Raw genomic sequence first — 114,318 nt, forward strand, 5'->3', positions numbered from 1 at the left:
CGGAACCTGATGTCCGCCCATCACTGCCTCCTCTTGAACTGTGGAGGGGGAACACGGGGGCGGGCCGGGCGGTTCCCCCGACCCGCGTCAGACGCCCGTCAGGCGGGGCGGAACATCCGCCCGCGCTCGGTCGCGAAGACGAAGGCAAAGGCCGCGCATCCGGCGATCAGGAAACCCAGGGTCAGCGGCTGCGTCGTCCCGTCATAGGCCTGGCCGATGCCTGCGCCGATCAGCGAGCCGATGGTAACGCTGGTAAAGCCCTGCACGCTCGATGCGGTCCCGGCGATCCGCCCCATATTCTCCATCGCCATGGACGAGAAGTTCGAGGTCGCCAGACCGAAACACGCCATGGTGATCGCCTGGAGCACCGCGAAGACGATCAACGACTCGCCCCCGAAATGCGCGATGGCCAGATGGATGGCCGACACGACGATCAGGATCGTGACCGAGCTGTGGCTGATCAGCCGCGTGCCCAGCCGCATGACGATCCGCGAGTTGAGCAGGTTCGCCGCCGCCATCGTGACCGAGGTCGTCGCGAAGATCAGCGCCAGCAGCTTCTCGCGGCCGAAGGTCTGCGCCATGATCGGCTGCACCGAGTTCAGATACCCATAAAGCGCCGCCATCAGCGCGGTCGCCGCCAGCGTATAGCCCAGCGACAGCCGATCCCCGATCGTCTCGCGCCAGCCCCCGACGATGCGTGTCAGCGAGATGGGCAGCTGCGCCTCCACCGCCAGCGTCTCGGGCATCCGGAGCGAAAACCAGGTCAGGACCAGCGTGGCGAGGCCCGCGATCGTCCAGAAGATCAGGCGCCAATTGCCGAACAGCAGCACCAGCTCACCAAAGGCCGGCGCCAGGATCGGCACGATCATGAACACCATGAAGGCGATCGACATGACCTGCGCCATCGCGCGCCCGTGATAGCAGTCGCGGACCAGCGCCACCGTCGCCACCCGCGTCGCCGCGATCGCCGCCCCGGCACAGACCCGCGCGACCAGCAACAGCGTAAAGCTGCCCGCCACCGCCGCCGCGCCATTGGCGATGATGTAGATGATGAGCGCGACGATCAGCACCCGCCGCCGCCCATAGCGATCGGCCAGCGGCCCGTGCACCAGCTGCGCCACGCCGAAGCCGATCAGGAAGGCGGTAACGACGAACGGCCGCGCCGCGGGCGACGCACCCAGCGACTCCCCGATGGCAGGCAGCGCGGGCAGCATCGAATCGATGCCCAGCGCGGTTAACGCCATCAGCGCCGCGATCAGCAGGACGAACTCGACAAACCCGATGGGCGCGCCGGGAGGCTCGGCGGTGACAGGCGTCACCGGATCAGCGGAACGGGATTCGGACATGATGATTGTCCCATAGGACGAATGATTGCCCAGGAAAACCAGGAAACGCCCTGGTCTTCCTGACCCCCAGGCGGAGTCGGCGCGATCAAACGACCGCTGAATATTTGTATCCGCCGCCCTGACGATTCAGATGGTGGCGACACGTCTGCTGCCCCTCGCCTGGTTCGCGCATGGGAAGTATCGGCTGATGAGCGCGCAATGTTCGACCCCGTCAGTGCTGTACGAGTGTGGCCCCTGGTCGAACTAGCCCGCGCCGAACATGTCGCGCATCCGACGATGAGTTGCATAGTGACCGACCTTGCAAAGATGGGCGTGGTAAGCCGCTCCACAAAGGCAACGGATCGACGCCAGCGCGGTGTCGACCTGATCTAGAGAGGGACACGCACTTTACGAACGGATTGCCAAAAATCGTATGGCCGTACCGGCTGCCATTCTCAGCAAATCGACGCCCTCCGCCGAGCAGCAAGTCCTCAACGTCGTGACATCGGTCTTGACCGAGATCGAAAGGCGCAATGGTCTGAATTGAGGCTTCGATATGTATATCCATGCTACATATCCATTGATCTTGGGGAGGGATAGATATGCGCACGCGGGTCATTGTCGCTCTGGCGGTTACGGCCACGGTCGGCGGTCTGTATCTCTGGAACGCCTCCTGGTTGGCTCCGGCGCCGCAGGGTCGCCCTCTGGTCGAGGCGCATCGTGGCATTCATCAGACCTTCGATCGGACTGATCTGACCCAACAGGAGTGCACCGCCACCCGGATGCACCCACCGACCAATCCGTATCTCGAGAACACCCTCGGCTCGATAAAGGCCAGCTTCAAGGCCGGGGCGGATGAAGTGGAGATAGACGTCCACCCGACAACCGATGGCGAGTTCGCGGTCTTCCACGACTGGACGCTCGAATGCCGTACCAATGGCAAAGGCGTCACGCGACAGCAGAGCATGGCCTATTTGCGTACGCTGGATCTGGGCCATGGCTACACCGCCGATGGCGGCAAGACCCATCCGTTTCGCGGCAAATTCGTGGGCCAGATGAAGACGCTCCACGAAATCCTGACGGCCTTTCCCGACAAAAGCTTTCTGATCAACGTCAAGAGTGACGACCCGACCGAGGTCGACGCGCTTGTCGCGTATCTTCGCGCCCGGAACCACCCGACCGACCGGCGGCTGCGGGTCGTGGCCAGCGACACGGTTCTGGGCCGGCTGGCCGTGGTCGCACCGCAGGCGCGGCGCTGGTCGGTCCGACGCACCAAGTCCTGCTCGATACGCTACATTGCATTCGGCTGGACCGGCTACATTCCCGAGAGTTGCCGCCATGGTTTCATCGGCGTGCCGATCAACGGGCGATGGGCGTTCTGAGGCTGGCCCAACCGTTTCCTGCAACGGATGCGCGACGCCGATGTCGAGGTCGTCATAGCGGGCCCGATGGGAAACAAGAGCGGCGATCCGGGCCTGAGCGATCCTGTTCAACTCGACGCAGTGCCACAGCAATATAACGGCCGGTTGCTAACCGACGATGTTGAGAGGATTGGCCCGGCCGTCCTGAAACGCTGGCCGTTGCAAGCGACCCGATAGGCCGCCATTCAGCCCCTCGACAGCTTGCGGGGGTCAGACCTGCACCCCAACTGTATTGATGCAACAGGACGCGTAAGGAGTTTACCGCCATGTCCATCCTGTCCCGCTCCCCCCTCGCCCTCCCGCTGGTGGCGGCATTGGCGCTGTCGGCCTGCGATCGGCCGAACCAGGGTACGTCGATCACGGTGAACGGCTCGGATGGCGAAACGCTGGCGTCGGTCGATGGCAAGTCGGGGGAGGTGAAGCTGGCGCTGCCCGGCTTTTCCGGCGCGTTCAAGCTGCCCAAGGTGTCGATGGAGGCCGATAATTTCGAGCTGAACGGCGTGCATCTCTATCCCGGCTCGACGATCCGCAACGTCGATGTCGGCAATGGCCGCGACAAGGCGTTCACCATGACCTTCGACAGTCCGGCCGATCCGGCGACCGTGCGCGACTGGTTCCGCGACAAGATGGGCGAAGCCGACTTCACCCTCACCGATCAGGGCGGCGCGCTGGTCGGCAAGACGGCGGAGGAAAAATCCTTCCGCCTGGACCTGCGCCCCTCGGGCGGCGAACGATCGACGGGGACGATCACGCTCGGAGGATAATGGGGGGGGCGGATGACGCACCCTGTTCGGCGATGACAGGCGCGTTATATAGGTGCCAGCCTATTCGATTTTCTGGACATATCGCCATGACCGACACCCGCTCCGCCGAGGTTCCGACGCTCAGCCTCGCCGACCAGGACCGTGACCCCGAGGGCTTTGCCGCCGCCTTGGGCACATCGTTCGAGCGGTTCGGTTTCGCCATCGTCGCGGATCATGGCGTGCCCGCCGAACTGATCGACCGCGCCTGGGCGCAGACCAAGGCGCTGTTCGACCTGCCCGAGGAGGAGAAGCACGGCTATCACGTCCCCGGCGGCGGCGGCGCGCGCGGCTATACCCCGTTCAAGACCGAGATCGCGAAAGATGCCAAGGTCGTCGACCTGAAGGAATTCTGGCATGTCGGCCGCGAACTGCCCGAGGGGCACCCCTATGCGGACCGGATGCCCGCCAATATCTGGCCCGACCGCCCGGAAGGGTTCCGCGCGGATTTCGTCGAACTGTTCTCGGCCTTCGACCGGGCGGGCGACCGGCTGCTGTCGGCCATTGCGCGACATCTGGAGCTGGACCCGAACTGGTTCGATTCCGCCGTGAAGGACGGCAATTCCGTCCTGCGCCTGCTCCACTATCCGCCGATCCCCGCCGATGCCGAGGGCGTGCGGGCGGGCGCGCATGAGGACATCAACCTCATCACCCTGCTGCTCGGGGCCGAGGAAGCGGGCCTCGAACTGCTCGACCGCGATTCGGGCGAGTGGCTGGCGATCCGCCCGCCCGAAGGCGCGATGGTGGTCAATGTCGGGGATATGTTACAGCGGCTGACCAACCATGTCCTGCCCTCCACCACGCACCGGGTGGTCAACCCGCCGGTCGAGCGGCGCGGCTTCTCGCGCTATTCGATGCCCTTCTTCCTGCACCCGGCGCCGGACTTCCTGATCAAGACGCTGCCCGGCACGATCAGCGAGGGGCATCCGGATCGCTATCCGGAGCCGATCACGGCGCATGACTATCTGTTCGAGCGGCTGGTCGAGATCGGGTTGATCAAGAAGTAATTCAGGCGGATCGCCTGGGGCTTGCCCTCCCCCATCCCCTCCCGCCTGCGGGAGGGGAGCGGCAAGATCAGCGGTTTGAATTTAAATTGCTCCCTTTCCGCAGGCGGGAGGGGCTACCTTAAAGCCCCCTCCCGCAAGCGGGAGGGGTTGGGGGAGGGCAAGGTGCCTCGCAGAGACCTTACCCCAACAATCACCCCAGAATATGCATCAACAACGGCTGCCCGACCAAACTCTGGCTCCCGCGCAACCGCTCCAGCGCCTGTGCCACCGCGCGCTCCGGCCCCTCATGCGTGACGATCGCGATCATCACCCCGCCATCGGCCGCCTCGCCGCGCTGGATCAGGCTTTCGATCGACACCCCCGCATCGCGCATCGCGGCGGCGATTTCGGCTAGCACGCCGACCTTGTCCTGCACCGTGAAGCGCAGGTAAGCGCGCCCGCGCCGCTCGCCGCTATCGGCCTTGGGCGCCGGGGTCAGTTCATGCGCGGGCATGGCGAAGGATGCGCCATATTCGCCGCGCGCGATGTCGATCAGGTCGGCCACGACCGCGCTGGCGGTCGGGCCGTCGCCCGCGCCCGCGCCCTGGAACAGCAACCGGCCGACGAAATTGCCCTCGGCGACGACCGCATTGGTCGAGCCGGTGACATGCGCCAGCGGATGGTCGAACGGCACAAGATGCGGATGCACCCGCTGGAACAGGCCGTTCGCCCCCTCCTCCGCCACGCCGACCAGGCGGACACGATAGCCGAGCGACGCCGCCTGCGCGATATCGGCGGCCAGCACATGGCGCACGCCGCCGATCGCGACGTCGCCAAACGCAGGCTGCGTACCGAAGGCGATCGCGGCGAGGATCGACAACTTGTGCGCGGCGTCCACGCCATCGATGTCGAAGCTGGGGTCCGCCTCGGCATAACCCAGCGCCTGCGCTTCCGCTAGAACCTCGGCAAAGTCGCGGCCTTCGGCTTCCATCTTCGACAGGATGAAATTGCAGGTGCCGTTGAGGATGCCATAGACGCGCGCGATGGCGTTGGCCGCCGCGCCCTCGCGAAGCCCCTTGATGACCGGGATGCCGCCCGCGACCGCCGCCTCGAACTTCAGCGCGGCGTTGGATTCCTCCGCCTTCTGCGCCAGTTCCAGCCCGTGATGCGCCAGCATCGCCTTGTTGGCGGTGACGAAGCCGCGCCCCGCCCCCAGCGCGGTGCGCGCCAGCGTCAGCGCGGGGCCGTCCGAACCGCCGATCAGCTCGACCACCACATCGGCATCCGGGTGCGAGGCCAGCGCGGCGGTATCGTCCACCCATTCGAAGCGCGACAGGTCGACACCGCGGTCCTTGGTCCGGTCGCGCGCGGAGACGGCGACGATCTCGATCGGGCGACCGGCGCGCCGGGTAATCAGGTCACGGTTCGCATCGAGCAGGCGAATGACGCCGCCCCCTACCGTGCCCAGTCCCGCCAAAGCCACTCGCAAAGCATCGCCCATCGTCCAAATCCTGTATCCGGAGCGTTTGTTGAGTGCAGGCGGGTAGCGGATAGAAATGGTCGCTGTCGAGCCGGTCAGCGACCTTTTATTGCTCGAATGGGGCAATGCCGCTAAAGGCCGCCCATGATTTCCCCCGATTTCGTGGTCATCGACGTCGAAACCGCCTGTTCGCGGACCAGCAGCATCTGCCAGATCGGCATCGTCGGCTATGCCGCGGGCGTCGAAGTGCTGGCCTATGAGACGCTGGTCGATCCGTGCGACGAATTCAGCGCGTTCAACATCAATATCCACGGCATCACCGCCGATCATGTCCTCGGCAAGCCGACCTTCGCCGCGCTGCATCCCGAACTGGCCGGGCATCTGGCGGGGCGGGTGACGGTGGCGCATTCGGGCTTCGACAAGGGCGCGCTGGGCCGCGCCTGCGAGCGCGACGCCCTGCCCCCGATCGCGGCGCGCTGGCTGGACAGCGTGACCATAGCCCGGCGCGCCTGGCCGGAATTGCCCAATCACAAGCTCAATACGCTGGCGGCCTTCCTGGAACTGGAGCACCGGCATCACGACGCGCTCAGCGATGCGCGGGCGGCGGGGCAGGTGGTGCTGCGCGCGATGGCCGCGACGGGTATGACGCTGGCCGACTGGTTCCTCCCGCCGCCGTCCGCGCGCTCGCGGCGGCAGGTCCGGCGCTGAACGGGAATTGGTCAAGTCCTGAAGCGGACTGCTCCCCTCACCTTCAGGGGAGGGGCACGGGGGTGGGGCGCTTCAACACGCGCGGCGCTTGAGGCGAGGCCCCACCCCACCCCCTCCCCTGAAGGGGAGGGGCTACGAGAGGTCGTCAGGGCTCGAGATGCCCCTGAGGCCCCGGCCCATCGAGCGCTATGGCGATGCGCCGGCTCTTGTCGCGCCTCTTGTCGGCCAGCTTGCTGATCCCGATCCGCACCTCGTTGGCGAGCATCAGCGCGGGCGTGAGCAGATCGAACCCCACCTGACACCCGCCTTGCCGCGCCGGACACGGGGTGGACGAGGCGGCCAGAGCCCCCGGCCCCGTCAGTTCGGGATTGGACGGCGCTGGCCCGGTCGGCGGCTCATCGCGGAGTTGTGGAGCCCGGTCATCGGCCTGACGCCGCCCGCAGACGATGATGTCCGCCGCCGTCCCGCCAGAAACCGGACAGGGATCGCGCGCCAGGATCGAGAAACGGCCGCCCTCGGGTGGCGGCGGGGGCACGGCGGGCGTCGCCTGCAAAGCGATCAGCAGAAGCGGGATCATCGCCTGTCTCCGGTCGTCACGGCGCGGGCTTGCGCAGGGTCGTCGTGCCGCCGCTGCCCCGGGCATTGGTGTCCATCGTCGCCCCGGCAAAGCCGCCGCCGACCTGGAAGGGTGACAGATCCTTGACCGGCGTGCTCCGCGCGAGCAGCCGCGTCCGCTCCTCCATCACCCCTTCGTGACGGGGATCGCCGGGCTCGGGCGGTATCTCGAAGGGAATGCGGAAGCGGTCGGCATTGCGGCGGCCGCACACGGTGATGTCGGTGGCGTTGGGATCATAGACGCAGCGCGTCTCGACACTGGTCAACCGGCGGGTCTTGGCCACGATGGTGTCGACCGAGGGTGGCGGCGCGTCTTCGCCCTGTGCCGACAGTCCCGCCATCACCATGACCAACATCGTGGCAAGCATGACGCTCTCCCGGCATCGCCAGCCCCTCTGCCTGAAGGCGAGGCCGGGCGCGATCATGCCGGTTTTTCCGGCCGACCGCCAGCGTCAGGTCGATCGACATTCATGACCTACTCTTCTTCCCCTCGCCCCTCTTTGAGGGGAGAGGGTTGCGCAGACTTGGTCTTTGCGAAAGCAAAGGCTTAGTCGGAGCTGGGTGAGGGGTGAAGCGCTCGCTGGCCGAGCGCGCGAGCCGTTCGGCGCGCTCAACCCCTCACCCAAGCTGCGCTAGCCAGCACGCTGGCAAGCTCCGCTAACCCTCTCCCCTATCCAGGGGAGAGGGGAACAATAGATGATTATGAAGGCCGATTCGCGCTGACTGTCCCCCGCTCCGGTCAGGGTTCGAGATGCCCCTGCGGCCCCGGCCCGTCGAGTGCGATCGGCACGCGCCAGCTCTTGTCGCGCCTTTTGTCGAACAATTTGCTGATACCGATCCGCGCCTCGTTGGCGAGCAGCAGCGCGGGCGTAACGACATCGACCCGGGCGGCGCACCCCCATTGGCTGGCCGCACAGGGCGTCCCCTCGGCGCGCAACGCCCCGATGGCGGTCATTTCGGGATTTGAGGGGGTCGCATGGTCGGACGGCCCGCCCCGCAACTCGGGTGCCCGGTCGCTTCCCGGTCGACGGCCACAGACCAGGATGTCCTGCCTCGCGTCCGCAGCGGTCGGACAGTCGGGCAGCAGGATCGAGACGCGCTCCTTCCCCTCCGACGGGGCGGCGGGAACGGCCTGCAGGGCGATCAGCAACAGGGGCAGCATCGGCGATCCTCCTAAGGTATCGCGATCCTAGCGCCTGCCGCTCCGGCTAATCAATCGCGGTGCGGAACAGCGTACGCGGCTTGCTGGTGCAATATTTGTCGCCGACCACCGCGCAATAGGTGCCGTCATTGGCGAAGGCGCGCGCCTTGGAGTCGATCGGCACCACATGGCTCGGCGTCAGGCGATAGGGCGAAGGGCGCTTGCCGCCATGGCAGGTGGACAGGGTACAGGTCGGGGTCAGGCGCGGCAGGGTCATCCGCTGCTCCCCTTCGGCAACCGGAGCAGCCCATAGCAACAATAGCGGCACCATCGTCTTTCTCCCCTTTTATACGCTGTCGATATTCGCCCTTTTGTTCAGTCCTGCCCGACCGGCGCGACGCCCAGGCGCGGAATCTCGATGGCGGGGCAACGGTTCATCACGACCTTCAGCCCGGCGGCCTCGGCGCGCGCGGCGGCGGCCTCGTTGACGACGCCCAGTTGCAGCCAGACCGCCTTGGCCCCGATCGCGATCGCCTCGTCCACCACGTCGCCCGCCGCCTCGGATCGGCGGAAGATGTCGACGATATCGATGGGGTCGCCCAACTGACCCAGTTCGCGAAAGACGAATTCGCCATGGACATGCTCGCCGGTGATCTGCGGATTGACCGGGATCACGCGATAGCCATGATCCTGGAGCCGCTTCATCACGCCATAGGAGGGGCGGTCGGGCCGGTCCGACGCGCCGACCAACGCGATGGTCCGCGCATTCGCCAACAGGTCGCGAATATCGTCATCGGCGGTCAACGGCATCGGCTATCCCCTGTTCGCCGCCGACCGTCGACTATCGTTCGGAAAGAGCGGCGGGTTATCGCACTTCAACGCCCCGCCGTGCCGCCGGTTTCATCACTGGCCGTCCAGCCAGCCCGCCACCTGCCCGGCCAGCGGTGCGAAGACCGTATCATCCTCGCCCGCCGCCGGAGGCTGCCCCGCATCGGAGGCGGTGCGGATCGCGATGGTCAGGGGCACCCGACCCAAAAACGGAATGCCCAGCTCGGCTGCCGCGGCCTCTGCCCCGCCCGATCCGAACGGGTCAGAGATGCCGCCGCAATGGGGGCAGCAATAGCCCGCCATATTCTCGACCAGGCCGATGATCGGCACCCCCGCCTTGGTGAACAGGTCGATGGCACGCCGCGCATCGATCAGCGCCAGGTCCTGCGGCGTCGAGACGATCACCGCGCCTGCCGGGCGATGCTTCTGCACCATGGTCAGCTGGACGTCGCCGGTGCCGGGCGGCAGGTCGAGGACCAGCAATTCGGTCGCGCCCCAGTCGCCATCGACCAGCTGGCTGAGCGCGCCCGCCGCCATCGGCCCGCGCCACGCGATCGCCTTGTCCGGCTCGATTAGCTGGCCCATCGACAGCAGCGACACGCCGTAAGGCGTCGGCACCGGTTGCAGCTTGCCGTCCTGCGCCACCGGCTTCACGCCCTCGGCCGCCATCAGGCGCGGTTGCGACGGGCCATAGATATCGGCATCGACCAGCCCGGTCTTGCGGCCAGCCCGCGCCAGCGCGATGGCGAGATTGGCCGACAGGGTGGACTTGCCCACCCCGCCCTTGCCGCTGGCGACCGCGATGATGCGACGCTCGCGCTTCTCGGCGGTCAGGACGACGCGGACATCCTCGGCCCCCGACTGGATCGCGGCAGCCTTCACCTCTTCCTCCAGTGCCTGGCGCCCCGCTCCGTCCAGGCCGGTGGTGTCGAGCACGACGCCGGCCCGCGCGCCCTCCATCCGCACATTCGCGCGCTTGCCCGCCACTGCGGCGACCGCCGCCTTTACCGTCTCGATGATGCTCATGCGCGGCAGATAGGATGCGAAGCGCGGCTTGGCACTGTTTTTGTCGGCGAACCGTTCCTATAACGATGAACATGAGAAAGCTGACGGGCCGGTTTCAACGCCCCCCCATCCTAGCCGCCAACACGCCAAAGGGCCCCTGGGGCGGGTCCGGCGACGATCCCGATGGTGGTCCCCGCAATCCCTGGGCCGTTCCGCCGGGTGGCCGCAAGGCACCGGGCAAGCCCACCGCGCTGGATGAATTCATCCGCAAGGCGCGCGGATCGGGCGGCGGCGGTCCCGGTGAGGGGCCGGGCGGCTCCGGCGGCGGTTTCGGCGGCCTTCCCGGCGCGCCGGGCGGTCGCACGCTTTGGGCGATCGGCGCGGCGATTCTGATCGTCATCTGGCTGCTCTACACCTCGATCCACCCGATCGGCCCGCAGCAGCGCGGCGTCGTCACCTATTTCGGTCGCTATACCGGCATCCTCGAGCCGGGTATCCAGATCACCGCTCCGGCCCCGATCGCCAGCGTCCGGGTGCTGGACGTGCAGAAGATCCGTACCGAGAATTTCCCCGAAGGCTCGGGTGAGAATCTGGTGCTGACCAGCGACCAGAACATCATCGACCTGACCTATTCGGTCCGCTGGGACATCGCCAATCCGCGCGACTATGCCTTCCGTCTGGCGCAGCCGCAGGAAACCGTGCGTGCGGCGGCGGAAAGCGCGATGCGCGCGGTGATCGCCGACACCTCGCTCGACCAGGCGCTGGGTTCGGGGCGCACCGGCATCGAACAGCGGGTACAGGAACTGACCCAGTCGATCCTAAACGAATATCGCGCGGGCGTGCGGATCCAGGGCGTCGCCATCAAGCAGGCCGCCCCGCCGCAGCAGATCGTCGACGATTTCAACAAGGTGACGGTGGCGCAGCAGCGCGCGGTCGCCGACGTCAACCAGGCGCGTTCCTATGCGCAGCAGGTGGTGGCCCGCGCACAGGGCGAGGCGGCGCAGTTCGACAAGGTGTACGAACAATATCGCCTGGCCCCCGAAGTGACCCGCCGCCGCATGTATTACGAGACCATGGAGGCCGTGCTGGCCAAGTCGGACAAGACCATCGTCGAGACGCCGGGCGTCGTGCCCTATCTGCCGCTGTCCAAGGGCCAGGCTAGATCGCTGCCGCCGGAAATCACCGCGACGGCCCCGGCCACGCCGCCTGCCGCCTCTGCGCAGGCCGGTTCGGGACAGGGAGGCGGCCAGTGAACGGCCTGACCGCACGCAACCCGATCGTGCTGGGCGTCGCCCTGCTGATCGCGGTCATCATCGCCGCCTCCACCTTCTCGATCGTACCGGAGACCCGGCAGGCCGTCGTCTATCGGTTCGAGCAGCCGCGCCGGGTGGTCAACGGTTATCGGCCGGGCGAGGAACTGGGCGACAGCGGCGCAGGCCTGATCGCGCGCATTCCGTTCGTCGACCGCATCGTCTGGGTCGACAAGCGCGTGCTCGACCTCGACCTGGAAAAGACCCAGGTGCTGTCGACCGATCAGCTGCGCATGAATGTCGATGCCTTTGCGCGCTTCCGCGTGATCGACCCGCGCCGCATGCTGGCGACGGCGGGCAGCGTCGACGGCGTCATCAACCAGCTCCGCCCGATCTTCGGCTCGGCGCTGCGCAACGAGTTGGGCAAGCGGCGTTCGTCCGAACTGCTCAGCCCCGAGCGCGGCCAGGTGATGGACGCGATCCAGGTCCGCCTCGACCGCATCGCGCGCCAATATGGCGTCCAGATCGTCGATGTGCGCATCAAGGAGGCCGAACTGCCGCCGGGCACGCCGCTGCAAAGCGCGCTCGCCCGGATGCAGACCGCGCGCCAGCAGGAGGCGATCACCATCGCCGCGCAAGGGCAGAAGCAGGCGCAGATCGTCCGCGCCGATGCCGACGCCCAGGCCGCGCAAATCTATGCCCAGGCGTTCGGCAAGGATGCCAATTTCTACGATTTCTACCGGGCCATGCAGTCCTATCGCCATACCTTCGGCGCGGACGGCTCGAACCAGGAACGTGGGGCCACGCAGATCATTCTGTCGCCCGAGAACAGCTATTTGAAGGAATTCACCGCGCCGGGCCGATAGGTGGACAATCCACCTTTCCGCTCGTTCATATTCAAGCGTCGTTCAGCCAAACCGTGGCAAATAGGTCACGGTCAAACTGAATTTTCTTTGAGAGGACCCTAGCCCAGTGCGCTACGCCTACGCCATTACCAGTGCGCTCCTCCTCGGTGGTGCGACCGCGACCCTGGCCCTTCAGCCCGGCACCGCCCAGGTCGCGCAGAACGAACCCGGCGCGATCCAGGCGGTCGCCCCGCGCGCCGGCGCGCCGATGAGCTTTGCCGACATGGTCGCCAAGCTCCAGCCCGCCGTCGTCAATATCTCGACCAAGCAGTCAATCACCGTAAAGCAGCAGGCTAACCCGTTTGCCGGTACGCCGTTCGAGGGCTTTTTCGGCCAGTTCGGCGGCCAGGCCGGGCCGCAGCCGCAGAAGCGTGAAGGCGCCTCGCTGGGTTCGGGCTTCCTGATCTCGCCCGACGGCTACATCGTCACCAACAACCACGTCATCGCGCCGGGCGCACAGGGCGCGTCGGTCGATTCGATCACCGTCACGCTGAGCGACCGCAAGGAATATACCGCCAAGGTCGTCGGCCGCGACGAGACCTCCGACCTCGCGGTCCTGAAGATCGACGGCAAGAGCCTGCCCTTCGTGCGCTTCGGCGATTCGGCGCGGGCGCGGCCGGGCGACTGGGTGCTGGCTATCGGCCAGCCCTTCGGGCTGTCGAGCACCGTGACCGCAGGCATCATCTCGGCGATCCACCGCGTCACCGGACAGGGCGGCGCGAACGACCGCTTCATCCAGACCGACGCCGCGATCAACCAGGGCAACTCGGGCGGCCCGATGTTCGACATGAACGGCAATGTGATCGGCATCAACAGCCAGATCTATTCGCAGTCCGGCGGCAATATCGGCATCGGCTTCGCCATCCCGGCGGAGGATGCCAAGCCGATCGTCGAGCGCCTGATGAAGGGCCAGAAGATCGAGCGCGGCTATCTGGGCGTGCAGATCGGCGGGCCGGTCAATGACGATGTCGCCGCCTCGCTGGGCGTGCCCAAGGGCCAGGGCGAGATCATCGCCAAGGTCGAGCCGAACGGCCCCGCCGCCAAGGCCGGTCTGAAGGCGTTCGACGTCGTGACCAAGGTCAACGGCCAGTCGGTGACGCCCGAGCAGACCCTGTCCTATCTGATCGCGAACGTGCCGCCGGGCGGCCGCGTCCAGCTGGAAGTGCTGCGCGGCGGCAAGCCCGTATCGCTGACTGCGACCGCCGCGACCCGTCCGTCGAACGAGGAACTGCGCTCGACCATGGGTGACGGCTCCGACGCCTTCCCCGACGATGACGATGATGCGCAGACCACGCCGGCGGCCGGTGGCGGCCTGGGCCTGTCGGTCCAGGTGCTGACCCCCGCGATCGCACGGGCGATCAACGTCGACCCGACGACGCAGGGCGTGGTGATCGCAGCGGTCGATCCGTCGAGCGATGCCGCCGCCAAGCTGAAGCGCGGCGACGTCATTACGGCGGTCAACGGTGCGCCGGTCCGCAGCGCCGCCGATCTCCAGCAGATCGTCGCCGCCGCCAAGGCCGCGGGCCGTCCGCAGGTGCTGGCGCAGATCACCCGTGGGAAAATCGCGGGCGCGCTGATCCCGCTGCGGATCAAGTAATCCGCCAGCCTGACGGGCCGGTAAAAAAGGCCGTCGCATCCCGAGGATGCGGCGGCCTTTTGCTATTCCCGTCCCCGTTCACGGCGATACAATGCGCGCCATGGACGGTATTTTCATCGGCATGGGTGGCGGCAAGCCACAGGCGATCGACCTCAAGCGTGCAAACCGGCACGGCCTGATCGCGGGCGCGACCGGCACCGGCAAGACGGTGACGCTCCAGACGATGGTCGAGGGGTTCTCGCGTGCCGGGGTGCCCAGCTTCGTCGCCGATGTGAAGGGCGACCTGTCGGGCCTGGGCCTCGCCGGATCGGCGATGGGCAAGACCCATGCCGCCTTCACCGCGCGCGCCGCCGAACTGGGCATGACCGACTGGGCCTATGACGCCGCCCCCGTACAATTCTGGGACCTGTTCGGCACGCAGGGCCATCCCGTCCGCGCCACCGTATCGGAGATGGGGCCGCTGCTCCTCGCCCGCATGATGGGCCTGAACGAGACTCAGGAGGGCGTACTGACCATTGCCTTCCATGTCGCGGACAAGGAAGGGCTGCTGCTCCTCGACCTGGACGACCTTCAGGCGATGCTGGCCGAATGCGCCGCGCGGGCGGACGAGCTGACCACCACCTATGGCAATGTCTCCAAACAGTCGGTCGGCGCGATCCAGCGCGCCCTGCTCCAGTTGCGCACGCAAGGGGGCGAGCATTTCTTCGGCGAACCCGCCCTCGAACTGGCCGACCTGATCGCCACCGATGATTCGGGGCGCGGCGTCGTCAACATCCTCGCCGCCGATCAGTTGATGGCCAGCCCCAAGCTCTACGCCACCTTCCTGCTCTGGCTGTTGTCCGAACTGTTCGAGCAGCTTCCCGAGATCGGCGACCCCGACAAGCCCAAGCTCGTCTTCTTCTTCGACGAGGCGCATCTGTTGTTCGACGAGGCCGCGCCTGCGCTGATCGACACGATCGAGCGCGTCGTGCGGCTGATCCGGTCCAAGGGCGTCGGCGTCTATTTCATCACCCAGAACCCGATCGATGTGCCCGACAAGATCGCCGGACAGCTGGGCAACCGCGTGCAGCACGCGTTGCGTGCCTTCACGCCGCGCGATCAGGCGGCGGTGCGCTCCGCGGCGGAGACGTTCCGCGCCAATCCCGGCGTCGATGTCGCCACCGCCATCACCGAGTTGAAGGTCGGCGAAGCGCTGGTCTCGCTGCTCCAGCCCGACGGCTCGCCCTCGCCCGTCGAGCGCACGCTGATCGCCCCGCCGCGCAGCCGGGTCGGCCCCGCGACGCCGGAGGAACGCAAGGTCCTGATCGAGACCGACGCGGTCGGTGCGAAATACGACCAGGCGGTCGACCGCGAATCGGCCGAGGAACTGCTCGCCGCCAAGACCCAGGAAGCCGCCGCGGCCGCCGCCGAGGCGAAGGCGGCGACCGAGGCCGACAAGCAGGCGGCGCAACAGGCGAAGGCGGACGCGAAGGCCGCCAAGGAGGCCGAACGCGCCCGCATCGCCGAACAGCGCGCGGCGGCCAACTCCCCCTGGGCCAAGATGGCGAGCAGCGCGGCCCGCTCGGCCAGTTCCTCTATCGGGCGACAAGTGGCCAACGAGATCGGCAAGCAGGTGTTCGGCGGCGGATCGCGGCGCCGGTCGAGCAGTACGGGCGGCGGGATCGTCGGGGCGGTGGTACGCGGGGTGCTGGGGAATCTGTTTCGGGGGTAGTGGTTCCCCCTTCCCACACGGCCACCCCGACCTCCCTTCAGCCTGGGCACAGTCGAAGGCCAGGGGATTGGCAACCCGTCGAAGGGGTTGGCCCCACCCCGGCGAAGGCCGGGGCCTAGGTGCCGCGAAGCGCATGGCGCGCATAACGCCGCGTGGGAGGAATGACGCCACGTCATCAAGAGCGTACCGCGACTGGACCCCGGCCTTCGCCGGGGTGGGGCTTGGATTGATGCGATTCCCGTGGCCTTCGACTTCGCTCAGGCTGAACGGAGGTTGGGACAAATCCTCCCGCGCCCGCCACCGCGTTCCTCACACGAAACGCTAGGCGAGCGCGCGTGACTCTGCCACATCTGCGCGCATGAGCCGTACTTCCACTGCCGCCCGCCCCGTTGCCGAACTGACCCTTCGCGGCATCGCGCTGGGCGGGATCATCACGCTGCTGTTCACGGCGGCCAATGTCTATCTGGGGCTGAAGGTCGGACTGACCTTCGCCACCTCGATCCCGGCGGCGGTCATCTCCATGGCCATCCTGCGCTATCTGCCGAACAGCTCGGTGCTGGAGAACAACATCGTCCAGACGGTCGCCTCGGCGGCGGGGACGCTGGCGGCGATCATCTTCGTGCTGCCCGGCCTGGTCATGATCGGCTGGTGGCAGGGCTTTCCCTACCTCCTGACCGCCGGAATTACGGCCACGGGCGGCATTCTCGGCGTCATGTTCTCGGTCCCCTTGCGCCGCGCGCTCGTCGTCGACACCGACCTCCCCTACCCGGAGGGCCGCGCCGCGGCCGAAGTGCTGAAGGTCGGTGCGGGCAGCCGCGAGGGCGAGGCGGAGAGCGCGACCGGCCTGCGGCTGATCGTCGTCAACGCCGTCGCCTCGGCCGCCTTCGCCGTGCTGACCCAGACCAAGCTGGCGGTGGCCGAAGCCGCCATCTGGTTCCGCACCGGCGCGGGCGCCACGGGCATTTCGGGGGGGCTGTCCTTCGCGCTGATCGGGGTCGGGCATCTGGTCGGCCTGTCGGTCGGCATTGCCATGCTGGCGGGGATCGCGATCGGATGGTGGGTGGCACTGCCCATCCTGACCGCCATGGCCCCCTCGACTGGCCCGGTCGCCGAGTGGGCAGGCGGTATCTTCAGCCGCGACGTGCGTTTCCTGGGCGCGGGCGTAATCGGGGTCGCAGCGATCTGGACGCTGCTGAAGATCATCGGGCCGGTCATCGGCGGCATCCGCTCGTCGCTCGCCGCCGCCTCCGCCAAGCGCGACGGCACCGTGCTGCCCATCGGCGAGCGCGACCTGCCGATCGGGATCGTCGCGGTCGTCGCGCTGGCGACTTTGGTGCCGATCGCCGGACTATTGTGGTCGGTGATCGCGGGCGGGCCGCTCGCCGCGTCGGGCTTCGCGCTGATCGGCGGCGCGCTGCTGTTCATCCTGCTCATCGGCCTCGTGATTGCGGCCGTCTGCGGGTATATGGCGGGTCTGATCGGGGCCTCGAACAGCCCGGTATCAGGCATCGGCATCCTGTCGGTGCTGGCCGCAGCGTTGCTCCTCGTCGGCCTGTTCGGGCGCGGCACATCCCCGGAGACCACGCAGGCGCTGGTCGCCTATGCGCTGATCGTTACCGGCGTCGTGTTCGGCGTGGCGACCATCTCCAACGACAATCTCCAGGACCTGAAGACCGGCGAGCTGGTCGGTGCGACGCCGTGGAAGCAGCAGGTGGCGCTGGTCATCGGCGTCGTCTTCGGCAGTCTGGTGATCTCGCCCGTTCTCGACCTGCTCAACGCGACGCTGGGCTTTGCGGGCACGCCGGGGGCTGGCCCCAACGCACTGTCCGCACCGCAGGCCGCGCTGATCTCGGCACTGGCCAAGGGCGTGCTGGGCGGCGACCTGAACTGGGGCATGATCGGGATTGGCGCACTGGTCGGCGTCGGGGTGATCGTGATGGACGAGGTGCTGGGCAAGCTCGGCTGGTTGCGTCTGCCGCCGCTGGGCGTGGGACTGGGCATCTACCTGCCCATGTCGGCGACGCTGCCGGTCGTGATCGGCGCCACCATCGGCCATGTCTATGACCGCTGGGCCAGGCGCAGCGCCAATCCGGACGCCGCCGAGCGGCTGGGCGTGCTGGCCGCGACCGGGCTGATCGTGGGCGAGAGCCTGTGGGGCGTCGGTTTTGCGGGGATCGTCTATCTGACCAATTCGGACGCGCCGCTGGCGCTGGTCGGAGAGGGTTTTGCCACCCCCGCGCTGGTCGGGGGGACGATCCTGTTCCTCGGCATCATGGCGGCGCTGTATCGTTATACGCGCCGTCAGGTTGTCAGCCTGCCACCTGCGGCGCGCTGATCCTTATGGGGGCGTACTATCGTTCCTCCCCTGTAAGGGGAGGTGGCAGGGCGCAGCCCTGACGGAGGGGTGTCCACCTATCGAGAGCGGGACACCCCTCCACCATGCTTCGCATGGTCCCCTCCCCTTGCAGGGGAGGAATAGAGGGGGCCGCCGGGCCGTCACATCGCCGCCAGCAGCTCGCTGATCTTCACGAACGCAAAGCCGATCGAGCTGTCCGCGATGCCATAGGGCAGGAACAGCGAATCGCCGTGCCGGATCGCGCCGCAGGAGTAGACGACGTTGGGCACATAGCCCTCACGGTCCTGATCCTTCGCCGCCAGAATCGGCTGCTTCGTCCGGCCAAGCACCTTGGACGGATCGTTCTTGTCGAGCAGCGCGGCACCGATCGAATATTTGCGCATCGCCCCGACGCCATGGGTCAGCAGCAGCCATCCCTCGTCCGTCTCGATGGGCGGACCGCAATTGCCGATCTGCACCAGCTCCCACGGATAGACGGGGGTGAGGATCTTCTCGCCCTCGTCCCAATGCGTCAGCGAGTCGGACTTGAGCAGGAACAGGTTTTCGCCGTCCTGCCGCCCGATCATCATATACTGGCCCGCCACCTTGCGCGGGAACAGCGCCATGCCCTTGTTACGCGCCGCCGCGCCGGTCATCGGCACGAGGTCGAACGCGCGGAAGTCGCGGGTGCGCATCAGTTCGGACTGGATGCCCGAGCCGTCATAGGCGGTATAGGTGCCGATCCACTCGACCGCGCCGTCGTCATGCGTGAACTGGACGATCCGCATGTCCTCCAGCCCCTTGGACTGGGCCTGGGTGATCGGGAAGATGACGGTGCCCGACAGCGTCGAGTCGCGGTGGCGGTGGACCGTAATCGGGCCGCTCGGCACCTCATACTCGCCCCAGCCATGCACGTCCGTCGCGGTCGCGAAGGGCGGCTCGGGCGCGAGGCGCAGCTGGTTCTGGTCGTTGATGATGCCTTCGCGGAACGCGACCGACGAGATGTGCCCCTCGCCCACCGAGCGCATCGACATCAGGATACGCTGCGACCCCGGCTGGATGCCGGTCTGGTCGAAATGCGGCACCGCCGACGGGTTCATCAGCGCGGCGGCGGCATAGCTGTATTCGTGGCAGAAATAGGCCCCGATCAGCTGGCGCTTCTCGTCGCTGATCTTCGACCCGTCGAGCTTCAGCAGATCCTCGATCTGGTCGTAACGGGTCATGAAGACGCGCCGTGTCTGCCAGTGCCGTGCCTCGAAATCCTTCAGCACGGCTTCCAGCTGGTCGCGGGCTTCCTGCGGCGACATGGCCAGCACTTCGCCCACCAGCCGTTCGGTCCGGCTGGGGGGTGCGCCATTGCCACCGCCCCAGGCGATGTGAAACGGCCGCACCACGACGCGCGAAGGGTCGGCATGAAGCCGCAGCCGGTGGTTGAAAAGATCCATCGCGCTACCGTCTCGCCACTTTACCAAAAACGCTCATCACATCCCCCGAACATGACAGCATGTCAGGCAATGTGACGATCGGCTCCTGCCATGGATGAGGCGGAATGGCAAAGGCTGGCTATCGCGCAATTGGCGAGTTGCAGCGCCAGTATCGACTCGGCACCCTGGTTGCGGTTGAGGCCGGTCGGCATCAGCCCATCGAAACAGCCGCCGTCCTGCGCCGTCGCCAGCGGAAGGTCGAGGTCGTTGGCGCCCAGGAACCAGCCATAGGCGCGCTCGCCCTCGGCGATCCAGCGCGGGTCGCGGGTGGCGGCATAGGCCGACTGGCACGCCTCGACCGTCGCCTGCGCCTCCAGCGGCTGCTGGTCGAACTGCAACGGCTCGGCATAGGGACGGCCGAAGCTCTCGCTGCCGACCGCGCGGAAACGACCCTCGGGCGAGGTCTGCTTGCCGACGATCCACTCCAGCGTCGACAGGCCGCAGTCGATCAGGTCCTGCCGCCCCAGCGCGCGCCCTGCCTCGATCAGCGCCTGCGGCACGCGGGCATTGTCATAGGCCAGCACGATCTCGAACCACTGCCATTCGGGACGGCGTGCCTCTTCGAGCAGGGCGAGGTGCAGCGGGGGCAGCTTTTCCAGGATGGCACGTGCCAGCTGATGCCCCGGCCGCGCCTCCAGCATCGCCGCCGCGCCCAGCATCGCAAAGGCCTGCGCCCGGAGCGATCCCAGGTCGAGCGCCAGAGAGGCGGTGGCGTCGAACCACATCTGTGCCCAGTCGCGATGCTTGGCCATCTGCGCGTCGCGCGCGGTCACGCCCAGTGCCCAGAGGGTGCGGCCGTTGGAATCCTCCGACCCCACTTCCTCGCACCAGCTGCGGTCGAAGCGCATGAAGTTGCGATAGCGGCGCTCTTCGGGATTCCAGGCATATTGCAGGAACGAGGCGTAGATGGTCGTCCACTTGTCGCGCGTGACCGGGTCGATATCCGGTGCCTGGGTCATGAAGATCAACGCGCGCGCATTGTCGTCGATGCAATAGCCATGACGGCGATCAGGCACCGAATAGATGGCGTGCTGCAACATGCCGGTCGAGTCGCTCATCCGCTCGACGGCGGCGATGTCGGCCTTCAACGGCTTGATGCTGGTCTGGTATGATCCGGCGATCCGGCGCGGGCGGGCGGTGATCGCCGATGCCATCTGCTCCAGCGCCGCCTCGGCGAGGCGCGGCCAGATCATGGTGCGGCCACGGGCATAGGCGCGCTGCGACAGGCGGTTGCGTGCCGCTTCATCGGTCAGCAGCCGGTCGATCTCGCGGGCAAAGGCATCCGCATCGCAGAAATCGACGAGGACGCCGTGATCGTCGCCCAGAATTTCGACCGCATGGACATAGGGCGTGGATACCACCGCCTTACCGACGCCGACCGCATAGGACAGTGTGCCGCTCGTGATCTGGGCGGGGTTGGTATAGGGCGTCGCATAGATGTCGGCGGCTTGGAGATATTCGATCAACTCGTCATGCTCTACGAACGCATCGACGAAGGCGACATTGTCGGCCACGCCGCGCGCCTCGGCCAATGCCTTCAACCGGTCGCGATACGCCTCGCCCTCATGCGCGATCAAATTGGGATGCGTCGCGCCCAGCACGACATAGAGCAGTTCGGGATGATGCGCGGCGACGGCGGGCAGTGCCTCGATGATCGTCTCGATCCCCTTGTTCGGCGCGAGCAGGCCGAAGGTGAAGACGACCTTGCGCCCTTCCCAGCCGAACTTGGCCTTCAGCGAATCGGGCGAGATGAGTTCGCGGTCGGGCACGCCATGCGGGATCATCGCGATCTGGCGCGGGTCGGCGCCATAGACGCGCTGGAGAATGTCGCGGCCCTTGTCGGCCATGACGATGATCCGGGCGCAGCGGCGCAGCAAGCCCTCCATCACCCGGCGCTCATCGGCGGAGGGCTTTTCGAGAACGGTGTGGAGCGTCGCGATCACGGGCAGCGTGGTACGGTCGAGCAGCGCCAGCAGATGCTCGCCGGCGGCACCGCCATAGATGCCATATTCGTGCTGAACCCAGATCGCCTGCGCGCCGCTCGCCTCGATCCGGCGGGCCATGTCGATATAGGCGCCGCGCTCATGCTGCGGGATGGCGGCGGTCACGGCCGGGGGATAGGCGTAGCGACCGGGATGATCGTCCATTGCATAGACATCGACCGCCAGTTCGGGAAAACGGTTGCGCAAGGCGGAATAAACATCGGTGGTGAACGTCGCGAGCCCGCATTGACGGGGCAGGAAATTGCCGATCAGCGCCAGTCGTTCGATCACGGTTCCGTTCGCATCCACCATATCGCTTGTCCTTGCAGGCGAGAGGGAAGCGGAAAGTCCGCAATTCCCCTCGCACTAAGGTTAACCCGCGATGAGCGACGAAGGTTGCAAAGCGTATTACATATTTGCTGCACCGCACCCTTGGACTGCGTCGAAATGACGTTACGGAACGCTGAAATGTGTGTCCGTGATGGGGATGCAGTATCGTCCTGCTCACGGCTTCCCTCTCCCCTGGACAGGGGAGAGGGTTAGCGGAGCTTGCCAGTTTACTGGCTAGCGCAGCTTGGGTGAGGGGTCGAGCGAGCCAAAGGCTCGCGCGCGCGTTCCGCGCGCTCACCTCTCTATGAGGGGCGAGGGAAGGACGTTTCTCAGCGCGCGGGTACTACGTGGTCGGCGGCATCGCGGACGGTCTTGCCGTCGGCCGCCTTGCTGTCGGGTTTGAAGCCGGTCTCGTAGGAAATGCTGGCTTTCTGGCGCTGCGCCTTGAGGGTCTGGCCCAGTGCATCGGCGATCGCCTTGCGCCGCAGGATTTCCCCCGCCAGCGCCCGCGCGGGTTCGCCGGTGACGGGGGCCGCCATGCGCTGGACGATCGCATTGGCGGTGTAGCGGCCCTGATAGGGCAGCAGGATGGGATCGCCCGATGGCTGCCTGGCCACCTGGGCCGCGATCGCGGCCGGCAGGAACGCCGAGTCGACCAGGACATGATCGCGCGCGAAGGGGGTGGCGTTGCGGGTCAGTTCGTCGGCCAGCGCGTCCAGAGTCTTGAACTGGCCGAGCGCCAGCAGCGCCTCGGTGCTGGCGGGCTGGGCGAAGCGGATCTGGTCGACATAGAATTTCTGCCGCTGCGCGAACTCATAGGGATGCGCGGCGATATAGGCGTCGACCGCCTGGACGTTGGGCACCGGCACGGTATCGGCCAGCTTCCGCGCCAGCATCTCGACCAGCAGCTTCTGCTCCTGCCGTTCGCGCTGGGCGGCAAATTCGGGGGTCTTGTCGATCCCCATGTTCTGCGCCGCCTGGACCAGCAGGGTACGGTCGACCAGCTGGGGCAGGATCGCCTTGCGATAGGCGAGACGATCGACGCCCGGCGGCGCATCGGCCAGCTCGGCATCCAGCGCCTGGGTCGTGATCGCCTGTCCGTCGACCTGGGCCACCCCCTTCTCCTCGGGCTTGGACTGGCATCCCGACAGGGCCAGCAGGGCAAGGGGGACGGCGCTCCAGGACCAATGTTTCACGCGAAGAACTCCATGACCGCATACCGCACCCGCCCGCAGGCGGCTTTCGGCTAGACTGTCGGCGTTCCTGCGTCGGAAGCGGTTGCGATATTCTTATCCCGCTTGAAGGCGACGGGAAATTTCCGGTGGACGATAGGAAAAAACCGGCCGCCCATCGGACGACCGGTTTTCGCTATCGGGCGCAGCGCATTCGGCGTGCGCCGCGATGGATGGATCAGGCGATGGCGGCGTTCGGGGTGGTGCCGCGACGGCGCACGGCATAGCCCACCAGCACCAGACCCAGCAGCAGCATCGCCCAGGTCGCGGGCTCCGGCACGGCGGTCGGGGCCGAGGCCGCGCCATAGGCCTGGCCATAGGTATAGGACGACACCTTCGTCCCCAGGCCGGTGGTCGGATCGATGGTGTAGATGGCATTGTCCTTCACGCCGAACAGCGCGTCCACCGTCGAGGCCAGCCCGAACATGTCGGTCGTGCCGCCGATCAGCTGGCTGGCACCGGTCAGCGGATTGACGACCGCCAGGCCCAGATTGCTGGCGAGGTACAGCTGCCCCTTGAAGAAGGCCAGATCGCCCGCCGACTCCGGGCTGCCCATCGATCCGATCAGGCTGGCCCGCCCATTGCTGGTGTTGAGCTTGTACAGATTATTGTCGCCCGACCCGTACAGCGTACCGTCCGCGCCGAAGACCAGGCCGTTGACGAACGAACCCATCGAACCCAGTACGGTCGTCGCGCCGCCGGTCGTCGAGAGCTTGAACAGCGTGCCCCCGTCGACGCCGAACAGATCGCCGCCATTGTTGAAGGCGATGTCGTACATCACCGTGCCGGTATTGCCCAGGACGGTGCTCACCTTGGTGGTCGTGTCATAGGACACGAGGCCACCATTGGAATCGTTGATGATGATCGTCGGATTGGCGCTTGCCGCTCCTGCCGTGCCGAGCCCGATCAGCGTGGCAACCGCCATGGTGAAATGTTTGACGATCTTCTGCACGGCCCTGGTCCCTTTCGCATCCCGATGACGCGTTCCTTATCGCACCACATAAATTGCGAGTCGGACGGCTTCAAGGATGGACGATGTTTCACATCGGGATGAAGCAGGGGTTAAGCCAAGGGCCGATCAGCCGCGACCGCGATAGCCCGCCACGCCCTGATCGGGCAGCCATAGATCGGCTGGCGGGGCCGAGGATTGCCAGAACACGTCGATCGGAATGCCGCCGCGCGGATACCAATATCCGCCGATGCGCAGCCATACCGGCTTCATCTCTTCGAACAATCGCTCGCCGATGCCGACGGTGCAGTCCTCGTGGAAACCGGCATGGTTGCGGAAGCTGCCCAGGAACAGCTTCAGCGACTTGGATTCGACGATCGTCTCGCCGGGCACATAGTCGATGACCAGGTGCGCGAAGTCAGGCTGACCGGTCACCGGGCATAGCGAGGTGAACTCGGGGGCCGCGAACCGGATCAGATAGGTGCGCCCCGGACGGGGGTTGGGAACATAATCGAGCACCGCCTCTTCCGGGGAAGCGGGCAGCGCGCTTGTCTGGCCGAGATGCTTCATGAAAGGCCATGTAGGACAGCCATGCCCAAAGCGCCAACGCTGATCCCCATTCTCGGCGACCAATTGTCGATGAACCTGTCATCCCTGGAGGGCGCCGACCCCAAACGCACCGTCCTGCTGATGATGGAGGTGGAGGACGAGACGGGTTACGTCCGCCATCACAAGGCCAAGATCGCCTATATCCTGTCCGCCATGCGCCACCATGCCGAGGCCCTGAGGAAGGCAGGCTGGCGGGTCGATTACGTCAAGCTGGACGACCCCGACAATGCGGGCAGCTTCACCGGCGAGGTCGCCCGCGCGGTCGGGCGGCACGATCCCGAGCGGATCGTCGTGACCCAGGCAGGCGAATGGCGGGTCGCCGCGATGCTGGAGGCGTGGGAGACGATGTTCGGCATCCCCGTCGACATCCGCCCCGACACCCGCTTCATCGCCAGCCAGGCGGAGTTCGAGGATTGGGCGAAGGACCGCAAGGAACTCCGCATGGAGTTCTTCTACCGGCTGATGCGTCGCAAGACCGGCCTGCTGATGAAAGGCGACAAGCCCGAGGGCGGCAAATGGAATTACGACGCCGACAATCGCAAGCCCGCGCCCAAGAAGGACGTACCGCCCGAACCGCTGACGTTCGCGCCCGACACGATTACCCGCGACGTGCTCAAACTGGTCGCCGCGCGGTTCGACAATCATCCCGGCTCGCTGGACGGCTTCGCCTATGCCACGACCGTCGAGGAGGCCCAGAAACAGGCCGAGGCGTTCATGGCGCACGGGCTGCCCAAGTTCGGCGACTATCAGGACGCGATGCTGACCGGCCAGCACCAGCTCTGGCACTCGGTCCTATCGCCCTATATCAATTCGGGGCTGCTCGACCCGCTCGACCTCTGCCGGATGGCGGAGGGGGAATATGAGGACGGCAACGCCAGCCTCAACTCGGTCGAGGGCTATATCCGCCAAATCATCGGCTGGCGCGAATATGTGCGCGGGCTCTACTGGCATGTCGGGCCGGATTATGTGGACCGCAATTTCCTGCGCGCGCATCGGAAATTGCCCGGCTTCTACTGGACCGGCGAGACCGACATGCACTGCATGGCCGAAGCGCTGGGCCAGACGCTCGACACCGCGCATGCCCATCATATCCAGCGGCTGATGGTGACGGGCAATTACGCCATCCTGATTGGCGCCGACCCGGCGGAGGTGCATCGCTGGTATCTGGAAATCTATATCGACGCCTATGAATGGGTCGAGCTGCCCAATGTCGTCGGCATGAGCCAGTTCGCCGATGGCGGCATCATCGCGTCCAAGCCCTATGTATCGTCCGGGGCCTATATTAACCGCATGTCGGATTATTGCGGGTCCTGCCGCTACGACGTGAAGCAGCGGGTCGGCGAGGACGCCTGCCCATTCAACGCCCTCTATTGGGACTTCCTCGCGCGGCACGAAGAGCGGTTCGAGGGGAATGTGCGGATGGCGATGGCGTACCGGAACTGGAACCGGATGGCGGAGGCGGATCGCATGGCGGTGCGGGCGCAGGCAGCGGGGTATTTGAAGGGGTTGGAATAGCCGGATTCCCGCCCCTCGCCTCTGGCCGCTCCCCTCCCGCAGGCGGGAGGGGATGGGGGAGGGTCAGGAGTCTCACAGAGACCAACGCCCGTGGCCCTTGCCCCTCCCCAACCCCTCCCCCTGCCGGGAGAGGGGCTTTAGCTTGGCTTGCGACCCCGCCCCCAACGCGCCTAGGTACGGACCCACCGACCGAGGAGCCCCAAGATGCCGCCACTCATCACCCCGGAAGAGCTCGCCGCCATCGCAGGCGAGGCGGACGTGCGCATCCTGGACGTCACCTATTTCCTCGACGACCCGGACGGCACCGGGGCCCGACGCGGATTCGAGGACGGGCATATTCCCGACGCCCGCTTCCTGCCGATGGGGGCGCTCGCCGACCCCGACAGCGACCTGCCGATGACGCTGCCGCCGCCCGAGCATTTCGCCCATGCGCTGAGCGAGGCGGGGGTCGGCCATGCCGACCGGATCGTGCTTTACGACCGTTCCCCGCTGCACAGCGCCGCGCGGGTCTGGTGGTTGCTCAGCCTGTTCGGTGCCGAGTCGGTGGCGCTGCTCGATGGCGGGCTAGAGGCTTGGGCAGAGGCGGGGCATCCCGTCACGATCGGCCCGGCGGGCGCGCCCGAAGCGCCCGGCCTGTTCCTCGCGCAAACCGACCTGGCGCGCGTGCGCAGCCTTCGCGAGGTCCGCACCCATGTCGAGGCGGGTGACGCACAGATCGTCGATGCCCGCTCGCCCGGCCGCTTCGCCGGGGCCGAGCCCGAACCGCGCCCCGGTGTCGAGCCCGGCCACATCCCCCGCGCACTGAACCTGCCCTATTCCCGGCTGTTCGAGGTCGATGGCCGCTGGAAATCCCCGGACGCCATCGCCGCCGAATTCACCGCCGCCGGGGTCGATCCCACGAAACCGATGGTCGCCACCTGTGGCTCCGGCATCACCGCCTGCGTCCTCGCCTTCGGGGCGGAGCAGATCGGCGGACTCATGCCGGTCTATGACGGCAGCTGGACCGAATGGGGCTCCGACCCCAGCACCCCCAAAGCGAAAGACGCTTGAAACGATGACCGACGACGACCTGCCCATCAAGCCCGCCACCCGTCTGGTCCAGGCGGGCCGCCGCGCGGAATGGACCAGGGGCGTGGTCAACGTCCCCGTCTGGCGCGGCTCGACGGTGCTGTACGACAATGTCGCGCATATGCGCGCCACCGGTGCGGGCGATCTGCACGAGAAGCTGTTCTACGGCCGCAAGGGCCTGCCGACCCAATGGTCGCTCGCCGATGCGCTGACCAGCCTGGAGCCGGGGGCGGAGGCAACCTTCCTCTACCCATCGGGCGTGGCGGCGATCGCGGCGGCGTTGCTGTCGGTGCTGTCGCCGGGCGACGAATTGCTGCTGGTCGACAGCGCCTATGACCCGACGCGTGGGCTGGCCACCGGCTTGCTCGCGCGGATGGGAATCACGACGCGCTTCTACGATCCGCTGGTGGGGGCTGGCATCGCCGAGCTGATCGGCCCGGCCACACGCGCGATCTTCCTCGAAAGCCCCGGTTCGCTGACGTTCGAGGTGCAGGATATTCCCGCCATCGTCGACGTCGCCAAGGCGCGTGGGATCACGACCATCCTCGACAACACCTGGGCGACGCCGCTCTTTTTCCCGGCGATCGCAAAGGGCGTCGACCTGACGGTGCTGGCCTGCACCAAGTACATCGTCGGCCATTCGGACGCGATGCTGGGGTCGGTGACGGCCGCGCCGTCGCACTGGGCGGCGCTTCGCGACACGAGTTTCCAGCTGGGTCAGGTCGCCAGCCCCGACGACGCCTATCTGGGCAGCCGGGGACTTCGCACCATGGGTGTCCGCCTCGCCCAGCATCAGGCCAGCGCGCTGACCATCGCCAACTGGCTGGCCGAACAGCCCGGCGTGGCACAGGTGCTGCACCCCGCCCTGCCCTCCTGCCCCGGTCATGAGGTCTTCGCGCGCGACTTCCTCGGGTCGAGCGGGCTGTTCGCCTTCGTGCTCGACGGCGGCACCGACGCCGCCCGCACCGCGATGCTCGACGGGCTTGCCCATTTCGGGCTGGGGTTCAGTTGGGGCGGGTATGAGAGCCTGGCCATCCCCGCCGACCCGCATCGTTATCGCAGCGTCACGAGGCGCGCGTTCGCCGGGCCGATGATCCGGTTGCAGATCGGGCTGGAAGACACGGACGACCTGATCGCCGATCTCGACCGGGGGCTCGCCCGCTTCCGGGCCGCGCGCGGATGACCCTGTTCGAATGGCTTCAGGCGAGCGGCATCGAACTGCCGACCCGCGCCGAGGCCATGGAGGCGGCGGTCGCCTCGGTCCTGACGCTCGCCATGCTGGCAGGCGGGGTGGTCGCGGGGCGCAAGCTCGGCCCGCCCATCGCCGCCATGGTACAGCGTTTCGCCATCGCCCAGGGCGAGACGCTGCACGCCCGCATCTGCGCGATCACCCGCCACGGGGCCGCCGCCTTCCTGCTGATGACCTTGGGCGCGATCTGGCCGTGGGAGTCGCTGGCGGGCGTGCCGATCGGACTGGCGCTGGGCGCGTCGGTGGCGTGGGCGGGGTTCCAGCTCTTGCGCGGACTGAACCTGCCGCGCTGGCTGGCCTGGGTCTTTGCCATCGTGTGTTTCGTGGCGCTGTTCAGCCGCGAGATCGGCGGGCTCGAGCCGGTCAGCCGCCTGGCCGAGCAGATCGGCTTTACCGTGGGGTCGCGGCGATTCTCGGTCATGCTGCTGGTGACGATGCTGGTCACGGTGGTCGCGATCCTCGCCGTCACCCGCGCCGTCACGCAAATCACCGAGCAGTGGATCGGCCATGCGCGCGGGCTGGACCCGACGCAGAAGCTGCTGGCGCAGAAACTCGCCAGCATCGCCATCGTCGTCATCGCCTTCTTCTTCGCGATGGACCTGCTGGAGATCGACCTGACCAGCCTCGCGCTGTTCTCGGGCGGTTTCGGCCTGGCGATCGGTTTCGGACTTCAGAAGACGATCGGCAATCTGATCGCCGGGATCATCCTGCTGATGGACCGCTCGATCAAGCCGGGCGACGTCATCGCGCTCCAGAACGAAATCGGCTGGGTGAACAAGATCGGCGTGCGCGCCGTCTCGATCATCACCCGCGACGGCAAGGAGCATCTGATTCCCAACGAGAATCTGATGACGCAGGAGGTGGAGAACTGGTCCTATTCCGACCGCAACGTCCGTGTCCGCATCCCCGTCTCCATCGCGTACGACAACGACCTGAAGCTGGCCCAGGACTTGATGCTGCGCGCCGCGGGCGAATCACCGCGCGTCCTGAAAAGCCCCAAGCCGACCGTCTGGCTGATGAGCTTCGGTGATTATGCGCTTCAGCACGAAATCCTGGCGTGGATCAGCGATCCGGAAAGCGGCGTCGGCAATGTCCGTTCCGACGTGCTCAACCGCCTGTGGTTTCTGTTCAAGGAGTATGGCATCGGCCTGCCCTATCCCCAGCGCGACATCCATATCCGATCGCTGCCGACGGGGATGAGGCACGAGAATCTCGACGCTTGATCTGTGTTATTTGCGCAACATCGCGTCATCCGAGCATCAGTCTATGTTCGATTATACTTGTGCAGCGCACCACGGCCTGCCAATCTTTCATAACTCGCCAAGGCAGACGGTCCGCCGGGTTTGACCCGACACACAGAGGCCGCACCGATGCGAGGTTGCAGGTGAGAACATCGAATTTCCGTTTGAAAGGGAAACGATGCGCTTCTCCACGATCCTCCTTGGCGGCCTCTCGCTGGTCGCCGCGACGCCCGCCTTTGCGCAGGACAGCGCCGGTGCGGATACCGCGCCGCCCTCGCCGATCACGGTCAGCGGCAGCGCCGCGATCCTGACCGACTATCGCCTTCGCGGCGTGTCGCAGACCAACAAGAACGCCGCCGTCCAGGCGGCACTGACCGTCGCGCATGAGAGCGGCTTCTATATCGGCACCTTCGCGTCGAATCTGGCGGGCTGGGGCACGTTCGGCGGCGCCAATATGGAGCTGGACGGCATTGCCGGGTACAAGCACACATACGGCACCGCGACCGTCGATGCGGGCGTGACCTGGTACACCTATCCGGGCGGCGCGTCCGAGACCGATGTGGTCGAATTCTTCGGCCGCCTGTCGGGCACCGCCGGCCCCGCGACGCTGACCGCCGGTGCCTATTATGCGCCCAAGCAGACTTCGCTCGGCAACTTCTCCAACACCTCGTACAGCCGGGGCCAGCGTTGGGATAACGTCTATCTGACCGGCGACGGCGCGGCGGGTATTCCGGGTACGCCGATCACCGCCAAGGCGCATATCGGCTATTCCAAGGGCAATCCGGGCCTGGGCCCCAACGGCACCAGCCTGTCGCCGACCGGCAGCTACTGGGACTGGTCGCTGGGCGCCGATGTCGCGGCGTACAAGAACCTGACCTTCAACGTCTCGTACATCGACACCGACATCACCAAATCGAAGGCGGCCTATATCCAGCCGAATTTCTCGCAATATCAGACGCCGGGGGGCGCCTCGATCTCGGATGCGACGGTGGTGTTCTCGCTGACGGCCGCTTTCTAAAAGACATAATGGCTTTTCGGGGGTGAAGGGGCGGTGCCGGTGACGGCGCCGCCCTTTTCCATGGCCACCCTTTTCCATGGCAGGGGCGAAAAAGCCCCCTCGCCTCGGGTCGAGGGCACACCTAAGCTGACGCCCTCTCGTCGTGGAGTGCGTTCGATGATCCGGTTCCGCCACGCTGCCCTGTCCTTTGGTCTGTTGTCCGCGCTCGTCGTACCGTCCGCAGCGGCCTGGTCGCTCCAGAACGCGCTCCCCATTGCGCCGGTCAAGCCCGGTGGCTCCGGTCGGGTGTTGATTCAGTGGATGCCGGGCGAGATACGCTGCAACGGCGTGGCGGTGACGGGCCAGCCGATTCGGCGGCCCTGGAACCAGCTGGGTTGGAGCGGCAACGAGACGCAGCGCGCCGTGACCATCCGCTTCGCGATCGACCCGAACGGGCGTCCGATCTCGCTGACCCGTGAGACGACGGCCTATGTGCCACAGTCCGAGGATATCGCACCCGCGCTGGCCGCCAGCCGTTTTGCCGCCCGGTCGCCGCAACAGGATTGCTCCGTCACCTATGTGATGCGCGGCAGCGCCCTGACCGCGGCGGATGCGCAGGAACTGATGGCCTATACGGTTCACCCGATATCGGGGCCGCTGCCGGACGAAGGATGGCAACGGATTCGCGAGGCGGCTGGCGATTGCCTGACCAACCCCCAGCCCCAGCCGCTCGAACGGCACTTCCCCGACTTCGCGACCATCGCCGCCACGCCCGGCGTGCAGGACTGGTCGATGATCCGCTATGACCTTGATGCGGGCGGACGGACGCGTGGCGCGGCGCTGCTGGCGGGCACCGGCAACCGGGCGCTGGATAGCGCCGCGCTGAAGGCGATCCGCGAGTCGCGCTTTACCAAGGGGGCGAAGACCGGCTGCCTCTATCCCTATTGGCGCGGCGCAGCCAAGCTGCCCGCCCCCGACATGCCCGAGGCGATCCGCGCCACCAAGCTCGCGGGCAACTGCCCCGACGAGCATGGCTGGGCCGTGCCGCCGCGGCTTCGCTTTCCCGAACCCTATCGCCGCCGCTCGATCGAGGGCTGGGCGGTCATCAGTTATGACGTCGCGCCCTGGGGCCAGACGGGCAATCTGAGGGTCATCGCGGCCCAACCCTCCGACGAGTTCGGGACGCAGGCGCTGGGCATGATCCGCGACGCCAAGCTGCCGAGCAGCCCGCAGGGCTATACCGGCTGTGTCGACCGGGTGCGCTTCAAGATCGCCCCGGAGCCCGCGCCAAACGCGGGCGGCGAAGGCGGCGCGCCAGTGCCGGGGTCCTGAATCTCTTCCTCCCCTGGCAGGGGAGGTGGCAGGCCGAAGGCCTGACGGAGGGGTGTCCCACTTTGCGAGGGCGTCCTACTTCTCGATCGGTGACACCCCTCCACCATGCTCCGCATGGTCCCCCTCCCCTTGCAGGGGAGGAATTGGGCGGCCCCAACGAAAAAGGGCCGGACAGGCGATCCGCCCCCGGCCCTTTTCCTAACGTTCGTGCGGCGTCACTTGGTGGCGGCGCGTGCGTCCTGGCCGTCGCCTTCGGGGGCGGCGACGATGTCGCGGGTCGTCGCGCCCTTGTCGACGACGTTGGTGCCGGGATCGCCGACCGACGAGCGGATGCCCGCATCGGCGCTATCGGCCCCGGCATTCTGCACCAGGCCATATTCCGACTGGCTGCGTGCCGCCTGACCGCCGAACAGCGCGTCCAGCGTCTGCTGCTGGCCGCTGCGGGTCTGGACGGGGGCGGCGCCCGGCTGCGGCGGGACCAGCGCGAAGTCGGGCGGGATCACCAGCGAGGGCTGGCGCGCGACGGCGAATTCGTCGGGGCGCGCCCGGTCCAGGCCACGACCGGCCCCACATCCCGTCAGCAACGCGGCGCAGGACAGACCTGCGATGACGGGCACCAACTTACGCATTGCTCTTCTCCACGGGAGCGGGCCGGTCGCGCACGAGAAGCGCGCGGGCCAGCAAAACCAGAACGCCTATCGTAATCGCTGCATCGGCGACATTGAAGACCAAAAAGGGACGCCACTCGCCGAAGTGCAGATCGGCGAAGTCGACGACATAGCCGAAGCGCACCCGGTCGAGGATATTGCCCAGCGCGCCGCCCAGCACACAGCCGAGTGCGACCTGGTCGACCGCATTGCGCTCACGCGTCATCCAGAAACCGACCGCCAGCGCGATCGCCCCGGTCATCGCCACCAACGCCCAGCGCGACGCGTTGCTGTCGGCGGTCAGCAGGCCCAGCGAAATGCCGTAATTGGGCACGAAACGCAGGTTGAAGATCGGCATGATCTCACGAACGTCACCGAGCGACCGAAGGGCCATCGGCCCGGTCACCGCCCATTTGATGATCTGATCGACCAGGAACAGCGCCAGCGCCGTCACCAGTCCACGCTTGAGCAGATCAGCCATGCGCGACCACCTCGGCACAACGGCCGCACAGTTCGCCGTCCGCCGAAACATCGGGCAGGTGGCGCCAGCAGCGACCACATTTGTGCTTCTCGGTACGGGTCACGCCGACGGTCTCGGCCAGGCTGACATCGGCGACGATGAACGCCTCGGCCAGCGCGTGCGGCTCCAGCGGCAGCGACGGGACCGTCACCTCCGCCTCGTTGGACGAACGCACGGTCTTTTCGCGGCGCAGCGGCTCGATCGCCTCGGTCACCTGCGCGCGAAGCCCGCGAATCTCGGTCCAGCGCGCCATCAGCGCCTCGTCCTCGCCCAGCTGCGGCAGCTCCGGCCATTCGAGCAGATGGACCGAGCCATCCTCCGACGGGAAGCGCGACTGCCACACTTCCTCGGCCGTGAAGCACAGGATCGGCGCGGCATAACGAACCAGCGCATGGAACAGGATGTCGAGCACGGTGCGATAGCTGCGACGCTTCGGATCGGTCGCCGCGTCGCAATAGAGCGAGTCCTTGCGGATATCGAAGAAGAAGGCCGACAGGTCCTCATTCGCGAAATCGGTCAGCGCGCGCAGATAGCGGTTGAACTCGAAAGCCTCGGCCGCGCGGCGCAGCTCGGTGTCGAGCGCGGTCAGACGCGCCAGGACATAACGCTCCAGCTCGGGCATCGCATCGAACGAGATGCGCTCCTCCTCGCTGAACCCGTCGAGCGCGCCCAGCATATAGCGGAAGGTGTTGCGCAGCTTGCGATAGCTGTCCGAGGCGGTGGCGAGCACCTCCTTGCCGATGCGGACATCCTCGAAATAATCGGTCGAGGCGGTCCAGATGCGCAGGATGTCGGCCCCCGACTCGCCGATGATCTTCAGCGGATCGACGACATTGCCCAGCGACTTGGACATCTTGCGCCCCTGCCCGTCGAGCGCGAAGCCGTGGGTCAGCACCGCGTCGTAAGGCGCGCGACCGCGCGTGCCGCACGACTCGAGCAGCGACGACTGGAACCAGCCGCGATGCTGGTCCGACCCTTCGAGATACAGGTTCGCGCGGGTACCCTCGCCATAGCGCGCCTCGATCACGAAGGCATGGGTCGAGCCGGAGTCGAACCACACGTCCAGAATGTCGTTGACCGGCTCGTAATCGGCGAGGTTGTAGTCCGCACCCAGCAGCGCCTGGTGATCGGCGGTGAACCACGCATCCGCCCCGCCTGCGCGGAAGGCGTCGAGAATGCGGGCGTTGACCGCCTTGTCGGCGAGATACTCGCCGGTCTGGCGGTTCACATAGAGCGCGATCGGCACGCCCCAGGCGCGCTGGCGGCTGATGACCCAGTCGGGACGCCCTTCGACCATCGAACGGATGCGGTTGCGGCTGCGCTCGGGCACCCAGCGGGTGCGCTCGATCGCGTCGAGCGCGGTCTGGCGCAGCGTCGCGCCATTGCCCAGCGGCACGGTGAGCAGCGGCGTCACGCCCGAGATCGGGTCGACATTGGCCATCGCCAGATCGGGGAGCAGCGTGGTGTCGGCGCGATCCATCGGGATGAACCATTGCGGCGTGGCGCGGAAGATGACCTTCGCCTTGGACCGCCAGCTATGCGGATAGCTGTGCTGGAAATCGTCCGAGGCGGACAGCAGCGCGCCGACCTCGCGCAGGTCCGAACAGATCGGGCCGTCGGCGGACACGAACTTCTTGTTGATGACGCTGCCCTGGCCGCCCAGCCACGCCCAGTCGGGGCGATAGGTACCGTCGCCCTGCACCGCGAAGACCGGGTCGATGCCGTTCGCCTTGCACAGCAGGAAGTCGTCCTCGCCGTGGTCGGGGGCCATATGGACCAGACCGGTACCGGCATCGGTGGTGACGAACTCGCCCGCCAGGAACGGACGGGGCTTGGCAAAGAAACCACCCAGCTTGTGCATCGGATGGAGCGCGGTCGCGCCCTCCAGCACCGGCCCCTTGGCCAGCGCCAGGAAGCCCTTCATCGAAATACCGGTGCGCTTGGTGAAGGCGGGCAGCAGCGGCTCGGCGACGAGATAGCGGCGGCCGTCGCACTCGAAGTGCAGATAGTCGATCGCCTCGCCATAGCTCAGCGCCTGGTTGACCGGGATCGTCCAGGGGGTGGTGGTCCAGATGACCGCCAGCGCGCCGACCAGATCGGGATATTCGGGGCAGGATGCGACCTCGAACCCGACATCGATCTGGGTCGAGACGATGTCCTCATATTCGACCTCGGCCTCGGCCAGCGCGGTCTTTTCGACCGGCGACCACATGACCGGCTTGGCGCCGCGATAGAGCTGGCCCGATTCGGCGAACTTCAGCAGCTCGCCCGCGATCACCGCCTCGGCGTCATAGGTCATGGTCAGGTACGGATTGGCCCAGTCGCCCATCACGCCCAGCCGCTCGAACTGCGCCTTTTGCATGCCGACCCAGGTGTCGGCATAGGCGCGGCACTCGGCGCGGAACTGCGCCACGGGCACCTCGTCCTTGTTCAGCTTCTTGGCGCGATACGCCTCCTCGACCTTCCACTCGATCGGCAGGCCGTGGCAGTCCCAGCCCGGGACATAGGGCGCGTCCTTGCCCATCAGGGTCTGCGAGCGGACGATGATGTCCTTCAGCACCTTGTTGAGCGCGTGGCCCATGTGGATGTCGCCATTCGCATAAGGCGGGCCGTCATGCAGGATGAACCGCTCGCGCCCGCCACGCTCACGGCGCAGGCGGTCGTACAGCCCCATCTTGGCCCAGCGATCCAGGATCGCCGGTTCCTTGGCGGCAAGGCCCGCCTTCATGGGGAAATCGGTCTTCGGCAGGAAGACGGTGTCGCGGTAATCGGGCGCGTCGCTCATAGGGGACACGCCCTTAACGACTTTAGGTTAACACGTCATGCCGGATTATGCGACGACAGTATTTCGCGCGCACGGATGCAGTCGGCATCCATCTGCGTGACCAGCGCACCCAGCGAATCGAACTTCGCCTCGGGCCGCAGATAGTCGATCAGCTCGACCGACAGGCGCTGCCCGTACAGGTCGCCGCTAAAGTCGAAGAAATGCGGCTCCAGCAATTCCTTGGGCGGATCGAACTGGGGGCGGATGCCCAGATTGGCGGCACCGTCCAGCACCCGGCCGTCGTCGAGCCGCCCGCGCACCGCATAGATGCCGTAAGCCGGGCGCAGATATTCGCCCATGTCGAGATTGGCGGTCGGATAGCCGATGGTGCGGCCCAGCTTGTCGCCATGCTGCACCACGCCCTGGATGGTATAGGGTCGGGTCAGCAACCGCGCCGCCGTCTCGGGATCGCCCGCCGTCAGCGCGGCGCGAATCCGGCTGGACGAGATCGTCTCGCCGTCCAGCATCACCGGCGCCACCGCATCGGTCGAAAAGCCCTGCGTCCGACCCCAGGCGCGCAGGGACGTCACATCGCCGCTGCGCGCGCGGCCGAAGGTGAAGTCCTCGCCCGTCACCACGCCACCGACCCGCAAGGCGCCCAGCAGGCGCGCTCGCACGAAATCCTCCGCCGACAGCGCCGCGAGGTCGGTGTCGAAACCGAACACCACCATCGCATCCACGCCCGCCGCCGCGAACAGCCGCTCGCGCTGGTCGAGCGTGGTCAGGCGGAAGGGCGCGGCGTCGGGCTTGAAGTAACGGATCGGATGCGGGTCGAAGGTGGCGACCAGCGCGGGCCGCCCTTCGGCGCGCGCACGGGCGACGGCGGCACCGACCACCGCCTGATGCCCCAGATGGAACCCGTCGAAATTGCCCAGCGCGACGATTCCGCCCGCCAGATGCGCCGGGATGGGCCCCGCGCCGTCAACTCGCTGCATGACCGCGCGCTATAACAGGCCGCGCCGAATTGGCTAGGCGCGCGACAGGATGCGATTGCCGAGGCCCCCGCTCGCCAGATCGCGCAGCATGTCGGCGCGCGTCAGCACATCCTCCAACGGCACGCCGACACCGACCGCGACGCCGCCCGACATGGTGACCGCGCCGATCGGCTCCCCCGATCCGCGCAGGCGCAGCGTCCGTTCGCGCATGGCGACGCGCGCATCCTCCATCATGCCCGCCAGCGTGGACAAAGGGCGCCCGCGCAGCACGATCAGGAACAGATTGCCCTGCCAGCGGATGATCTCCGTCCCCTCGCATGACTGACGCAGCGTGGCGACGAACGCGCGCAGCACGTTGTCGGCGACCGAACGCCCGTAACGCTCGTTGATCCCCTCCAGATCGTCCAGGCTGCACGCTGCCAGCACATATCCATGCGGCTCGTTGGCCAGCCGCTCGACCATCGCCTGCGCACCGGTCCGGCTGGTGACGCCGGTCAACTGGTCAATCCGATCGTCGGTCTCGCCGGGCTCCATCCGGGAGCGCAGGCCCGCAATATTGCCCGCCAGCTCCTCCAGATCGCGTTCGGTCTTGGAAATGCGGGCGATTAACTGTTCGAGCAGCGTGGCGATGGCGCGAGTGTCGGGGCCGACATCGTTGCTGCGGTGTGCATGGGAGAGCGCCGCGACCTGATGCGAGAAATCGCCGGTGATCGCCCTGGCGTCAGAGGTCAGCGCCTCCAGCGTCTCGGCCTGTTCGCCCAGGTCCCGCTCCATCTGGATCCGGCCGAGCCCGAGATCGGTGACCTCATGCTCGCGGACCAGCGGCATCAGTTCGCGGACATCGTCTTCGGTCAGGCGGATACCGCCATCGGTCCGCCGCGCGACCTCACCGCCCAGTGGGCCATAGGGGTGAAGGACCGCCTGCAACGCCAGCGCGTAGCTGGTGGTGGTCCGGTCCAGTCGATGCCGATCGAGGAACGCGACCGCCTCGTGACTGGCGTCCAGGATGCCGACCGGATCACTGCCCGCCCGACGCCCCTGCGCATTCCCCCCGTCGATGATCATCCGACACTGCCCGCTGCCAGGACGAATGCGGTGAATGCCGCAATTCTCTATCCGAGAATGAGTTTAGGTATGTCGGATCAACAAATGAAGACGGGCCGAAATATTTTTCGCAAAATGGCAAGCTTCAGTGAAGAATGCACCCTTCTGTCATCGCTCCAGTGTCACAAAAGAATAGGATGGGCGATCATCCGAAGCGGGATGATCCTGCCGCTCGACTTCGTGCCAATTGGAAAACGCGGCGACGACGACATCCCCCTCCGCGTCGATATTGACCTCGGTCAATTCCACCCGGTCGGCGATGTCGCGGAACAGGTCGAAGATTTCCGCCCCCCCGATCACCGCCACCGGCCCCTCGCCCGCCAGTGCAAGCGCGCCCGCAACGTCGTGCGCCACCTCGGCACCCGGCGCGCTCCAGGCGCGGTCGCGGGTCAGGACGATGTGCCGCCGCCCCGGCAGCGGGGCGGGAAAGCTGTTGAAGGTCTTGCGGCCCATGATCATCGGCTTGCCCATGGTCAGCGCCTTGAACCGCTTGAGATCGGCGGGCAGGTGCCAGGGCAGGCCGCCGTCGCGCCCGATCACCCCGTTGCGCGCGCGGGCGAGGACCAGTGTGATCATATCGCGACCGGCGCCTTGATATGGGGTTGCGCGACATAGTCGTGCAGCACGAAATCCTCGGGCTCGTAACCGTCGATGGCATCCGGGCGGCGCAGGATTTCCAGGCGCGGCAGCGCGCCCGGCTCGCGACCCAGCTGGGTCTTGGCCTGCTCCAGATGGTTCAGGTACAGGTGGCAGTCGCCGCCGGTCCAGATGAACTCGCCGACCTCCAGATCGCATTGCTGCGCCAGCATATGGGTCAGCAGCGCATAGGAGGCGATGTTGAACGGCACGCCCAGGAAGATGTCGGCCGACCGCTGATAGAGTTGCAGCGACAGACGGCCGTTCGCGACATGGGTCTGGAACAGGCAGTGGCAGGGGGCCAGCGCCATGGCGTGCAGATCGCCGGGGTTCCAGGCGGACACGATCTGGCGGCGCGAGGCGGGCTGGGTGCGGATCTGCTCCACCAACTCGGCGATCTGGTCGATATGGCGGCCGTCCGCCGTCGCCCAGTCGCGCCACTGCTTGCCATAGACGGGGCCGAGATCGCCCTGCGCGTCGGCCCATTCGTCCCAGATGCTCACCCGGCGATCCTGAAGCCAGCGGACATTGGTGTCGCCGCGCAGGAACCACAAAAGCTCGACGATGATCGAGCGCAGGTGGAGTTTCTTGGTGGTCAGGGCCGGAAAACCCCGGGCCAGGTCGAACCGCATCTGGTGGCCGAAGACCGACAGCGTGCCGGTGCCGGTCCGGTCCATCTGCTGCACGCCCTGGGTCAGGACCCGGTCCATGAGATCGAGATATTGCCGCATGATCCGGGCCTAGCGCCGTGCGCCGCCGGAGCCAAGCAGCCGCGTCGGAAACGGACAGAGCCGAACGTGCATTCCGTCGCACCACACGGCAGGGCTGGTCGTGTACCGCTTGCCCCGCCCTCCCCTCCGCATCGCCACGCGTCGTGACGCGCTGGGCTTGCTGGGCGGGCTGGATCGTGGGGACAAGGAGGCGATGGGGATCGCCTATCTGGGTTCGGAACGGATGCTGTTGGGCTTGCGCCATATCTCAGGCCGCCCTGATTCGGTCACGGTTCCGATTGCCCGGATCGCCCGCGATGCGATCCTGATGGGGGCGAGTGCCGTGCTGATCGCGCACAACCACCCCGATGGGGATACCCGACCCAGCGCCGCCGACCTGTCATTGACCCGGCGGCTGGCGCAAGGGCTCGCGGCGCTGGACGTGATGCTGCTCGACCATCTGATCCTGGGCGGGCGCGCGGTCGTCAGCCTGCGGGAGCAAGGAGTGCTTTGACAAAGCCCCTCCCCTTCAGGGGAGGGGTTGGGGTGGGGCCTCTCCACGAACGCCGCGCTTGCGGATGGGCCCCACCCCCGGCCCCTCCCCTGAAGGGGAGGGTAGATTCATTTCAGGTCATCAGAGTATAGGCCACGGGCGACATCGCGTGGGGAGAAGCCCTCCCCCATCCCCTCCCGCCTGCGGGAGGGGAGAGTTTGTGGCCAGCTACGAGCGCGCCTCAGAACCCGAAGCGCACCCGCCCGACGATCCGGTCGCCCGAATGCCGCGCATCGGCCAGCGGAAAGGCGGAGGCCGCCTGCTCCGACACGTCGGTGCCGACATAGTCCAGACCCAGAGTCACCGGCCCGGCAACATGCTCCACCCCGACCCGCCAGTCGGTATAGTCGCCACCGGGACGAAGCCGCGCCGCGCGGAACGGATCGTCGGTCTTGCCGGAAGAATGCCCGAGCCCGGCCAGCAACGTCCAGGGCGTGCCCGGTATGCCCGCCTGGGCTCCGGCATGAAGATAGAGATTGTCGCCGCCGATCGCGCTTTGCGACGGTGCATAGTCCGCGCCCGCATCGACCTGCACCGGACCCAGCGTATAGGCCGCCGAGCCGCCTAGTTCGACATAATCGGCGTTGAAGCCCGCCCCACCGAACAGATGGCCGGTCACGCGGCCGCGCACCGTCACCGGGCCCAGCAGGGTGGAGGCACCGAGGCTGAGGTCGCCGGCCACCCCCGCGCCGCCATGCCGCGCCGATTCACGAAGCGCCACGATCCGGCCGCTCGCCTCGAACGGTCCGCTGGTCGCGAAGATATCGGCGGAGGGCGATACCCGCCCCCCGCTCCAGCTCAGACCGCGGCGATTCTCGTCGCTGTTCACCTCGACGCCGATCGAAGGCCGCTCCTGCGCGAGGAGCGGCGAGGCGATGGCGGTGCCCAACACGACACCCAAAGCAATGATACGCAAGCTCATCCGGCGCGCGTCTCGGCATGGAGGCGATCCATCTCGGCGCGCAACAGGCCATGGTCTTCCTGCGCCACGGCCTGAAGGCGGTCGCGCACCGCGTCGTGACGCCGGGCCACTTCCTGCGCGATGGCGTTGCGGTTGGTGCTGCACCAGCCGGGGCGGCTACCCTTGATCACGCGATCCTGCGCCGCGCTGCGCATCAGCGCCGTGCCGCCGGGCCCACGCGCTTCGCGATGGACCGTGACATTGGCGCTCCACAGGCACCGCAGCGTCGAGGGACGGCCGCCGGTCGTCACCGCGCCGATCTGCTTATGGGTCACGCCGACATCGGCGCTGTAGCGGACCGCGACCGGCCCCGTATGATGGTCGAGCTGGACACGGTGTTCGAGCGCCCCGTCGGAGGCTACAACACCGCCGAGCGCGAGCCCGGCGATCAAAAGCATGTTCATCATCATCTCCTTCTGCGGGACCCCGGCTTATGCTGGCCGGTGGTCTATCGGCACCAGGCGGGGCCGATACGGGATCAATACATGACAAAGCTGTCATGTTCCAATTTTGTCGTGGCGACGGTGACTGATCAACAGGTCTATTCCTCCCCTGCAAGGGGAGGTGGCAGGCCGTCAGGCCTGACGGAGGGGTGTCCCGCTCTCGATAGGGTGACACCCCTCCACCATGCTGCGCATGGTCCCCCTCCCCTTGCAGGGGAGGAATGGGGAACAGGACCGCCTTAGTTATCCTTCATCCGGCAGGGACGGATCGCCTTGGGATCGGGACGCGGGCCGGTTGCGCGGAAGGTCGCCAGATAGCCGCCTGCCGAGGGCATGTTCTCGATCGACACCTGGGTGAAGCCGACCGCCTCGAATTCGCATTTCAGCAGCGCGGGCGGTGTGCCATGCGCCTTGGTCCGGCGATCGGCATCGACCACCACGACCAGCCCGTCGGACTTCAGCGCGGGGAACAGCCGCCAGAGGAACTCATAGGGCTGCTCGATCTCGTGATACATATGGACCATGAGAACGCGGTCGAAGCTGGTGGGCGGCAGCTTGGGGTCGGCGGGCTCGCCCAGCCGGACGCTGACATTGTCCAGCCGCTCGCGCGAGACACGCTCGGCAAGCCGGTCGCGCCACGCGGCGACGATGTCCTCGGCCAGGACGCGGCCGGTCTTGCCGACGCGCTGCGCCAGGCGGACGGTGTAATAGCCCTCGCCCGCGCCGATATCGGCCACCGTCATGCCGGGGCGGATTTTCGCCCGGTCCATGACCTGATCCGCCTCGCGCAGGCGGTCGCGCGCATCCTCGCTCGACCAGCGCGACGAAACGACGTCGGCGACCGGCCGGTCCGCCGCCGGGAACGGGCCGACCTTGTCGTCGTCCCCGTCATCGCGCTGCTGGATCAGCGGCTTCGAGCCGTCGCACGCCGCCACCACGCCCCCCAGCGCGATGACGAGGGCCGCCGCCGCCATCAAGGGCCCCGCCCCCCGGACACGCATCTTAGTCGACATCCTCCACCGCGACCGCCTCGCCGGTCACGCGCTGCGACAGGGCCGCCGCCATGAAGGCATCGAGATCGCCGTCGAGCACGTCGCCAGGCGCGGTCGAGGTGGTGCCGGTGCGCAGGTCCTTCACCAGCTGATAGGGCTGGAGCACATAGGACCGGATCTGGTGACCCCAGCCGATATCGGTCTTGGTGGCATTCTCGGCATTGGCCACGGCTTCGCGCTCGGCCAGTTCACGCTCGTACAGGCGGGCGCGAAGCTGGTTATAGGCCTCGGCCTTGTTCTTGTGCTGCGAACGCTGGTTCTGGCACTGCACCACGATGCCGGTCGGCAAGTGGGTGATGCGCACCGCCGAGTCGGTGGTGTTGATGTGCTGACCGCCCGCGCCCGATGCGCGGTAGGTGTCGATGCGCAGCTCGCTCTCGTTGATCTCGACCTCGATATTGTCGTCGATCACCGGATAGACCCAGACGCTCGAAAAGCTGGTGTGGCGACGCGCGGCCGAATCATACGGGCTGATCCGCACCAGCCGGTGCACGCCCGATTCGACCTTGGCATAGCCATAGGCATTCTCGCCCTTGACCAGCAGGGTCGCCGACTTGATCCCGGCCTGTTCGCCCGCATGATAGTCGATCAGCTCGACCTTCATGCCATGGCGTTCAGCCCAGCGCGTGTACATGCGCTGAAGCATCCCGGCCCAGTCCTGGCTCTCGGTGCCGCCCGCGCCCGCGTTGATCTCGATATAGCTGTCATTGGCATCGGCTTCACCGGCCAGCAGCGCCTTGATCTTGTCGGCCTCGGCCTTCTTGGCGAGTTCGCCCAGGCTGGCGACGGCTTCCTTCTCGAGGTCCTCGTCGCCCTCCATCTCGGCCAGCTCGATCAGCTCGACCGTGCCCGACAGCTCGTTCTCGATCGCGCGGGTGGCGGTAATGGCCTCGTCCAGGCGGCGACGCTCGCGCATCACCTCCTGCGCCTGCTTGGGGTCGTTCCACAGGGCCTGGTCCTCGACGCGCGCGTTCAGCTCGTCCAGGCGGCGCAATGCGCGGTCCCAGTCGAGGAAGCGGCGCAGCAGCTCCAGGGCGTCCTTGATCTTGTCGACATGAGCCTGCGCTTCAGCGCGCATGAAAATTCTCCGAATCGGTCGTACGGCCGCCCGAACGGGGACGGCAAAACGAATATGGGAAGCGGGCTAGTAGATTCCGCCTTCTCTTTGCAAGAAATCGCTGTCCCGCGGGGGCGCGGGCCTGGTCGGGCCGGTCGGCGTCGCGGGCGCCTCGGCGGCAGCGGCACGGCGCGCGCGGCGGCGCGGCTCGCTCTCCGGCTTGAACGCTTCCCAGATCACGGCGGGCTTGGGATCGTCGCCGGTCGGGAAGGTGCCATAGACCGGCCGCCCGCTCGCACGGTCAATGCGGACCATGCGAATGCCGGGCGCGGCGCGGAAGGGCAGCTTCTCGAGCCCCTCATAGGCCTTTTCGGCGAACTGACGGAAGATCGGCACCGCGATGGTCCCGCCCTGCGCATAGCCGCCCAGCGAACGCGGCGTGTCATAGCCGATATAGAGGCCCCCGACGAACTGCGGCGTGCCGCCGACGAACCACACATCGGTCGGGCCGTTATTGGTGCCGGTCTTACCGAACATCGGGCGGTTCAGGTCGCGCAGGCCGGTGGCCGTGCCGCGCTGGATCACGCCCTCGGTGATGTGGACCATCTGATAGGCGGTCATCGCGTCGAGCACCTGGCGCTGACGCGAGACCGGGCGCGGCATCGGCTTGCCGTCATAATCGGCGGCGTTGCAGCGGTCGCAGGCGCGCCAGTTTTCCGGCCAGATCACCTTGCCGTGCCGGTCCTGCGCGAAGTCGATCAGCGAGGGATCGCCGCCGCGCCCGTTATTGGCCAGGATCGCATAGGCGTTGACCATCTGCCCCACCGTCGTCTCGCCCGCGCCCAGCGCATAGGCGAGATAGGGCGGGAAATCGCCGATCCCCATCTGCTTGATCGTCGCCACGACATTCTTCATGCCGACGGTCGAGGCGGTCCGCACGGTCATCAGGTTGCGCGACTGCTCGATGCCCCAGCGCATCGTGTGCGGCCCGGCGCCCGCCGAATTGCCGAAGTTGCGGAAACACTTCGTCCCCAGCCCGGCCCCCTGATCGACGCAGAACGGACCGTCGACGATGATCGAGGCGGGCGTCATGCCGCTGTTCAGCGCGGCGGAATAGACGATCGGCTTGATCGTCGAGCCCGGCTGACGCTCGGCCTGGGTGGCGCGGTTGAACGCCTGGAGCCGGGCGTCGAAGCCGCCCTGCATCGCGAGCACACGGCCGGTCGCGGGCTCCTCGACGACGAAGCCGCCCGAGATGCGCGGGATGGAGCGCAGCTGGAACTGCTCGCCCGCCGGCGACACGGCGATGATGTCGCCGACCTTCAACGCGCTGAACGCGGTCGCCGCCGTGCCCCGGCGCGGCATCTGCGCGAAGCTGCGGGGCAAGGTGCCGGTGCGGCCATTGGCGAAACCGATCGTCGCCTCGCCCGAGGTCTTGGCGGTGACGATCCCGGCGCGCCAGTCGCGATAGTCGAGGCCGATATTGGTGTTCAGCAGCACCTGTTGCCAGTTGCCGTCCTCGATATCCTCATGCCGGATCGGACCCGACCAGCCGCGCCCGCCCTCGAACCGGATCAGGCCGTCGCGCAACGCTTCGGCCGCCAGATCCTGCAACCGGGTATCCAGCGAGGTGCGCACCCAGAGGCCGCCGTCATAGACGCTGTTCGGTCCGCTCTCCGCCTTCTCGCCATAGCGCTTGATCAGCTGGCGGCGGACCTCCTCGACGAAATAGCCGCCGACCTGCGCATACTTCGGCGTGCGGCGCAGCACGGTGCCCAGCGGCTCGGCCATCGCCGCGTCATATTGCGCACGGGTGATGAAGTTGTTCGACAGCATCTCGCGCAGCACATAGGCGCGGCGCTCCAGCGCGCGGTCGGGGTGGCGGACGGGATCGTAATTGGCCGGCCCCTTGGGCAACAGCGCCAGATAGGCCATCTGCCCCAGCGTCAGCTCACCCAGTTCCTTGTCGAAATAGGCATGGGCCGCCGCCTCGACGCCGAAGGCGTTCCGGCCGAGCGCGATCTGGTTGAGATACAGCTCCAGGATCTGCGGCTTGGTCAGCGTGTCCTCGATCTTATAGGCGAGGATCGCCTCCTTGATCTTGCGGGTCGGCGAATAGGCGTCGCCGATCAACAGGTTCTTGGCGACCTGCTGGGTGATGGTCGAGCCGCCGCGCGCGCGCCGACCGCTGCCGAATTTCTTGGCATAGTCGATGACCGCGCCCGCCAGACCCGGATAGTCGACGCCGCCATGCTCGAAGAAGCTCTTGTCCTCCGCCGCCAGGAAGGCACGGACGAGGAGCGGCGGATATTCATTGTAGGACAGCTCGACCCGGCGCTCGCGCGCATAGGACTGGATCGGGGTGCCGTCGATTCCGCGCACATGGGTCGGCAGCGGCGGCTCATAGGCCTTGAGCGCGTCGACCGAGGGCAGGTCGCGGATGAACACGAACCAGAATACGCCGCCACCGATCGCCGCGAGCAGCGCAAGGACGGCGAGCACCCGCACCCACCAGCGGCGCCAGAGCGGGCGACGCGGCGGTTCGGCGGGTTCGGAGGGGGAGAAGGTTTCGACGGCCATGGCTTTGCGGGGCTTCGTGTAGCAGGTTCGCCCCGGCTTGCCACCCGCCTGCGGATCGGTTGCGCGTTACAGAGGCTGCGGTTCGTCGCGCGCATCCTCGGCAGCCGGGTAGCGCGCGCCGACATGCGCCTGCCCCCGCGCCGCCGCCAGCGCTTCCTGACGGTGCCGTTCGGCATAGGCCGCCAGCCGCTCCGCGTCGCGCGTGCCGTGACAGGCGGGACAGCTCACCCCCTCGACATAGAGCGGCGAGGCGCGGTCCTCCGGGCTGACCGGCATCCGGCAGCCATGGCACAAGCCGTGCGATCCCTGCGCCAGCCCATGCCCGACCGCGACGCGCGCATCGAAGACGAAGCATTCGCCGTTCCAGCGGCTCTTCTCCTCAGGCATCGTCTCCAGATATTTCAGGATGCCGCCGTCGAGGTGGAAGACGTCCGCCACCCCCTCCGCCTTCAGGAACGCGGTCGCCTTTTCACAGCGTATGCCCCCGGTGCAGAACATCGCGACCCTGGACTTGCCCGCCATCAGTTCGTCGCGATGCTCGCGGAACCAGCCGGGGAAGTCGCGGAAGCTGCGCGTCCCCGGATCGACCGCGCCGTCGAACGTGCCGATCGCGACCTCGTAATCGTTGCGCGTGTCGATCAGCAGGGTGTCGGGATCGGCGATCAGCGCATTCCACTCCTCGCCCGCGACGTAAGTGCCGACCTCGCGAGTGGGGTCGATCCCCTCCACGCCCATCGACACGATCTCGCGCTTCAGCCGCACCTTCATCCGGTGGAACGGCATCGTCTCGGCGGTCGAGTCCTTATAGTCGACATCGGCACACCCCGGCAGCGTCCGGATATGCGCGAGCAGCGCCTCGATCGCGTGCGCGCTGCCCGCCACCGTGCCGTTGATCCCCTCGCTCGCCAGCAGCAGCGTCCCGCGAATCCCGTTCGCTTCGGCCACGGCGAGCAACGGCGCACGCAGCGCAGCGGGGTCGGGGAAAGCGGCGAAACGGTAAAGGGCACAGACGCGGATCATCCGGTCGCCTTTACGCCGATCGGGTGAAAGGGGCCAGATGCTCTGCTTTCTGCGACAGGCCGGCTCCGATGACTCCATTATCGGTGAACGCGCATATGCGGAGCGAGATCGGACATCAGATGTTCGACGCTCGCGACTTCGTCGTTCGCCGCCAAAGCAATAATTGCCTGGTCGCTGCGATCCTCCAGCCGGACGACAGCATATCCCGCGGCCGCCAACATGACGCGGTCCGTCGGCCCTGCCGGTCGCAGGCGAAGGGATGCGAGCCTTTGTTCGGCGAGTTGAAGGATGATGCCGTCGACGGTTTCTTCCTGCCAGTCGACCAGCGCCACCCACCCCTCCTCGCGCAGCATGTCGAGAAAGGTCTCCATCCGCATCGCGTCTGACGTGTCCTCCTGATCTACGAAGAAGCCCTCGCGCAGCCGCCGCCGTGCGACCTGCACCGAGGCCCCGGACAAGAAATGGTAAAGGTCCGCAAATGCCCGCTGCCATGGCGCTATTCTGGCGCCGGTTGTCTGCGGCGATGCCGTGGGAAGGACTTGCTCGGCCCAGGCCATCAGTGCCGACAGATATTTTTCCTGACGTCCGGTCAGAGTCTCGGTTTCCCGCCGCCCTTCGAGATGGTGCAGCGATATATGAGTGTCACCGCCCGGCGAGACGCGAAGGCGAAACCGAGCATGGAGCAGCGCCGCGCCCGACACGTCGGAACGTAGCCCCATCTTCAGGTCGAGCTCCGCGCCATCGGCCCTGCGCGCACATTGGACGAAGCGCTCCTGGTTGCGCACCTTCAGCGATTTGCCGACCGGGCAATGGCCGATAAGGGTCTGGATGCGCCCCACATAGCGTTTCGCCAGTTTAGAATTGCCGTCGATCATCCTTATGCCCTGAAGATGAAGCGGAATATTGGTCGAGGGACCTATCGCGGCGGTACGATGGCCTGAATGTCATCGGCGACATCCCGGCTCGCGTCCGCCACCATCCCGGATGCACGGCGCGCGAGGGACAGAAACGCCACCTCGGATGCCGATGCGTAATTGCATCCCACGAACAGGCTGTCGGCTGGCGGCGGGGGCGGTGTCTTGGCGCCGAACGCCTGCGCCAGCATGGCGGCGGTCGCATGGCCGGTGGGCACGAAGGCGCCCAGCATCGGACCGCTGTTCGGGTCGAGAAAACGATAGTATTGCTCGGTCGCGGCGACCGGGACGCGCTTCATCGCCTGCGCCGCGACGAAGGCCTCGGCGACCTTGCGCGGCCAGAGCGTCACGATCCAGTCGTTGAGGAAATAGACGCGATCGACCCGCTGCCCCAGCAACGAAACCGGCGTGGCCAGCCGATAGCCCGCAATGCCCAGCATGCCTTCGGTCGCCTTGTCGTCCGCCACCTCCCGCATCCAGGCGGGTGGCTTCGGATCAAGGAACAAGGCATCGGCAAAGGCCCAGAGCGCGTCCCGCGATCGACAGGACAGGGCATCACCGAGCAATTCGGGCGTCAGCGCAACCGGCGCATCGGCCTCTGCCTGTCTGGCCTGGGCTTGCAGGGGAATCGGCCGGGCGAGCGCCAGTGCGAGGGGCAGGATGACAGACAGACGGCGGACCATGTCGCGATCCTGCCAGCACCCACCAGCCTGAGCAACCGCGCCGCGACGGCCTTGCCCCCTGCGTATGCTTGACCCCTTCGGATATGGGGGTCACTCATCAGGCGCATGAGAGTCCTGCTGTCCCTGATGCTCGCCTTCGTTATCGCCGTGGCGGGCACGGGCATCGCCAAGGCGATCGATCCGAACGTTTTCGGTTCCTGTTTCGAGGGGTCCTGCGGTTATGCCGCCATGCTCGTCGCGCTGCTGGGCATGTTCTTCCTGACGCCGATCCTGTGGATCGCGCTCCGTCGCGTGGGGCCGCTCGGCCGGTTGCTGCTCTTCTTCCTCCTGTTCGCGCTGATCGGCGCTTTCATCCTGACCACCGCGCTTTGGCTCTTCGGGCTGGCGGCGCTGGTCTATGCGATCGTGCGGTCGGTCCGACGCGCGCGGGCCGATGGTTGCCCGATCCGCGCGATGCTGATCGTCCCCCGCCCCCGGACATAACAATATCGATCGTCGGGGCAGGCTTACTGCGTCGATGGCCGTGCTCACCCGCAGGCTTAGCGAGCCGGCCAGAGTGATGATCCTGTCGGTATCCGACCGGCGAACGATGACGACGTGCAGATTGTCGTCCAGATCATTGTCCCACGACAGCAATTCCCATGCCGGGGTCCTCGCGCTCAACTCGTTATCGAGCCACGCAAAGTAATCCGCAGCCAGGACCTTTTCAAGGTCGTCGCGGTACGGAAAAGGTTTCAGCGGCTCGGCGAATTCGTCGCTGATCAATTCATGGAGTTCGTCGATCTTATCGCCGATCAGGACATAGTCGATGATCGCCAGCTCCACGGTCACTGCCTGATCGTCTCGGGATCGAAGTCGAGCATCCACTCCTCGGGTTCGCGCAACGCCGTTTCCAGCGCGACCGCCTTTTCCCGAACGGTTTCGTCGTCGAGCGTCTGACCGCTCAACAGGGCGATCAATTCGCTATACATCGGCCCGATCCCCTTTCGCCAACAATCGCCGGTTCGCCCCTTTTACCGCGCCGCCATCCGCCGCGCGAAGTGCACCTCCACCGCCTGCAATACTGCCTTGGCGATCCGCTCGCGTCCCTCTTCGCTGGCGAGGAAGGCAGCGTCCTGCATGTTCGAGATATAGCCCGTCTCGAACAGGATGGACGGCATGTCGGGCGCCTTCAGCACCATGAGCGAGGCCATGCGGTGGAAGGTCGGCTTGACCGGGATCAGCGGCTGCGCCTCGCGGCCGAGCAGACGCGCAAAGCTGGCCGAGGCGTTCATCGTCTCGCGCTGAGTCAGGTCGATCAGGATCGAAGAGACGTCGCTGTTCCCGCCCAGGTCGACGCCCGCGATCACGTCCGCCTTGTTCTCGCGCGCCGCCAGCCGTGCCGCTTCCTTGTCGGAGGCCACGTCGGACAGGGTATAGGCGGTCGCCCCGCGCGCCTCCCCCGCCCCGGCGCTGTCGCAATGGATCGAGATGAACAGGTCGGCATGCAGCCGCCGCGCAATGCCGTAGCGCTCGCGGTGGAGGATGTAGCGATCGTCCTCGCGGGTCAGCGCGGCGCGCACCCGGCCGCTGGCGACCAGCGTGTCGCGAATCTCCTTCGCGATGGCCAGCGTCACGTCCTTTTCGCGCAGCCCGGTCTGCGGATTGATCGCGCCGGGATCGACCCCGCCATGTCCCGCATCGATCACCACCAGCGGACGGTTGTCCGCCCCCTTCACGCGCGGCAGCGGCAGCGCGCGCGACGGGTTCGGCACCGGGACGGTCAGCGTGTAGGCGGGCTTGCGCTGGAAATGGAACGGGAAGAAGTCGAGCACGCCCGCAAAGCTCGCCTGGGTATAGCGGCCGACCATGGGCTTCAGCGTCAGCGACAGGGTCTTGCCGTCATCGTCGAACCCGCCGTCGAAGATCGCCGCGTCCTGCGCCAGCGCGAAGGTCAGCCGGGTGACGCCGGGCTGGATCCGGGTCTGGGTCAGCCCGCGCACCACCCCGTCGTCGATCGTGGCGGGGCCGGGCGACGCGCCGGTCACGTCGATCGCGACGCGGCGCTGTTCGGTCAGCATGACGCTGCGCGCGCGTTTCACCGGCGTATCGAACCGGATGATCAGGCGCGCGCCGCGCACCACCACCTTCTGCACCGTCGCGGCCATCGCGCTCATCGGCGCGAACAGCCCGATCAGGAATGTGAACAGCATCAGCACGACACGGCGACCATGCCGTGCCCGTGCGTCGCTGGTCCAGCGAAAAGCCATTACCGCATACCCTTTTCCACGATCCGGGGATCGAAACGCCGGGATAGCGAAACGTGCCTGTCTCCAGGCTTTCGGCCATTGGTTAACCGGAAATTCGGCATGTTTTGGCCGCTCGATCGGCAGATTTCCGCCTGTTGCGCAAACGTTCCGATGATGCTAGCACTCCTGCGGACCCCGGCCTCGATCACCTCTCCCACGATCGGGACGGGGCCATCTCTAAAAGGGCTGGGACTGCGAGGATTTCGCGCCCGGACCAACCAGGTTGACGCTCGCATGACGCATATGATCCACCCCGCTGACCGACCGGCCTTTGCCGGTGGGATCGCGGTGTCGTGGGTCCGCACCGGCCCCGTTGCCGATGCTGCGGCTGCGACCGGCACGCATTCCGTTTTTTCCAGCGGACCGGCGCCCCGCGCCGCCGCCCACCTTATTTACCGCGCGCGACGGCTGCCGCCAGGCCCGGCGCGCGCGTGGAGACTTCACAATGACCACGCGTATGCTGATCGACGCACGCCACCGGGAAGAAACCCGCGTGGCCGTCGTCAAGGGTAACCGGATCGAGGAATTCGACTTCGAGTCGGCCGAGCGCAAGCAGCTCAAGGGCAATATCTACCTCGCCAAGGTGACCCGCGTCGAACCGTCGCTGCAGGCGGCCTTCGTCGATTACGGGGGCAACCGTCATGGCTTCCTGGCCTTTTCGGAAATCCACCCCGACTATTACCAGATCCCGAAGGAAGATCGCGAAGCCCTGCTGCGCGAAGAGGCCGAGCATGCCGCCGAGGAGGCCGCGCTGCGCGCCGAACTCGACGCCGAGGATGACGAGGATCACGGGGACCACGACGGCGAGGATCATGACGATCACGCCGACGACCATCATGACGATGAGGACGGCGAGGCCGCGCCGCGCGCCCGCAAGTCGACCGTCAACGACGATCAGGTCGAGGCACTGCGCCAGCGTCGCCAGAATCTGCGCCGCCGCTACAAGATCCAGGACGTCATCCATCGCCGCCAGGTGCTGCTGGTCCAGATCGTCAAGGAAGAGCGCGGCAACAAGGGCGCGGCGCTGACCACCTATCTGTCGCTCGCCGGTCGTTACTGCGTGCTGATGCCCAACACGTCGCACGGCGGCGGCATCAGCCGGAAGATTTCGAACGCGGCCGACCGCAAGCGCCTGAAGACCATCATGGCCGAGATGCAGCTGCCCTCGACCATGGGCTGCATCGTCCGCACCGCGGGCCTTCAGCGCACCAAGACCGAGATCAAGCGCGATTTCGATTACCTCGCGCGCCTGTGGGACGGCATTCGCGAGAAGACGCTGCATTCGTCGGCGCCCGCGCTGATCTATGGCGACAGCGATCTGATCAAGCGGGCGATCCGCGACATCTACAATCGCGAGATCGAGGAAGTGATCGTTGAGGGCGAGGAAGGCTATCGCCAGGCGAAGGACTTCATGCGCCTGCTGATGCCTGCGCACGCCCGCCGGGTGAAGCAGTATGCCGACGCGGTCCCACTCTTCCAGCGCGCGCATGTCGAGGATCAGCTGGCCGCGATGTACAATCCGGTCGTCCAGCTGAAGTCGGGCGGCTATCTGGTCATCAACCCGACCGAAGCGCTCGTCTCGATCGACATCAACTCCGGGCGTTCGACCCGCGAGCATAATATCGAGCAGACCGCGACCGCGACCAATCTGGAAGCCGCGCAGGAAATCGCGCGCCAGCTGCGTCTACGTGACATGGCGGGCCTCGTCGTCATCGACTTCATCGACATGGACAACAACTCCAATGTCCGGAAGGTCGAGAAGGCGATGAAGGAGGCGCTGAAGAATGATCGTGCCCGTATCCAGGTCGGTCGCATCTCGTCCTTCGGCCTGATGGAAATGAGCCGCCAGCGCCTGCGCACCGGCGTGCTCGAAGCCTCGACCCGCCCCTGCCCGCATTGCGAGGGCACCGGCCTGGTCCGCACCGCCTCGTCCTCGGGCCTGTCGGCATTGCGCCTGATCGAGGACGAGGCCGCGCGCGGTCGCGGCTCGATCCTGACGCTGCGCGCCAGCCAGGAAGCCGCCGTCTATGTGCTGAACCGCAAGCGCGCCGACATCGCCGAGATCGAGGATCGCTACGGCGTGACCGTCGAGATCATCCCCGACCGCGAGGAAGAGGGTGCGCGTATGACGGTCGAGGCCTCGGGCCCGCCGCCGGCCTATGCGCCCAAGATCGACATGCTCCTTCCGGTCGAGGAAGATGAGGACGATCTGGTCGACGAGATCGAGGAGGAAGAAGAGGACGAGGTCGAGGAGGAAGCGACCGAGGCGCCCCGCCCGCGCGAATCGCGTGACGAGGGCGACGGCAATGGCCGCAAGCGCCGTCGCCGCCGTCGTGGTCGCCGCAACCGTGGCGAGGGTGAAGGCAGCGAACAGGCCGAAGGCGAAGAGCATGCCGACGTCGAGCAGGACGGGGGCGAGCAGCACGGCGCCGAGCAGGACGAGAGCGACGCCGAGGAATCGGCCGAGGACGACGCCGCCGAGACGGTCGAAGCCACCGAGGCCGAGCCGCGCGAAGGCGGACGCCGCCGTCGCGGTCGTCGCGGTCGCCGTGGCGGTCGTCGTGGCGAGGGCGCCGCGAACGACACGGCCGAGGCCGCGACCGAAACCGTGTCGGATGACGACGCGTCGGACGCGCCGCTGCCGATCGTCGAGCCGATCGAGGCGGGCGATGCCGCACCGGTGACGACCCCGCTCGCGGTGGCCGAGGCCGAAGCGAGCGACGCGCCCAAGACCCGCCGCCGTCCGCGCGCCCGCAAGGCCGCGCCGGTCGCCAGCGAAACGGTCGAGACGCCCGTCGTCGAGGAAGCCCCTGCTCCGGTCGCGCCGGTGGCGGAAGCCGAGGCGGAAGCTCCGGCCAAGCCCAAGCGCGTTCGCAAGAAGGCCGCTCCCAAGGTTGCTGCCGAGGAAGCCGCTCCGGTCGCCGAGGCGGAAGCTGAAGCCCCGGCCAAGCCCAAGCGCGTCCGCAAGAAGGCGGCCCCCAAGGTCGCCGCCGAGCCGGTCGCCGAGGAAGCTCCTGCCGCCGAGGCCACTCCGGCCGAGGAACCGGCTGCGACCGATACCGAGGCCGAAAGCGCGACCGCGGAAACCCCGCGCCGCGGCTGGTGGCAGCGCACCTTCGGCGCCTGATCGCACCGGCACCGAACGGCAAGACGCCCTCCTTCCCCAGCGGAAGGAGGGCGTTTTTTGTTGGGGTTTCTTTCTCATTCCTCCCCTGCAAGGGAGGTGGCAGGCCAAAGGCCTGACGGAGGGGTGTCACCTTTTGCGAGGGCGGGATGCCCCAACCGGGACACCCCTCCACCATGCTTCGCATGTGTGCGGGCGAGATGATGCCCCCGTCATCGTCTTGACGTGCCGGGGGCACGTCAAAGCCTGCACCCCCTCCCCTTCCAGGGGAGGATTATTAACCGGGTTCAGTCCGCCGGAAATGTCCGACTGCTCTTCACCACCCCATAGGCAAAGGTGGTATCCAGGCTGGCGATCCCGGCGATCGCGTGCATCTTGCGGCGGATGAAGCGTTCATAGGCCTCCAGATCGGCGACGATGACACGAAGCAGATAATCCGCATCCCCGGTCAGCAGGTGACAGTCCATCACCTCGTCCAGTTGGCGGATCGCCTCTTCGAACTGCTGCACCAGATCGCGGGCATGGCGCTCCAGCCGCACGCGGATGAACGCGGTCACCGGCAGGCCATAGCGCTGCTGGTCGACGATCGCGCCATAACCCTGGATCACCCCCGCCTGTTCGAGCAGGCGCACCCGCCGCAGACAAGGTGACGGCGACAGGCCGACCCGTTCGGCCAGGTCTTGGTTGGTGAGGCGTCCGTCCTGCTGGAGCAGGCGAACGATCTGGCGGTCCTTGGTGTCCATGCCCGATCTTAGCAGATTCTGCCAATTCAACATCCATGATTGGCAAAGAACGCAATTTCGACGTGGGGCTTCGGCCCTAGAATGGCGGCATCACGCAGAGAAAGCCTGTTCATCATGTCGATCCCCGCCCCCTTCGGTTTTGCGACCGCCGCCATCCATCATGGCTATGATCCTCAGGATCATGAGGGCGCGCTGACCCCGCCGCTCCACCTGACCTCGACCTTCGCCTTCGAAAGCGCAGAGGACGGCGCGGCGCGCTTCTCCGGAGAGGCGCCGGGCCATGTCTATAGCCGCATCTCCAACCCGACACTGGACCTGCTGGAACGGCGCATCGCGCATCTGGAGGGCGCCGAGGCGGCGCTGGGCACGGCATCGGGCATGGGGGCGATCACCGCGACCTTGTGGACGCTGCTGCGCCCCGGTGACGAAATCCTGACCGACATGACGCTTTATGGCTGCACCTTCGCCTTCATGCAGCATGGGCTGGGCCGGTTCGGCATCCGCGTCACCCATGTCGACATGACCGACATCGCCGCGGTCGAGGCGGCGTTTGGGCCCGACACCAGGCTCGTCTATTTCGAAACGCCCGCCAATCCCAATATGCGGCTGGTCGATATCCAGGCGGTGTGCACGCTCGCCAGGGCGCACGGCGCGTGGAGCGTGGTCGACAACACCTATGCCACGCCGGTCATCACCCGCCCGATCGCGCTGGGTGCCGATTTCGTCGTTCACTCCGCCACGAAATATCTCGGCGGACATGGCGATCTGGTGGCGGGCATGGTGCTGGGTCGGGCGGCGGATATCCAGCAGATCCGGCTGTTCGGTGTGAAGGACATGACCGGTGCGGTGCTGTCCCCGTTCAACGCCATGCTGATTCTGCGCGGCCTGAAGACGCTGGAACTTCGCGTGCACCGTCATGCCGCTTCGGCGCAAGGAATCGCCGAACGGCTTCAGGCGCATCCGGCGGTGCATGCGGTCCATTATCCGGGGCTGGAGAGCTTCCCCCAGCATGACTTGGCCCAGCGCCAGATGGCACTGCCCGGCGGGATGATCGCGTTCCGCGTGCGCGGCGGGTTTGAGGCGGGCAAGCGCGTGATGAACCGGCTAAAGCTGATTCAGCGCGCCGTGTCGCTGGGCGATGCCGAGACACTGATCCAGCATCCCGCCAGCATGACCCATTCCACCTATCCGGTCGAACAGCTCATCGCGCATGGCATCATGCCCGATCTGGTCCGGCTGTCGGTCGGGCTGGAGGATGTGCGGGATATCTGGGCCGATCTGGGTGCGGCCTTGGATGCTGAGCAGGACACGCTGTCGCAGGCGGCGTGACCGGGCGAGAGCCGCCGCCCCGCGGCAACCACACCTCCGTTCAGTGCCTAGCGGACCAATACGGGTTCATATTTCGGGTTCAGCATTCCGTCCCTTCTTGTCGGGCCGGAAGAACGGAAAGCCGCCAATGGGTATCAACGGATCGCGGGGATCGTCCGTGCAATCGCGTAGCCAAATACGACCGAAGCGGCCAACCAGGTCACACCAATCTCGATTACCAGCGCCATAAACCCCCTCCAGTCCGCTATGGCTCCTTCAATATCGCACGAACCCCTATCGCGCTAACGGACTTGTCCGCATTCTGTGATCGAATTTGCGATACAATCGGCGCGCCGGGTCGGACGACTGGCAACGCCGGTGGTCGCCCCACGAAAAAGGGCCGGACGTTTCCGTCCGGCCCCCTTGCTGACTGGCTAGCCCGATTACGCCGCCTTCGAGCGAGCCGCGCGCTTGCGCTCGTTCGGGTCGAGGTAGCGCTTGCGCAGACGGATCGACTTCGGGGTCACTTCGACCATCTCGTCGTCGTCGATATACGCAATGGCCTGTTCCAGCGTCATCTTCTTCGGCGGGGTCAGGCGGATGGCGTCATCCTTGCCGCCCGATGCGCGGAAGTTGGTCAGCTGCTTCGCCTTCATCGGGTTGACCTCGAGGTCATCCGTCTTGGCGTTCTCGCCGATGATCATGCCCTCATAGAGCGCCTCGCCGTGACCGACGAACAGGATGCCGCGCTCTTCGAGCGGACCCAAAGCATAGCCCTGCGCTTCGCCGGCGCCGTTCGAAATCAGAACGCCGTTCTTGCGGCCTTCGATCTTGCCCTTGTGGGGGCCATACTTCTCGAACAGGCGGTTCATGATGCCGGTACCGCGCGTGTCCGACAGGAACTCGCCGTGGTAACCGATCATGCCGCGCGATGGCGCCGAGAAGGTGATGCGGGTCTTGCCACCGCCCGAGGGACGCATGTCGGTCATCTCGGCCTTGCGCAGGTTCATCTTCTCGACGACCGTGCCCGAATATTCCTCGTCCACGTCGATGATGACGGTCTCGTACGGCTCGGTCTTCTTGCCGTCCTCGTCCTCGCCGAACAGCACGCGCGGGCGGCTGATGCCCAGCTCGAAGCCTTCGCGGCGCATCGTCTCGATCAGAACGCCCAGCTGGAGTTCGCCGCGACCGGCGACCTCGAAGCTGTCGCGGTCGTCGCTCTCGGTGACCTTCACCGCGACGTTCGATTCCGCTTCGCGCATCAGACGGTCGCGGATCATGCGGCTGGTGACCTTCGAGCCCTCACGGCCCGCCATGGGCGAGTCGTTGACGGCGAAGCGCATCGACAGCGTCGGCGGATCGATCGGCTGCGCCTTCAGCGGCTCGCTGACGCTGGTGTCGGCGATGGTGTTCGCCACGGTGGCGACCGCCAGACCCGCCAGCGAGATGATGTCGCCCGCCTTGGCTTCCTCGACCGGCACGCGGTCCAGGCCGCGGAACGACATGATCTTCGACGCACGGCCGGTCTCGACGATGTTGCCGTCGGCGTCGAGCGCGTGGATCGCCTGGTTCAGCTTGACCGTGCCCGAGTTGACGCGGCCGGTCAGGATGCGGCCCAAGAAGTTGTCGCGGTCGAGCAGCGTCACCAGGAAGGTGAAGGGCACGTCCTCGACCTCGACCTTGGGAGCGGGCACGTGGTTCACGATCGTCTCGAACATCGGGATCAGCGTGCCTTCGCGCGCGTCCATGTCGGTCGAGGCATAGCCGTTGCGGCCCGAGGCGTAGAGGACGGGGAAGTCCAGCTGCTCGTCATTCGCGTCGAGCGAGACGAACAGGTCGAACACTTCGTCCAGCACTTCCTGGATACGCGCATCGGCGCGGTCGACCTTGTTGACGACGACAATGGGCTTCAAGCCCAGCGCCAGCGCCTTGCCGGTCACGAACTTCGTCTGCGGCATCGCGCCTTCCGACGAATCGACCAGCAGGACGACGCCGTCGACCATCGAGAGGATGCGCTCCACCTCGCCGCCGAAGTCGGCGTGGCCGGGGGTGTCGACGATGTTGATGCGGATCGACTCGTCGCTGCCCGGGGGAGTCCAGTCGACCGAGGTCGGCTTGGCGAGAATGGTGATCCCGCGCTCCTTTTCCAGGTCGTTGGAGTCCATCGCGCGCTCTTCGACGCGCTGGTTGTCGCGGAAGGTGCCCGACTGGCGGAACAGCTGATCGACCAGGGTGGTTTTGCCATGGTCGACGTGCGCGATGATCGCCACGTTGCGGAGGCTCATGCAAATTTCTCTTGTTCGGAGGGTATGTCGCCGCGCGCCATAGCCGAAAGCCAAGCAAAGCGAAAGGGCGGCGCGGATATTGCGGCGCACAAAGGTGGTTGGCGGCTAAAACGATGCTCGCACCGGCAAGTTCCTCCCCTGCAAGGGGAGGTGGCAGTCCGCAGGACTGACGGAGGGGTGTCACCATCAGCGGGGACACCCCTCCACCAGCTTCGCTGGTCCCCCTCCCCTTGCAGGGGAGGAAATTATTTGGCGCGCGGCACCACCTTCAGCGTCCAGTCGGTATCGGGGCGCAGATACCTCGCCGCGACCGCCTGCAGGTCGGCCGGGCCGATCGACACGAAATCCTGCGCCAGCCGCTTGGTCGCCTCAATCCGTTGCGCGTCATAGGTCGCACCGCCCAGCCGCTGCATCCAGAACAGATTGCCCGAGGCCATGCGCGCGAGGCGCTGCGCCATGGGTCGCTTGATGCGTTGCAGTTCGTCGGCGTCGATCGGCTTGGACGCCAGGTCGGCGGCGATCGAACGGGCGGTCGACAGGAAGAAGTCGACCTTGTCGGGGGCGACCATGCCGATGGCGATCATCCGCCCGCCGCCGGGCAGGCCGATCGGCCACTGGCTGGCGACCTGCGGGCTGTAGCTGGCCCCCGCCTGCGACCGCAGCCGGTCGAACAGCCGGTCGGCAAAGACCTGCGCCAGCACGTCCAGCCGGTTGCGGATGCGGTCGTCGGCCGAGCCGCCGCCGGTCGGCCAGGCGATCACCGCCGCCGCCTGGTCGGCCGGGCCGGTATGGGTGCGGACGACCGGCGTGGCGACATGGGCGGGGAAGCGGATCGGCGGCACCGGGCCGGTCGCGCCTTTACGCGCCGGGATCGCCCCGAAGCTGTCGGCCACCGCCTTGATCGCCTCGTCCGCCTTCACGTCGCCGAACACCGACACCTCGATCGGGCCGGAGGCGAGCAGCGGGGCCCAGAGCGCCTTGAACGACTGGGGCGTGGTCGCCACCACCGCGTCGCGCGGCGGCGTGCCCCAGCGCGGATCGCCGTCGCGCAGCAACCGCTCCAGATCATGGCCGAGCACGCCGTCGGGCGACGAGTCGAACCCGTCATACCCCGCCAGCATCGCCGCCTTGGCCCGGTTGACCGGTGCCGCGTCCCAGCGCGGCGCGATCAGCTTGGCCGCCATCAGCTTGAGGTTGTCGGCATAATCGCCGGGCGACGACAGGGCGTTGAAGGCGAAGGCATCGTCATCGACGTCGAAGTCCAGCCCCATGGTCCGCCCGGCGGTCAGCCGGTCGAGATCGCCCTGGTCGAACTTGCCGATGCCCCCCGCGACCAGCGCGAGGTCGGCCGCCCAGGCCGGGCTTTCCCGGTTTGCGGGCAAGGCGTCATAGCCACGCCCGAACCGGACCCGCAGATAGACGCGGGCCGTCTCGCCGTCATTGGCGAACAGCAGCAGCCGCGTGCCATTGGCGAAGGTCACTTTCTCCAGCCCCAGATCTGAGACCTTCTCGCGTGACACGACCTTGCCGGGGGTACCCAGCTTGGGGAGCTGAGCGAAGGTCACCGTGCCCTGGCGGCGACGCTGTTCGGCGAGCGGGCGGACATCGGCCTTCAGCGCGGCGGTCAGCCTGGCGACCGCATCGGCTTGCACGGTGCGGGTGTTGACCAGCGCGCGGGTCGCGGTGCCCTGGAAAATCTTACGCGTCGAAGCCAGCACCGTGTCGGGCGTGAACATCTTTTTATCGATGGCCTGACGCAGGATCTGATAGCTCGTCTCGGGCGCCGTCACCGTCTCGCGGATATCGAGTGCGCCGACCATGTCGTCGGCCTGTTTCGACCCCGCCTCGACCCGCGCGGTTTCGACCTGGTTGCGCAGGATCGCGTCGTAATCGGCGAGTTCGCGGTCGATCTCGCCCTGCGTCGGCGGAGTCGCCATCGCATCGGCGACGACCGCCCGCACGTCCTTCAGCGCGGCTTCCCAATTGTCGCCGATCGGCACGACATTGACCGTGGTGAGATTGGCCGAGCGCGACACATCGTCGAGCGCGACGCTGGCCTGGAGGAAGCTGCCCCCGGCGCGCGCCCGATTTTCCAGACGGCGACTGATCAGGCGGGCGGCGACCATGTCGACCATCCGCTTCTGGTTGAAGATCGCGGTATCGTCCTGATACTGCCACGGGCGCAGCACCGCCATGGCGACGACCGGCGGCATGGACGGCTCGACCAGCGCGCCAGCGACAGGCGCATCGGCGGTCGGCTTGCCGAAATCGGGATCGGGCGGATTGGGGCCGGCGCCCTGCCAGGACCCGAAATTCTTGGTGACGAGTCTGGCGAGCAGCGCCGGATCCATGTCACCCGAGATGATGACGACCGCGCGTTCGGGGCGATACCAGCGGTCGTGGAACGCCTTCACCGTCTCGGGCGTCGCGGCCTCCAGCGTCTTGAGCTGGCCGATCGGCGAACGTTCGGCCAGCGATTGCCCCGCAAAGAAGGTCTCGCGCAGCTTGTCCGAATAGCGGACCTGCGGCCCCGGCTGCTCGCGGCGTTCGGCCAGCACGACCGGGCGCTCGGCGTTGAGCGACTGGGCGGTCAGCGAGGGGGCGGCCATCATGCCGCTCAGGATCTTCAGACTCTCGTCCAGCCCCGCCTCGGTCGCGCCGGGCAGGTCGAGCTGATAGACGGTCTGGGTCGGCGTGGTGGACGCGTTGGAGTCCGAGCCGAAGGTCGCGCCCAGCCGCTGCCAGATACGCTTCGCCTCGCCGTCCGGCACATATTGCGATCCGCGGAAGGACAGATGCTCGATCAGATGGGCGAAGCCGCGCTCCGACGCCTGCTCGTTCAGCGAGCCCGCATCGATCCGCACCCGTACCGCCACCTGCCCGGGCGGCACGCCGTTGCGGCGGACCGCGAAGCGCAGGCCATTGGCCAGCCGCCCGAACTTCCACATCTTGTCCTGCGGCAGGTCCGACCCCTTGTAGAGCCAGGGCGTCTGGTCGACGCCGGGGATCGGTGGCAATGGGGCCAAGGGGTCGGCCGCCGCCGGGACCACGCCAGCGGGCACCGGCAGCCCTTGCGGCACCGAACGATTGTCGGTCTGGCCGGGAACCTGGCCGATGACGGGGATCGCCAGCCCGAGAAGGACCGGCAGGGCAAGGCGGCGCATAGCGCGGGACGGAAATGCCATGCCCCCCTCATAACCCGCCGCACGCCGGATCGCCAGCCGCCCCTAAATCGCCCCAATGCACCGCTTTGCGACGGCCGGACGCCATCATTTCGACCCAGTGGCGGCCTAGCACGGCCAGACTGATCCCGCGTCACAAGGGCCGTCGATGCCCGGGCGCCAAGGGTCGGGCCGGGGATGTTCGGAACGTGATGACCAAGTCGATCAAGGCCAGTGCCCAGCGTCAGGGCGCGGCCACAATATGGCACAATTCGGGCGAGGCCGAGCGGCCCGTGCGGCCCGTCCCGAGCCTGGTCACCGCGATCCCCAGCCTTCCCTCGCCCCCCGCCCCGCCCCATCCCGCGCTGGCGGCGCTGTGCCGGGCGTTCGACGGGGTGATTGCGGCATCCTCGCTGGTGCCCAACGACCCCGTGCTCGATATTCGCGACTTCGACTGGACGGCCGGGCTGCGGCGGCAATGGCGCGCGATCCGGGACGAGGCGGTCGCGGTCTCGGGTCCGGCGGCAACCAGCCGGATCGTCCCGCTGCTGCGGGGTGGCGAGACGGCGAATCGCTGTCCCGTCGCGACGGCGGCACTGGCCGAGGTGCCCGGGCTGCACGACGCCGCCTTCGCCCTGCTCGCGCCCGGTGCGCATGTCGAAATGCGGCGCGGCGCGACCAAGGGGCTGCTGACCTGTCATCTGGGGCTGGCCGTGCCCCGCGACGGCGGCGCCCGGATGCGGGTGCGCGACCGGATCGTGCGCTGGGCCGAGGGTGAGACGCTGATCTTCGACGACAGCTATCCGCATGAATTGTGGAACGAAGCCGAGGGCGCGCGGATCGTCCTGCGGCTGCGTTTTGCCCGCCCGTTGCGTCAGCCCGGCCGAGCCGTGGCGGACGGCCTGCTGCGCCTGATCGGCGAGACGGCCTGACCGTCGGTTTCGGCCGATCCGGTACGAAAACCGGACACTCTTAACCTTTTGGTAACCCGTGACCCACGACAAGCCGCGCCGCTTGCCGCCCCCGGTTTTGTCACGGAATTGTCATGTTTATCAAGAGCGTAGCAGCCCGTCTCATCGCGCCCGTGCTGGTGTCGATGCTGTTGCTGGCGATCCTGTCGGCCGTCACCCTGCAGACCGAGGGGCGGGTCGCCCGCGCCAATCAGGATGCCGCCCACGCCGAGGCGGTGATGCTGCGGCTGGCCGAACTCCGCTCGCTCAGCCGGTCGCTGCAACGCGATGCGCTCAACCTGGTGATCGAAAGCGATCCCGCCGAGCGAAAGGTGATCCAGGGCAAGTTCGACACGCGGCTGGGCAAGTTTGCCGACCAGCTGGGTACGCTGCAAGGCGATGCGGCGCGCTATGCGATCACGTCTGCCTATTTCACCTCGCAGGCCCGCGTCCGCCGCGAACTGACCGAGGTCGGCCGCCTCGCAGGCACCGGAGACCGCGCCGCCGGTCTTTCCCATTTCCGCCAGCGGGTGCGCCCGGCCGAGCGACTGGCATCCAGGATCGCCGACGCGCGGATCGATGCGCTGACCGACGAGGTGAAGGCGCTGCACATCCGCGCCGATGCCGTCGCCGAACAGGGACGCTGGATCCTGATCGGCGCGACATTGCTGCTCGCCATCGCCGGGCTGGCGACCGGCCTGTACATGGCGCTGCGCACCGTCGTCCGGCCGCTGCACGAGCTGCGCCAGGCCATGGGGATGCTGGCCGAAGGCCAGACCGGGCGCGCCATTCCCCATGCCGAACGCGAGGACGAGGTGGGCGAGATGGCACGCTCGATGGTCGCCTTTCGCGACCAGCTCACCCGCGCCGAGGCGGAGAAGACCGCCCAGACCCAGCTGATCGTCGCCAGTATCGGCCGGGGCCTGTCGGCACTGGCGAAGGGCGACCTGACGGCGCGGATCGATGCGAGGCTGGACGAGCCCTTCGCCCGGCTGAAGAACGACTTCAACACGGCGATGGCGGCGCTGCATGAGACCATGGCGCGCGTCGTGGGCGCGACCAGCGGCGTGCGGGCGGGCGCGATGGACATACGTCAGGCCTCGGACGACCTGTCGCAACGCACCGAGCAGCAGGCCGCCAGCCTGGAGGAAACCGCCGCCGCGATGGACGAGATCACCGCGACCGTCCGTCATGCCGCGACCGGCGCGAGCGATGCCGCGCTGGCGCTGGAACAGACCCGCGCCGATGCGCGCGACGGCGGCGCGGTGGTCGTCCGCGCCCGCGCGGCAATGGTCGACATCCAGCGCGCCTCGTCCGAGATCGAGGAGATTATCGGCGTCATCGACGGCATCGCCTTCCAGACCAATTTGCTCGCGCTCAATGCCGGGGTCGAGGCGGCGCGCGCGGGCGAGGCCGGGCGCGGCTTTGCGGTGGTCGCTTCCGAGGTACGCGCGCTGGCGCAGCGTTCGGCCGATGCCGCGCGCGACGTGAAGCAGCGCGTGCTGGCCAGCGCCAGCGGCGTGCAGAACGGCGTCGCGCTGGTCGGCGAGACGGGCGTGGCGCTGGAGAAGATCAACGAGGGCATGGGTCGGCTGGGCACGCTGATGACCGGCATCGCCGACGATGCGAATCGTCAGGCCAAGGGGCTGGGCGAGGTGAACACCAGCCTGTCCCAGATGGACATGGTGACGCAGCAGAACGCCGCGATGGTCGAACAGGCCACCGCCGCCGCGCGGAGCCTGGCCGAGGAGGCGGAGCAATTGTCGCAGGCGGTCGAACGCTTCGTGCTCGACATGGCGCCCGCGCCGCTGCGGGTCGTCGAGTCGGTGAAGGAACGGGTCGTGCCGCTGCCCGTGCGACGCGCGGCGAACGAGGACTGGTCGGCCTTCTGATGGCGATCCCGGATCGGCAAAGCGCGATTGCCTCTGCGGAAACGCATCCTTTCCCGCGTCCTGCTTGATCCCCATCGCGACCCGCGCCACATGGGGGTCATGCTGATCGAGACCGAACCGACGCCCAACCCGGCGACGCTGAAATTCCTGCCCGGCCGCAAGGTCATGGACAGCGGCACCCGCGACTTCGCCTCGCCCGAGGAAGCCGCCGCCAGCCCGCTGGCCGAGGCGATCTTCAACCTGGGCGACGTGACCGGCGTGTTCTTCGGCCGCGACTTCGTGTCGGTCACGATCGCGCCCGGCACCGACTGGTCGGACGTGAAGCCCGATGTGCTGGGCATCCTGCTCGACCATTTCTCGGCGCAGATGCCGCTGTTCCGCCAGGGCGCGGCGGACTTTTCGGTGCCGTCGGAGGACAGCTTCACCGACGATCCCGAGGATGCCGACATCGTCGCCCAGATCCGCGAGCTGATCGACACGCGCGTTCGCCCGGCAGTCGCCAATGACGGCGGCGACATCGTCTATCGCGGCTTCGACAAGGGCAAGGTGTACCTGAAGATGCAGGGCGCCTGCGCCGGTTGCCCCTCGTCCACCGCGACGTTGAAGAACGGCATCGAGCAGCTGCTGCGCCATTATGTCCCCGAAGTCACCGAAGTGAGGGCCGTCTGATGAACCCCATCGATGATGCCAGCCTCGACCGGCTGTTCCGCGAGGGCCGCACCTTCAACCATTATCTCGACAAGGCCGTAGGCGAGGACGAGATCCGGGCGATCTGGGATCTGATGAAGATGCCGCCGACCTCGACCAACCAGAGCCCGGCGCGCATGGTCTGGTGCCTGAGCGCGGAGGCGAAGGAAAAGCTCGCGTCCTGTGCCTCGGACAGCAATGCCGACAAGATCCGCAACGCGCCCGCCGCCGTCATCATCGGCATGGACGTGAACTTCCACGAAACCCTGCCGCAGCTGTTCCCGCATGTGGACGCCAAGAGCTGGTTCGACGGCAATACTGAACTGCGCGAAGCCTCGGCCTTCCGTAACAGCTCGCTCCAGGGCGCCTATCTGATCCTCGCCGCGCGCGCGCTGGGGCTAGATACCGGTGCGATGTCGGGCTTTGACCAGGGCGCGGTGGACAAGGCGTTCTTCGCCGACCAGCCGGGCGTACGGTCGAACTTCATCGCGACGCTGGGTTATGGCGACACGTCCAAGCTGCACCCGCGCAACCCCCGGCTGGCGTTTGAACAAGCCAACCGGATCGCCTGAGACAAACTTGCGCACGCTGGTCATCGACACCGCCACCGCCGCCTGCTCGGTCGCCCTTCTCGATGGCGACCGGGTGATCGCGCGTGACCATAACGTGGTCGGGCGCGGCCATGCCGAGCGGCTGGTGCCGATGATCGCGGCCTTGCCCGATGGCGGCCGGGCGGAGCGCATCCTGGTCGATTGCGGGCCGGGCAGCTTCACCGGCATCCGCGTCGGCATCGCGGCGGCGCGCGGGCTGGCGCTGGGCTGGGGCGTGACCGCGACCGGCTATCAATCGCTGGCGCTGGTCGCCGCCGCCGGGTTCGCCGGACGCGACGACGCCGCGCTGACGGTCGTGCTGGAAGGCGGGCATGGCGAGGTCTTCGTGCAGGCCTTTGCCCGCGACCTGACCGCCCTCTCCCCCTTCGCCTCGATGAAGCCCGATGCCGCGCTTGCCGCACTGGAGGGCCGGGTCGCGATCGGCAACGGGGTTCGCTGGCTGACCGCATTGGCACCCGATCTGCCGGTGGTCGAAGCGCTGCCCGATGCGTCGGAGGCATGGCGGCTGCCCGCCGACCTCACCGCCCTGCCCCCGCGCCCCGTCTATGGCCGAGCGCCCGACGCCAAACTGCCCGGCGGCATCACCCCGCCCGACGCCGTCGGTCTCGGGGCCGCCTGATGGCCAGCATCGGCATCTCGCTTCGCCCCGGTGACGCGCGCGACGCCGGTGTCGTCGAACAGGTCATGGCCGCCGCCTTCGACCCGCAATGGGGCGAGGCCTGGACCCGCTCGCAACTGCTCGGCGTGATGGCGCTGCCCGGCATCAAGCTGCTGGTCGCCGAGGCGGGCGAGGAACCGGCGGGCTTTGCGCTGACCCGTTCGGTGCTGGACGAGGCCGAATTGCTGCTGCTGGGCGTCACGCCGGAGCATCGCCGCGCGCGGATCGGCAGCCTGCTGGTCGAGGCGGTCGTCGCCGACTGTGCCGCGCATGGGGTGGAAACGCTGCATCTGGAGGTGCGGTCGAACAATCCCGCCATCCTGTTCTACTCCGCGCACGGCTTTGCCAAGTGCGGGGAACGGCGCAATTATTACAAGGGCGCAGACGGGCGCCATTACGACGCGCACACCTATCGACGGTCGATCGCAACCCGGGCCATCGGCTGACCCGATCACTGTTTCCGGGTTATTGCGAGTCGCTATCCCCTTTTCGCAATTAGGCTTTGGGGGTAGAGAGGGGTTTGCCCGAGGAGTTGAAACGTTACCATGGCCCGCAAAATCGATCTCGAAGCGCTGTGCGCGCAAAAGGGACTGCGCATCACCGAACAGCGCCGCGTGATCGCCCGCGTCCTGTCGGAGGCGGAGGACCATCCCGATGTGGAAAAGGTCTATGAGCGTGCCGCCAAGATCGATCCCGGCATCTCGATCGCGACCGTGTACCGCACCGTCCGCCTGTTCGAGGAAGCGGGCATCCTGGACCGCCATGATTTCGGCGACGGCCGCGCCCGCTACGAACCTTCGCCCGAGGCGCATCACGACCATCTGATCGATGTCGAGACCGGCCGCGTGATCGAGTTCGTCGACCCCGAACTGGAACAGCTGCAAAAGGCGATCGCCGAGAAGCTGGGCTTCCGCCTGGTCGATCACCGGATGGAGCTTTACGGCGTCAGCCTCGACCGCAAGGGATGATGGCAGCGGCCGTCCCCGACGACGCCGACAGCAAGGGCGGCCTGCGAGCAGCGGGTCGCCTTTTGTGTATCGTGGGCGTGCTGCCGATCGCGCTGGCGCTGCACGGAGCGTGGCGGATGGTCGGGCGCGCCTCGCCCTGGCCGCGTCGGTTCCTGCGCCGGGTCGCGATGATCCTGGGCGCGGATATTCGCGTCATCGGCACGGCCGAACGCCGCGATGTGATGATTGCGGCCAATCACCTGAGCTGGATGGATATCCTCCTGCTGGCGGGCACGTCAGGCACGCGTTTCGTCGCGAAGGCGGAAGTGGCGGCGCTGCCGTTGGTCGGCTGGCTCGCCGGGCTCAACCGCACCCTGTTCGTCGAGCGCGGCGATCGGTTGGGCGTGGGCGATCAGGTCGCGACGATCCGCACTGCCCTGACCGAAGGGCAGCCGCTGGCGGTGTTTCCGGAAGGGACGACCGGCGACGACCTCCACCTGCTGCCCTTCAAGCCCGCGCTGTTTGCCGCCCTGGTGCCGCCCTTGCCCGGTATCCGGGTGCAGCCGGTGCGGATCGACTATGGCGCGGCGGCGGGCGATCTGGCCTGGCTCGGCACCGATCCGGGGGACGCCCATGTCAAACGGGTGCTGCGGCGGCGGGGGCGGTTCACCGTCACGCTCCATTATCTCGCGCCATTCGACCCGGCGGACTTCCCGGACCGCAAGGCGATCGCGGCGGAGACTCGGCGGCGAATCGTCGAAACCTGATCTCCGTCGCGGCCAGTGCGCCTTCCCGAAGCTGGCGAGCGGGCGACTTTTACGATAAGGGCCGCGTCATGCCCGCATCTCCCAAGACCTTCCACGTCAAGTCCTTCGGCTGTCAGATGAACGTCTATGACGGCGAGCGCATGGCCGAATTGATGGCCGCGCAAGGCCTGTCGACGACCGACGATGCCAGCGCCGCCGATCTGATCGTCCTCAACACCTGCCACATTCGCGAGCGCGCGACCGAGCGGGTCTATTCGGAGATCGGCCGTCTGCGGAAGGATGCGGGCGAGCAGGGCCGCAAGCCGATGATCGCGGTCGCAGGCTGCGTCGCCCAGGCCGAAGGGGCGGAGATCGTCCGCCGCGCCAAGGTCGATGTGGTCGTCGGCCCGCAGGCCTATCACAACCTGCCCGATCTGGTCGCCAGGGCGGCGGCGGGCGAGGCCGCGCTCGACACCGACATGCCGGTCGAGTCCAAGTTCGTCCACCTGCCCGGCCGTCGCAAGGTGAACCCCTCCGCCTTCCTGACCGTGCAGGAAGGCTGCGACAAGTTCTGCACCTATTGCGTCGTGCCCTATACGCGCGGTGCCGAGGTCAGCCGATCCTATTCGGCGATCATGGACGAGGCACGGTCGCTGGTCGATGCGGGCGCGCGCGAGATCACGCTGCTGGGCCAGAACGTCAATGCGTGGAACGATGCCGACGATCGTGGCCTTCACGGCCTGATCCGCGAATTGGACCGGATTCCGGGGCTTCACCGCATCCGCTATACCACCAGCCACCCCAACGACATGACCCAGGGGCTGATCGACGCGCACCGCGATGTCGAAAGCCTGATGCCCTTCCTCCATCTGCCGGTGCAGTCGGGCAGCGACCGCATCCTGAAGGCGATGAACCGCCAGCATACGCGCGACAGCTATATGCGGGTGATGGACCGCGTGCGCGCGGCACGCCCCGACATCGCGCTGTCGGGGGATTTCATCGTCGGCTTCCCCGGCGAGACCGAGGCGGACTTCGCGGACACGCTGAGCCTGGTCGACGCGATGGGCCATGCCCAGGCGTTCAGCTTCAAATATTCGCCCCGCCCCGGCACCCCCGCCGCGACGATGGCGGATCAGGTTCTGCCCGAGGTGATGGACGACCGCCTCCAGCGTCTCCAGGCCGCGCTCAACCGCGACCAGCATGCGTTCAACCTTGCCAGCGTCGGTCGGACCTGCACCGTCCTGCTGGAACGGCGCGGCAAGCTGCCCGGCCAGATGCTCGGCAAGTCGCCCTGGCTCCAGTCGGTCCACCTGATCGGCGACCACCAGATCGGCGACTTGGTCGAGGTCGAACTGGTCGCCGCCGGACCGAACTCGCTGACCGGCGAGGCCAAGGTAAAGGCGGCGGCGTAAGCCCCAACCTCCGTTCAGCCTGAGTGGAGTCGAAGCCTACGCCTGCGCTTACGCAATTTTTGTTCGCGCGGAGGCGCGGAGACGCGGAGACGCGGAGGTGCCTGGCTCGTCGATGCTTCATCCGGCCCTCGCGACCGGGAGACCTATTTGAAAGCCAATGGCTCACAGGCCAAGATCGCGGCTAGATACACCCTCTCCGCGCCTCCGCGCCTCCGCGCGAACAAAATCTTCTTAATCGCGCAGAGGCGCAGAGAGCGCAGAGGAAGAAGAAGGTCTCCCGACCGCCACGCAGGGCTCTTCTTCTCCGCGGCCTCTGCGCCTCTGCGCGCAAAAAAGCCTCATCGCGTCACACCTATGTCACGCAATTTCGCTGGCGTTCCGACCGGTGCCACCCCATCTTGGGGAAACCACAGACGGTGAAAGGACCGCATGAGCCGCAAGCCCCTCCCCGCCCAGGCCGGTGAACGCAGCCGGGCGGAACTCAGCTTCGACAAGCCGCAAGTGCTGGCGCAGCTGTTCGGCCAATATGACCGCAATCTGGTCGCATTGGAGAATCGCCTCGGCGTGTACATCACCGCGCGGGGCAACCGGGTCGGCCTGGAGGGTACCGCCGAGCAGGTGGCGCTGGCCCGCGACGTGCTGAACGACCTCTATGCCCGTATCCAGCGCGGCGAGGAGGTCGATACCGGCCTGGTCGACGCCTCGATCGCAATGGCCTCCGAACCGACGCTCGACGGCATCCTCAGCGCCGAGCGCAGTTCGACCCCATCGGTCATGATCCGCACGCGCAAGAAGACGATCGTGCCGCGCACCCCCGCCCAGGCGCATTATATGAAGGAGCTCGTGTCCAACGACATGATCTTCGCGCTCGGCCCGGCGGGCACCGGCAAGACCTATGTCGCGGTCGCGCAGGCGGTGGCGCAGCTCATCACCGGCTCCGTCCAGCGGCTGATCCTGTCGCGCCCGGCGGTCGAGGCGGGCGAGAAGCTGGGCTTCCTGCCCGGCGACATGAAGGAGAAGGTCGATCCCTATCTCCGCCCGCTCTACGATGCGCTGCACGACTGCCTGCCCGCCGAGCAGGTGGAGCGGCGGATCGCCAGCGGCGAGATCGAGATCGCGCCGATCGCCTTCATGCGCGGCCGGACGCTGGCCGATGCCTTCGTCATCCTCGACGAGGCGCAGAACACCACGCCCGCCCAAATGAAGATGTTCCTGACCCGCTTCGGCCAGAACAGCCGCATGGTCATCTGCGGCGATCCCAACCAGGTCGACCTGCCCGGCGGCGTCGCCGCATCCGGGCTGGCCGATGCGGTGCGTCGCCTGGAGGGTGTCGAGGGCATCGCGATGAGCCGCTTCACCGCCGCCGACGTCGTCCGCCACCCGATCGTCGGGCGGATCGTCGATGCCTATGAAGGGCCGAACGCCTGAGCCTGCTTTCGCCAACATCTGCTTTCGTTGGCGTAACGATGGAACTGTTGATAGGGGGCGGCGATTTTCACCATCACCGCCCCGCTGCCCTGGAAAGGCTCCCATGATCGAAATCGCGCTGATTCATGAAGAGCCCTGGTCGGGCGACGAGCAGAGCTGGGAGGCGTTGGCCACCCGCGCCGCGCGTGCCGCGATCGAGCGGACGCCGTACGGCCCGTTGCTGACCACCCCCGCGCTGATCGAGATTTCGGTGCGGCTGACCAGCGATGACGAGGTTCAGTCGCTCAACCGCCAGTATCGGCAGAAGGACAAGCCGACCAACGTCCTGTCCTTCCCGATGGTCCAGCCCGACCTGATCGAGACGGTGACGCAGAATTCCGACGATGGCGAGGTTCTGCTGGGCGATATCGTGCTCGCCCACGGCGTCTGTGTGGCGGAAGCGGCCGAACGCGGGATTTCCGCCGAAACGCACGCGACTCATCTGCTGGTGCATGGCGTCCTGCATCTGCTAGGCTATGACCATATGAACGATGGCGAGGCAGAGGCGATGGAGGCGATCGAACGCGACGCGCTGGCCAGTCTCGGCATCGCCGATCCCTATCTGATACGCGAGGACTGACACCCCCCGATGGCCGACGGCCCCAGTAGTAGCACCGGCAACGGTGACTCCAACGAATCCAGCATCTGGCACGGGCTGAAAAGCCTGATCTTCGGCGGCGAGCAGGAAGAGTCGCTGCGCGACCAGCTGGAGGACGCGATCGACCGGCATGAGGGCGATCCCGGCCCCGATGCCAAGGGCGACCTGACCCCGCTGGAGCGTCAGATGGTCCGCAACCTGCTGCATTTCGGCGAGCGCGATGCCGGTGACGTGGGTGTGCCGCGTGCCGACATCATCGCGGTCGAGGAGCGCACGACCTTCGACCATCTGGTCCAGATCTTTGCCGAGGCCGGGCACAGCCGCCTGCCCGTCTATCGCGAGACGCTCGATTCGATCATCGGCATGGTGCATATCAAGGATGTGTTCAACATCCTGGCTACCGGCGCGGAGCATCCCGCCACCATCGCCGGGCTGATCCGCGATCCGCTCTATGTGCCCATGTCGCGCGGGGCGCTCGATCTGCTGGCCGACATGCGCCAGAAGCGGGTGCATCTGGCGGTGGTGCTCGACGAATATTCGGGCACAGAGGGCCTCGTCACCATCGAGGACCTGATCGAGGAAATCGTCGGCGAGATCGAGGACGAGCATGACGAGGCGCCGCAGGCGCTGCTCGTGCCGCTCGATGGCGGCGCCTGGGATGCGGATGCGCGCGTCGGGCTGGAGGAGGTCGGCCGCGCCGTCGATCCGCAGCTCGAAGAAGCGGAAGACGATGTCGACACGCTGGGTGGCTTGACCGCCGTGCTGGCGGGACAGGTGCCTCCGGTCGGCACCTGTATCGACCATCCCAGCGGCTGGCGGATCGAGGTGACGGAGGCCGATGAGCGCCGCATCCACCGCCTGCGCCTCCATCCGGCGGTGGCGACGGTCGACGAGTGATCCGCGCCTTTAGGGCCGGGGATCGCGACGCCTGCCTGGCGCTGTTCGACGGCAACAGCGCCCCTTATTTCGCGCCGTCCGAACGCGCCGACTTCGCGCATTTCCTCGACCATGATGCTGCGAAATGGGTGTTTCAGGTGGCGGAACGGGATGGCCACATCGTCGGCTGCGGCGGAATGGCGATAGGCGGGAACGGTCGAATCGCGCATTTCTGCTGGGGCATGGTCGACCGCACGCTGCACAGACAGGGTATCGGCACCGCGCTGGTTTATGCAAGGTTGGACCGGGCGGCTCAAGCGGGTGTCCGCGAGGTCCGGCTGGATACCAGCCAGCATAGCCGGGCCTTTTACGAGCGGCTGGGCTTTCGGGCCGAGAGCGTGACGGCGGATGGATATGGGCCGCGACTCGACCGCTGCGATATGGTGCTGATGCTTCGCCCCTGATGGGATCAGCATTTGTATGCAACTTTCAACTTCGCCCAGGCTTGGTCGAACGGCGGCATGGGACCTCTTGTTACACGCCACTCAGCCCAAACCGGGCCGCGATTCCCCCGCGCCCCAAAAAATCACCGAGTCGATCACAGACCTCATTTTATTACGTTATATCTGCACAACCGCTCGGCTTATAATCAGATGCATAGGCTCTTGAGGCGCGGAAAAAGGTCCAATACCAAATACAAAGATCCGTTTGGCGCCCTGGGTGCGACGATTGGGTAACCACGATGCGGTCACCATCGATCCGCACCCGCCCCAACAGACGTCAATCGCAAATTTCTAAACAAGTTGCTCAATAACTCCGAACATGAGGCTCCCGAGTTCGGGGGCGCGAAATAACTCCCTGACATTCGCGCCTTCGACGGCCGCCGGTGCGCTCCCCGTGGCACCGGCGGCCAAATCTTCAGGAGACGGGGATCAGCGTATCGACGCCCTTCGCTGCCACGACCCAACGATAGAAGGCTTCACTGAGAACGTAGCGGAAATAGAGTGGCTCGATACGGACAGGAGTGATGCCGCCAAGGCACACTTTGCCACGATCTAGAATGCGATACACATATTGCACCTGAAGGGCGGGCGTCTCATGCGCCCTGACAAGCCGGGTCGTGTCTTCAGGTTGGCTCATCACCAGGCATTCAGCGATCTGCATACGGGCCTTATCCGCTGGCAGAGCTAACGCCAGACGCTTCGCCTCGCGCTCATCGAGTCGCTTTTGCACCTCCCGATTGGCCACGTCACTCGGCGTCAAGACTGCGTCAGGTGCGAAATGCGCCAATGCTCCAGCGATGATCGCACCACGATCATAATAGCTTCGACAGATCGGCAATCGATCATTCCCGATCACCGCCCGACAATAAGAATAGCCCGGCTCTTCAGGCGCTGGCTGTTGCGCACTGGGATAACACGCGACATTGACTCGAATGAAGCGATCCAACGAATATTCGTGCTGAGGGCTATTGGGCTGGCCATCAACGATGTTCCGCAGCGAGTCGCTGGGCTTGAATTTCACACATCGTTGAAAAATCTGTGATTGGTCATCAACTTGCGCAACCGCGAGCGTATTGCCCTGCTTTTTGATACCCGGCGGCGGCGGGGCTTTCAGATCGGGTAGCCGCTCGCCTTCTACAACGACCTCCTGTTGCACCCCTGCGGATGACGCTTGAGCAGATACAAGGCTTGACGTAAGAAACGCAATCGCCCCCAGACGAACTAATTTTAACACAATTTCCTCCCGGCCCGACAGACTTTTCAAAGTTACGCGAAATATAGAATTCTCGTCAATTTATATCATCCCGACTTTAAATTTGACAGAGGAACGCCTTGTCCCTTTCCCTGTCCGCGCGATCAGCCTAAATTCGGGCCATGCGCAAACATGTCCTGATTGTCCTCGGCATCATCGTCCTGATCGGCATCGGTGTCGTCACCTGGCTTGCCTGGCCCGACACGGCGCGGTTGAGCGTCGATCAGGTTGCGGGCGCGCGTCCGACGATCGAGACGCCGCGCGAGCAGACGATTCCCACGGTCGACATCGCCAAGCCGGTCGGCTGGGCGAACGGCGCCAAGCCGAGCGTCGCACCGGGCCTGGCCATCCAGCCCTTTGCCAGCGGTCTCGATCATCCGCGCTGGCTGTACCAGTTGCCCAATGGCGACGTGCTGGTCGCCGAAACCAACTCGCCGCCGCGGCCCGGTTCGGGGATCGTGCAGCGGGTGATGAACTTCTTCCTGGGCCGGGCGGGCGCGGCGGTGCCTTCGGCCAATCGGATCACCCTGTTGCGCGACACGAACGGGGACGGCGTGGCGGACGTGAAGACGCCGTTCCTGACCGGGCTCAACTCGCCCTTCGGCATGGTGCTGTTCGATGGGCAGCTCTACATCGCCGACACCGACGCATTGGTCCGCGTGCCGTACCAGGAAGGCGCGACGAAGATCACCGCCAAGCCGGAAAAGGTCGTGCCCCTGCGCCCGGCGGGCAATCACTGGGCGCGCAACGTGATCGCCTCGGGCGACGGCAAGACGCTGTTCGTGTCGGTCGGCTCGTCGAGCAACGTCGCCGAGAATGGTCTGGATCTCGAAAAGAACCGCGCCGCGATCCTGCAGGTCTGGCCGCAGGACAAGAACTGGCGAATCTATGCGGCGGGGCTGCGCAACCCGAACGGCATGGCGCTGAACCCGGTCAACGGGCGGCTGTGGACCGTGGTCAACGAGCGCGACATGCTCGGTTCGGACCTGGTGCCCGATTATCTGACCCAGGTGGAATTCGGCGATCACTTCGGCTGGCCCTGGTATTATTGGGGGGGCTATCCCGACAACCGGGTGCAGCCGACCAATCCGCCGCTCCAGCAATATGTGAAGCGCCCCGACTATGCGCTGGGACCGCACGTCGCCGCGCTCGGTCTGACCTTCTCCGAGGGCGCGAAGCTGGGCGAAAAGTTCGCGCGCGGGGCATTCATCGGCGAGCATGGCTCGTGGAACCGCAAGCCGCCCTCAGGCTACAAGGTCGTGTTCGTGCCCTTCGCAGGCGCGTTCCCGGTGCCGAACGCCAAGCCGGTCGAGGTGGTCGGCGGCTTCCTGAACGCCAAGGGCGAGGCGCAGGGACGGCCCGTGGGCGTGATCGTCGACAAGACGGGTGGCCTGCTGGTCGCGGATGACGTCGGCAATGTGGTGTGGAAGGTCAGCGCGGCGAAGTAATCATCGAGCTGGAAACAGTCCCCTGCCATGGCGATCGTCACAGGGCTTTCCCCGAAAATTGCCGTTCCGGCGATCGTTGCTCTGGTCATAATCGCGACCGCAGCTGGCCTGCCCAGCATGACCCGCAGGAACGTGGGGCCAAGCTATGATTGGGGTGAACGGGTCCCGGCATCCATTTATGAATGGCCGCCGGGTTGCCTGAAACGGGACTATAGAAAGCATGATCCTCTTCCGAAGACATGCACGTACCGGCGCCGGTATAAGCTGACCAATCCTACCGACCTCGGCCTATCGGTAGTCAAGGGTGAAGTCTGGTATCGGGTTGGAGATGACGCGCTGTTGCTGGATTGTCAGACCTGGGGGCGGGACTGTATCATCAGGAACAGCGTTCCAGGCAAATTCACGACCGAGCGACAATAAAATAGATTGCTTGCCGCCCCGCTCGCTGCGCTACTTCAACAGCTTCGGCGCTTCCGAGCGGATTACCGCCTCCAACTGGCTGGAGAAGAGCGACAGGAAGGCGGGCAGGTTCACCACCGCAAGGACCTTGTCCTCATAGACTGTCGCCTGCGCGCCGATCGACTGACCCATCGCGCCGACGGTGAAGTGCATCGTGTCGCCGTCCCAGCGATGCTCGACGGTGGCGCCGCCAGGGATCATGCGGCCGATCTTGCCGATGCCACCGTCCAGACGCTGGCGCACGCCCTCCTTGCCGAGCTTGTGCGGGATATCGAGCGAAATGGGGGCGCTCATGCGGTCATCTCCGTGGCAAAGAGCATCGCGTCGTCGGCAAAGGCCTTGAACTCCAGCGCGTTGCCGCTGGGGTCGCGGAAGAACATCGTCGCCTGCTCGCCCGGCTGGCCCTTGAAACGGACATAGGGGGCGATGCCGAACGGCACGCCCGCCGCCTCGACCCGCGCGGCCAGTTTTTCCCAATCCGGCATGGTCAGCACGACGCCGAAATGCGGCACCGGCACCTGATGGCCGTCGACCGCATTCTCGACCGCAACCGGCTTGGCGGCGGGATCAAGATGCGCGACGATCTGATGACCGAACAGGTCAAAGTCGATCCAGTGATCGCTCGACCGGCCTTCGGGACAGCCCATGACTTCACCATAGAAATGGCGGGCGGCGGCCAGGTCGTGGACCGGGAAGGCGAGATGGAAGGGGCGCAGGGTCATGAGGGGAAGCTAGGGTGGCGGGGCGGGGTTTGCCAGTCCTTGCGAGCGTTTCCGCCCCTCCACCACCCGGCTCCGCCGGGCGGTCCCCCTCCCCAAACACAGCTTGGGGAGGATTTGTGCAGTCCATTCCTCCCCAAGCTGTGCTTGGGGAGGGGGACCATGCGCAGCATGGTGGAGGGGCATCGCCGCTGCCCCGGCCCACTGCGCCGCACTGGCCGCCAGCCGGCTCGCCACACATCCCGCATTGCTCCTGTCACAGGCCCGCGCCATATCCTGCCGCCGTGACCCGCTATCCCGCTCTCCTCGCCCTGATCGCCGGGGCCGTCGCCGCCTGTGGCTTTGCCCCGCTAGACCTCTGGCCGCTGCTCCTCGTCGGGCTGATCGTCCTGCTCGCGCTGGTGCAGGATGCGCCCAGCATCCGGGGCGCGCTGTGGCGCGGATGGGCGTTCGGGGTCGGGCATTTCACCGTCAACAACAACTGGTTCCAGCACGCCTTCGACTTTCAGGACAAGATGCCGCCGGTGCTGGGCTATTTCGCGGCGGTCGGACTGGCGCTCTACCTCGCCATTTTCCCGATGGCGGCGGCGGGCGTGGCCTGGAGGTTGCGCGGGCGGCGACCGGATGCGGCCTATGTGCTGATCTTCGGTGCGGCGTGGATCGCGACCGAATATTTACGCGCGCGACTGTTCACCGGCTATGCTTGGGACCCCTTGTCGGTCGCGTGGTTGCCGATGATCGGCGTGGCACGGATGAGCGCCTTTATCGGCACCTATGCCCTGTCGGGTCTGACCGTGGTGCTGGCGGGCGCGATCTGGCTGGCGCTTCGGCGGCATTGGTATCTGGCGGCGGTGATGGTGCCCGCGACCGGGCTGGCCGCACTGTCCGCTCCGCTGACCCGCGCCGCCGAGCCCGCCGCCGACGCGCCGCTGGTCCGCGTCGTCCAGCCCAATGTCAGCCAGGACCAGCGCGGCCAGAGCGACGGCCCGTTGCTGCTCGAACGCCTGACCCAATTGTCGGGGCGCCCCGGCCCCCGCCCCCGGCTGATCGTCTGGCCCGAGGGCGTCGTGCGCGACATGATCGAGGACGGTTACCCCGACTGGGCCTATTTCGGGTTCAACTATGCCCCGCCCTTCTGGACGCGGCGCCAGATCGCCCGCGTGCTCGGACCGCGCGACACGGCGCTGGTCGGGGGCACCGCGCTGCTCTTCTCGCCCGACCGCGCACGGGTGAGCAGCGCGACCAACAGCGTCTTTGCGATCGGCCCTTCGGCACGGATCACCGGCCGCTACGACAAGGCGCATCTGGTGCCTTATGGCGAATATCTGCCCATGCCATGGCTGCTGAAGCCGCTGGGCCTCGCCCGCCTCGTCCCCGGCGACATGGACTTCACCCCCGGCCCCGGTCCGCGCAATCTGCGCGTGCCGGGCTTCGGGCCGGTCGGGGTACAGCTCTGCTACGAGATCATCTTCTCGGGCCAGGTGGTCGACGAGGCGCATCGCCCGCGCCTGCTCTTCAATCCGTCCAACGATGCCTGGTTCGGCCGCTGGGGCCCGCCGCAGCATCTGGCGCAGGCTCGGATGCGCGCGATCGAGGAGGGGATGCCGATCATTCGCGCCACCCCGACCGGCATCTCGGCGATCATCGCCGCCGATGGCCGCCTGATCGCCACCGTACCCCATGAGACGGCGGGCGCGGCGCAAGCTCCCCTGCCCGCCGCCCTGCCGCCCACGCCCTTCTCACGCATCGGCAACATGATGGCGCTGGCCATCGCCGCAGGCCTGGCCGCGATCGGCGTTGCCTTCCGTCGCCGTGGCCGCTAGGACCGATATAAAGCTATCTTTATATCCTTATGAGGACGGGAATGCGAAACTCGTACATCTTTACCTCGGAATCGGTTTCCGAAGGTCACCCCGACAAGGTCGCAGACCAGATCAGCGACTCGATCGTCGACCTGTTCCTGTCCAAGGATTCGGAAGCGCGCATCGCGTGCGAGACCCTGACCACCACCAATAAGGTCGTGCTGGCGGGTGAAATCCGTTGCAAGGGCGTGTTCGAGAACGACCAGTGGGCCGAGGGCGCGCTGGAGGAGATCGAGCGGACCGTGCGCGATACCGTCAAGCGGATCGGTTACGAGCAGTCGGGCTTCCACTGGCAGACCTTCGACTTCTCGAACAACCTGCACGCCCAGTCGGCGCACATCGCGATGGGCGTGGACGAGAGCGGCAACAAGGACGAAGGCGCGGGCGACCAGGGCATCATGTTCGGTTACGCGACCGACGAGACGCCCGGCCTGATGCCCGCGACGCTTTATTACAGCCACAAGATCCTGGAGAAGATGGCGGCCGACCGCCACTCCGGCGCGGCCCCCTTCCTGGAGCCCGACGCCAAGAGCCAGGTCACGCTGCAATATGAAAACGGCGTGCCGGTCCGCGCGACCGCGATCGTCGTGTCGACCCAGCATTCGGCCGAACTGTCGAACGAAGCGGGCCAGGCCAAGCTTCGCGACTATGTGAAGTCGGTGCTGACCGACATCCTGCCCGAAGGCTGGCTGCCCGAAGAGAAGCAGATCTACGTCAACCCGACCGGCCTGTTCGAAATCGGCGGCCCGGACGGTGACGCCGGTCTGACCGGCCGCAAGATCATCGTCGACACCTATGGCGGCGCAGCACCGCATGGCGGCGGCGCATTCAGCGGCAAGGACCCGACCAAGGTCGACCGCTCGGCGGCCTATGTCGCGCGCTACCTTGCCAAGAACGTCGTTGCGGCGGGCCTGGCCAAGCGCTGCACCATCCAGCTCTCCTACGCCATCGGCGTCGCCGAGCCGCTGTCGGTCTATGTCGATCTGCACGGCACCGGCCAGGTCGAGGAAGCCAAGCTGGAGGCCGCGCTGCCGAAGCTGGTTCGCCTGACGCCGAAGGGCATTCGCGAGCATCTGAAGCTGAACGCGCCGATCTATTCGAAGACCGCCGCTTATGGTCACTTCGGTCGCGAGGCCGAGGGCGCGCTGTTCACCTGGGAAAAGACCGACCTGGTCGACCAGATCAAGGCCGCCGTCGCCTGATCCCGTCCATCCGGTAAAGCAAAAACGCCCGTGCGGAGACGATCCGCGCGGGCGTTTTTCTTGGCCCTCGCCCAGCGCCGGAACCGCCATTTCATCAGGTCTTAACCCATATTGGGCCTGATGGCGTCGATGGCATCGATGTCGACATGGGGGAAAGAGAGCGGCCCGGTCCGTTCGGTGCCGGACGCCGGGGGCCGTGGCTATCCCGCGCTGGACGGCCTTCGCGGCCTGGCGGCGATCATCGTCGTCTATTACCATGTGACGGGCGTGGCGACCGGGTTCCAGGGCGGGATATTCGGCCATGGCTATCTGGCCGTCGACCTGTTCTTCGCCCTGAGCGGCTTCGTGCTGTTCCACGCCTATGGAGAACGGTTCCGCCAGGGTCTGTCGGTCGGCGCGTTCCTGTGGCTGCGGTTGATCCGACTCTATCCCCTCTATGCGATCGGCCTGTCGATCGGTCTGGCGGCGAACGGGCTTATCCTGCTGATCGATCCGACACAGGGGATCACGGGCGGACATTTGCTGTCGAGCATCGCGACGGGGCTCGTCCTGCTGCCGTCCCTGCCCCCAACGGGCGACCTCTTCCCGCTGAACGGACCCTGCTGGACGTTGATGCTGGAATTGATGGCCAATATCCTGATGGCGATCCTGTGGCGGCGCATCAATGTGCGAACCATGATCGTCCTTTGCGCAACGCTCGCGGTGATCATGACGGCCTATGTCACCCTCCATGGCGATGCGGCGGCAGGCGACAAGTGGAGCAACCTTTTGTTCGGCCTCGTCCGCTGTGCCCTGTCCTTCTCCATCGGGATTCTCGTTCGCCTTCTCTCCGGCGGCCGGACGACCGGGACGGCTCCGGGCAATCTCATGCTCGGCCTGCTGTGCCTCGCGCTGGCCGCCCTACTGATTGGCTCGCCCCCCGCGCGGTACGCCGGGCTTTATGATTTGGCCTTCATCCTCGTCGCGTCGCCGCTCTTCATCCTGCTGGGATCGCGCATCGCGCCGACGGGATCGACGGCGCGCCTTTGCACCCTGTCCGGCGTGACGTCCTATGCGCTTTACGTCACGCATTGCCCCATGATCGGTCTCGTCCTTTTGTGGAGCCACGCCACCGGGACGCTCGTCTATCGGGATCACCTGTTGCTGTTCGCCAGCGGCTATACGCTCGTCTTTGCCGTGCTGGCCTATGCCCTGGACCGCCTGTACGACGTTCCGGTGCGGCGTTGGCTGGCGCGTCAGCAAGGGTCGATGGCCCCGAATGCTATTCGCGTGCCTCGCCCTGTACCTGACCATGGGCGAGCAGCGTAAACAGCCCCGCCCCACCGACCAGATTGCCCAGGATCGCCGGAAGCATCAGCCCGAACAACGCCCGCTCGACGGACACCTGACCGGTGAACAGCAGCAGGAACGCCTCGTCCGCGCCGACGATCGAGTGGCTGAATCCGGCGATCGCGATGACATAGGTGATAGCCAGGATGATCCAGAAGGCCTGGGTCCGGCCATTGGGCAGGATCCAGGCGACCACCGCGATCAGGAACCCGGCGGGGATGGCGTTGACGAGCGTGTCCCACCCGCCCAGCTCCAGGATACGGACCGACACCGCGACCATCGACTCGCGAATCTCGGCATTGCCCAGCGCCCCCGCCGCCACCATGCCCGCCGCCAGCGCCGTGCCGATCAGATTGGCGACCAGCACGATTCCCCAAAGCCGCAGCGTCCGCCGGAGCGCCCAGCCCGATGGCTTCGTCACCAGCGGCAGCATCGCGGTGATGGTGCTTTCGGTGAACAACTGCATCCGCCCGAGAATGACGACCAGAAACCCCACCGGATAGCCCAGCGACGCGACCAGTCCGCGCCACGGCGCCTCGGGCAGCCCGGCATGAAGCGCGCCCTCGGCGATCAGCGAGCTGTGGATCGCGATCCCCGCCGCCAGCCCCGACCAGAACAGCGCACCGGCGGGCCGGTCCAGTTCGCTCTCCCCCGCCTCACGCACCGCGCGGTGGAGGTCCTTGGCATCGGCGGCCTTTTGCGCCTTTCCATCGGGTTGGGGAGCATCGTCTTCCATGGCGGAAGGGCAACGAGCGACCCCACCCTTGGCTCCCTGTCCGACCCGCGCTAAAGGCCCGGCGATGAACGATCCGACGACGATCCGCCGCCTTTATGGTCGGCGTCAGGGCCATAAGCTGCGCCAGGGCCAAGCAGCGCTGGTCGAAGAGATGCTGCCGACGCTGAGCGTGCCCGAGGAAGGCCCGCTGGATGCCGTGCGCCTGTTCGGCGAGGATCGGCCGCTTCAGGTCGAGATCGGCTTCGGCGCGGGCGAGCATCTGGCCGGACAGGCCGAGGCGACGCCGGGCACCGGCTTTATCGGCTGCGAGCCGTTCCTGAACGGCGTGGTCGGCGCGCTCGGCCATATCCGCGACCGCGAGCTGACCAATGTCCGCCTGCACATGGGCGACGCGCTGGAGGTGATCGAGCGGCTGCCCGATGCCAGCCTGGAGCGCGTATATCTACTCCATCCCGATCCCTGGCCCAAGGCCCGCCATGCCAAGCGGCGGATGATGAACCACGGCCCGCTCGACACCATCGCGCGCAAGCTGAAGTCGGGCGGCGAATTCCGCCTGGGCACCGACGACCCGACCTATTGCCACTGGTCGATGATGATCATGAACGGCCGGGACGATTTCGAATGGCAGGCCCGCACCCCCGCCGACTTCCTCACCCGCCCCGCCGACTGGCCCGAGACGCGCTACGAACGCAAGGCCCGCCGCCAGGGGCATGAGGTGTGGTATTTCCGGTATATCCGGCGGTAAGGCTTCCTCCGGATAGTTCATCAAAGCGGTCGGGGTGAAGCGCGACGCCGATCAATTCCCCTTTTCGAGCTTGGCGGCTTCCATCTCCATGGCATCGGCCAGTGCATCCAACTGCGCGTCGTCTTCTTGAGGCTTCGCCACTGCGGGTTCCGGCGGGGCGAGCGCCTTCAGGCGTGCGGCCTCGGCCTTGTACTGGCGTGCGGCGGCTTCCGCCTTGGCGACCTCGGTGTCGACCTGATCGGGGGCGACGCCCAGTTGCCGCAGGACCTCCGGGCGCTGCTGTATCGGCTGTACCGGGTCGAAGAGAATGACGGTCGCTCCCGAGCGTTTCAGGGCGGTGCGAACGGGTTCGGCCTGCGACGCGGGCAAGGCGATGAACAAGCGAGATCCGGCGAGCGACCCGGGCCGTCCGTGCGACGCGCTGTCGATCAGCAGATGGGCCAAGGCATCGGGTGCGCTCGGGCTGGAGAATTGATAGTCCTGCTTCTCGCTCGGTTCCGTGAAAAGGGACCGGATGAGCTCGGCATTCTCAGCAAATTGCGGGTCGCCGGGTGCAGGCAGGACCCAATCGGTCCCCAGCCCCATGGCGACACCCGGCGGGGAAGCGAGGCGCTCGGCCGCCTCATGCATATAGCGCGTCCACTCCATTTCGGCGGTGCCCGTCGGCGCCTTGAGAGGCGCGAGGGTTCGGGCGCGGTTTTCCGCCTCGCTCTCCTTGGCCGATGCGATCAAGGGGGCCGCCACCGCCTGGGCCATGTCCCAGTTCGGCCCCGCCAGGGGAGTGACCGTTCCCGTCGCAAGCTCGACCGGCACGTCGAGATAGCCACGGGGCTCGGTACCGCCATCTGACGAGCCGGGTATGACGATCTTCAGGATGACGGACCGGCCGTCCGGCGACAGGCTGTGCTTGCCGCTCCACCAGAGCGAACTGACGCTCCGGGGCAGGATCCGGACATAATCCTCGGGCATGATATCGGCGAGTTTCAGCGACCGAACCACCGTCCCATCGGTGCGGTAGATGACGACGACATTGTCGCCAAAGCCCATGGAATGCCAATTGTCGAAGGTGACCACATAGCGTCCGTCATCGGCGACCAAGGCGCTCACGGGCGACACGTCGTTGACCAGCCGCCCTTCCCAGATGCGGGTCCAGGTCGTGCCGGATCGCCGTTCCCACAGCCCTCTCGCATAGGATGCGGCACCGCGCCGCTGCCCCGCCGGTTCCCTGCCCTTCACCTTGTCGGTGAAATAGGCGAGTTGGTCCTGCAATCCGCGCGGAACCACGGTGAAGCGCACATTGCCGTCAGCGGATCGATAGGTTTCCTTCCTCGGCGGCGCCCAGCTGTCGGCGGATACCGGCAAGGCCCATAGCATGGCCATCGCCACCGTGATCCTGCGCAACCATTTCATCGCTCATCCCCCCCGTTATCGGGGCAAGCTGACGCATTTGCGGAAATCTGTCGAGCGTGGACCTTTATCGTCATGGCGGCCGACGACGGCGCCGCGTCAGAGGCGAAGCTGTGTGCTCCGGTGGTCGGTACGTGCCACGTCGAGCAGCCCCGGCATGGCCGCAATCGGCCGCAGGCCCCGTCGGGTCATCTCGGCCTGGATCGCCTGGGCATCGCCGCCGCCGGGCTCCGCACTGGCCATGGCGAAGGCCAGCAGCAGGGATTCGTCGTCCATGAACTCCATGAGATCGGGGTCCAGCATCGGGTTCATCACCATCCTCCCATTCTATATCTGCATCAATAACAAGCAGATCGCCCGCTGGTTGCGAATGCCGCCGGTTTCGAACCCGACGCCTGCGCCCTCTAGCGGGGCGGGGCCGCCTCGTTATAGACGGCGGCCTCGGAATTTGAGGCAAGACATGGTCGATGACAGCTGGGGCGTGACGCCGCCGCGCGGCGCACTGCGCGTCCGGACGAATGACAGTTTGGAGGAGCGCGCCGCCGCACGGGCCAGGGCGCGCGAGGCACGGGCGGGCGAGCGCAGCACGCTGATGGCCGGGCGGATGGAGGCGCGCGCCGCGTTGCGCGAGCGCGAGACGCTGGCCCGCGAAGCCGAACGCGCCGCCCGGCGCGAGGCGGAGGAAGCCGCCGCCGCCAGGGACCCCCATGCCGCCGCCGCCAAGCGCCACCGCACCTCGGGACGCAAGGACGTGGTGCGCGAGCAGCGCGATACGCGGGGATACGCCACGGTGGTCGACGAGGGCCGGATTCGCGAATTGTCGAAGCGGGGCGCGTCCCTGTCGGGGCTGGCGGCGGCGTTCGGGATTACCGCCGAAGAGGTCACGCAAATTCTGGCGACGGCGGAGGAATGATCTTCCTGGAGCCGATCGACATTCATCCTCCCCCTTCTTCCCCTCTCCCGTGGACAGGGGAAGAAGGGCATAGCCGCATGTCGATCCACCCTAACGCCTTGCTTACCGAATTAGGCTAAAGCCCGCATTCCATGGCCGATTCCGCCCCGCACTCCCCGCGCCCGCCGCGTCCCCGCTCCGCCGTCAGTCGGGGTGTCGGACTGGCCGGGCTGGCGGGTTCGCTGGGCTGGATCGCTTTTGCACGGTGGCGGCATCTCGACGGGCCTTATGCGGCGTTGCTGCATCTGGTCTGTGCGGGCGTGCCGATGCTGCTCTGGTCGGTGCTGGTCGACAAGGTGCATCGCCATGCCTCGACCGGGATCGACTGGGCGAATCCCCGTCCCGCCCGCGAGACGCTGGACATCAGCCTGACCAAGCTGGCCGGGCTGTGGGCGACATTCGGCGGGATCGCGCTGATCTTCGCGACGGGGCGCTTCTATTGGCAGGGGATTTTCGCCTTTGCCATGTGGTGCCTGGGATGGATCGCGCCGGTGCTGTTCCTGCTGTCCATCCCGTACGTCATCTGGCTCGACCGGCGGCTGGTCGAGCCGAAGGACGGTGCGTGGATGCTGGGCGCATGGCTGACCGGGCAGCCGGGCGTGGATCGGCGCGCCATCTACGCGCATCTGCGATCCTGGGCGGTGAAGGCGTTCTTCCTGCCCTTCATGCTCGGCGTCGTGCCGGGCGGGTTCGGCATGTTCGTGCGGACGGACCTGAGCGTCGCGCTGCACGATCCGGTGGCGCTGGCCAATTGGCTGATCACACTGATGTTCCTGATCGACGTCGCCTTTGCGACGATCGGGTACATGCTGACCATGCGGCCGCTCGATGCGCATATCCGCTCGGCCAATCCTTATGCGGCGGCCTGGGCAGCGGCGCTGATCTGTTACCCGCCGACGATCCTGATGGGCGATAACGGGCCGCTCAACTATCGGCCGGGGACCGCCGAGTGGAGCTACTGGTTCGCGGGGCATCCGCTGGTGCTGGCGGTGACGGGCGCGGTGCTGGTCGCTCTGACCGCCATCTATGCCTGGTCGACCGTGGCGTTCGGTATCCGCTTTTCCAATTTGACGCACCGGGGCATCCTGACCCACGGGCCCTATGCGGTGTCGCGACACCCGGCCTATCTGTCGAAGAACATCTTCTGGTGGATCGCGACGATCCCGATCCTGTCGACCGGGACCTGGGTGGACGCAAGCCGCAGCACGGTGCTGCTCGGGGTGGTCAGCGGAATCTATTACTGGCGCGCGCGGACCGAGGAGCGGCATCTGTCGGCCGATCCGGCCTATCGGGATTATTATGAGTGGATGGAGCGGTACGGAGTGGTGCCGCGATTCTTCAGATGGGTTTTGGGGCGGGGGTAGGCCCTTGGCCTTCGACTTCGCTCAGGCTGAACGGATCGTGGGATATAACCCTGATCGCCGTTCAGGCTGAGCGAAGTCGAAGGCCACGCTGCTCCATCAGAAGCTCGCCTCGCCATACACCCGCGAGATGTCGCCGCCCCAATCGCCATGATAGCGGTCGAGCAGCACCTGCGCAGGCACCTTGCCCGAGCGGACGATCTCGCGCAGCGGATCGAGGAAGCCGGTCTCGTTATCCCCCGCCCCGTTCAACCGCGCGCGCGCCGCCAACCCGGCATGCGCGATATCGAGCACCTCGCCCGCGATATCGCGCAACCGCCCGCCCCCCGGCAGCGGCGCATCCAGCGCCAGTTCCGGCACCGAGTCGCGCAGCGCCTGCCGCTCGTCGAGCGACCAGTCCTTGACCAGATCCCACGCCGCATCCAGCGCGCCGTTGTCGTACAACAACCCGACCCAGAGCGCGGGCAGCGCACAGATGCGGTTCCACGGACCACCATCGGCGCCGCGCATCTCCAGGAAGGTCTTCAACCGCACTTCGGGGAAGGCGGTCGAGAGGTGATCGTTCCAGTCGTCGATCGTCGGCAGCTCGCCGGGCAGGACCGACAGCTCGCCCTTCAGGAAGTCGCGGAACGACAGACCCGCCGCGTCGATATACTTGCCCTCGCGGTAGACGAAGTACATCGGCACATCGAGCGCATAGTCGGCATAGCGCTCATAGCCGAAACCCTCCTCGAACACGAAGGGCAGCATGCCGGTGCGCGCCGGGTCGGTGTCCGACCAGATATGGCTGCGGAAGGACAGCTTGCCGTTGGGCTTGCCTTCGGTGAAGGGCGAGTTGGCGAACAAGGCAGTCGCCAGCGGCTGGAGCGCGAGGCCGACGCGGAACTTCTTCACCATGTCCGCCTCGGACGCGTAGTCGAGATTCACCTGGATCGTCGACGTCCGCAGCATCATGTCGAGGCCGAGCGAGCCGACGCGCGGCATGTGGCGCAGCATGATCGCATAGCGACCCTTGGGCATGATGGGCAGCTCGGCGCGGGTCTTGTCCGGCCACATGCCCAGCCCCAGGAAACCGACGCCCAGCTTGTCGCCCGCCGCCTTCACCTGTTGCAGGTGGCGCCCCGTCTCGGCACAGGTCTGATGCAGATTGTCGAGCGGCGCGCCCGACAATTCGAACTGGCCCGCAGGCTCCAGGCTGATCGAGCCGTCCGCGCCGGTCAGCGCGATGACGTTGCCGCCCTCCATGACCGGCGCCCAGCCATATTGCTCCAGTTGCCCAAGCAGCGCGCGGATGCCCGAGGCTTCGTCGTAGGACGGCGCGTGATGGTCGCCCAGCGCATAGACGAACTTCTCGTGCTCGGTCCCTATCCGCCAGCGATCGCTGGGTTTTTCGCCGCGCGCGAAGCTGGCGATCAACTGGTCGCGCGACTCGATGATGGCGCTCTTGGCTGTGCTCGCGGTCTTGGTGCTCATGAACCGCGCCTTACGCGGGCGCGCGCGTCCACGCCATAGGCTGAATCAACGCCAGTCCCCCGCCGCCGCCATCCAGAGGGACACCGCCGCCGCCGCCGCGGTATCGGCGCGCAGGATACGGGGGCCCAGGCCGATGCCGATGGCGGCGGGATGCGCGCGGATCGCCTCGCGCTCCTCCGCGTCGAAGCCGCCCTCGGGCCCGATCAGGATCGCCGCCGGGCCGTTATGCGCCCGCATCGCCTCCAGTGCGGGCACGCCGCCGGTCTCGTCGGCGAAGAACAGCGCGCGTTCCGGCGACCAGTCGCGCAGCAGCGCCGCCAGCTTCACCGGCTCGGCCACCTCGGGCAGCGCGGTGCGGCCGCATTGTTCGGCCGCTTCGATCATGTGCGCACGCAGCCGTTCGGTATTGGGCTTGTCGACCACGGTGCGGCGGGTGACGACGGGGACCAGCCTTGCCACGCCCAGTTCGCACGCCTTTTCGGCCAGCCAGTCGACCCGGCCCTTTTTGAGCGGCGCGGCGCACAGCCACAGATCGGGCACCGCCTCTCGCTCGCGAAGCAATTCGGTGACGTCCAGCGTCAGGTCACGCTTGCCGACCGAGGCGGCGACGCCCAGCCATTCGCCGGTCCGGTCGTCGAACAGCTTGACCGGATCGCCGACCTTGGTCCGCATCACCGATACCAGATAATGCGCCGCCGGACCGTCGATGCGGATCGGCCCCTCGGCCAGGGGCTGGTCGACGAACAGGCGGGGCGTGGATTGCGGCGGCCAGGCGGGGGTAGCGGGCATGGGCTTCGCTTACACGGGTCGCGTCGCACTTGCCACTTTTGCGGCTTCGGGTGTTGTCTGTCGCGAAAGGACGGACGATGGGCAAACATTACCAAGAGGAACTGGAGTCGCTGCAACTCGCGCTGGTGCGCACCCAGATGGCGATGGCGGGATCGGACGAACGCGTAGTGATCGTGCTGGAGGGCCGGGACGGGGCGGGCAAGGACGGCACGATCAAGCGGATCACCGAGCATCTCTCGGTCCGCGCGACCCGCGTGGTCGCACTGCCCAAGCCGTCCGACCGCGAACGCACGCAATGGTATTTCCAGCGCTACGCCACGCACCTGCCCGCCGCCGGGGAAATCGTGATCTTCAACCGCAGCTGGTACAATCGTGCAGGCGTCGAGGTGGTGATGGGCTTCTCCACCGCCACCGAGCAGGAGGCGTTCCTGCGCGACGCCCCCGATTTCGAACGGATGCTGGTCGAAAGCGGCATCAGGCTGGTCAAGATCTGGCTCGACATCTCGAAGAAGGAACAGGAAGAGCGGCTGGAGGCGCGCCGCACCGATCCGCTCAAGGCGCTGAAAGTGTCGGACATGGACAAGGTCGCCCAGGCCAAATGGGCCGATTATTCGGCGGCGCGCGACACGATGCTGACCCGCACCCACACCCCCTTCGCACCCTGGCATGTTGTGCGCGCCGACAACAAGAAGGACGCCCGGATCGCGATCATCCGCCACATCCTGCGCTGCATCGCCCCCGCCGATATCGCGGGCGACGTGAAGGCGCCCGACCCGGAAATCCTGTTCCCGTTCGACATGGCCGCGCTGGAGGACGGGCGGCTGGCCAAATAGGGTTACGGCAAGATTAGGCAAATCTTCATGGGGGCCATGATAGCGGGGGCGCGAATCCCCAGCGTCGAGGATCGTCCAGGATGTTGCCCCCTGCCCCCCGTATCGCCGCGACGCTGATCGTCCGCAATGAAGCACGCTGCCTGGCGCGCTGCCTGGGAAGCGTCGCGCCGTTCGTGGACCGCATGGTGGTGCTCGACACGGGTTCGACGGACGATAGCGTCGCTATCGCTCAGGCCGCGGGTGCCGAGGTGCATCATCTGCCCTGGCCGGACAGCTTCTCGGTCGCGCGGAATCATCTGCTCGATCTGGCCGACAGCGACTGGGCGCTGATGCTGGATGCCGACGAATGGCTGGTCACGGGCGGCGAGCTGTTGCGCGAATGGTGCGACGGCCCGGCGCGGCTGGGGCGAGTGTGCATCCATAACCAGCATGACGATGGCGAGACGGCGACGCGCAGCTGGATCACCCGGCTGATCCCGCGCGGCGCGCGCTATGAGGGCCGCGTGCACGAGCAGGTCGCGTCACCGCTGCCGCGCGTTCCCCTGCCCCTGCATGTGGCGCATGACGGCTATCTGGCCGCGCAGATCGTCCCCAAGCGGAACCGCAACCATATCCTGTTGCTGCGCGATCTGGCCGAGCAGCCGGACGATCCGTACCTCCATTACCAGATCGCCCGCGACGCCCGGATGCGCGACGATCTGGACGCGGCCTGCACCCATTTCGCCCAGGCGCTGGCGCTGACCCCGGCGGATGCGAACTGGCGGCACGAGTTGGTCGTCACGGCGATCACGGTCCTGACAAAGGCCGCGCGGCTGGACGAGGCGCTGGCGCTGGCCGACCGGGAAATGCCGCATTGGCCGGAATCGCCCGACTTCTTCTTCGTGCTCGGCGACCTGCTGCTCGACCGGGCCATGGCCGATCCGGCCAATGCGATCGGGCATTGGCTGCCCTTGGCGGAAGGGTCCTGGCAACGCTGTCTGGCGATCGGCGAGCGTCCCGAGCTGGAAGGCAGCGTGGCGGGGCGCGGCAGCCATCTGGCGCAGCATAATCTGGACGTCATCCGCTCGCAGCTGGCGATGCTGGCGGCCTAGCGCCGCCGCCGGATCAGCCACCACATCACGCCCAGCACGACGCCGACGAGCAGGACCACGCCGCCGACCATCTCGGCGACGCGCAGGATCGCCCAGAACAACGCCTCGACGAAACGGCCGACCGCGACCGACAGGCCGATCATGAGGCGAGGCTATGGCGGCAGGACACGGTCCGACGATAGCGGCGAACGCCCTTGCGCGCCACGGGTCGCGGTCATAGGCCGCATGCCATGACCATCGAGCCCATGACCGTCGAGATCGTACCCGATAGCGAGCATAAGGGACTGGTCGGGCGGCTGCCGCCCCGGCTGCGCGGGCTGGCGCTGCTGGCCCGGTTCGACCGACCGATCGGCTGGTGGCTGCTGTTCTGGCCCGGCGTCTGGGCGATCGCGCTGGCGGGCGGGCTGCCGGACCGCTGGACGCTGGTCCTGTGGTTCCTGCTCGGTTCCATCGCGATGCGCGGTGCGGGATGCGTGTTCAACGACATCGTCGACCGCGATCTGGATGCCCAGGTGGCGCGGACACGGGCGCGACCGATCCCGTCGGGACTGGTATCGGTGAAGCTGGCGGCGGTCTGGCTGGTCGCGCTGTGCCTGATCGGCCTCGTCGTCCTCGTCCAGTTGCGTCCGCTCGCCGCGATCGTCGCGGTGGCCAGCCTGGCGCCGGTCGCGGCCTATCCCTTCATGAAGCGGATCACCTGGTGGCCGCAGGCATGGCTGGGCATGGTGTTCAGCTGGGCCGCACTGGTCGGCTGGGCCGAGGTGGCTGGTTCGCTCTCGGCACCACTGTGGCTGCTCTATGCGGGGTCGATCGCCTGGGTGATCGGCTATGACACCATCTATGCGCTGCAGGACCGCGAGGACGATGCGCTGATCGGGGTGCGCTCGTCTGCGCTGCGCATGGGGGCGCATGTGAAGCCGGGGGTCGGGGCGTTCTACCTGGCGGCGGTGCTGTGCTGGGCGGGGGCGATCTGGCTGGTGCGACCGGACGCGATTGCGCTGGCGGCGCTGGTGCCGGTGGCGCTGCATCTGGGGTGGCAGGTGGCGACGTTGAAGCCTGACGATGGCGCGGGGGCGCTGCACCGGTTCCGATCGAATCGCTTTGCCGGTTTGCTGATGGCGCTGGCCTGTACGGTGGTGGGGTCGTCTCTCTAAAATCGATCGACATTCAACCCCCTCTTCCCTCTCCCCTGGACAGGGGAGAGGGTTAGCGGAGCTTGCCAGCGTGCTGGCTAGCGCAGCTTGGGTGAGGGGTTGAGCGAGCCAAAGGCTCGCGCGCTCGCGGATGCGAGCGCGGCACCCCTCACCCAGCTCCGACTAAGCCTTTGCTTTCGCAAAGACCAAGTCTGCGCAACCCTCTCCCCTCTGCGAGGGGCGAGGGAAGAAGGGCACGGCTGAATGTCGATCCGCTCTAAATCCTTCTTGGTACGAGGATTGTTGAATCGCGCAACGCTTTGGCGGGTTGTCGGTTCTCGGAAACTCCGTCACACCTGAAGGTCGATGACCGTAGCCACGCCCGCCACCCGCTCGCTTGCCGAAAGCCATCGTTCGATCGTCATTCCGGAGGGCGCGTCCTTCCTGCGGCGGTTGTTAGCCTTTGCCGGGCCCGGCTATCTGGTCGCGGTCGGCTATATGGACCCCGGCAACTGGGCGACCGACATCGCGGGCGGATCGGCCTATGGCTATGCGCTGCTGTCGGTCATCCTGCTGTCCAACATCATGGCGATGATCCTGCAGGCTTTGTCGGCGCGCCTCGGCATCGCGGCCGGGCTGGACCTGGCACAGGCATGCCGGGCGGCTTACTCCAAGCCGGTCTCGCGCATCCTCTGGCTGCTCTGCGAGATCGCGATCATCGCCTGCGACCTGGCCGAAGTGCTGGGCACCGCCATCGCGCTGCAACTGCTGTTCGACCTGCCGCTGGTCTGGGGCGTGCTCATCACCGGGCTGGACGTCCTCCTGATCCTGGCGCTCCAGCGTTACGGCTTCCGCAAGGTCGAGGCGTTCATCATCGCGCTGCTCCTCATCATCGGCGGCTGTTTCCTCTATGAGCTGATCGCCTCGCGCCCCGATCCGGGCGCCGTCATGGCGGGTTTCATCCCGACGACGCGGATCGTGACCGACCCGGCGATGCTCTACATCGCGATCGGCATATTGGGCGCGACGGTGATGCCGCATAATCTGTATCTGCACTCCTCGGTGGTGCAGACCCGCGCCTTCGGCCTGACCACGGAAGGCAAGCGCGACGCGATCAAGATGGCGACGATCGACAGTACGGTCGCCCTGTTCTTCGCCTTCTTCATCAACGCCGCGATCCTGATCGTGGCGGCGGCCACCTTCCATGTCGCAGGCCGCACCGATGTCGCCGAGATCGACCAGGCATACCGGCTGCTCGCCCCGATGCTGGGCGCAGGCGCGGCGAGCGTGGTGTTCGGCGTGGCGCTGCTCGCCTCGGGCCAGAACTCGACCGTCACGGGGACGCTGGCCGGGCAGATCGTGATGGAGGGATTCCTCGACCTGCGGCTCGCGCCCTGGCTGCGGCGGCTGATCACGCGCGGGCTGGCGATCGTGCCCGCCGTGCTGGTCGTGGGGGCCAGCGGTCAGGCGGGCGCGACGAAGCTCCTGGTCCTCAGCCAGGTCATCCTCAGCCTGCAACTGCCCTTCGCGGTGGTGCCGCTGGTCCGCTTCACCGCGAACAAGGGGATGATGGGGCCCTTTGCCAGTCCCGTATGGCTGCGCATCTTAGCGTGGATCATTGCGGCGATTATCATCGGCCTTAACCTGACCTTGTTGTGGGGTCTGGCAACGGGCTGATCTCGTTTTCGCAGTTGCGAAGGAATGCCGCGTGACTTCACCCCTTACGCGGCTAATCTGGGTGCAACTGGATCGACAGGGACGCCCGAATCAATGACGACCACCATCACCACCTTGCATGTCGACGACACCGGGCCGCTGGCCGACGCCATTGTCGACACGCTGGTGCACCGGATCGGCAAGGACGCCGCCAATGCGCGGCGGCACGACTGGTTGGCCGCGACCATCCTGACCGTCCGTAACGACATCATCGAGCGCTGGATGGCCTCTACCCGCGAAGCCCATGCGGCGGGGGCCAAGCGGGTCTATTATCTCAGCCTGGAGTTCCTGATCGGCCGGCTGCTGCGGGACGCGCTGTCCAATATGGGCGTGATGGCGCAGGTGGCGGGCGCCCTCCAGACCCTGGGCGTCGATCTCGCCGAGCTGGAGGAGATCGAACCCGACGCGGCGCTCGGCAATGGCGGCCTCGGCCGACTGGCGGCGTGCTTCATGGAAAGCCTCGCCAGCCTCGACCTGCCCGCCTATGGCTATGGCATCCGTTATGTAAACGGCATGTTCCGCCAGCGCATCGACGATGGCTGGCAGGTCGAACTGCCCGAAACCTGGCTCAGCCATGGCAACCCCTGGGAGTTCGAGCGTCGCGAGAGCGCCTATTTCGTCGGCTTCGGCGGCGAGGTGATCGGCACCGAGAGCGGCGCCGTCCACTGGAAACCCGCCGAGGCGGTCGAGGCGGTGGCGGTCGACACGCCCGTCGTCGGCTGGCGCGGCAAGCGGGTCAACACGCTGCGCCTGTGGACCGCGCAGGCGATCGACCCCATCCGGCTCGATCGCTTCAATGCGGGCGATTATACCGGCGCGCTGGCCGGGCAGCTGGCGGCGGAGACTTTGGTCCGCGTCCTCTATCCCTCGGACAGCTCGCCTGCCGGGCAGGAATTGCGGCTGCGGCAGGAATATTTCTTCTCCTCCGCCTCGCTCCAGGACATCGTCCGGCGGCACATCCAGTATTTCAAGGATATCCGCACCCTGCCCGACAAGGCGGCGATCCAGCTGAACGATACCCATCCGGCGGTGTCGGTCGCCGAGCTGATGCGTCTGCTGGTCGATCATCACGATCTGGGTTTCGAGGAGGCGTGGGAGATCACCCGCCGCACCTTCGGCTATACCAACCACACGCTGTTGCCCGAGGCGCTGGAAAGCTGGCCGCTGCATCTGTTCGAGCGGCTGCTGCCGCGTCACATGCAGCTGATCTATGCGATCAATGCCAAGCTGCTGCGCGAGGCCCGCGCCGTCGAGGACATGGACGACCGGGCCATCGCCGCGATCAGCCTGATCGACGAGGGCGGCGAGCGCCGGGTGCGCATGGCGAACCTGGCCTTTGCGGGCAGCCACAGCGTCAACGGCGTCGCCGCGCTTCATACCGAGCTGATGAAGAAGACGGTCTTCGCCGACCTGCATCGCCTCTATCCGACGCGGATCAACAACAAGACCAACGGCATCACGCCGCGCCGCTGGTTGCAGCAATGCAATCCGCAACTGACCGCGCTGATCCGCGAGGCGATCGGACCGGGTTTCGAGGATGACGCACAAAAATTGATAGCGCTCACGGAATTTGCGCAGGACGCGAATTTCAGGGAACGCTTTCTGGCGATCAAACGTTCCAACAAAGTGGGGCTTGGGAATTATCTTCGGGAATCGACAGGACTTCGGGTAGACCCCGATGCGCTGTTCGACGTCCAGATCAAACGCATCCACGAATATAAGCGCCAGTTGCTCAACATCATCGAGACGGTGGCGCTGTACGACCAGATCCGCAGCCATCCCGAGCGTGACTGGACGCCGCGCGTCAAGCTGTTCGCGGGAAAAGCGGCCTCCAGCTATCACAATGCCAAGCTGGTCATCAAACTGGCCAATGACGTGGCCCGCCGGATCAATTCGGACCCCAGCGTCGGCCACCTGCTGAAGGTCGGGTTCATCCCGAACTACAATGTCAGCCTGGCCGAGAAGATCATTCCCGCCGCCGATCTGTCCGAACAGATTTCGACCGCGGGCATGGAGGCGTCGGGCACCGGCAACATGAAGTTCGCGCTGAACGGCGCGCTGACCATCGGCACGCTCGACGGCGCCAATGTCGAGATCAAGGAACATGTCGGCGACGATCATATCGTCATCTTCGGCCTGACCGCCGACGAGGTCGCCGCCAAGCGCCGCGACGGCTACAACCCGCGCGAAGTGATCGAGGGCAGCCCGGAGCTACGCCAGGCCGTCTCCGCCATCGCCTCGGGCGTGTTCTCGCCCGACGATCCCGGCCGTTATGCCGGATTGATGGGCGGGCTGTACGATGGCGACTGGTTCATGGTCGCCGCCGATTTCGATGCCTATGCCGCCGCGCAACGCAGCGTGGACACACGCTGGCAGGACCAGGCGGGCTGGGCGACCTCGGCCATCCATAATGTCGCGAAAGTCGGATGGTTCTCCTCCGATCGCACCATCCGGCAATATGCCGAGGAAATCTGGAACGTGATGTGAAGCCACCCCGTGCCGCTCTGGATGCCCTGATCGAGGGCCGCAACGCCGATCCCTTCGCGTTGCTGGGACCCCATGAAGGACCGGGCGGCACGTTCCTGCGGGCGCTGGTGCCGGGTGCGGAGGCGGTCACGGCCTTCGACCTGTCCGGCGCGGCGCTGGGCGACCTGAAGAGCGTCGATGCGCGCGGCCTGTTCGAGGGAGCGGTCGAAGGCCCCGCCCAGCCGGTCAAGTACCGCGCCTGCGGCCACGGCGCGGAATGGTGGATCACCGATCCGTACAGCTTCGGCCCCGTGCTCGGCCCGCTCGACGACTTCCTGATGGGCGAAGGCAATCACTTCCGGCTCTATGACAAGATGGGCGCGCACCTGATCGAGCATCAGGGCGTGGCGGGCGTGCACTTCGCCGTCTGGGCCCCCAATGCCGAGCGAGTCGCGGTGGTCGGCGACTTCAACGACTGGAACCCCGGCCGCCACGTCATGCGCCGCCGCCTGGATGTCGGCGTATGGGAAATCTTCATCCCCGATATCGGCGAGGGCCGCGCCTACAAGTTCGCCATCACCGGCCCGCATGGCGCGGAACAGCCGATGAAGGCCGACCCCTTCGCCTTCGCCGCCGAATTGCGACCCAAGACCGCCTCGGTGACGACCGCTCCGCCAGCCCATGTCTGGAAGGATGCCCCCCACCGCGAGCATTGGTCGAAGATCGACCCGCGCCGCGTGCCGATCAGCATCTATGAGGTCCATGCCGGGTCGTGGGACCGCGACGAGAATGGCTGGTATCTCAGCTGGGATGCGCTGGCCGACCGGCTGATCCCCTATGTGGTCGAGATGGGGTTCACCCATATCGAATTCCTGCCCATCTCCGAGCATCCGTACGATCCCAGCTGGGGCTATCAGACGACCGGGCTCTATGCTCCGTCGGCCCGCTTCGGCGATGTCGAGGGCTTCTCGCGCTTCGTCGACGGCGCGCACCGCGCCGGGGTGGGCGTGATCCTCGACTGGGTACCCGCCCACTTCCCCACCGACGCGCATGGCCTGTCGCATTTCGACGGCACCGCGCTCTACGAGCATGAGGACCCGCGCCAGGGTTTCCACCCCGACTGGAACACCGCCATCTATAATTTCGGGCGGCGCGAGGTTTCGAGCTTCCTGGTCAACAACGCGCTGTTCTGGCCCGAGCGTTATCATATCGACGGGCTTCGCGTGGATGCCGTCGCCTCGATGCTCTACCGCGATTACAGCCGCAAGGACGGCGAATGGGTGCCCAACGAGCAGGGCGGGCGCGAGAATTGGGAAGCGGTCGAGTTCCTCCGCCAGGTCAACCGGCAGGTTTACGGCCAGCATCCCGGCGTCTTCACCGTAGCCGAAGAGTCCACCGCCTGGCCCGGCGTCTCGGCGCCCGCGCATGACGGCGGGCTGGGCTTCGGCTTCAAGTGGAACATGGGCTTCATGCACGACACGCTCCAGTATATGGCGCGCGAGCCCGTGCATCGGCGGCACCATCATGGCGAGATCCTGTTCGGCCTGCATTACGCCTTTGACGAGAATTTCGTCCTGCCGCTCAGCCATGACGAAGTGGTCCATGGCAAGGGCAGCCTGCTGACCAAGATGGCGGGCGACGACTGGCAGAAATTCGCCAATCTTCGCGCCTATTACGCCTTCATGTGGGCCTATCCGGGCAAGAAGCTGTTGTTCATGGGCCAGGAATTCGCCCAGCGCGAGGAATGGTCGGAAGATCGTCCGCTCGACTGGCATCTGCGGTGCAGCCATGCGCATGAAGGCGTCCGCTCATTGGTCCGCGACCTGAACCACCTGTACCGCGACACGCCCGCGCTCCATGCCCGCGACTGCGAGCGCGAAGGCTTTGAATGGCTGGTCGCCGACGACAGTGCGCAATCGGTCTTCGCCTGGCTGCGCAAGGCGCCGGGGGAAAAGCCGGTCGCGGTCATCGCTAACATGACGCCGGTCGCCCGCGCCCCCTATCGCCTGCCGCTGCCGCATGACGGCCGCTGGACCGAGGTGCTGAACTCCGACGCGACGCAATATTGGGGCTCGGGCCTGGGCAATATGGGCGGCGTGGACGCCAGTGACGGTGCGGCCTGGGTGACGTTGCCGCCGCTGGCCACCGTCATGCTGCGCTTCGACGGCTGATCTGGATCGAGACTTTTACAAGAATACCAACGCCTTGCCTGCGCGTTGCGACATGAACACAAGGGACGGGAGACGGACGATGGACCTGAGGCGCGGACAACCGCTGGCGCGCGATGCCATGGCCTATGTGCTGGCGGGCGGTCGTGGCAGTCGCCTGATGGAACTGACCGACACCCGTGCCAAGCCCGCCGTCTATTTCGGCGGCAAGGCCCGGATCATCGACTTCGCCTTGTCCAACGCGATCAACTCCGGCATCCGCCGCATCGGCGTGGCGACCCAGTACAAGGCGCACTCGCTGATCCGCCACCTCCAGCGCGGCTGGAACTTCCTGCGCGACGAACGCAACGAGAGCTTCGACATCCTGCCCGCCAGCCAGCGGATCAGCGAATTCCAATGGTATGAGGGCACCGCCGACGCGGTGTTCCAGAATATCGACATCATCGAAAGCTATGCGCCCGAATTCATGGTCATCCTGGCGGGCGACCATGTCTACAAGATGGACTATGAGCTGATGCTCCAGCAGCATTGCGACAGCGGCGCCGACGTCACCGTCGCCTGTCTGGAGGTCTCGCGCGAGGAAGCGAGCGCGTTCGGCGTGATGCATGTCGACGAGACCGACCGCATCGTCGATTTCGTCGAAAAGCCCGCCGACCCGCCCTCCATCCCCGGCAATCCCGGCGTGTCGCTGGCGTCGCTGGGCATCTATGTCTTCCGCACCGCCTTCCTGTTCGAACAGCTGCGTCGCGATGCCGAGACGCCGGGGTCGAGCCGCGATTTCGGCAAGGATATCATCCCCTATCTGGTCGAGCATGGCAAAGCCCAGGCGCACCGCTTCTCGGCCAGCTGCGTCCGCTCGGAGGACGAACCCGGCGCCTATTGGCGCGACGTCGGCACCGTCGACGCTTATTGGGAGGCCAGCCTGGACCTGACCGACGTGGTGCCGCAGCTCGACCTGTACGACCGCAGCTGGCCGCTCTGGACCTATGCCGAGATCACCCCGCCCGCCAAATTCGTCCATGATGTCGAGGGACGGCGCGGATCGGCGGTGGCCAGCCTGATCGCGGGCGACTGCATCGTGTCGGGATCGTCGATCAACCGCTCGCTGCTGTCGACCGGGGTTCGCACGCACAGCTATGCGTCGCTCAACGAGGCCGTCGTCCTGCCCTTCTGCCAGATCGGACGGGGCGCCCAGTTGCGGCGCGTGATCCTCGATCGCGGCGTTAGGATTCCCGACGGCCTGGTGGTCGGGGAAGACCCGGTGCTCGACGCGCACCGGTTCCGGCGCACCGACAAGGGCATCTGCCTGATCACCCAGCCGATGATCGACCGTCTGGCCAACTGAAAGTCCCCATGACCCTTTCCGTCCTGTCGGTCGCCTCGGAGGCGTTCCCGCTCATCAAGACCGGCGGCCTCGCCGATGTGGTCGGCGCGCTGCCCGAGGCGCTGGCGCCGCACGACATCGCCGTCACCACGCTGATCCCCGGTTTCCCCAAGGTGATGCGCGCGATCGGCGAGGACGCCCCGCGCGTCCATCACTGGACGCACATCATCGGCACCGAAGCATATTTGCGCGAGGCGATGATCGGCACGCACCGCCTGCTGGTGATCGAGGCGCCGCAGCTTTGGGAGCGCGAGGGGCTTCCCTATGTCGATACCGGCGGAAACGACTGGCACGACAATTGGCGGCGCTTCGCGGTGCTGGCGCGCGCCGGGGCCGACCTCGCCTCGGGCGCGGTGCCGGGTTATGATTTCGACCTGCTCCATGCGCATGACTGGCAGGCGGCGCTCGCCCCCGCCTTTCTCCATTATGCGCCCGGCCCCGGCAAGGTCGCCAAGAGCATCGTCACCATCCACAATATCGCCTTTCAGGGCTCGTTCGCGGCGCACCACTTCCCCGATCTGGGCCTGCCCCCCGAAGCGTGGAGCGTCGACGGCGTCGAATATTATGGCCAGATCGGCTATCTGAAGGCGGGCCTGCGGACGGCGGATGCGATCACCACGGTCAGCCCGACCTATGCCGAGGAAATCCACCGGGTTCAGTATGGCATGGGGCTGGAGGGCCTGATCGCCGCGCGCGCCGAATGCGTCAGCGGCATCGTCAACGGCATCGACCCCGCCATCTGGAGTCCCAAGGCCGACCCCGCCCTACCCGCCCCCTTCACCGTCGACACGCTGGACGATCGCATCGCCAACAAGCGCGCGGTCGAACAGGCGTTCGGGCTGGACGAGGATGACAGCCCGATCCTCACCGTCATCAGCCGCCTGACCTGGCAAAAGGGCATGGACGTGCTGGTTGAGGTGATCGACGATCTGGTGGCGCTGGGCGGACGGCTGGTCGTACTCGGCACCGGAGACCCGGCGCTGGAGATCGCCTTCGCCACGGCGGCCCTTCGCCATCCGGGCCGCATGGCGGTGCGCGTCGGCTATGACGAGCCGGTCTCGCACCTGCTCCAGGGCGGATGCGACGCGATCGTCATCCCCTCGCGGTTCGAGCCGTGCGGGCTGACCCAGCTCTATGCGCTCGCCTATGGCTGCGTCCCCGTGGTCGCGCGCACGGGCGGGCTGGCCGATACGATCATCGACGCCAATGAGGCCGCGCTGGCCATGGGCGTGGCGACCGGGCTTCAGTTCGATACGGTCACCGCCGACAATATTGTTGCCGTGCTGCGTCGCACAATGAGACTATATGCCGACCAAGACCAATGGCGGACCATCCAGGTCAATGGCATGAATGCCGACTATAGCTGGCACCATAGCGGCCGCCACTATGCCGAACTCTATCGATCCGTGCTGGGGAACCCATGATCAAGACCGTCGCGACTGAGCCCTATCTCGACCAGAAGCCGGGCACCTCGGGCCTGCGCAAGAAGGTTCGCGTCTTTCAGCAGCGCAACTATGCCGAGAATTTCATCCAGTCGACGTTCGACGCGCTGGGCGACGAAAAGACTGGCGAGACGCTGGTGATCGGCGGCGACGGTCGTTTCCTGAACCGCGAAGTGATCCAGGTCGCGATCCGCATGGCGGCGGCGAACGGCTTTGCCCGCGTCGTGGTCGGCCAGGGCGGCATCCTGTCGACGCCTGCGGCCAGCAACGTGATCCGCCAGCGTAAGGCATTGGGCGGTCTGGTCCTGTCGGCCAGCCACAATCCGGGCGGGCCGGACGAAGACTTCGGCATCAAGTACAACATCTCGAACGGCGGCCCCGCGCCGGAAAAGGTGACGGACGCGATCCACGCCAACACCAAGTCGATCAGCCGCTGGCTGACCGTCGAGGCCGATGACATCGACCTGGATACGCCGGGCGAGGTGACGGTCGGCGACATGACGGTCGAGGTGATCGACTCGGTCGCGGACTATGCCGCGCTGATGGAAAGCCTGTTCGACTTCGCCGCGATCCGAAAGGCGGTCGAGGGCGGCTTTACCATGTCGTTCGACGCGATGAGCGCGGTGACCGGGCCGTACGCGACCGAGATTCTGGAGAACCGGCTGGGCTTCGCGCCCGGCACAGTGAAGAACGGCACGCCGCTCCCCGATTTCGGCGGGCATCATCCCGACCCCAATCTGGTCCATGCCAAGGACCTCTACGACCGGATGATGGCCCCGGACGCGCCCGATTTCGGCGCGGCCTCGGACGGTGACGGCGACCGCAACCTGATCATCGGGCGCGGGCGCTTCATCACGCCGTCGGACAGCCTGGCGATGCTGGCGGCGAACGCGCATCTGGCGCCCGCCTATGCTGGTGGCCTGAAGGGCATCGCCCGCTCCATGCCGACCAGCGCCGCCGCCGACCGCGTGGCCGAGAAGCTGGGCATCCCGGCGTACGAGACGCCGACCGGCTGGAAGTTCTTCGGTAACCTGCTGGACGCAGGCATGGCGACGATCTGCGGCGAGGAGAGCGCAGGAACCGGCTCGGACCATGTGCGCGAGAAGGACGGGCTGTGGGCGGTGCTGCTCTGGCTCAACATCCTTGCCGCCTCGGGCAAGTCGGTCGACCAGATCGCCCGCGATCACTGGGCGACCTATGGCCGCAACTATTATGCACGCCACGACTATGAGGGCGTCGAGAGCGAGCGTGCCGATGCGCTGATGGCCGATCTGCGCGCCAGGCTGGCCACCCTGCCGGGCGAGACGTTCGCGGGGCTGACGGTCGAGACGGCGGACGACTTCGCCTATACCGACCCGACCGACCAGTCGGTCAGCCGCAACCAGGGCATCCGCGTGTTGTTCGTGGGCGGCAGCCGCGTCGTGTTCCGTCTGTCGGGCACCGGCACCAGCGGCGCGACCCTGCGCGTCTATCTGGAGCGTTATTCGGCCGATCAGCTCGACCGCGAGACGCCGGAGATGCTCGCCGACATCATCGCGGCGGCGGACGAGATTGCAGGGATCACCCAGCATACCGGCCGCACCGAACCCGATGTGGTGACCTGATCCTACATCATTCCTCCCCTGCAAGGGGAGGGAGACCGCGGCGAAGCCGTGGTGGAGGGGTGTCACCCTCTCGATAGCGCGACACCCCTCCGTCATCGCCAGCGCGATGCCACCTCCCCTTCCAGGGGAGGAATTGCAATGCTGTCGGCATGACGAATCAGCTCGCCTTACCCCTCGGCGCCACCCCCGTCCCCGGCGGCACCCGCTTCGCCGTGCGCTCGACCGCCGAGCGGGTGGAGCTATGCCTGTTCGACGGCGCAGACGAACGCCGTCTCGCCATGACCCGCGACGGCGATGTGTGGGCCGCTACCGCCCCGGGCACGAACCATCTCTATGGCTACCGCGCCCACGGTGAATACGACCCGGCCCGCAACCTGTGGTTCGACCCGGCCAAGCTGCTGGTCAATCCTTACGCGCTCGAACTCGACCGCCCCTTTGTCCAGTCGCCACGTCTGGCGGCCCATGGCGAAGACACCGCCGACATCGTCCCGCGCGCCCGTGTCGTCACGCCGCTGACCGACACCCCCGCTCCGCCGCTGTTCCGGCCGGGCAGTCTGATCTACGAACTCAATGTGCGTGGTTTCACCATGCGCCATCCCGCCATCCCGCCCAAACAGCGCGGCACCTTGGCGGCCCTCGCCCATCCCGCCGTGCTGGACCATCTGCGCAAGCTGGGCGTCGCGGCGGTCGAGCTCATGCCGATCACTGCCGCCATCGACGAGCGCCATCTGCCACCGCTCGGCCTGCGCAATGCCTGGGGTTACAACCCGGTGGTGCCGATGGCGCTATGCCCGGAGCGGGTGCCGGGCGGCGTCGCCGAACTGGTCTCGACCGTCGCGGGGCTGCGGCAGGCCGGGATCGGCGTCATCCTCGACCTCGTGTTCAACCATATGGGCGAAAGTGATGTGCAGGGCGGCACGCTCTCCTTTCGCGGGCTGGACCCGGATGCCTATGCGCGGACGACGGACGGCACGCTCATCAACGATGCGGGCACCGGCAACACGCTAGACGCCAGCCACCCCGGCGTCCGCGCGATGATCCTCGACAGCCTGCGCCATTTCGCGCGAGCGGGCGTGGACGGCTTCCGCTTCGACCTGGCGCCTGTGCTGGCGCGCGGACCAGGCTTCGACGCCCGCGCGCCGATCTTTGCCGAGATCGCCGTCGATCCGATCCTGTCGACCCGCATCATGATCGCCGAACCCTGGGATCTCGGCCCCGGCGGCTATCAGCTCGGCAACTTCCCGGATCGCTGGCTGGAGTGGAACGACAAATATCGCGATCAGGTCCGCCGCTTCTGGCGCGGCGACGGGCGGGCGGGCGATCTGGCGACACGAATCGCCGGCTCGGCGGATGTGTTCGCCAGCGCCGCCAGCCGCTCGGTCAATTTCGTCGCGGCGCATGACGGCTTCACCCTCGCCGATCTGGCCGCCTATGCCCAGCGCCACAACCACGCCAATGGCGAGGACAATCGCGACGGGCATGGCGACGAGGTGTCGTGGAACCATGGGCAGGAAGGGCCGACAGACGATCCCGCCATTCGCGCCGCCCGCACCCGTTCGGTCCGCGCGATGCTCGCCACATTGTTCCTGTCGCGCGGCACCCCGATGCTGACCGCAGGCGACGAGTTCGGTCGCAGCCAGAGGGGCAACAATAACGGCTATGCGCAGGACAACGAGACGACCTGGCTCGACTGGGAGGATCGTGACGAGGCGCTGGAGGATTTCGTGGCGCAGCTCGGCGCCTTTCGCCGGGACATGCCTCTGGATTGGACCGACTGGCTGGCCGGGGCAGAGTGGCGCAATCTGTCCGGTGGCCCGATGACGGCCGAAGATTGGGACAGCGGTGACGGCTTTGCGCTTCATCTGCCAACCGGCGACGAAAAGCTGGTCCTGCGCTTCGATCGCAGGCACGGCGTCTCCGCTATCCGGGGGCGAGTGCTGGAAAGCTAAGACACGATGGTATCGCATTGCTCCCCTCCCCTTCAGGGGAGGGGTCGGGGGTGGGGCGCCCGCAACAGGCGAACGGCCAGTGGATAGTCCCCACCCCAACCCCTCCCCTGAAGGGGAGGGGCTTAACCCTTGCTCAAGGCGTCGCCATCGGTCCCATCAGATTGTGGTTCAGATGCCCCATGATCCAGATCGAGCCCAGCAGCACTAGTGCCACGATCAGCACCCCGAACAGCAGCGCCAGCACGTTGTTGCTGTTGTCCGGCCCGGTCGTGATGTGGAGGAAGAACACCAGATGCACCCCCATCTGCCCGATCGCCAGCGCGACCAGCGCGGCGGGGACGGCGGGGCCCCAGACGATATCGAACTGCACCAACGCGAAAGACGCCGCCGTCAGGATCGCGGCGGCGACCAGCCCGATCGCATAGCTGCGGATGCCGCCGACGACCGAGTCCTTCTCGCTCTCCACCCCCGGCGCGGTTTCGTCGCGGGCCATTTCCTCGTCGGGCCGCTCGCTCATCCGCGCACTCCCATCAGGTAAACCATGGTGAACAGCGCCACCCAGATGATGTCGAGCGCGTGCCAGAACAGGCTGAAGCACAGGATGCGGCGCAGGATATCCTCACGAAACCCCTTGGCCCAGGCCTGCGCCATCATCGTCGTCAGCCAGAGCATCCCCAGCAGGACGTGCAGCCCATGGCACCCGACCAGCGCGAAAAAGGCCGACAGGAACGCACTGCGCCCCGGCCCCGCCCCCTCGCCGATCAGATGGAGGAACTCATAGGTCTCCAGCGCCAGGAAACCCGCACCGAGCAGCCCGGTCGCCGCCATTGCGATCTGGAACCAGCGCATGTCGCGCGCCAGCGTGGCAATCCCCGCCAGCCCGCAGGCGAAGCTGGACAGGAGCAGCAGCACCGTCTCCGTCTCGACCAGCTTCAGCTCGAACAGGTCCTTGCCCGAGGGACCGCCCGCCGTCGCATCCTTCAGCACCGCATATCCGGCGAAGAAGCAGGCGAACAGGATGAAGTCCGACAGCAGGAAGATCCAGAAGCCATAGGACACCACCACCCGCTTTGGCGCGGGACCGTCCGGGTTCGGCTCGGCCGAACGGCCCAGCTTGTTGGGATCATGCGTCTGCGCCGCCCCGCTCATGACAGCGCCTCTTCCGGCAGGTCGAGCAGCGTCGCCTTGCTGCGGCGGCGGGCCTGGTCCAGCCGTTCGACCTCCTCGACCGGGATTTCATACTCGGCCTTGTCCCGCCATGCGAAGACGATGAACGTCCCCCACGCGCCGAAGAAGCCCAGAACGACCAGCCACCAGATATGCCAGATCAGCGCAAAGCCCATGGCCGTGGCAAAGAAGGCCGCGACGATCCCGGTCGGCGAATTGCGCGGCATCTCGATCGGCTCGTAATCGGGGCGATCGGACAAGGCGCGGTTCTCGCGCGCCTTGGCCTTGATACCCCAATAGGCTTCCTCGCCCTTCACATCGGGCAGCACCGCAAAGTTGAAGGCGGGCGGCGGCGAGGTGGTGATCCATTCCAGCGTGCGCCCGTCCCACGGGTCGCCGCTCTCGTCGATCCGGTCGGCCCGCGTCTTGATCGAGACGTAGAGCATCATGACTTGGCACGCGATGCCGGCGGCGATCAGCAGCGCGCCGACGCCCGCGACCAGCAGCCAGGGATGCCATCCCGGCACGTCATAATGCTGCATCCGCCGCGTCATGCCCATCAGGCCCAGCACATAGAGCGGCATGAAGGCGACGTAGAAGCCGCTGATCCACAGCCAGAAGGCGCGCTTGCCCCAGGTCTCGTCCAGCGTGAAACCGAACATCTTGGGAAACCAGAAAGTGAACCCCGCAAAGGCGCCGAACAGCACGCCGCCGATGATGACGTTGTGGAAATGCGCGACCAGGAACAGCGAGTTGTGCAGCACGAAATCGGCCGGGGGCACCGCCAGCATCACGCCGGTCATGCCGCCGATCACGAAGGTCACGATGAACCCGATCGACCACAGCATCATCGACGTATAGCGGATGCGCCCGCCATACATGGTGAACAGCCAGTTGAAGACCTTCACCCCGGTCGGCACCGCGATGATCATCGTCGTGATGCCGAAGAAACCGTTCACATCGGCCCCCGCCCCCATGGTGAAGAAATGGTGCAGCCAGACCATGAAGGACAGGATGCAGATCACCATGGTCGCGATCACCATCGAGCGGTATCCGAACAAAGGCTTGGACGAGAAGGTCGAGATGATCTCGGAAAACACGCCGAAGGCGGGCAGGATGAGGATGTAGACTTCCGGGTGCCCCCAGGCCCAGATGAGGTTGACGAACATCATCTGGTTGCCGCCCGCTTCGGGCGTGAAGAAGTGGAAGCCGAGATAACGGTCGAGGATCAGCATGCCGAGCACGGCGGTCAGCACCGGAAAGGCCGCGACGATCAGCAGGTTGGAAGCCAGCGACGTCCAGGTGAACATCGGCATCCGGCTGTAACCCATGCCGGGTGCGCGCATCTTCAGGATGGTGGTGACGAGGTTCACGCCCGACAGCAGCGTCCCCATCCCCGATATCTGGAGCGCCCAGAGATAATAATCGACGCCGACGCCGGGGGAGAAGCGCAACTCCGACAGCGGCGGATAGACCAGCCAGCCGGTCTTGGCGAACTCGCCGATGACCAGGCTCATATTGATGAGCAGCGCGCCGCTGGCGGTCAGCCAGAAGCTGACCGAGTTGAGCGTCGGAAACGCCACGTCGCGCACGCCGAGTTGCAACGGCACGACGAAGTTCATCAGCCCGATCATGAACGGCATCGCCACGAAAAAGATCATGATCGTGCCATGCGCCGAGAAAATCTGGTCATAATGGTCGGGCGGCAGATAGCCTTCATTGCCGTACGCGATCGCCTGTTGCGACCGCATCAGCAGCGCGTCCGAAAAGCCGCGCAGCAGCATGATGCCCGCGAGCAGACAGTACATGACGCCGATCCGCTTATGGTCGACGCTCGTGATCCATTCGCTCCAGATATAGGGCAGATGCCCGCGCCGCCACACCCAGATGAAGACGCCGAGCAGGACCAGACCGATGACGCCCGCCGACACCAGGGGCAGCGGTTCGTGGAACGGGATCGAGTCCCAGCCGAGCTTGCCCGTGAAACTCATTGCTCGCGCCCGTCCTTGGCCTTCTCACCCTCGGGTGCGCCGTTCCTCATGACGATCTGGTCGTAGAGGCCGGGCTGGAGCCGGGGATAGCTGGCGGGGCGGACATTGCGGCTGGGATGCGCCATCGCGACGAACTCGTTCCAGTCGAGCGTCTTGCCCTGTCCTCCCTGCGCGGTCGCGACGAAGCGATCGAAGGCGGCTCGCGGCACCGCGTCGACGAAGAAGTCCATATCGGCAAAGCCCTCTCCGCTATAATGCGCCGACAGCCCGCGATAGCGCCCGGCCTTGTCCGCGCGCAGGTGAAGCGTCGAGTCCATGCCCGACATGGCGTAGATCTGGCTGCCCAGCTGCGGCACGAAGAAGCTGTTCATCACGCCTGCCGAGGTGATGCGGAACTTCACCGGCGTGCCGACCGGCACGACCAGCCGGTTGATCGTCGCGATCCCCTGTTCGGGATAGAGGAACAGCCATTTCCAGTCGGTCGCGACGACCTCGACGGTCATCGTCCTCGCCTTGGACGCGATGGGCTTGGGCGGGTCGAGATCGTGGCTGCCGATCCAGGCGATGCCGCCCAGGAACATGATCGCCAGCGCGGGGATCGACCAGACCAGCAGCTCCAGTCGCCCCGAATAGGCCCATTCGGGCAGATGTTTGGCACGGGTATTACCCGCCCGGAACCACCAGCCAAAGGCGAAGGCCAGGATGATGACCGGCACCACGATGGCCAGCATCACCGCCAGCGAATTGAAAAAGATGCTGCGCTCGCCCGCCGCGATCGGCCCGGCGGGGTTCAGGATGCCCGGCTCGCAGGCGGAAAGGACGACGCACAGCCCAAGGCACGCAAAACGCGCAGGAATTTTGGCGAGGCGCGGATCGCGGAACATTCACCGGGTGAACGGCGGCCTGCTGCTTTCGTTCCGCCCCCGCAAAGGGATCAGGCGGCGAGTCTTCGCCCCTCGCTGTCGTCGCTGTCATTGGCGGGTCGCTCCACCCGGCGCGGGCGAACGGTCCGGCTCGCGGACATCCGTCCGGCCCAGCGGCCGAAAACAGGCCAGCGCGCCAGCATCGAGGAGGACAGCACCGCCGCCATGACCAATTCGGCCACCCCGCCCCATTCGATCGCCGAGGCGAGCATGACCAGATCGCCCATCGGCGCGGCCGCGGCGGCCAGCATGCGAATCTCGTCGATCTCGAACCAGATGGCGAGGCCCAGCAGCGCGATCCCCAGCGCCATCATCGCCCAATGCCCCGGCCGGACCCGGCCGAGCAGCCGCGCGGGGGCCTCGACCAGCATGGCCGCCAGCCAGCGGCTGATGGGCAGATTCGGCCAGACGTGAAGCGTGATCGTCAGCCCCAGCAGCAACAGCGTCGCGGTCATATCATCCCCCTTAGAGTTCGATTATGGCGCGACCCCGCCATTTTACCAGAGGCGTGACGCCGCTATGCTCCTGGGATGACCCTGCGCAGCGCCCTGTTCCTCCCCGCCTCCAACCCCCGCGCCATCGCCAAGGCGCGTAGGCTCGACAGCGATGCGGTGATCCTCGACCTGGAGGACGCGGTCGCGCCCGACGCCAAGGCCGTGGCGCGCGGCGCGGCGGTGACGGCGGTGCGCGAGGGGGGCTTTGGCGAGCGGGTGTTGGTCGTGCGGACGAACGGGTTCGACAGTCCCCATGCGGCCGACGATCTCGCCGCGCTGGCGGAAACGCATCCGGCGGCGGTGCTGATCCCCAAGGTCGACGATGTCGCGACGCTGGCCGCCGCACGGGCGGCGCTGGGGCCGGACGTGCCGCTCTGGGCGATGATCGAGACGTGTCGCGGAATCCTGTCGCTGGGTGCGATCGCACAGGCCGCGAGGGAGTTGGGGCTGACCGCGCTGATCGCGGGGACGAACGATCTGGCGAAGGAGATGCGCCTGCCCTCTCCGCCCGCGCCCGAGGCGTTGCTGCCCTTGCGCGTCCAAATCGTCGTCGCCGCCCGGAGCGCCGGGCTGATCGCGCTGGACGGCGTATGCAACGCCCTCGACGCACCCGATCGGCTGGCGGCGGAATGCGCCGAGGGGCGGCGTCTGGGCTTCGACGGCAAGACGCTGATCCATCCCAACCAGATCGCTGCGGCGAATACGGGATTCGGTCCGGACGCGGCCGAGATCGCCTGGGCACGGAGGGTGGTGGAGGCCTTCGCCGATCCGGAGCAAGCGGCGCTGGGCGCGATCCGGCTGGATGGCCAGATGGTCGAGCGCCTGCATCTGACGGAGGCGGAGCGGATTTTGGCGCTGGTCCAGCGATCGGCCGAATAATCTGCCCTCACCCTTCCCACCCGCTATCGCGGGCGGGCCCCTTCCCTCTCCCGCCGGGAGAGGGAGGGAGGCGCAAAGCGCCGGAAGGGTGAGGGTGTGTCGGCTTACTCCAGTTCCAAAATCACCGCATCCACCGCCAGGCTGTCGCCGGTTTTGGCGGCGATGGTCTTCACGGTGCCCGTCTTCGCGGCGCGGAGGATGTTTTCCATCTTCATCGCCTCGACGACGGCGAGCGGCTGGCCGGCTTCGACTTGGTCACCCTCGGCCACGTCCAGCCGGACGAGCAGGCCCGGCATCGGGGCGATGAGGAACTTCGACAGGTCGGGCGGCACCTTTTCGATGAGGTGCTGGGCGTAGGGGGCGGCGCGGGCGGGGAGCACGCGGACCAGGTGGCTGGCCCCGCGCGTGGTCAGCTTGAAGCCGGTGCGGGTCTTGGCGATGCGGACGTGGAGGGTTTCGCCGTCCTCATCCTCGACCGCGATCATCCGGTCGCCGGGGGTGTAGGCGATGGCGAGGTCCAGCTCGGTCCCGTCGACACTGATCCCGTCGGTCGAGACGTTCACCGCGTGGTCCGCTCCCCCGATCCGCACCGTCCAGTCGGCGGGCGGTTGCAGCCGGTGACCGAGTTGCCCCTCGATGCGGCGGGCGCGGTCGGCCTCGGCGGTGGCGGCGAAGGCGGCGACGGCGGCCAGCGTCCGGGTCAGGTCCTCGCTGGCGGGCGCGCCCTGGAAGCCGTCGGGATATTCCTCGGCGATGAAGCCGGTGGACAGCGCGCCGGAGCGGAAGCGCGGATGCTGCATCAGCGCCGACACGAAGTCGATATTGGTCCCCGGCCCGACGATCTCGAACGCGTCGAGCGCGGCTATCTGCGCGTCGATCGCGGCTTCGCGGGTCGGCGCCCAGGTGACCAGCTTGGCGATCATCGGGTCGTAGAACATGCTGACCTCGCCGCCCTCGGCCACGCCGTCGTCGACGCGCACGCGCACGTCATCATCGGCATGCTCGGCGGGCGGGTTGTAGCGCACCAGCCGCCCGGTCGAGGGCAGGAAGCCGCGATACGGGTCCTCGGCATAGACGCGGTTCTCGATCGCCCAGCCGGTCAGCGTCACATCGTCCTGACCGAACGCCAGCGGCTCTCCGGCGGCGACGCGGATCATCTGCTCGACCAGATCGAGCCCGGTAATCTCTTCGGTCACGGGATGCTCGACCTGAAGCCGGGTGTTCATCTCGAGGAAGTAGAAGCTCTTGCCGGTGGTATCCGCCCCCGACACGATCAGCTCGACGGTACCCGCCGAATAATAGCCGACCGCACGGGCCAAGGCGACCGCCTGCTCGCCCATGGCGCGGCGCATCTCTGGCGTGACGAAGGGCGATGGGGCTTCCTCGACCACCTTCTGGTGGCGGCGCTGGACCGAGCATTCGCGCTCGCCGAGATAGACGATGTTGCCGTGTTGGTCGCCCAGCACCTGAATCTCGATGTGGCGCGGACTCTCGATGAACTTCTCGATGAAGACGCGGTCGTCGCCGAAGCTGGCGAGCCCTTCGCGCTTGGTCGCCTCGAAGCCTTCGCGGACATCCGCCTCGGACCAGGCCAGGCGCATGCCCTTGCCGCCGCCACCGGCGGACGCCTTCATCATCACGGGGAAACCGATGTCGGTCGCGATGCGCACCGCTTCCTCGGTGTCGGCGATCTCGCCCAGATAGCCGGGGACGACGTTGACGCCCGCGGCCTTGGCGAGCTTCTTGGATTCGATCTTGTCGCCCATCGCGGCGATGGCGTTCGGCGGCGGACCGATGAACGCGACACCCGCCTCGGCACAGGCCTTGGCAAAGCTCTCGCGCTCGGACAGGAAGCCGTAACCGGGGTGGATCGCATCCGCGCCGGTCGCCTTGGCAGCGGCAAGGATCAGCTCGGCCTTGAGATAGCTCTCGGCGGCGGGCGCGGGGCCCAGGCGGACCGACTCATCGGCCAGCCGGACATGCGGCGCGCTGGCATCCGCGTCGGAATAGACCGCGACGGTGGCGATGCCCATCGCGCGCGCCGTGCGGATCACCCGGCACGCGATTTCCCCGCGATTGGCGATCAGGATTTTCTGGAACACGGGGATACCTCTCCTTTTATGTTGTTGGTCCGTGTCGAAATACGTGGCCGATGGCGCGCCATCTTAAGCTTACCGCAACTGGGCCCCGGCCTTCGCCGGGGAACAGAAGAGTGAGCCGTAATTACTCCGCGGCGACCCGCATCGGTTCGGCACCTTCCATCGGCTTCAGGCCCAGCTTGGCGAACAGCGCGGCATCGGCATCGTCGCCCGCATTGCCCGCGGTCAGCAACTTGTCGCCGGTGAAGATCGAGTTAGCGCCCGCCATGAAGCACAAAGCCTGGGTCGCTGCCGACATGCTCTCGCGCCCCGCCGACAGGCGGACCATGCTCAGCGGCATAGTGATGCGCGCGACGGCGACGGTGCGGACGAACTCGATGTCGTCGATCCGCGCCAGCGGCGTGTCGGCGAGCATGTCGCCCAGCACCGTGCCCTTGACCGGGACCAGCGCATTGACCGGCACGCTTTCGGGATGGCGCGGCAAGGTGGCGAGCGCATGGACGAAGCCCACCCGGTCGCCGCGCGTCTCACCCATGCCGACGATGCCGCCGCAGCAGACCGAAATGCCCGCCTCGCGCACGTTGGACAGCGTCTCCAGCCGGTCCTCGAAGCAGCGCGTCGTGATGACGTTAGCGTAGTTTTCGGGCGAAGTGTCGATGTTATGGTTGTAATAATCGAGCCCCGCCTGGGCCAGCCGCTGCGCCTGGGGGGCGTCGAGCATGCCCAGCGTCATGCAGGTCTCCAGCCCCATGGCCTTCACGCCCTCGACCATGGCGACGACCTTGTCCATGTCGCGCTCCTTCGGGCTGCGCCACGCCGCACCCATGCAGAAACGCTGCGAGCCCGCCGCCTTGGCCTCGGCCGCCGCCGCGAGGACCGCCTGAACGTCCATCAGCTTCTCGGCCTTCACGTCGCTCTCCGCCGACGCGCTTTGCGAGCAGTAGCCGCAATCCTCGGGGCAGCCGCCGGTCTTGATCGAGCAGAGCGTGCACAGCTGCACCTCGTCCGCCGCATGATGCGCGCGGTGGACTTCGGCGGCGCGGAACAGCAGTTCGGTGAAGGGCAGGTCGAACAGCGCGGCGATCTCGGCGCGGGTCCAGTCGGTGCGCAGGGCCGCCTCGGGGCGAAGCGCGGTGGTCGTCGTCATTCCGTCATGTCCTGTCATTCGCCCGTCTCGGGCGGCATGTTATGGCCCAGCAGCCTCAGCACGTCCTCGGCCGCCTTCACAAGATTGGTGCCGGGGCCGAATATCGCCTGCACCCCGGCATCATAGAGCGCCTGATAGTCCTGTGCGGGAATAACGCCACCCGCGATGACCTTGATATCGGCGCGCCCCGCCTCGCGAAGATGGCCGATCAGCTCTGGTATGAGTGTCTTGTGCCCCGCCGCCAGGCTGGACGCGCCGACGACATCGACGTCGCGGGCCAGCGCGACCTGCGCGGCTTCCTCGGGCGTCTGGAACAGCGCGCCGGGCACCACCTCGAACCCCAGATCGCCGAACATCGACGAGACGAGGTTCGCACCCCGGTCATGCCCGTCCTGGCCCATCTTTGCGACGAAGAGTCGAGGCTTGCGACCGAGGCGGCGCTCCACCGCCTCGACGCCCCGGATCAGGCGGGCCCAGCGTTCGTCCTCGCCATAGGCGCCGCCATAGATTCCCGACACCGGAGTCGGCTGGGTGCCGTAGCGGCCGAACGCATCCTCCAGCGCCGAGGAAATCTCGCCCAGGGTCGCCCGCGCCCGCGCCGCCTCCACGGCGAGCGCCAAGAGGTTCGCCCCCATTCCTCCCTGAGCTTGCTCGGGGAGGGGGACCGCAGCCGAAGGCTGTGGTGGAGGGGCGGCACCGTCAGCCCCGGCCCCTCCACCATCCTTCGGATGGTCCCCCTCCCCAAGACGAGCTTGGGGAGGATTTTGGGCGGCGTTACGCAAGGCATCGAGTGCGGCCTGGCACGCCGCTTCGTCGCGCGCGGCCTTCACCGCCGCGATCCGTGCCACCTGACCCGCGCGCACGGCATGATTGTCGATATCGAGAATCTCGACCGGTGCCTCATCGGCCAGCCGGTATTTGTTGACCCCGACGATGACATCCTCGCCGCGATCGACCTTGGCCGCGCGCGCGGCGGACGCTTCCTCGATCATCGCCTTGGGCCAGCCCGAAGCGACCGCCTTGGCCATGCCGCCCTCGGCCTCGATCCGCTCGATCAGTTCCCAGGCGCCGTCGACCAGGCTCTGCGTCAGGTTCTCGACATAATAGC

At 66.7% G+C, this 114,318-nt stretch carries 103 protein-coding genes (2 of these 103 only partly in view); 51 read left to right on the forward strand and 52 right to left on the reverse strand.

Translation table 11 applies throughout. The annotated features are described in order from the left end of the window. Positions 1-21: the beginning of a hypothetical protein gene (locus ACQR50_RS15095; RefSeq protein WP_056436720.1), read on the reverse strand. The gene continues 321 nt to the left of window position 1, outside the view; the window shows 21 of its 342 coding nt (coding positions 1-21); its start codon is at positions 19-21; its stop codon lies beyond the left edge, outside the window. Between the two features lie 77 nt (positions 22-98). Next, on the reverse strand, positions 99-1,346 hold the full coding sequence (locus ACQR50_RS15100; protein WP_428968926.1) for a multidrug effflux MFS transporter: 1,248 nt from the start codon (positions 1,344-1,346) through the stop codon (positions 99-101). A gap of 276 nt (positions 1,347-1,622) precedes the next feature. On the opposite strand from ACQR50_RS15100, the gene ACQR50_RS15105 reads away from it, so the two are divergent. The 5 genes from ACQR50_RS15105 (at position 1,623) to ACQR50_RS15125 (ending at position 4,553) form a co-directional block, all read left to right on the forward strand. Further along, positions 1,623-1,718, forward strand: coding sequence for a hypothetical protein (locus ACQR50_RS15105; RefSeq protein ID WP_428970719.1), 96 nt, complete (start codon positions 1,623-1,625; stop codon positions 1,716-1,718). 209 nt (positions 1,719-1,927) lie between these two features. Further along, positions 1,928-2,707: a glycerophosphodiester phosphodiesterase family protein gene (locus tag ACQR50_RS15110; protein ID WP_428968927.1), complete on the forward strand. Its 780-nt coding sequence runs from the start codon at positions 1,928-1,930 to the stop codon at positions 2,705-2,707. Between the two features lie 27 nt (positions 2,708-2,734). Then, on the forward strand, positions 2,735-2,923 hold the full coding sequence (locus ACQR50_RS15115; RefSeq protein WP_428968928.1) for a hypothetical protein: 189 nt from the start codon (positions 2,735-2,737) through the stop codon (positions 2,921-2,923). A gap of 89 nt (positions 2,924-3,012) precedes the next feature. Then, on the forward strand, positions 3,013-3,510 hold the full coding sequence (locus tag ACQR50_RS15120; protein WP_428968929.1) for a hypothetical protein: 498 nt from the start codon (positions 3,013-3,015) through the stop codon (positions 3,508-3,510). An 86-nt stretch (positions 3,511-3,596) separates the two neighbouring features. Next, entirely contained in the window at positions 3,597-4,553 is a 957-nt protein-coding gene (locus ACQR50_RS15125) for an isopenicillin N synthase family dioxygenase (RefSeq protein WP_428968930.1), read from the forward strand. Positions 4,554-4,743: 190 nt separating this feature from the next. Here ACQR50_RS15125 and ACQR50_RS15130 read toward each other — a convergent pair whose 3' ends face one another. Next, the gene (locus ACQR50_RS15130) at positions 4,744-6,033 is read right to left on the reverse strand and encodes a homoserine dehydrogenase (RefSeq protein ID WP_428968931.1); all 1,290 of its coding nucleotides are present in this window, start codon (positions 6,031-6,033) and stop codon (positions 4,744-4,746) included. A 123-nt stretch (positions 6,034-6,156) separates the two neighbouring features. On the opposite strand from ACQR50_RS15130, the gene ACQR50_RS15135 reads away from it, so the two are divergent. Next, complete coding sequence (locus ACQR50_RS15135; protein WP_076717522.1) at positions 6,157-6,720, forward strand: 3'-5' exonuclease; 564 nt, start codon at positions 6,157-6,159, stop codon at positions 6,718-6,720. A gap of 145 nt (positions 6,721-6,865) precedes the next feature. Here ACQR50_RS15135 and ACQR50_RS15140 read toward each other — a convergent pair whose 3' ends face one another. The 6 genes from ACQR50_RS15140 to ACQR50_RS15165 form a co-directional block, all read right to left on the reverse strand. After that, a complete protein-coding gene (locus ACQR50_RS15140; protein ID WP_428968932.1) occupies positions 6,866-7,297 on the reverse strand; it encodes a hypothetical protein in 432 nt (143 codons plus the stop codon). Between the two features lie 16 nt (positions 7,298-7,313). After that, complete coding sequence (locus ACQR50_RS15145) at positions 7,314-7,703, reverse strand: hypothetical protein (protein ID WP_428968933.1); 390 nt, start codon at positions 7,701-7,703, stop codon at positions 7,314-7,316. A 371-nt stretch (positions 7,704-8,074) separates the two neighbouring features. Further along, positions 8,075-8,497 (reverse strand): hypothetical protein, encoded by a 423-nt coding sequence (locus ACQR50_RS15150; RefSeq protein ID WP_428968934.1) that lies wholly within the window; start codon positions 8,495-8,497, stop codon positions 8,075-8,077. Positions 8,498-8,543: 46 nt separating this feature from the next. Beyond that, on the reverse strand, positions 8,544-8,807 hold the full coding sequence (locus tag ACQR50_RS15155; protein ID WP_428968935.1) for a hypothetical protein: 264 nt from the start codon (positions 8,805-8,807) through the stop codon (positions 8,544-8,546). Between the two features lie 44 nt (positions 8,808-8,851). Continuing rightward, entirely contained in the window at positions 8,852-9,286 is a 435-nt protein-coding gene (locus ACQR50_RS15160; protein WP_056436691.1) for a CoA-binding protein, read from the reverse strand. Positions 9,287-9,379: 93 nt separating this feature from the next. Beyond that, positions 9,380-10,330 (reverse strand): Mrp/NBP35 family ATP-binding protein, encoded by a 951-nt coding sequence (locus ACQR50_RS15165; RefSeq protein ID WP_428968936.1) that lies wholly within the window; start codon positions 10,328-10,330, stop codon positions 9,380-9,382. A gap of 71 nt (positions 10,331-10,401) precedes the next feature. Between ACQR50_RS15165 and hflK the strand changes: the two genes are divergently transcribed. From hflK to ACQR50_RS15190, 5 genes are all read left to right on the forward strand, one after another. Beyond that, the gene (gene hflK / locus ACQR50_RS15170) at positions 10,402-11,562 is read left to right on the forward strand and encodes a protease modulator HflK (RefSeq protein ID WP_428968937.1); all 1,161 of its coding nucleotides are present in this window, start codon (positions 10,402-10,404) and stop codon (positions 11,560-11,562) included. Further along, positions 11,559-12,425 (forward strand): protease modulator HflC, encoded by an 867-nt coding sequence (hflC, locus tag ACQR50_RS15175; RefSeq protein ID WP_172839694.1) that lies wholly within the window; start codon positions 11,559-11,561, stop codon positions 12,423-12,425. Before hflK ends, hflC begins: the two co-directional genes overlap by 4 nt. A gap of 106 nt (positions 12,426-12,531) precedes the next feature. Continuing rightward, complete coding sequence (locus tag ACQR50_RS15180) at positions 12,532-14,061, forward strand: Do family serine endopeptidase (protein ID WP_184104967.1); 1,530 nt, start codon at positions 12,532-12,534, stop codon at positions 14,059-14,061. Positions 14,062-14,161: 100 nt separating this feature from the next. Continuing rightward, positions 14,162-15,772 carry a helicase HerA-like domain-containing protein gene (locus ACQR50_RS15185; protein WP_428968938.1) on the forward strand — a complete coding sequence of 537 codons (1,611 nt, stop codon included), beginning with the start codon at positions 14,162-14,164 and terminating at the stop codon, positions 15,770-15,772. 358 nt (positions 15,773-16,130) lie between these two features. Continuing rightward, positions 16,131-18,107, forward strand: a complete 1,977-nt coding sequence (locus ACQR50_RS15190) for an OPT family oligopeptide transporter (protein WP_428968939.1) — start codon at positions 16,131-16,133, stop codon at positions 18,105-18,107. A 161-nt stretch (positions 18,108-18,268) separates the two neighbouring features. On the opposite strand, the gene ACQR50_RS15195 is transcribed toward ACQR50_RS15190, so the two are convergent. From ACQR50_RS15195 to queF, 5 genes are all read right to left on the reverse strand, one after another. Then, positions 18,269-19,552: a glycoside hydrolase family 130 protein gene (locus ACQR50_RS15195; protein ID WP_056436675.1), complete on the reverse strand. Its 1,284-nt coding sequence runs from the start codon at positions 19,550-19,552 to the stop codon at positions 18,269-18,271. A gap of 62 nt (positions 19,553-19,614) precedes the next feature. Beyond that, entirely contained in the window at positions 19,615-21,885 is a 2,271-nt protein-coding gene (locus ACQR50_RS15200) for a glycosyltransferase (protein WP_428968940.1), read from the reverse strand. Positions 21,886-22,232: 347 nt separating this feature from the next. Beyond that, entirely contained in the window at positions 22,233-23,099 is an 867-nt protein-coding gene (locus tag ACQR50_RS15205; protein WP_428968941.1) for a SurA N-terminal domain-containing protein, read from the reverse strand. 214 nt (positions 23,100-23,313) lie between these two features. Then, the gene (locus ACQR50_RS15210; protein WP_428968942.1) at positions 23,314-24,087 is read right to left on the reverse strand and encodes a PEPxxWA-CTERM sorting domain-containing protein; all 774 of its coding nucleotides are present in this window, start codon (positions 24,085-24,087) and stop codon (positions 23,314-23,316) included. A 126-nt stretch (positions 24,088-24,213) separates the two neighbouring features. Next, positions 24,214-24,654, reverse strand: coding sequence for a preQ(1) synthase (gene queF / locus ACQR50_RS15215; RefSeq protein ID WP_007403692.1), 441 nt, complete (start codon positions 24,652-24,654; stop codon positions 24,214-24,216). Between the two features lie 21 nt (positions 24,655-24,675). Here queF and ACQR50_RS15220 point away from each other — a divergent pair, with 21 nt between their 5' ends. The 6 genes from ACQR50_RS15220 (at position 24,676) to ACQR50_RS15245 (ending at position 32,095) form a co-directional block, all read left to right on the forward strand. Then, positions 24,676-26,208 carry a cryptochrome/photolyase family protein gene (locus ACQR50_RS15220; protein WP_428968943.1) on the forward strand — a complete coding sequence of 511 codons (1,533 nt, stop codon included), beginning with the start codon at positions 24,676-24,678 and terminating at the stop codon, positions 26,206-26,208. Between the two features lie 204 nt (positions 26,209-26,412). Next, a complete protein-coding gene (locus ACQR50_RS15225; protein WP_428968944.1) occupies positions 26,413-27,258 on the forward strand; it encodes a sulfurtransferase in 846 nt (281 codons plus the stop codon). A 4-nt stretch (positions 27,259-27,262) separates the two neighbouring features. Continuing rightward, positions 27,263-28,459 carry a cystathionine beta-lyase gene (gene metC / locus ACQR50_RS15230; protein ID WP_428968945.1) on the forward strand — a complete coding sequence of 399 codons (1,197 nt, stop codon included), beginning with the start codon at positions 27,263-27,265 and terminating at the stop codon, positions 28,457-28,459. Then, complete coding sequence (locus tag ACQR50_RS15235) at positions 28,456-29,748, forward strand: mechanosensitive ion channel family protein (RefSeq protein ID WP_428968946.1); 1,293 nt, start codon at positions 28,456-28,458, stop codon at positions 29,746-29,748. The genes metC and ACQR50_RS15235 overlap by 4 nt, the downstream gene beginning before the upstream one ends. A 196-nt stretch (positions 29,749-29,944) precedes the next feature. After that, positions 29,945-30,784: a TorF family putative porin gene (locus ACQR50_RS15240; protein ID WP_428968947.1), complete on the forward strand. Its 840-nt coding sequence runs from the start codon at positions 29,945-29,947 to the stop codon at positions 30,782-30,784. A 156-nt stretch (positions 30,785-30,940) separates the two neighbouring features. Then, positions 30,941-32,095 carry an energy transducer TonB gene (locus ACQR50_RS15245; protein WP_428968948.1) on the forward strand — a complete coding sequence of 385 codons (1,155 nt, stop codon included), beginning with the start codon at positions 30,941-30,943 and terminating at the stop codon, positions 32,093-32,095. Between the two features lie 215 nt (positions 32,096-32,310). On the opposite strand, the gene ACQR50_RS15250 is transcribed toward ACQR50_RS15245, so the two are convergent. The 7 genes from ACQR50_RS15250 to ACQR50_RS15280 all read right to left on the reverse strand — a co-directional run bounded on the left by ACQR50_RS15250 (position 32,311) and on the right by ACQR50_RS15280 (position 39,492). Continuing rightward, the gene (locus tag ACQR50_RS15250) at positions 32,311-32,724 is read right to left on the reverse strand and encodes a DUF3035 domain-containing protein (RefSeq protein WP_042489683.1); all 414 of its coding nucleotides are present in this window, start codon (positions 32,722-32,724) and stop codon (positions 32,311-32,313) included. Beyond that, positions 32,717-33,223: a signal peptidase II gene (gene lspA / locus ACQR50_RS15255; RefSeq protein ID WP_428968949.1), complete on the reverse strand. Its 507-nt coding sequence runs from the start codon at positions 33,221-33,223 to the stop codon at positions 32,717-32,719. Before lspA ends, ACQR50_RS15250 begins: the two co-directional genes overlap by 8 nt. Further along, positions 33,216-36,047, reverse strand: a complete 2,832-nt coding sequence (ileS, locus tag ACQR50_RS15260) for an isoleucine--tRNA ligase (protein WP_428968950.1) — start codon at positions 36,045-36,047, stop codon at positions 33,216-33,218. Before ileS ends, lspA begins: the two co-directional genes overlap by 8 nt. A gap of 35 nt (positions 36,048-36,082) precedes the next feature. Continuing rightward, on the reverse strand, positions 36,083-37,021 hold the full coding sequence (locus ACQR50_RS15265; protein WP_428968951.1) for a bifunctional riboflavin kinase/FAD synthetase: 939 nt from the start codon (positions 37,019-37,021) through the stop codon (positions 36,083-36,085). A gap of 33 nt (positions 37,022-37,054) precedes the next feature. Next, on the reverse strand, positions 37,055-38,086 hold the full coding sequence (locus ACQR50_RS15270; protein WP_428968952.1) for a GGDEF domain-containing protein: 1,032 nt from the start codon (positions 38,084-38,086) through the stop codon (positions 37,055-37,057). 147 nt (positions 38,087-38,233) lie between these two features. Beyond that, positions 38,234-38,701 carry a dihydrofolate reductase gene (locus ACQR50_RS15275; RefSeq protein ID WP_428968953.1) on the reverse strand — a complete coding sequence of 156 codons (468 nt, stop codon included), beginning with the start codon at positions 38,699-38,701 and terminating at the stop codon, positions 38,234-38,236. Beyond that, positions 38,698-39,492, reverse strand: coding sequence for a thymidylate synthase (locus ACQR50_RS15280; protein ID WP_428968954.1), 795 nt, complete (start codon positions 39,490-39,492; stop codon positions 38,698-38,700). Before ACQR50_RS15280 ends, ACQR50_RS15275 begins: the two co-directional genes overlap by 4 nt. 100 nt (positions 39,493-39,592) lie before the next feature. Here ACQR50_RS15280 and ACQR50_RS15285 point away from each other — a divergent pair, with 100 nt between their 5' ends. Continuing rightward, complete coding sequence (locus ACQR50_RS15285) at positions 39,593-39,985, forward strand: JAB domain-containing protein (RefSeq protein WP_428968955.1); 393 nt, start codon at positions 39,593-39,595, stop codon at positions 39,983-39,985. A gap of 220 nt (positions 39,986-40,205) precedes the next feature. Here ACQR50_RS15285 and ACQR50_RS15290 read toward each other — a convergent pair whose 3' ends face one another. From ACQR50_RS15290 to ACQR50_RS15340, 11 genes are all read right to left on the reverse strand, one after another. Further along, positions 40,206-40,946 (reverse strand): TorF family putative porin, encoded by a 741-nt coding sequence (locus ACQR50_RS15290; RefSeq protein WP_428968956.1) that lies wholly within the window; start codon positions 40,944-40,946, stop codon positions 40,206-40,208. After that, a complete protein-coding gene (locus tag ACQR50_RS15295) occupies positions 40,943-41,389 on the reverse strand; it encodes a hypothetical protein (RefSeq protein WP_428968957.1) in 447 nt (148 codons plus the stop codon). The genes ACQR50_RS15290 and ACQR50_RS15295 overlap by 4 nt, the downstream gene beginning before the upstream one ends. A 278-nt stretch (positions 41,390-41,667) precedes the next feature. Further along, on the reverse strand, positions 41,668-42,402 hold the full coding sequence (locus ACQR50_RS15300) for a class I SAM-dependent methyltransferase (RefSeq protein WP_428968958.1): 735 nt from the start codon (positions 42,400-42,402) through the stop codon (positions 41,668-41,670). Between the two features lie 28 nt (positions 42,403-42,430). After that, positions 42,431-43,558 carry a peptide chain release factor 2 gene (prfB, locus tag ACQR50_RS15305; protein ID WP_056436615.1) on the reverse strand — a complete coding sequence of 376 codons (1,128 nt, stop codon included), beginning with the start codon at positions 43,556-43,558 and terminating at the stop codon, positions 42,431-42,433. 66 nt (positions 43,559-43,624) lie between these two features. Then, entirely contained in the window at positions 43,625-46,117 is a 2,493-nt protein-coding gene (locus ACQR50_RS15310; RefSeq protein WP_428968959.1) for a penicillin-binding protein 1A, read from the reverse strand. 66 nt (positions 46,118-46,183) lie between these two features. Next, positions 46,184-47,137 (reverse strand): rhodanese-related sulfurtransferase, encoded by a 954-nt coding sequence (locus tag ACQR50_RS15315; RefSeq protein WP_428968960.1) that lies wholly within the window; start codon positions 47,135-47,137, stop codon positions 46,184-46,186. Between the two features lie 77 nt (positions 47,138-47,214). Then, positions 47,215-48,012, reverse strand: a complete 798-nt coding sequence (locus ACQR50_RS15320) for a DUF6630 family protein (RefSeq protein WP_428968961.1) — start codon at positions 48,010-48,012, stop codon at positions 47,215-47,217. Positions 48,013-48,053: 41 nt separating this feature from the next. Beyond that, entirely contained in the window at positions 48,054-48,734 is a 681-nt protein-coding gene (locus ACQR50_RS15325; protein ID WP_428968962.1) for a hypothetical protein, read from the reverse strand. A gap of 90 nt (positions 48,735-48,824) precedes the next feature. Further along, a complete protein-coding gene (locus tag ACQR50_RS15330) occupies positions 48,825-49,565 on the reverse strand; it encodes a hypothetical protein (RefSeq protein WP_428968963.1) in 741 nt (246 codons plus the stop codon). Then, a complete protein-coding gene (locus ACQR50_RS15335; RefSeq protein WP_428968964.1) occupies positions 49,562-49,705 on the reverse strand; it encodes a hypothetical protein in 144 nt (47 codons plus the stop codon). The genes ACQR50_RS15330 and ACQR50_RS15335 overlap by 4 nt, the downstream gene beginning before the upstream one ends. A 42-nt stretch (positions 49,706-49,747) precedes the next feature. After that, positions 49,748-50,983, reverse strand: a complete 1,236-nt coding sequence (locus ACQR50_RS15340; protein WP_428968965.1) for an N-acetylmuramoyl-L-alanine amidase family protein — start codon at positions 50,981-50,983, stop codon at positions 49,748-49,750. Between the two features lie 484 nt (positions 50,984-51,467). Here ACQR50_RS15340 and ACQR50_RS15345 point away from each other — a divergent pair, with 484 nt between their 5' ends. After that, positions 51,468-54,149: an Rne/Rng family ribonuclease gene (locus ACQR50_RS15345; protein WP_428968966.1), complete on the forward strand. Its 2,682-nt coding sequence runs from the start codon at positions 51,468-51,470 to the stop codon at positions 54,147-54,149. A gap of 284 nt (positions 54,150-54,433) precedes the next feature. On the opposite strand, the gene ACQR50_RS15350 is transcribed toward ACQR50_RS15345, so the two are convergent. Further along, complete coding sequence (locus ACQR50_RS15350) at positions 54,434-54,889, reverse strand: Lrp/AsnC family transcriptional regulator (RefSeq protein WP_428968967.1); 456 nt, start codon at positions 54,887-54,889, stop codon at positions 54,434-54,436. A 114-nt stretch (positions 54,890-55,003) separates the two neighbouring features. Between ACQR50_RS15350 and ACQR50_RS15355 the strand changes: the two genes are divergently transcribed. Beyond that, the gene (locus ACQR50_RS15355; protein WP_428968968.1) at positions 55,004-56,218 is read left to right on the forward strand and encodes a methionine gamma-lyase; all 1,215 of its coding nucleotides are present in this window, start codon (positions 55,004-55,006) and stop codon (positions 56,216-56,218) included. Between the two features lie 422 nt (positions 56,219-56,640). Here ACQR50_RS15355 and typA read toward each other — a convergent pair whose 3' ends face one another. Further along, on the reverse strand, positions 56,641-58,482 hold the full coding sequence (gene typA / locus ACQR50_RS15360; RefSeq protein ID WP_042489612.1) for a translational GTPase TypA: 1,842 nt from the start codon (positions 58,480-58,482) through the stop codon (positions 56,641-56,643). 245 nt (positions 58,483-58,727) lie between these two features. Continuing rightward, positions 58,728-61,667 (reverse strand): M16 family metallopeptidase, encoded by a 2,940-nt coding sequence (locus ACQR50_RS15365; RefSeq protein WP_428968969.1) that lies wholly within the window; start codon positions 61,665-61,667, stop codon positions 58,728-58,730. 188 nt (positions 61,668-61,855) lie between these two features. Here ACQR50_RS15365 and ACQR50_RS15370 point away from each other — a divergent pair, with 188 nt between their 5' ends. From ACQR50_RS15370 to ACQR50_RS15430, 13 genes are all read left to right on the forward strand, one after another. After that, on the forward strand, positions 61,856-62,575 hold the full coding sequence (locus ACQR50_RS15370) for an aspartyl/asparaginyl beta-hydroxylase domain-containing protein (protein ID WP_428970720.1): 720 nt from the start codon (positions 61,856-61,858) through the stop codon (positions 62,573-62,575). Positions 62,576-62,688: 113 nt separating this feature from the next. Next, a complete protein-coding gene (locus ACQR50_RS15375; protein ID WP_428968970.1) occupies positions 62,689-64,485 on the forward strand; it encodes a methyl-accepting chemotaxis protein in 1,797 nt (598 codons plus the stop codon). Positions 64,486-64,584: 99 nt separating this feature from the next. After that, a complete protein-coding gene (locus tag ACQR50_RS15380; RefSeq protein WP_428968971.1) occupies positions 64,585-65,154 on the forward strand; it encodes a NifU family protein in 570 nt (189 codons plus the stop codon). Beyond that, positions 65,154-65,744 carry a malonic semialdehyde reductase gene (locus ACQR50_RS15385; RefSeq protein WP_076717586.1) on the forward strand — a complete coding sequence of 197 codons (591 nt, stop codon included), beginning with the start codon at positions 65,154-65,156 and terminating at the stop codon, positions 65,742-65,744. Before ACQR50_RS15380 ends, ACQR50_RS15385 begins: the two co-directional genes overlap by 1 nt. Before the next feature lie 7 nt (positions 65,745-65,751). Then, positions 65,752-66,402 (forward strand): tRNA (adenosine(37)-N6)-threonylcarbamoyltransferase complex dimerization subunit type 1 TsaB, encoded by a 651-nt coding sequence (gene tsaB / locus ACQR50_RS15390; protein WP_428968972.1) that lies wholly within the window; start codon positions 65,752-65,754, stop codon positions 66,400-66,402. Further along, positions 66,402-66,887 (forward strand): GNAT family N-acetyltransferase, encoded by a 486-nt coding sequence (locus ACQR50_RS15395; RefSeq protein WP_428968973.1) that lies wholly within the window; start codon positions 66,402-66,404, stop codon positions 66,885-66,887. Before tsaB ends, ACQR50_RS15395 begins: the two co-directional genes overlap by 1 nt. A 99-nt stretch (positions 66,888-66,986) precedes the next feature. Further along, the gene (locus tag ACQR50_RS15400) at positions 66,987-67,409 is read left to right on the forward strand and encodes a Fur family transcriptional regulator (RefSeq protein ID WP_007406973.1); all 423 of its coding nucleotides are present in this window, start codon (positions 66,987-66,989) and stop codon (positions 67,407-67,409) included. Next, positions 67,409-68,155, forward strand: coding sequence for a lysophospholipid acyltransferase family protein (locus ACQR50_RS15405; protein WP_428968974.1), 747 nt, complete (start codon positions 67,409-67,411; stop codon positions 68,153-68,155). Before ACQR50_RS15400 ends, ACQR50_RS15405 begins: the two co-directional genes overlap by 1 nt. A 68-nt stretch (positions 68,156-68,223) precedes the next feature. Beyond that, a complete protein-coding gene (miaB, locus tag ACQR50_RS15410; protein ID WP_428968975.1) occupies positions 68,224-69,546 on the forward strand; it encodes a tRNA (N6-isopentenyl adenosine(37)-C2)-methylthiotransferase MiaB in 1,323 nt (440 codons plus the stop codon). Positions 69,547-69,975: 429 nt separating this feature from the next. After that, complete coding sequence (locus ACQR50_RS15415) at positions 69,976-70,974, forward strand: PhoH family protein (protein WP_056436576.1); 999 nt, start codon at positions 69,976-69,978, stop codon at positions 70,972-70,974. Between the two features lie 103 nt (positions 70,975-71,077). Then, positions 71,078-71,593, forward strand: coding sequence for an rRNA maturation RNase YbeY (ybeY, locus tag ACQR50_RS15420; protein ID WP_428968976.1), 516 nt, complete (start codon positions 71,078-71,080; stop codon positions 71,591-71,593). A 9-nt stretch (positions 71,594-71,602) separates the two neighbouring features. Then, positions 71,603-72,508, forward strand: coding sequence for a hemolysin family protein (locus ACQR50_RS15425; protein ID WP_428968977.1), 906 nt, complete (start codon positions 71,603-71,605; stop codon positions 72,506-72,508). After that, positions 72,505-72,951: a GNAT family N-acetyltransferase gene (locus ACQR50_RS15430; RefSeq protein WP_428968978.1), complete on the forward strand. Its 447-nt coding sequence runs from the start codon at positions 72,505-72,507 to the stop codon at positions 72,949-72,951. Before ACQR50_RS15425 ends, ACQR50_RS15430 begins: the two co-directional genes overlap by 4 nt. 454 nt (positions 72,952-73,405) lie before the next feature. On the opposite strand, the gene ACQR50_RS15435 is transcribed toward ACQR50_RS15430, so the two are convergent. Then, the gene (locus ACQR50_RS15435; protein WP_428968979.1) at positions 73,406-74,254 is read right to left on the reverse strand and encodes a hypothetical protein; all 849 of its coding nucleotides are present in this window, start codon (positions 74,252-74,254) and stop codon (positions 73,406-73,408) included. A gap of 110 nt (positions 74,255-74,364) precedes the next feature. Between ACQR50_RS15435 and ACQR50_RS15440 the strand changes: the two genes are divergently transcribed. After that, the gene (locus tag ACQR50_RS15440) at positions 74,365-75,690 is read left to right on the forward strand and encodes a PQQ-dependent sugar dehydrogenase (RefSeq protein WP_428968980.1); all 1,326 of its coding nucleotides are present in this window, start codon (positions 74,365-74,367) and stop codon (positions 75,688-75,690) included. Positions 75,691-76,140: 450 nt separating this feature from the next. Here ACQR50_RS15440 and ACQR50_RS15445 read toward each other — a convergent pair whose 3' ends face one another. Further along, positions 76,141-76,443 (reverse strand): polyhydroxyalkanoic acid system family protein, encoded by a 303-nt coding sequence (locus ACQR50_RS15445; protein ID WP_428968981.1) that lies wholly within the window; start codon positions 76,441-76,443, stop codon positions 76,141-76,143. After that, on the reverse strand, positions 76,440-76,871 hold the full coding sequence (locus ACQR50_RS15450) for a VOC family protein (protein WP_428968982.1): 432 nt from the start codon (positions 76,869-76,871) through the stop codon (positions 76,440-76,442). Before ACQR50_RS15450 ends, ACQR50_RS15445 begins: the two co-directional genes overlap by 4 nt. A 281-nt stretch (positions 76,872-77,152) precedes the next feature. Here ACQR50_RS15450 and lnt point away from each other — a divergent pair, with 281 nt between their 5' ends. The 3 genes from lnt (at position 77,153) to ACQR50_RS15465 (ending at position 81,240) form a co-directional block, all read left to right on the forward strand. Continuing rightward, a complete protein-coding gene (lnt, locus tag ACQR50_RS15455) occupies positions 77,153-78,691 on the forward strand; it encodes an apolipoprotein N-acyltransferase (protein WP_428968983.1) in 1,539 nt (512 codons plus the stop codon). A 41-nt stretch (positions 78,692-78,732) separates the two neighbouring features. Beyond that, a complete protein-coding gene (gene metK, locus ACQR50_RS15460; RefSeq protein WP_219019012.1) occupies positions 78,733-79,932 on the forward strand; it encodes a methionine adenosyltransferase in 1,200 nt (399 codons plus the stop codon). 120 nt (positions 79,933-80,052) lie between these two features. Further along, entirely contained in the window at positions 80,053-81,240 is a 1,188-nt protein-coding gene (locus ACQR50_RS15465) for an acyltransferase family protein (protein ID WP_428968984.1), read from the forward strand. Here ACQR50_RS15465 and ACQR50_RS15470 read toward each other — a convergent pair. Beyond that, positions 81,194-81,997, reverse strand: coding sequence for a formate/nitrite transporter family protein (locus ACQR50_RS15470; RefSeq protein WP_428968985.1), 804 nt, complete (start codon positions 81,995-81,997; stop codon positions 81,194-81,196). The genes ACQR50_RS15465 and ACQR50_RS15470 overlap by 47 nt on opposite strands. A 64-nt stretch (positions 81,998-82,061) precedes the next feature. Between ACQR50_RS15470 and trmB the strand changes: the two genes are divergently transcribed. Beyond that, positions 82,062-82,742, forward strand: a complete 681-nt coding sequence (gene trmB / locus ACQR50_RS15475) for a tRNA (guanosine(46)-N7)-methyltransferase TrmB (RefSeq protein WP_428968986.1) — start codon at positions 82,062-82,064, stop codon at positions 82,740-82,742. Positions 82,743-82,793: 51 nt separating this feature from the next. Here trmB and ACQR50_RS15480 read toward each other — a convergent pair whose 3' ends face one another. Then, the gene (locus tag ACQR50_RS15480) at positions 82,794-84,152 is read right to left on the reverse strand and encodes a hypothetical protein (protein ID WP_428968987.1); all 1,359 of its coding nucleotides are present in this window, start codon (positions 84,150-84,152) and stop codon (positions 82,794-82,796) included. A 96-nt stretch (positions 84,153-84,248) separates the two neighbouring features. Next, positions 84,249-84,425 (reverse strand): hypothetical protein, encoded by a 177-nt coding sequence (locus ACQR50_RS15485; RefSeq protein ID WP_380772773.1) that lies wholly within the window; start codon positions 84,423-84,425, stop codon positions 84,249-84,251. A gap of 184 nt (positions 84,426-84,609) precedes the next feature. Here ACQR50_RS15485 and ACQR50_RS15490 point away from each other — a divergent pair, with 184 nt between their 5' ends. Both ACQR50_RS15490 and ACQR50_RS15495 read left to right on the forward strand, forming a co-directional pair. Continuing rightward, positions 84,610-85,062, forward strand: a complete 453-nt coding sequence (locus ACQR50_RS15490; protein WP_428968988.1) for a hypothetical protein — start codon at positions 84,610-84,612, stop codon at positions 85,060-85,062. 131 nt (positions 85,063-85,193) lie between these two features. Further along, the gene (locus ACQR50_RS15495) at positions 85,194-86,465 is read left to right on the forward strand and encodes a methyltransferase family protein (protein ID WP_428968989.1); all 1,272 of its coding nucleotides are present in this window, start codon (positions 85,194-85,196) and stop codon (positions 86,463-86,465) included. Between the two features lie 96 nt (positions 86,466-86,561). Here the strand turns inward: ACQR50_RS15495 and ACQR50_RS15500 are convergent, their stop codons facing one another. After that, on the reverse strand, positions 86,562-87,935 hold the full coding sequence (locus ACQR50_RS15500) for a glutamate--cysteine ligase (RefSeq protein WP_428968990.1): 1,374 nt from the start codon (positions 87,933-87,935) through the stop codon (positions 86,562-86,564). A 45-nt stretch (positions 87,936-87,980) separates the two neighbouring features. Then, on the reverse strand, positions 87,981-88,724 hold the full coding sequence (locus ACQR50_RS15505) for a 16S rRNA (uracil(1498)-N(3))-methyltransferase (RefSeq protein WP_428968991.1): 744 nt from the start codon (positions 88,722-88,724) through the stop codon (positions 87,981-87,983). Positions 88,725-88,801: 77 nt separating this feature from the next. Here ACQR50_RS15505 and ppk2 point away from each other — a divergent pair, with 77 nt between their 5' ends. Then, entirely contained in the window at positions 88,802-89,557 is a 756-nt protein-coding gene (ppk2, locus tag ACQR50_RS15510) for a polyphosphate kinase 2 (RefSeq protein WP_428968992.1), read from the forward strand. Positions 89,558-89,637: 80 nt separating this feature from the next. Next, positions 89,638-90,648, forward strand: a complete 1,011-nt coding sequence (locus ACQR50_RS15515; protein WP_428968993.1) for a glycosyltransferase — start codon at positions 89,638-89,640, stop codon at positions 90,646-90,648. Here ACQR50_RS15515 and ACQR50_RS15520 read toward each other — a convergent pair. After that, positions 90,645-90,791 (reverse strand): hypothetical protein, encoded by a 147-nt coding sequence (locus tag ACQR50_RS15520; protein WP_428968994.1) that lies wholly within the window; start codon positions 90,789-90,791, stop codon positions 90,645-90,647. The genes ACQR50_RS15515 and ACQR50_RS15520 overlap by 4 nt on opposite strands. A 102-nt stretch (positions 90,792-90,893) precedes the next feature. Between ACQR50_RS15520 and ubiA the strand changes: the two genes are divergently transcribed. The 8 genes from ubiA (at position 90,894) to glgX (ending at position 104,510) form a co-directional block, all read left to right on the forward strand. Beyond that, positions 90,894-91,802: a 4-hydroxybenzoate octaprenyltransferase gene (gene ubiA, locus ACQR50_RS15525; RefSeq protein ID WP_428970721.1), complete on the forward strand. Its 909-nt coding sequence runs from the start codon at positions 90,894-90,896 to the stop codon at positions 91,800-91,802. Positions 91,803-92,147: 345 nt separating this feature from the next. Beyond that, positions 92,148-93,458, forward strand: coding sequence for an Nramp family divalent metal transporter (locus tag ACQR50_RS15530; RefSeq protein WP_428968995.1), 1,311 nt, complete (start codon positions 92,148-92,150; stop codon positions 93,456-93,458). Positions 93,459-93,551: 93 nt separating this feature from the next. Further along, on the forward strand, positions 93,552-95,984 hold the full coding sequence (locus ACQR50_RS15535) for a glycogen/starch/alpha-glucan phosphorylase (RefSeq protein ID WP_428968996.1): 2,433 nt from the start codon (positions 93,552-93,554) through the stop codon (positions 95,982-95,984). Next, positions 95,981-98,134, forward strand: coding sequence for a 1,4-alpha-glucan branching protein GlgB (glgB, locus tag ACQR50_RS15540; RefSeq protein WP_428968997.1), 2,154 nt, complete (start codon positions 95,981-95,983; stop codon positions 98,132-98,134). Before ACQR50_RS15535 ends, glgB begins: the two co-directional genes overlap by 4 nt. Before the next feature lie 79 nt (positions 98,135-98,213). Next, the gene (gene glgC, locus ACQR50_RS15545; protein ID WP_184105055.1) at positions 98,214-99,476 is read left to right on the forward strand and encodes a glucose-1-phosphate adenylyltransferase; all 1,263 of its coding nucleotides are present in this window, start codon (positions 98,214-98,216) and stop codon (positions 99,474-99,476) included. An 8-nt stretch (positions 99,477-99,484) separates the two neighbouring features. After that, a complete protein-coding gene (gene glgA, locus ACQR50_RS15550; protein ID WP_428968998.1) occupies positions 99,485-100,939 on the forward strand; it encodes a glycogen synthase GlgA in 1,455 nt (484 codons plus the stop codon). Continuing rightward, positions 100,936-102,561, forward strand: coding sequence for an alpha-D-glucose phosphate-specific phosphoglucomutase (locus ACQR50_RS15555; protein WP_428968999.1), 1,626 nt, complete (start codon positions 100,936-100,938; stop codon positions 102,559-102,561). The genes glgA and ACQR50_RS15555 overlap by 4 nt, the downstream gene beginning before the upstream one ends. Before the next feature lie 149 nt (positions 102,562-102,710). Continuing rightward, positions 102,711-104,510: a glycogen debranching protein GlgX gene (gene glgX, locus ACQR50_RS15560; protein WP_428969000.1), complete on the forward strand. Its 1,800-nt coding sequence runs from the start codon at positions 102,711-102,713 to the stop codon at positions 104,508-104,510. A gap of 133 nt (positions 104,511-104,643) precedes the next feature. Here the strand turns inward: glgX and cyoD are convergent, their stop codons facing one another. From cyoD to ACQR50_RS15585, 5 genes are read right to left on the reverse strand one after another with little or no spacing between them, the layout of a single operon-like run. Then, entirely contained in the window at positions 104,644-105,027 is a 384-nt protein-coding gene (gene cyoD / locus ACQR50_RS15565) for a cytochrome o ubiquinol oxidase subunit IV (RefSeq protein ID WP_428969001.1), read from the reverse strand. Continuing rightward, positions 105,024-105,659, reverse strand: coding sequence for a cytochrome (ubi)quinol oxidase subunit III (locus ACQR50_RS15570; RefSeq protein WP_056436499.1), 636 nt, complete (start codon positions 105,657-105,659; stop codon positions 105,024-105,026). Before ACQR50_RS15570 ends, cyoD begins: the two co-directional genes overlap by 4 nt. Beyond that, a complete protein-coding gene (cyoB, locus tag ACQR50_RS15575) occupies positions 105,656-107,668 on the reverse strand; it encodes a cytochrome o ubiquinol oxidase subunit I (RefSeq protein ID WP_428969002.1) in 2,013 nt (670 codons plus the stop codon). Before cyoB ends, ACQR50_RS15570 begins: the two co-directional genes overlap by 4 nt. Continuing rightward, the gene (gene cyoA / locus ACQR50_RS15580) at positions 107,665-108,552 is read right to left on the reverse strand and encodes a ubiquinol oxidase subunit II (RefSeq protein ID WP_428969003.1); all 888 of its coding nucleotides are present in this window, start codon (positions 108,550-108,552) and stop codon (positions 107,665-107,667) included. Before cyoA ends, cyoB begins: the two co-directional genes overlap by 4 nt. 50 nt (positions 108,553-108,602) lie before the next feature. Next, a complete protein-coding gene (locus ACQR50_RS15585; protein WP_428969004.1) occupies positions 108,603-109,046 on the reverse strand; it encodes a hypothetical protein in 444 nt (147 codons plus the stop codon). Between the two features lie 75 nt (positions 109,047-109,121). Here ACQR50_RS15585 and ACQR50_RS15590 point away from each other — a divergent pair, with 75 nt between their 5' ends. Continuing rightward, on the forward strand, positions 109,122-109,964 hold the full coding sequence (locus ACQR50_RS15590; protein WP_428969005.1) for an HpcH/HpaI aldolase/citrate lyase family protein: 843 nt from the start codon (positions 109,122-109,124) through the stop codon (positions 109,962-109,964). Between the two features lie 104 nt (positions 109,965-110,068). On the opposite strand, the gene ACQR50_RS15595 is transcribed toward ACQR50_RS15590, so the two are convergent. The 3 genes from ACQR50_RS15595 to scpA form a co-directional block, all read right to left on the reverse strand. Further along, the gene (locus ACQR50_RS15595; RefSeq protein WP_428969006.1) at positions 110,069-112,066 is read right to left on the reverse strand and encodes an acetyl-CoA carboxylase biotin carboxylase subunit; all 1,998 of its coding nucleotides are present in this window, start codon (positions 112,064-112,066) and stop codon (positions 110,069-110,071) included. A gap of 121 nt (positions 112,067-112,187) precedes the next feature. Then, complete coding sequence (gene bioB / locus ACQR50_RS15600; RefSeq protein WP_428969007.1) at positions 112,188-113,210, reverse strand: biotin synthase BioB; 1,023 nt, start codon at positions 113,208-113,210, stop codon at positions 112,188-112,190. Between the two features lie 14 nt (positions 113,211-113,224). Further along, positions 113,225-114,318, reverse strand: partial view of a methylmalonyl-CoA mutase gene (scpA, locus tag ACQR50_RS15605; RefSeq protein ID WP_428969008.1) — the end only. Its footprint extends 1,168 nt past the window's final position; the window shows 1,094 of its 2,262 coding nt (coding positions 1,169-2,262); the start codon falls outside the window, past its right edge; its stop codon occupies positions 113,225-113,227.

The sequence above is a fragment of the Sphingomonas sp. Xoc002 genome, from assembly GCF_050408055.1.
In the GTDB taxonomy this organism is placed as follows: domain Bacteria; phylum Pseudomonadota; class Alphaproteobacteria; order Sphingomonadales; family Sphingomonadaceae; genus Sphingomonas; species Sphingomonas yabuuchiae.

Bases quoted from the DNA above. Each gene is read 5' to 3' on its own strand.
- ACQR50_RS15100 (WP_428968926.1), bottom strand. From the start codon at position 1,346: ATGTCCGAATCCCGTTCCGCTGATCCGGTGACGCCTGTCACCGCCGAG.
- ACQR50_RS15105 (WP_428970719.1), top strand. From the start codon at position 1,623: ATGAGTTGCATAGTGACCGACCTTGCAAAGATGGGCGTGGTAAGCCGC.
- ACQR50_RS15110 (WP_428968927.1), top strand. From the start codon at position 1,928: ATGCGCACGCGGGTCATTGTCGCTCTGGCGGTTACGGCCACGGTCGGC.
- ACQR50_RS15115 (WP_428968928.1), top strand. From the start codon at position 2,735: ATGCGCGACGCCGATGTCGAGGTCGTCATAGCGGGCCCGATGGGAAAC.
- ACQR50_RS15120 (WP_428968929.1), top strand. From the start codon at position 3,013: ATGTCCATCCTGTCCCGCTCCCCCCTCGCCCTCCCGCTGGTGGCGGCA.
- ACQR50_RS15125 (WP_428968930.1), top strand. From the start codon at position 3,597: ATGACCGACACCCGCTCCGCCGAGGTTCCGACGCTCAGCCTCGCCGAC.
- ACQR50_RS15130 (WP_428968931.1), bottom strand. From the start codon at position 6,033: ATGGGCGATGCTTTGCGAGTGGCTTTGGCGGGACTGGGCACGGTAGGG.
- ACQR50_RS15135 (WP_076717522.1), top strand. From the start codon at position 6,157: ATGATTTCCCCCGATTTCGTGGTCATCGACGTCGAAACCGCCTGTTCG.
- ACQR50_RS15140 (WP_428968932.1), bottom strand. From the start codon at position 7,297: ATGATCCCGCTTCTGCTGATCGCTTTGCAGGCGACGCCCGCCGTGCCC.
- ACQR50_RS15145 (WP_428968933.1), bottom strand. From the start codon at position 7,703: ATGCTTGCCACGATGTTGGTCATGGTGATGGCGGGACTGTCGGCACAG.
- ACQR50_RS15150 (WP_428968934.1), bottom strand. From the start codon at position 8,497: ATGCTGCCCCTGTTGCTGATCGCCCTGCAGGCCGTTCCCGCCGCCCCG.
- ACQR50_RS15155 (WP_428968935.1), bottom strand. From the start codon at position 8,807: ATGGTGCCGCTATTGTTGCTATGGGCTGCTCCGGTTGCCGAAGGGGAG.
- ACQR50_RS15160 (WP_056436691.1), bottom strand. From the start codon at position 9,286: ATGCCGTTGACCGCCGATGACGATATTCGCGACCTGTTGGCGAATGCG.
- ACQR50_RS15165 (WP_428968936.1), bottom strand. From the start codon at position 10,330: ATGAGCATCATCGAGACGGTAAAGGCGGCGGTCGCCGCAGTGGCGGGC.
- hflK (WP_428968937.1), top strand. From the start codon at position 10,402: ATGAGAAAGCTGACGGGCCGGTTTCAACGCCCCCCCATCCTAGCCGCC.
- ACQR50_RS15185 (WP_428968938.1), top strand. From the start codon at position 14,162: ATGGACGGTATTTTCATCGGCATGGGTGGCGGCAAGCCACAGGCGATC.
- ACQR50_RS15190 (WP_428968939.1), top strand. From the start codon at position 16,131: ATGAGCCGTACTTCCACTGCCGCCCGCCCCGTTGCCGAACTGACCCTT.
- ACQR50_RS15195 (WP_056436675.1), bottom strand. From the start codon at position 19,552: ATGGATCTTTTCAACCACCGGCTGCGGCTTCATGCCGACCCTTCGCGC.
- ACQR50_RS15200 (WP_428968940.1), bottom strand. From the start codon at position 21,885: ATGGTGGATGCGAACGGAACCGTGATCGAACGACTGGCGCTGATCGGC.
- queF (WP_007403692.1), bottom strand. From the start codon at position 24,654: ATGAAGCATCTCGGCCAGACAAGCGCGCTGCCCGCTTCCCCGGAAGAG.
- ACQR50_RS15220 (WP_428968943.1), top strand. From the start codon at position 24,676: ATGCCCAAAGCGCCAACGCTGATCCCCATTCTCGGCGACCAATTGTCG.
- ACQR50_RS15225 (WP_428968944.1), top strand. From the start codon at position 26,413: ATGCCGCCACTCATCACCCCGGAAGAGCTCGCCGCCATCGCAGGCGAG.
- metC (WP_428968945.1), top strand. From the start codon at position 27,263: ATGACCGACGACGACCTGCCCATCAAGCCCGCCACCCGTCTGGTCCAG.
- ACQR50_RS15235 (WP_428968946.1), top strand. From the start codon at position 28,456: ATGACCCTGTTCGAATGGCTTCAGGCGAGCGGCATCGAACTGCCGACC.
- ACQR50_RS15240 (WP_428968947.1), top strand. From the start codon at position 29,945: ATGCGCTTCTCCACGATCCTCCTTGGCGGCCTCTCGCTGGTCGCCGCG.
- ACQR50_RS15245 (WP_428968948.1), top strand. From the start codon at position 30,941: ATGATCCGGTTCCGCCACGCTGCCCTGTCCTTTGGTCTGTTGTCCGCG.
- ACQR50_RS15250 (WP_042489683.1), bottom strand. From the start codon at position 32,724: ATGCGTAAGTTGGTGCCCGTCATCGCAGGTCTGTCCTGCGCCGCGTTG.
- lspA (WP_428968949.1), bottom strand. From the start codon at position 33,223: ATGGCTGATCTGCTCAAGCGTGGACTGGTGACGGCGCTGGCGCTGTTC.
- ileS (WP_428968950.1), bottom strand. From the start codon at position 36,047: ATGAGCGACGCGCCCGATTACCGCGACACCGTCTTCCTGCCGAAGACC.
- ACQR50_RS15265 (WP_428968951.1), bottom strand. From the start codon at position 37,021: ATGCAGCGAGTTGACGGCGCGGGGCCCATCCCGGCGCATCTGGCGGGC.
- ACQR50_RS15270 (WP_428968952.1), bottom strand. From the start codon at position 38,086: ATGATCATCGACGGGGGGAATGCGCAGGGGCGTCGGGCGGGCAGTGAT.
- ACQR50_RS15275 (WP_428968953.1), bottom strand. From the start codon at position 38,701: ATGATCACACTGGTCCTCGCCCGCGCGCGCAACGGGGTGATCGGGCGC.
- ACQR50_RS15280 (WP_428968954.1), bottom strand. From the start codon at position 39,492: ATGCGGCAATATCTCGATCTCATGGACCGGGTCCTGACCCAGGGCGTG.
- ACQR50_RS15290 (WP_428968956.1), bottom strand. From the start codon at position 40,946: ATGAGCTTGCGTATCATTGCTTTGGGTGTCGTGTTGGGCACCGCCATC.
- ACQR50_RS15295 (WP_428968957.1), bottom strand. From the start codon at position 41,389: ATGAACATGCTTTTGATCGCCGGGCTCGCGCTCGGCGGTGTTGTAGCC.
- ACQR50_RS15300 (WP_428968958.1), bottom strand. From the start codon at position 42,402: ATGGCGGCGGCGGCCCTCGTCATCGCGCTGGGGGGCGTGGTGGCGGCG.
- prfB (WP_056436615.1), bottom strand. From the start codon at position 43,558: ATGCGCGCTGAAGCGCAGGCTCATGTCGACAAGATCAAGGACGCCCTG.
- ACQR50_RS15310 (WP_428968959.1), bottom strand. From the start codon at position 46,117: ATGGCCGTCGAAACCTTCTCCCCCTCCGAACCCGCCGAACCGCCGCGT.
- ACQR50_RS15315 (WP_428968960.1), bottom strand. From the start codon at position 47,137: ATGATCCGCGTCTGTGCCCTTTACCGTTTCGCCGCTTTCCCCGACCCC.
- ACQR50_RS15320 (WP_428968961.1), bottom strand. From the start codon at position 48,012: ATGATCGACGGCAATTCTAAACTGGCGAAACGCTATGTGGGGCGCATC.
- ACQR50_RS15325 (WP_428968962.1), bottom strand. From the start codon at position 48,734: ATGGTCCGCCGTCTGTCTGTCATCCTGCCCCTCGCACTGGCGCTCGCC.
- ACQR50_RS15335 (WP_428968964.1), bottom strand. From the start codon at position 49,705: ATGTATAGCGAATTGATCGCCCTGTTGAGCGGTCAGACGCTCGACGAC.
- ACQR50_RS15340 (WP_428968965.1), bottom strand. From the start codon at position 50,983: ATGGCTTTTCGCTGGACCAGCGACGCACGGGCACGGCATGGTCGCCGT.
- ACQR50_RS15345 (WP_428968966.1), top strand. From the start codon at position 51,468: ATGACCACGCGTATGCTGATCGACGCACGCCACCGGGAAGAAACCCGC.
- ACQR50_RS15350 (WP_428968967.1), bottom strand. From the start codon at position 54,889: ATGGACACCAAGGACCGCCAGATCGTTCGCCTGCTCCAGCAGGACGGA.
- ACQR50_RS15355 (WP_428968968.1), top strand. From the start codon at position 55,004: ATGTCGATCCCCGCCCCCTTCGGTTTTGCGACCGCCGCCATCCATCAT.
- typA (WP_042489612.1), bottom strand. From the start codon at position 58,482: ATGAGCCTCCGCAACGTGGCGATCATCGCGCACGTCGACCATGGCAAA.
- ACQR50_RS15365 (WP_428968969.1), bottom strand. From the start codon at position 61,667: ATGGCATTTCCGTCCCGCGCTATGCGCCGCCTTGCCCTGCCGGTCCTT.
- ACQR50_RS15370 (WP_428970720.1), top strand. From the start codon at position 61,856: ATGACCAAGTCGATCAAGGCCAGTGCCCAGCGTCAGGGCGCGGCCACA.
- ACQR50_RS15375 (WP_428968970.1), top strand. From the start codon at position 62,689: ATGTTTATCAAGAGCGTAGCAGCCCGTCTCATCGCGCCCGTGCTGGTG.
- ACQR50_RS15380 (WP_428968971.1), top strand. From the start codon at position 64,585: ATGCTGATCGAGACCGAACCGACGCCCAACCCGGCGACGCTGAAATTC.
- ACQR50_RS15385 (WP_076717586.1), top strand. From the start codon at position 65,154: ATGAACCCCATCGATGATGCCAGCCTCGACCGGCTGTTCCGCGAGGGC.
- ACQR50_RS15395 (WP_428968973.1), top strand. From the start codon at position 66,402: ATGGCCAGCATCGGCATCTCGCTTCGCCCCGGTGACGCGCGCGACGCC.
- ACQR50_RS15400 (WP_007406973.1), top strand. From the start codon at position 66,987: ATGGCCCGCAAAATCGATCTCGAAGCGCTGTGCGCGCAAAAGGGACTG.
- ACQR50_RS15405 (WP_428968974.1), top strand. From the start codon at position 67,409: ATGGCAGCGGCCGTCCCCGACGACGCCGACAGCAAGGGCGGCCTGCGA.
- miaB (WP_428968975.1), top strand. From the start codon at position 68,224: ATGCCCGCATCTCCCAAGACCTTCCACGTCAAGTCCTTCGGCTGTCAG.
- ACQR50_RS15415 (WP_056436576.1), top strand. From the start codon at position 69,976: ATGAGCCGCAAGCCCCTCCCCGCCCAGGCCGGTGAACGCAGCCGGGCG.
- ybeY (WP_428968976.1), top strand. From the start codon at position 71,078: ATGATCGAAATCGCGCTGATTCATGAAGAGCCCTGGTCGGGCGACGAG.
- ACQR50_RS15425 (WP_428968977.1), top strand. From the start codon at position 71,603: ATGGCCGACGGCCCCAGTAGTAGCACCGGCAACGGTGACTCCAACGAA.
- ACQR50_RS15440 (WP_428968980.1), top strand. From the start codon at position 74,365: ATGCGCAAACATGTCCTGATTGTCCTCGGCATCATCGTCCTGATCGGC.
- ACQR50_RS15445 (WP_428968981.1), bottom strand. From the start codon at position 76,443: ATGAGCGCCCCCATTTCGCTCGATATCCCGCACAAGCTCGGCAAGGAG.
- ACQR50_RS15450 (WP_428968982.1), bottom strand. From the start codon at position 76,871: ATGACCCTGCGCCCCTTCCATCTCGCCTTCCCGGTCCACGACCTGGCC.
- metK (WP_219019012.1), top strand. From the start codon at position 78,733: ATGCGAAACTCGTACATCTTTACCTCGGAATCGGTTTCCGAAGGTCAC.
- ACQR50_RS15465 (WP_428968984.1), top strand. From the start codon at position 80,053: ATGGCGTCGATGGCATCGATGTCGACATGGGGGAAAGAGAGCGGCCCG.
- ACQR50_RS15470 (WP_428968985.1), bottom strand. From the start codon at position 81,997: ATGGAAGACGATGCTCCCCAACCCGATGGAAAGGCGCAAAAGGCCGCC.
- trmB (WP_428968986.1), top strand. From the start codon at position 82,062: ATGAACGATCCGACGACGATCCGCCGCCTTTATGGTCGGCGTCAGGGC.
- ACQR50_RS15480 (WP_428968987.1), bottom strand. From the start codon at position 84,152: ATGAAATGGTTGCGCAGGATCACGGTGGCGATGGCCATGCTATGGGCC.
- ACQR50_RS15485 (WP_380772773.1), bottom strand. From the start codon at position 84,425: ATGGACGACGAATCCCTGCTGCTGGCCTTCGCCATGGCCAGTGCGGAG.
- ACQR50_RS15490 (WP_428968988.1), top strand. From the start codon at position 84,610: ATGGTCGATGACAGCTGGGGCGTGACGCCGCCGCGCGGCGCACTGCGC.
- ACQR50_RS15495 (WP_428968989.1), top strand. From the start codon at position 85,194: ATGGCCGATTCCGCCCCGCACTCCCCGCGCCCGCCGCGTCCCCGCTCC.
- ACQR50_RS15500 (WP_428968990.1), bottom strand. From the start codon at position 87,935: ATGAGCACCAAGACCGCGAGCACAGCCAAGAGCGCCATCATCGAGTCG.
- ACQR50_RS15505 (WP_428968991.1), bottom strand. From the start codon at position 88,724: ATGCCCGCTACCCCCGCCTGGCCGCCGCAATCCACGCCCCGCCTGTTC.
- ppk2 (WP_428968992.1), top strand. From the start codon at position 88,802: ATGGGCAAACATTACCAAGAGGAACTGGAGTCGCTGCAACTCGCGCTG.
- ACQR50_RS15515 (WP_428968993.1), top strand. From the start codon at position 89,638: ATGTTGCCCCCTGCCCCCCGTATCGCCGCGACGCTGATCGTCCGCAAT.
- ACQR50_RS15520 (WP_428968994.1), bottom strand. From the start codon at position 90,791: ATGATCGGCCTGTCGGTCGCGGTCGGCCGTTTCGTCGAGGCGTTGTTC.
- ubiA (WP_428970721.1), top strand. From the start codon at position 90,894: ATGACCGTCGAGATCGTACCCGATAGCGAGCATAAGGGACTGGTCGGG.
- ACQR50_RS15530 (WP_428968995.1), top strand. From the start codon at position 92,148: ATGACCGTAGCCACGCCCGCCACCCGCTCGCTTGCCGAAAGCCATCGT.
- ACQR50_RS15535 (WP_428968996.1), top strand. From the start codon at position 93,552: ATGACGACCACCATCACCACCTTGCATGTCGACGACACCGGGCCGCTG.
- glgC (WP_184105055.1), top strand. From the start codon at position 98,214: ATGGACCTGAGGCGCGGACAACCGCTGGCGCGCGATGCCATGGCCTAT.
- glgA (WP_428968998.1), top strand. From the start codon at position 99,485: ATGACCCTTTCCGTCCTGTCGGTCGCCTCGGAGGCGTTCCCGCTCATC.
- ACQR50_RS15555 (WP_428968999.1), top strand. From the start codon at position 100,936: ATGATCAAGACCGTCGCGACTGAGCCCTATCTCGACCAGAAGCCGGGC.
- glgX (WP_428969000.1), top strand. From the start codon at position 102,711: ATGACGAATCAGCTCGCCTTACCCCTCGGCGCCACCCCCGTCCCCGGC.
- cyoD (WP_428969001.1), bottom strand. From the start codon at position 105,027: ATGAGCGAGCGGCCCGACGAGGAAATGGCCCGCGACGAAACCGCGCCG.
- ACQR50_RS15570 (WP_056436499.1), bottom strand. From the start codon at position 105,659: ATGAGCGGGGCGGCGCAGACGCATGATCCCAACAAGCTGGGCCGTTCG.
- cyoB (WP_428969002.1), bottom strand. From the start codon at position 107,668: ATGAGTTTCACGGGCAAGCTCGGCTGGGACTCGATCCCGTTCCACGAA.
- cyoA (WP_428969003.1), bottom strand. From the start codon at position 108,552: ATGTTCCGCGATCCGCGCCTCGCCAAAATTCCTGCGCGTTTTGCGTGC.
- ACQR50_RS15585 (WP_428969004.1), bottom strand. From the start codon at position 109,046: ATGACCGCGACGCTGTTGCTGCTGGGGCTGACGATCACGCTTCACGTC.
- ACQR50_RS15590 (WP_428969005.1), top strand. From the start codon at position 109,122: ATGACCCTGCGCAGCGCCCTGTTCCTCCCCGCCTCCAACCCCCGCGCC.
- bioB (WP_428969007.1), bottom strand. From the start codon at position 113,210: ATGACGACGACCACCGCGCTTCGCCCCGAGGCGGCCCTGCGCACCGAC.